At 73.2% G+C, this 115343-nt stretch carries 99 protein-coding genes, 1 tRNA gene, 2 pseudogenes and 1 riboswitch (2 of these 103 running past the window's edge); of the genes and pseudogenes, 37 read left to right on the top strand and 65 right to left on the bottom strand.

Annotation, left to right across the window (positions count from 1 at the left end; genetic code table 11):
• From GA0070618_RS25965 to GA0070618_RS25940, 6 genes are all read left to right on the top strand, one after another.
• On the top strand, positions 1–569 hold the 3' portion of the coding sequence (locus tag GA0070618_RS25965) for a DUF6875 domain-containing protein (protein WP_088983958.1). It extends 136 nt beyond the left edge of the window; only the last 569 of its 705 coding nucleotides appear in the window; its start codon lies beyond the left edge, outside the window; the stop codon is at positions 567–569.
• Positions 559–3786, top strand: coding sequence for a condensation domain-containing protein (locus tag GA0070618_RS25960; protein WP_197701640.1), 3228 nt, complete (start codon positions 559–561; stop codon positions 3784–3786). Before GA0070618_RS25965 ends, GA0070618_RS25960 begins: the two co-directional genes overlap by 11 nt.
• The gene (locus tag GA0070618_RS25955; protein ID WP_088983957.1) at positions 3783–6929 is read left to right on the top strand and encodes a non-ribosomal peptide synthetase; all 3147 of its coding nucleotides are present in this window, start codon (positions 3783–3785) and stop codon (positions 6927–6929) included. Before GA0070618_RS25960 ends, GA0070618_RS25955 begins: the two co-directional genes overlap by 4 nt.
• Positions 6930–6957: 28 nt before the next feature.
• Positions 6958–10392, top strand: a complete 3435-nt coding sequence (locus tag GA0070618_RS25950; protein ID WP_170107920.1) for a non-ribosomal peptide synthetase — start codon at positions 6958–6960, stop codon at positions 10390–10392.
• The gene (locus GA0070618_RS25945; RefSeq protein WP_088983955.1) at positions 10389–14936 is read left to right on the top strand and encodes a non-ribosomal peptide synthetase; all 4548 of its coding nucleotides are present in this window, start codon (positions 10389–10391) and stop codon (positions 14934–14936) included. Before GA0070618_RS25950 ends, GA0070618_RS25945 begins: the two co-directional genes overlap by 4 nt.
• A gap of 518 nt (positions 14937–15454) precedes the next feature.
• A complete protein-coding gene (locus GA0070618_RS25940; RefSeq protein WP_088983954.1) occupies positions 15455–17104 on the top strand; it encodes an ABC-F family ATP-binding cassette domain-containing protein in 1650 nt (549 codons plus the stop codon).
• Between the two features lie 150 nt (positions 17105–17254).
• On the opposite strand, the gene GA0070618_RS25935 is transcribed toward GA0070618_RS25940, so the two are convergent.
• Both GA0070618_RS25935 and GA0070618_RS25925 read right to left on the bottom strand, forming a co-directional pair.
• Positions 17255–17539, bottom strand: coding sequence for a hypothetical protein (locus tag GA0070618_RS25935; RefSeq protein WP_143740456.1), 285 nt, complete (start codon positions 17537–17539; stop codon positions 17255–17257).
• A gap of 607 nt (positions 17540–18146) precedes the next feature.
• Positions 18147–18392, bottom strand: coding sequence for a hypothetical protein (locus GA0070618_RS25925; protein ID WP_143740458.1), 246 nt, complete (start codon positions 18390–18392; stop codon positions 18147–18149).
• A gap of 839 nt (positions 18393–19231) precedes the next feature.
• On the opposite strand from GA0070618_RS25925, the gene GA0070618_RS25915 reads away from it, so the two are divergent.
• Entirely contained in the window at positions 19232–19945 is a 714-nt protein-coding gene (locus GA0070618_RS25915) for a VOC family protein (protein ID WP_088985847.1), read from the top strand.
• Between the two features lie 186 nt (positions 19946–20131).
• Here the strand turns inward: GA0070618_RS25915 and GA0070618_RS25910 are convergent, their stop codons facing one another.
• Both GA0070618_RS25910 and GA0070618_RS25905 read right to left on the bottom strand, forming a co-directional pair.
• The gene (locus GA0070618_RS25910; RefSeq protein WP_088983951.1) at positions 20132–20986 is read right to left on the bottom strand and encodes an alpha/beta hydrolase; all 855 of its coding nucleotides are present in this window, start codon (positions 20984–20986) and stop codon (positions 20132–20134) included.
• The gene (locus GA0070618_RS25905; RefSeq protein ID WP_197701639.1) at positions 20983–21144 is read right to left on the bottom strand and encodes an amidohydrolase family protein; all 162 of its coding nucleotides are present in this window, start codon (positions 21142–21144) and stop codon (positions 20983–20985) included. The genes GA0070618_RS25910 and GA0070618_RS25905 overlap by 4 nt, the downstream gene beginning before the upstream one ends.
• Before the next feature lie 184 nt (positions 21145–21328).
• Between GA0070618_RS25905 and GA0070618_RS25900 the strand changes: the two genes are divergently transcribed.
• The 3 genes from GA0070618_RS25900 (at position 21329) to GA0070618_RS34900 (ending at position 23412) form a co-directional block, all read left to right on the top strand.
• The gene (locus GA0070618_RS25900) at positions 21329–21925 is read left to right on the top strand and encodes a TetR/AcrR family transcriptional regulator (protein WP_088983950.1); all 597 of its coding nucleotides are present in this window, start codon (positions 21329–21331) and stop codon (positions 21923–21925) included.
• Positions 21926–22042: 117 nt separating this feature from the next.
• The gene (locus GA0070618_RS34105; RefSeq protein ID WP_172900334.1) at positions 22043–22204 is read left to right on the top strand and encodes a hypothetical protein; all 162 of its coding nucleotides are present in this window, start codon (positions 22043–22045) and stop codon (positions 22202–22204) included.
• 233 nt (positions 22205–22437) lie between these two features.
• Complete coding sequence (locus tag GA0070618_RS34900; RefSeq protein ID WP_088983948.1) at positions 22438–23412, top strand: tyrosine-type recombinase/integrase; 975 nt, start codon at positions 22438–22440, stop codon at positions 23410–23412.
• A 519-nt stretch (positions 23413–23931) separates the two neighbouring features.
• Here GA0070618_RS34900 and GA0070618_RS25885 read toward each other — a convergent pair.
• The 3 genes from GA0070618_RS25885 to GA0070618_RS25875 all read right to left on the bottom strand — a co-directional run bounded on the left by GA0070618_RS25885 (position 23932) and on the right by GA0070618_RS25875 (position 29048).
• Positions 23932–25203 carry an MFS transporter gene (locus GA0070618_RS25885; RefSeq protein WP_088983947.1) on the bottom strand — a complete coding sequence of 424 codons (1272 nt, stop codon included), beginning with the start codon at positions 25201–25203 and terminating at the stop codon, positions 23932–23934.
• Positions 25196–25813: a winged helix-turn-helix domain-containing protein gene (locus tag GA0070618_RS25880; protein WP_088983946.1), complete on the bottom strand. Its 618-nt coding sequence runs from the start codon at positions 25811–25813 to the stop codon at positions 25196–25198. Before GA0070618_RS25880 ends, GA0070618_RS25885 begins: the two co-directional genes overlap by 8 nt.
• A 178-nt stretch (positions 25814–25991) precedes the next feature.
• Entirely contained in the window at positions 25992–29048 is a 3057-nt protein-coding gene (locus GA0070618_RS25875; protein WP_088983945.1) for a Tn3 family transposase, read from the bottom strand.
• 553 nt (positions 29049–29601) lie between these two features.
• On the opposite strand from GA0070618_RS25875, the gene GA0070618_RS25870 reads away from it, so the two are divergent.
• Positions 29602–30090, top strand: a complete 489-nt coding sequence (locus GA0070618_RS25870; protein WP_231931455.1) for a macro domain-containing protein — start codon at positions 29602–29604, stop codon at positions 30088–30090.
• 24 nt (positions 30091–30114) lie between these two features.
• Here GA0070618_RS25870 and GA0070618_RS25865 read toward each other — a convergent pair whose 3' ends face one another.
• Complete coding sequence (locus tag GA0070618_RS25865; RefSeq protein WP_088983944.1) at positions 30115–30576, bottom strand: HNH endonuclease; 462 nt, start codon at positions 30574–30576, stop codon at positions 30115–30117.
• Positions 30577–30666: 90 nt separating this feature from the next.
• Between GA0070618_RS25865 and GA0070618_RS25860 the strand changes: the two genes are divergently transcribed.
• Positions 30667–31431, top strand: coding sequence for a phosphotransferase (locus GA0070618_RS25860; protein ID WP_143740459.1), 765 nt, complete (start codon positions 30667–30669; stop codon positions 31429–31431).
• A gap of 11 nt (positions 31432–31442) precedes the next feature.
• Here the strand turns inward: GA0070618_RS25860 and GA0070618_RS25855 are convergent, their stop codons facing one another.
• Positions 31443–32510, bottom strand: coding sequence for a MerR family transcriptional regulator (locus GA0070618_RS25855; RefSeq protein WP_088983942.1), 1068 nt, complete (start codon positions 32508–32510; stop codon positions 31443–31445).
• Positions 32511–32732: 222 nt separating this feature from the next.
• Here GA0070618_RS25855 and GA0070618_RS25850 point away from each other — a divergent pair, with 222 nt between their 5' ends.
• Both GA0070618_RS25850 and GA0070618_RS25845 read left to right on the top strand, forming a co-directional pair.
• The gene (locus tag GA0070618_RS25850) at positions 32733–33158 is read left to right on the top strand and encodes an Hsp20/alpha crystallin family protein (protein ID WP_088983941.1); all 426 of its coding nucleotides are present in this window, start codon (positions 32733–32735) and stop codon (positions 33156–33158) included.
• 76 nt (positions 33159–33234) lie between these two features.
• Positions 33235–34236, top strand: coding sequence for a tyrosine-type recombinase/integrase (locus tag GA0070618_RS25845; RefSeq protein ID WP_088983940.1), 1002 nt, complete (start codon positions 33235–33237; stop codon positions 34234–34236).
• Positions 34237–34267: 31 nt separating this feature from the next.
• Here the strand turns inward: GA0070618_RS25845 and GA0070618_RS25840 are convergent, their stop codons facing one another.
• The gene (locus GA0070618_RS25840) at positions 34268–35971 is read right to left on the bottom strand and encodes an acyl-CoA dehydrogenase family protein (RefSeq protein WP_088983939.1); all 1704 of its coding nucleotides are present in this window, start codon (positions 35969–35971) and stop codon (positions 34268–34270) included.
• Between the two features lie 116 nt (positions 35972–36087).
• Between GA0070618_RS25840 and GA0070618_RS25835 the strand changes: the two genes are divergently transcribed.
• Entirely contained in the window at positions 36088–36543 is a 456-nt protein-coding gene (locus GA0070618_RS25835; protein WP_088983938.1) for an Rv0361 family membrane protein, read from the top strand.
• Positions 36544–36572: 29 nt separating this feature from the next.
• Here the strand turns inward: GA0070618_RS25835 and GA0070618_RS25830 are convergent, their stop codons facing one another.
• The 9 genes and pseudogenes from GA0070618_RS25830 to GA0070618_RS25790 form a co-directional block, all read right to left on the bottom strand.
• Positions 36573–37265, bottom strand: a complete 693-nt coding sequence (locus tag GA0070618_RS25830) for an ABC transporter ATP-binding protein (RefSeq protein WP_088983937.1) — start codon at positions 37263–37265, stop codon at positions 36573–36575.
• Positions 37262–38233: an ABC transporter ATP-binding protein gene (locus tag GA0070618_RS25825; protein ID WP_088983936.1), complete on the bottom strand. Its 972-nt coding sequence runs from the start codon at positions 38231–38233 to the stop codon at positions 37262–37264. Before GA0070618_RS25825 ends, GA0070618_RS25830 begins: the two co-directional genes overlap by 4 nt.
• Positions 38230–40980 carry an ABC transporter permease gene (locus GA0070618_RS25820; protein WP_088983935.1) on the bottom strand — a complete coding sequence of 917 codons (2751 nt, stop codon included), beginning with the start codon at positions 40978–40980 and terminating at the stop codon, positions 38230–38232. The genes GA0070618_RS25825 and GA0070618_RS25820 overlap by 4 nt, the downstream gene beginning before the upstream one ends.
• Positions 40977–44156, bottom strand: coding sequence for an ABC transporter permease (locus tag GA0070618_RS25815; RefSeq protein WP_088983934.1), 3180 nt, complete (start codon positions 44154–44156; stop codon positions 40977–40979). Before GA0070618_RS25815 ends, GA0070618_RS25820 begins: the two co-directional genes overlap by 4 nt.
• Before the next feature lie 140 nt (positions 44157–44296).
• On the bottom strand, positions 44297–44977 hold the full coding sequence (locus GA0070618_RS25810) for a thymidine kinase (protein ID WP_377660575.1): 681 nt from the start codon (positions 44975–44977) through the stop codon (positions 44297–44299).
• 75 nt (positions 44978–45052) lie between these two features.
• Complete coding sequence (locus GA0070618_RS25805; RefSeq protein WP_088983932.1) at positions 45053–46438, bottom strand: MFS transporter; 1386 nt, start codon at positions 46436–46438, stop codon at positions 45053–45055.
• Positions 46439–46454: 16 nt separating this feature from the next.
• On the bottom strand, positions 46455–47216 hold the full coding sequence (locus GA0070618_RS25800; protein ID WP_088985845.1) for a glycerophosphodiester phosphodiesterase: 762 nt from the start codon (positions 47214–47216) through the stop codon (positions 46455–46457).
• Between the two features lie 175 nt (positions 47217–47391).
• Complete coding sequence (locus GA0070618_RS25795; RefSeq protein WP_088983931.1) at positions 47392–48522, bottom strand: calcium:cation antiporter; 1131 nt, start codon at positions 48520–48522, stop codon at positions 47392–47394.
• A 176-nt stretch (positions 48523–48698) separates the two neighbouring features.
• Positions 48699–49474: pseudogene (locus tag GA0070618_RS25790) on the bottom strand (lysophospholipid acyltransferase family protein).
• 184 nt (positions 49475–49658) lie between these two features.
• On the opposite strand from GA0070618_RS25790, the gene GA0070618_RS25785 reads away from it, so the two are divergent.
• From GA0070618_RS25785 to GA0070618_RS25765, 5 genes are all read left to right on the top strand, one after another.
• A complete protein-coding gene (locus GA0070618_RS25785; RefSeq protein WP_088983929.1) occupies positions 49659–51074 on the top strand; it encodes a cytochrome ubiquinol oxidase subunit I in 1416 nt (471 codons plus the stop codon).
• A gap of 15 nt (positions 51075–51089) precedes the next feature.
• Positions 51090–52088 (top strand): cytochrome d ubiquinol oxidase subunit II, encoded by a 999-nt coding sequence (gene cydB, locus GA0070618_RS25780; protein ID WP_088983928.1) that lies wholly within the window; start codon positions 51090–51092, stop codon positions 52086–52088.
• A gap of 490 nt (positions 52089–52578) precedes the next feature.
• Positions 52579–53262 carry an SDR family oxidoreductase gene (locus GA0070618_RS25775; protein WP_088983927.1) on the top strand — a complete coding sequence of 228 codons (684 nt, stop codon included), beginning with the start codon at positions 52579–52581 and terminating at the stop codon, positions 53260–53262.
• Positions 53259–54254, top strand: a complete 996-nt coding sequence (locus tag GA0070618_RS25770; RefSeq protein ID WP_088983926.1) for an NADP-dependent oxidoreductase — start codon at positions 53259–53261, stop codon at positions 54252–54254. Before GA0070618_RS25775 ends, GA0070618_RS25770 begins: the two co-directional genes overlap by 4 nt.
• Before the next feature lie 116 nt (positions 54255–54370).
• Complete coding sequence (locus tag GA0070618_RS25765) at positions 54371–55018, top strand: TetR/AcrR family transcriptional regulator (RefSeq protein WP_197701638.1); 648 nt, start codon at positions 54371–54373, stop codon at positions 55016–55018.
• A 76-nt stretch (positions 55019–55094) separates the two neighbouring features.
• Here the strand turns inward: GA0070618_RS25765 and GA0070618_RS25760 are convergent, their stop codons facing one another.
• Both GA0070618_RS25760 and GA0070618_RS25755 read right to left on the bottom strand, forming a co-directional pair.
• Positions 55095–55907 carry a hypothetical protein gene (locus GA0070618_RS25760; RefSeq protein ID WP_088983925.1) on the bottom strand — a complete coding sequence of 271 codons (813 nt, stop codon included), beginning with the start codon at positions 55905–55907 and terminating at the stop codon, positions 55095–55097.
• A gap of 229 nt (positions 55908–56136) precedes the next feature.
• Positions 56137–56847 carry a hypothetical protein gene (locus GA0070618_RS25755; RefSeq protein ID WP_088983924.1) on the bottom strand — a complete coding sequence of 237 codons (711 nt, stop codon included), beginning with the start codon at positions 56845–56847 and terminating at the stop codon, positions 56137–56139.
• A gap of 179 nt (positions 56848–57026) precedes the next feature.
• On the opposite strand from GA0070618_RS25755, the gene GA0070618_RS25750 reads away from it, so the two are divergent.
• Positions 57027–57761 (top strand): glucose 1-dehydrogenase, encoded by a 735-nt coding sequence (locus GA0070618_RS25750; RefSeq protein ID WP_088983923.1) that lies wholly within the window; start codon positions 57027–57029, stop codon positions 57759–57761.
• A gap of 45 nt (positions 57762–57806) precedes the next feature.
• Here the strand turns inward: GA0070618_RS25750 and GA0070618_RS35585 are convergent, their stop codons facing one another.
• Positions 57807–58274, bottom strand: coding sequence for a deaminase (locus tag GA0070618_RS35585; RefSeq protein WP_088983922.1), 468 nt, complete (start codon positions 58272–58274; stop codon positions 57807–57809).
• A gap of 109 nt (positions 58275–58383) precedes the next feature.
• Here GA0070618_RS35585 and GA0070618_RS25740 point away from each other — a divergent pair, with 109 nt between their 5' ends.
• Complete coding sequence (locus GA0070618_RS25740; RefSeq protein ID WP_088983921.1) at positions 58384–59379, top strand: tyrosine-type recombinase/integrase; 996 nt, start codon at positions 58384–58386, stop codon at positions 59377–59379.
• A 4-nt stretch (positions 59380–59383) separates the two neighbouring features.
• Here the strand turns inward: GA0070618_RS25740 and GA0070618_RS25735 are convergent, their stop codons facing one another.
• Entirely contained in the window at positions 59384–60163 is a 780-nt protein-coding gene (locus GA0070618_RS25735; RefSeq protein WP_088983920.1) for an endonuclease/exonuclease/phosphatase family protein, read from the bottom strand.
• 177 nt (positions 60164–60340) lie between these two features.
• Here GA0070618_RS25735 and GA0070618_RS25730 point away from each other — a divergent pair, with 177 nt between their 5' ends.
• Together GA0070618_RS25730 and GA0070618_RS25725 are read left to right on the top strand one after the other, a co-directional pair.
• Positions 60341–61114, top strand: a complete 774-nt coding sequence (locus GA0070618_RS25730; RefSeq protein WP_172900333.1) for a TSUP family transporter — start codon at positions 60341–60343, stop codon at positions 61112–61114.
• A 120-nt stretch (positions 61115–61234) separates the two neighbouring features.
• Positions 61235–62017 carry a GNAT family N-acetyltransferase gene (locus GA0070618_RS25725; protein WP_088983919.1) on the top strand — a complete coding sequence of 261 codons (783 nt, stop codon included), beginning with the start codon at positions 61235–61237 and terminating at the stop codon, positions 62015–62017.
• On the opposite strand, the pseudogene def reads toward GA0070618_RS25725, so the two are convergent.
• A pseudogene (gene def, locus GA0070618_RS25720) lies at positions 62000–62505 on the bottom strand (peptide deformylase). The gene GA0070618_RS25725 and the pseudogene def overlap by 18 nt on opposite strands.
• A gap of 135 nt (positions 62506–62640) precedes the next feature.
• Between def and pip the strand changes: the two are divergent.
• Complete coding sequence (pip, locus tag GA0070618_RS25715) at positions 62641–63594, top strand: prolyl aminopeptidase (RefSeq protein WP_172900332.1); 954 nt, start codon at positions 62641–62643, stop codon at positions 63592–63594.
• A gap of 17 nt (positions 63595–63611) precedes the next feature.
• Here the strand turns inward: pip and GA0070618_RS25710 are convergent, their stop codons facing one another.
• Positions 63612–64799 (bottom strand): chorismate-binding protein, encoded by a 1188-nt coding sequence (locus GA0070618_RS25710; protein WP_088983918.1) that lies wholly within the window; start codon positions 64797–64799, stop codon positions 63612–63614.
• Positions 64800–64922: 123 nt separating this feature from the next.
• Between GA0070618_RS25710 and GA0070618_RS25705 the strand changes: the two genes are divergently transcribed.
• Positions 64923–65123: a DUF5999 family protein gene (locus tag GA0070618_RS25705; RefSeq protein ID WP_088983917.1), complete on the top strand. Its 201-nt coding sequence runs from the start codon at positions 64923–64925 to the stop codon at positions 65121–65123.
• Positions 65124–65238: 115 nt separating this feature from the next.
• Here GA0070618_RS25705 and gcvP read toward each other — a convergent pair whose 3' ends face one another.
• From gcvP to GA0070618_RS25620, 17 genes are all read right to left on the bottom strand, one after another.
• The gene (gcvP, locus tag GA0070618_RS25700; RefSeq protein ID WP_088983916.1) at positions 65239–68061 is read right to left on the bottom strand and encodes an aminomethyl-transferring glycine dehydrogenase; all 2823 of its coding nucleotides are present in this window, start codon (positions 68059–68061) and stop codon (positions 65239–65241) included.
• Positions 68062–68134: 73 nt separating this feature from the next.
• A riboswitch (glycine riboswitch) is annotated at positions 68135–68235 on the bottom strand.
• Between the two features lie 100 nt (positions 68236–68335).
• Positions 68336–69184 carry an NAD-dependent protein deacetylase gene (locus GA0070618_RS25695; protein WP_088983915.1) on the bottom strand — a complete coding sequence of 283 codons (849 nt, stop codon included), beginning with the start codon at positions 69182–69184 and terminating at the stop codon, positions 68336–68338.
• A 118-nt stretch (positions 69185–69302) separates the two neighbouring features.
• Entirely contained in the window at positions 69303–70013 is a 711-nt protein-coding gene (locus GA0070618_RS25690) for a DivIVA domain-containing protein (RefSeq protein WP_088983914.1), read from the bottom strand.
• Positions 70010–71185: a globin domain-containing protein gene (locus GA0070618_RS25685; protein ID WP_088983913.1), complete on the bottom strand. Its 1176-nt coding sequence runs from the start codon at positions 71183–71185 to the stop codon at positions 70010–70012. Before GA0070618_RS25685 ends, GA0070618_RS25690 begins: the two co-directional genes overlap by 4 nt.
• Positions 71186–71187: 2 nt before the next feature.
• Positions 71188–71583, bottom strand: a complete 396-nt coding sequence (locus GA0070618_RS25680; protein WP_088985841.1) for a group I truncated hemoglobin — start codon at positions 71581–71583, stop codon at positions 71188–71190.
• A 194-nt stretch (positions 71584–71777) separates the two neighbouring features.
• Entirely contained in the window at positions 71778–72362 is a 585-nt protein-coding gene (locus GA0070618_RS25675; RefSeq protein WP_172900331.1) for a MerR family transcriptional regulator, read from the bottom strand.
• A 197-nt stretch (positions 72363–72559) separates the two neighbouring features.
• Positions 72560–73024 carry a bifunctional nuclease family protein gene (locus GA0070618_RS25670; protein WP_088983911.1) on the bottom strand — a complete coding sequence of 155 codons (465 nt, stop codon included), beginning with the start codon at positions 73022–73024 and terminating at the stop codon, positions 72560–72562.
• 170 nt (positions 73025–73194) lie between these two features.
• Complete coding sequence (gene ftsR / locus GA0070618_RS25665) at positions 73195–73902, bottom strand: transcriptional regulator FtsR (protein WP_172900417.1); 708 nt, start codon at positions 73900–73902, stop codon at positions 73195–73197.
• A gap of 50 nt (positions 73903–73952) precedes the next feature.
• Entirely contained in the window at positions 73953–74405 is a 453-nt protein-coding gene (gene odhI, locus GA0070618_RS25660; RefSeq protein WP_088983909.1) for an oxoglutarate dehydrogenase inhibitor Odhl, read from the bottom strand.
• A gap of 217 nt (positions 74406–74622) precedes the next feature.
• The gene (gcvH, locus tag GA0070618_RS25655) at positions 74623–75003 is read right to left on the bottom strand and encodes a glycine cleavage system protein GcvH (protein WP_088983908.1); all 381 of its coding nucleotides are present in this window, start codon (positions 75001–75003) and stop codon (positions 74623–74625) included.
• Between the two features lie 68 nt (positions 75004–75071).
• On the bottom strand, positions 75072–76022 hold the full coding sequence (locus tag GA0070618_RS25650) for a DUF881 domain-containing protein (RefSeq protein WP_088983907.1): 951 nt from the start codon (positions 76020–76022) through the stop codon (positions 75072–75074).
• Positions 76023–76033: 11 nt separating this feature from the next.
• Positions 76034–76366, bottom strand: coding sequence for a small basic family protein (locus GA0070618_RS25645; protein WP_088983906.1), 333 nt, complete (start codon positions 76364–76366; stop codon positions 76034–76036).
• Entirely contained in the window at positions 76363–77334 is a 972-nt protein-coding gene (locus GA0070618_RS25640) for a DUF881 domain-containing protein (RefSeq protein WP_088983905.1), read from the bottom strand. Before GA0070618_RS25640 ends, GA0070618_RS25645 begins: the two co-directional genes overlap by 4 nt.
• Positions 77331–77972 carry a CDP-alcohol phosphatidyltransferase family protein gene (locus GA0070618_RS25635; RefSeq protein ID WP_088985840.1) on the bottom strand — a complete coding sequence of 214 codons (642 nt, stop codon included), beginning with the start codon at positions 77970–77972 and terminating at the stop codon, positions 77331–77333. Before GA0070618_RS25635 ends, GA0070618_RS25640 begins: the two co-directional genes overlap by 4 nt.
• A gap of 304 nt (positions 77973–78276) precedes the next feature.
• Positions 78277–78750: a MarR family transcriptional regulator gene (locus GA0070618_RS25630; protein ID WP_088983904.1), complete on the bottom strand. Its 474-nt coding sequence runs from the start codon at positions 78748–78750 to the stop codon at positions 78277–78279.
• Between the two features lie 48 nt (positions 78751–78798).
• Positions 78799–79983 (bottom strand): PP2C family protein-serine/threonine phosphatase, encoded by a 1185-nt coding sequence (locus GA0070618_RS25625; RefSeq protein ID WP_088985839.1) that lies wholly within the window; start codon positions 79981–79983, stop codon positions 78799–78801.
• Positions 79984–80055: 72 nt separating this feature from the next.
• Positions 80056–80802, bottom strand: coding sequence for an SAM-dependent methyltransferase (locus GA0070618_RS25620; RefSeq protein ID WP_088985838.1), 747 nt, complete (start codon positions 80800–80802; stop codon positions 80056–80058).
• Between the two features lie 165 nt (positions 80803–80967).
• On the opposite strand from GA0070618_RS25620, the gene GA0070618_RS25615 reads away from it, so the two are divergent.
• From GA0070618_RS25615 to GA0070618_RS25605, 3 genes are all read left to right on the top strand, one after another.
• On the top strand, positions 80968–81849 hold the full coding sequence (locus tag GA0070618_RS25615; RefSeq protein WP_088983903.1) for a universal stress protein: 882 nt from the start codon (positions 80968–80970) through the stop codon (positions 81847–81849).
• Positions 81850–81940: 91 nt separating this feature from the next.
• Positions 81941–82150 carry a phosphatidylethanolamine-binding protein gene (locus GA0070618_RS25610; protein ID WP_088983902.1) on the top strand — a complete coding sequence of 70 codons (210 nt, stop codon included), beginning with the start codon at positions 81941–81943 and terminating at the stop codon, positions 82148–82150.
• Entirely contained in the window at positions 82147–82614 is a 468-nt protein-coding gene (locus GA0070618_RS25605; protein WP_088983901.1) for a hypothetical protein, read from the top strand. The genes GA0070618_RS25610 and GA0070618_RS25605 overlap by 4 nt, the downstream gene beginning before the upstream one ends.
• On the opposite strand, the gene GA0070618_RS25600 is transcribed toward GA0070618_RS25605, so the two are convergent.
• Positions 82611–82814: a hypothetical protein gene (locus GA0070618_RS25600; protein ID WP_088985837.1), complete on the bottom strand. Its 204-nt coding sequence runs from the start codon at positions 82812–82814 to the stop codon at positions 82611–82613. The genes GA0070618_RS25605 and GA0070618_RS25600 overlap by 4 nt on opposite strands.
• Before the next feature lie 226 nt (positions 82815–83040).
• Here GA0070618_RS25600 and GA0070618_RS25595 point away from each other — a divergent pair, with 226 nt between their 5' ends.
• Positions 83041–83697, top strand: a complete 657-nt coding sequence (locus GA0070618_RS25595; RefSeq protein WP_088985836.1) for a hypothetical protein — start codon at positions 83041–83043, stop codon at positions 83695–83697.
• Positions 83698–83769: 72 nt separating this feature from the next.
• Here GA0070618_RS25595 and GA0070618_RS25590 read toward each other — a convergent pair whose 3' ends face one another.
• From GA0070618_RS25590 to fdh, 8 genes are all read right to left on the bottom strand, one after another.
• Complete coding sequence (locus tag GA0070618_RS25590; protein ID WP_088983900.1) at positions 83770–83955, bottom strand: hypothetical protein; 186 nt, start codon at positions 83953–83955, stop codon at positions 83770–83772.
• Between the two features lie 76 nt (positions 83956–84031).
• Positions 84032–84229, bottom strand: coding sequence for a hypothetical protein (locus GA0070618_RS25585; protein ID WP_088983899.1), 198 nt, complete (start codon positions 84227–84229; stop codon positions 84032–84034).
• A 60-nt stretch (positions 84230–84289) separates the two neighbouring features.
• A complete protein-coding gene (selB, locus tag GA0070618_RS25580; protein WP_088983898.1) occupies positions 84290–86047 on the bottom strand; it encodes a selenocysteine-specific translation elongation factor in 1758 nt (585 codons plus the stop codon).
• A gap of 1 nt (position 86048) precedes the next feature.
• On the bottom strand, positions 86049–87341 hold the full coding sequence (gene selA / locus GA0070618_RS25575; protein ID WP_088985835.1) for an L-seryl-tRNA(Sec) selenium transferase: 1293 nt from the start codon (positions 87339–87341) through the stop codon (positions 86049–86051).
• A 24-nt stretch (positions 87342–87365) separates the two neighbouring features.
• Positions 87366–87461: transfer RNA gene (locus tag GA0070618_RS25570), tRNA-Sec, on the bottom strand.
• A gap of 71 nt (positions 87462–87532) precedes the next feature.
• Positions 87533–88516, bottom strand: coding sequence for an NrfD/PsrC family molybdoenzyme membrane anchor subunit (gene nrfD / locus GA0070618_RS25565; RefSeq protein WP_231931943.1), 984 nt, complete (start codon positions 88514–88516; stop codon positions 87533–87535).
• A 176-nt stretch (positions 88517–88692) separates the two neighbouring features.
• Complete coding sequence (locus GA0070618_RS25560) at positions 88693–89736, bottom strand: 4Fe-4S dicluster domain-containing protein (RefSeq protein WP_088985833.1); 1044 nt, start codon at positions 89734–89736, stop codon at positions 88693–88695.
• Positions 89736–93008 carry a formate dehydrogenase gene (gene fdh, locus GA0070618_RS25555; RefSeq protein WP_143740545.1) on the bottom strand — a complete coding sequence of 1091 codons (3273 nt, stop codon included), beginning with the start codon at positions 93006–93008 and terminating at the stop codon, positions 89736–89738. The genes GA0070618_RS25560 and fdh overlap by 1 nt, the downstream gene beginning before the upstream one ends.
• A gap of 193 nt (positions 93009–93201) precedes the next feature.
• Between fdh and GA0070618_RS25545 the strand changes: the two genes are divergently transcribed.
• Positions 93202–93543, top strand: coding sequence for a hypothetical protein (locus GA0070618_RS25545; protein WP_088985832.1), 342 nt, complete (start codon positions 93202–93204; stop codon positions 93541–93543).
• On the top strand, positions 93540–94199 hold the full coding sequence (locus GA0070618_RS25540; protein WP_231931454.1) for a nucleotidyl transferase AbiEii/AbiGii toxin family protein: 660 nt from the start codon (positions 93540–93542) through the stop codon (positions 94197–94199). The genes GA0070618_RS25545 and GA0070618_RS25540 overlap by 4 nt, the downstream gene beginning before the upstream one ends.
• A gap of 28 nt (positions 94200–94227) precedes the next feature.
• On the opposite strand, the gene GA0070618_RS25535 is transcribed toward GA0070618_RS25540, so the two are convergent.
• From GA0070618_RS25535 to GA0070618_RS25525, 3 genes are all read right to left on the bottom strand, one after another.
• Positions 94228–95124 carry a glucose 1-dehydrogenase gene (locus tag GA0070618_RS25535; RefSeq protein WP_088983894.1) on the bottom strand — a complete coding sequence of 299 codons (897 nt, stop codon included), beginning with the start codon at positions 95122–95124 and terminating at the stop codon, positions 94228–94230.
• Positions 95125–95219: 95 nt separating this feature from the next.
• Positions 95220–95669, bottom strand: a complete 450-nt coding sequence (locus GA0070618_RS25530) for an AAA family ATPase (protein WP_157749013.1) — start codon at positions 95667–95669, stop codon at positions 95220–95222.
• A gap of 232 nt (positions 95670–95901) precedes the next feature.
• A complete protein-coding gene (locus tag GA0070618_RS25525; protein ID WP_088983892.1) occupies positions 95902–97044 on the bottom strand; it encodes a geranylgeranyl reductase family protein in 1143 nt (380 codons plus the stop codon).
• A gap of 137 nt (positions 97045–97181) precedes the next feature.
• Between GA0070618_RS25525 and GA0070618_RS25520 the strand changes: the two genes are divergently transcribed.
• Together GA0070618_RS25520 and GA0070618_RS25515 are read left to right on the top strand one after the other, a co-directional pair.
• The gene (locus GA0070618_RS25520) at positions 97182–97418 is read left to right on the top strand and encodes a hypothetical protein (RefSeq protein WP_088985831.1); all 237 of its coding nucleotides are present in this window, start codon (positions 97182–97184) and stop codon (positions 97416–97418) included.
• A 48-nt stretch (positions 97419–97466) separates the two neighbouring features.
• The gene (locus GA0070618_RS25515; protein ID WP_414467534.1) at positions 97467–98930 is read left to right on the top strand and encodes an MFS transporter; all 1464 of its coding nucleotides are present in this window, start codon (positions 97467–97469) and stop codon (positions 98928–98930) included.
• 69 nt (positions 98931–98999) lie between these two features.
• Here the strand turns inward: GA0070618_RS25515 and GA0070618_RS25510 are convergent, their stop codons facing one another.
• Entirely contained in the window at positions 99000–99593 is a 594-nt protein-coding gene (locus tag GA0070618_RS25510) for a hypothetical protein (protein ID WP_088982380.1), read from the bottom strand.
• Positions 99594–100054: 461 nt separating this feature from the next.
• Between GA0070618_RS25510 and GA0070618_RS25505 the strand changes: the two genes are divergently transcribed.
• Positions 100055–101683, top strand: coding sequence for an alkaline phosphatase D family protein (locus GA0070618_RS25505; protein ID WP_088983891.1), 1629 nt, complete (start codon positions 100055–100057; stop codon positions 101681–101683).
• Between the two features lie 58 nt (positions 101684–101741).
• Here GA0070618_RS25505 and GA0070618_RS25500 read toward each other — a convergent pair whose 3' ends face one another.
• From GA0070618_RS25500 to GA0070618_RS25465, 8 genes are all read right to left on the bottom strand, one after another.
• Positions 101742–102455 (bottom strand): hypothetical protein, encoded by a 714-nt coding sequence (locus tag GA0070618_RS25500; protein ID WP_088983890.1) that lies wholly within the window; start codon positions 102453–102455, stop codon positions 101742–101744.
• A gap of 189 nt (positions 102456–102644) precedes the next feature.
• A complete protein-coding gene (locus GA0070618_RS25495) occupies positions 102645–103775 on the bottom strand; it encodes a DUF3626 domain-containing protein (protein ID WP_088985829.1) in 1131 nt (376 codons plus the stop codon).
• A gap of 175 nt (positions 103776–103950) precedes the next feature.
• Positions 103951–104580 carry an MBL fold metallo-hydrolase gene (locus GA0070618_RS25490; protein ID WP_088983889.1) on the bottom strand — a complete coding sequence of 210 codons (630 nt, stop codon included), beginning with the start codon at positions 104578–104580 and terminating at the stop codon, positions 103951–103953.
• A complete protein-coding gene (locus tag GA0070618_RS25485) occupies positions 104580–105665 on the bottom strand; it encodes an S-(hydroxymethyl)mycothiol dehydrogenase (RefSeq protein WP_088983888.1) in 1086 nt (361 codons plus the stop codon). Before GA0070618_RS25485 ends, GA0070618_RS25490 begins: the two co-directional genes overlap by 1 nt.
• A 147-nt stretch (positions 105666–105812) precedes the next feature.
• Positions 105813–106646, bottom strand: coding sequence for an alpha/beta fold hydrolase (locus GA0070618_RS25480; protein ID WP_088983887.1), 834 nt, complete (start codon positions 106644–106646; stop codon positions 105813–105815).
• Positions 106643–107494, bottom strand: coding sequence for an SDR family NAD(P)-dependent oxidoreductase (locus GA0070618_RS25475; RefSeq protein WP_088983886.1), 852 nt, complete (start codon positions 107492–107494; stop codon positions 106643–106645). Before GA0070618_RS25475 ends, GA0070618_RS25480 begins: the two co-directional genes overlap by 4 nt.
• Positions 107487–108974: a flavin-containing monooxygenase gene (locus GA0070618_RS25470; RefSeq protein WP_088983885.1), complete on the bottom strand. Its 1488-nt coding sequence runs from the start codon at positions 108972–108974 to the stop codon at positions 107487–107489. Before GA0070618_RS25470 ends, GA0070618_RS25475 begins: the two co-directional genes overlap by 8 nt.
• Positions 108975–109108: 134 nt before the next feature.
• Positions 109109–109714 carry an MBL fold metallo-hydrolase gene (locus GA0070618_RS25465; protein ID WP_088983884.1) on the bottom strand — a complete coding sequence of 202 codons (606 nt, stop codon included), beginning with the start codon at positions 109712–109714 and terminating at the stop codon, positions 109109–109111.
• Positions 109715–109873: 159 nt separating this feature from the next.
• Here GA0070618_RS25465 and GA0070618_RS25460 point away from each other — a divergent pair, with 159 nt between their 5' ends.
• Positions 109874–110302, top strand: a complete 429-nt coding sequence (locus GA0070618_RS25460) for an archease (protein ID WP_088983883.1) — start codon at positions 109874–109876, stop codon at positions 110300–110302.
• Between the two features lie 83 nt (positions 110303–110385).
• Here GA0070618_RS25460 and GA0070618_RS25455 read toward each other — a convergent pair whose 3' ends face one another.
• A complete protein-coding gene (locus tag GA0070618_RS25455) occupies positions 110386–111804 on the bottom strand; it encodes an RtcB family protein (protein WP_088983882.1) in 1419 nt (472 codons plus the stop codon).
• A gap of 27 nt (positions 111805–111831) precedes the next feature.
• The gene (locus GA0070618_RS25450) at positions 111832–114759 is read right to left on the bottom strand and encodes an ATP-binding protein (protein WP_088983881.1); all 2928 of its coding nucleotides are present in this window, start codon (positions 114757–114759) and stop codon (positions 111832–111834) included.
• 496 nt (positions 114760–115255) lie between these two features.
• Here GA0070618_RS25450 and GA0070618_RS25445 point away from each other — a divergent pair, with 496 nt between their 5' ends.
• Positions 115256–115343, top strand: partial view of a ferritin-like domain-containing protein gene (locus GA0070618_RS25445; RefSeq protein ID WP_088983880.1) — the 5' portion only. 671 nt of this gene lie beyond the right edge of the window; 88 of the gene's 759 nt are visible here — the first part of the coding sequence; its start codon is at positions 115256–115258; its stop codon lies off the right edge, out of view.

The following is a 115343-nucleotide window of genomic DNA, read 5'->3' as shown; positions in this document are numbered from 1 at the left end:
GCCGCCCGCACCCCGAACTCGGCCGAACCGGCAACGTCTGCCCGTACGCTCAGGGGTCGCTGGACCGCAACGCGTTCTATCTCACCGTGGCGCCGGGCCGGGCACACCCGGCGGACGAGCTGGACCGACTGCTGATCCACCACCGGGACTGGCTGCTCGACCTCAGCCGCCACCGTGGCGATGCCGCCCAGTTCACCACGATCCTGATCGTCTTCCCGGACCTGGCCGCCGCCGACGTGCCCGAGGTCGTCGACCTCACCCAGGAGCGGCTCAAGGCGCGCTTCGTCGTGCACGGTCTGATGCTCGGCGAGTTCCACGCCGGCCCGCCGGCCAAGGGCGGGCTGTGGAATCCGGACTTCGCCGCGCTGCGTTGCCCGGTACCGCTGCTGGCCATCCGGCACATGGTGCCGACCGACTTCTTCTTCCTGCGCGACGATCCGGACAACGTCCGGGCCTACCTCGCCCGCTTCGCCGACCAGATCCCGCCGCACCTGCGCGAGACGGTGCGCCGCGCCGTCGACCAGCTCGGGCTGGCACCGGCCCCCGTCGGCGGTGCCGGTGCGCACTGACCCCCCGACGACGGTGCCGCAGCTGCTCGCGGCGCGGGCCGACGACGATCCGGACCGGGTCGCGATGCTCCTCGACGGGGTCGGCACGCTGACCTTCGGGCAGTGGCGGGCCGGGGCCGATGCGGGCGCGCACGACCTGCGGGGCCGGGGGGTACGCCGGGGTGACCGGATCGGGCTGGTCTTCGGCGGGGCGGACTGGCTCGACTACGCGGTCGCCTACGCGGCGGTCACCACGGCCGGCGCGGTCGCCGTACCGATCTCGGACCGGACCGGACCCGTGGCGGCCGACCTGCTCGCCAGGTGCGGCGCGACCGGGGTGCTGCACGGCCCTGCCGGTCCGCCGCCCGACACCGGACCCGCGCCCACCACCGGCCGGCCGGCGGCCGGCTCCTGGTGGACGGCGGCGGCCGGTGACCTCGGGCGCGGCGGTGCGCTTGGCCCGGTCGACGTCGAGGTGCGCCCCGGCGACCTCGCCCAGATCGTGCACACCTCGGGCACCACCGGCGCCCCCAGGGGAGTGGCCGCCAGCCATGCGAACCTGACCTTCGGCGCGACACCGCGACCGCGCCGCCGGGCACTGGCCCACTCCCGCCACTTCGTGCACGCCTTCCCGATCGGCACCAACGCCGCCCAGACCATGCTGCTGCAGGCGTTGACCGCCCGCCCGGCCGCCGTCGTCGCCGCACGCTTCGACGCCGAGGAGTTCGCCGCGCTGATCGCCCGACACCGGGCCGGCACGGTCTTCGTGGTGCCCTCGATGGCGATCGAGCTGCTGCGCGCCGGGGCGCACCGGCGGCACGACCTCGGCGACGTGCTGCTGGTCGCCTCGACCGGCGCGGCGCTGCCCCCGGCCGTCGCCCGGGATCTCACGGCCGCGCTGCCCGGGGCCACGGTGGTCAACAACTACACGTCGACGGAGGCCGCCCCGGCGCACACCACGGTGGTCTACGACCCGGACCGGCCCACCGCGCTCGGCCGACCGGCCGCCGGCGCCCAGCTGAGGATCACCGACGCGGACGGGGCGCCGCTGCCGCCGGGCGTGACCGGTGAGGTGTGGCTACGGGCGGAGACCGAGTCCCGCACGTACTTCGGCGACCCGGCCGCCAGCGCCACGGTCTTCCGGGACGGCTGGGTCCGGATGGGCGACCTCGGCCACCTCGACGCCGACGGCTACCTGCACCTGGTGGACCGGGAGGGGGACACCGTCAAGACCGGCGCCTTCAAGGTCTCCACCCTGCACGTCGAGTCGGTCCTGTTCGACCACCCGGACGTCGCCGACGCCGCCGTGGTCGGCCTGCCGCACACCACGCTCGGTGCGATGGTGGCGGCTGCCGTGGTGCCCCGCCGACCGCTCCCGATCGACGCGCTGCGGGCCCACCTGACCGACCGGCTCGCCCCACACGAGCGCCCGCTGCGCCTGGTCCTGGTCGACGCGCTGCCCCGCAACGACGGCGGGAAGGTGGTCCGGGCCGCACTGCGCGAGCTGTTCACCGACCAGCCGGACACCGTGGCCGGCCCGCCGGCGACAACGGCCGAGATCCGGCTCGCCGCGCTCTGGAACCGGGTGCTCGGCGGGCCGGCGGTCGGCCGGCACGACGACTTCTTCGCCCTCGGCGGGGACTCGCTACGGGCCGCCCAGATCGCCACGCTGGCCGCCGCCGAGTTCGGCGTGGACGTGCCCGCCTCGGTGGTCTTCGACCGGCCGGTGCTGGCCGCCCAGGCCGACTGGCTCGCCAGCGCCGCCCGCCCGGCCTCCACCGCCTCCGCCTCCACCGCCAGTGCCACGGCCACGGCCGCCTCGACCGCAGCCGTGACCGTGGCGGCACCGGAGCCGGCGACCGCTGCGGTCGTACCGGACGGCTGCGACGTGACGGTGGCCCTCACCGCTCAGCAGGAGAACTTCCTCGCCTGGATGTACGCCACCGACGAGCCCCGCGACCCGGGGCCGATCAGCGTCGCGATCCGGATCACCGACCGGTTCGACCCGGCCCTGCTCCGCGAGGCGCTCGGCGTCCTGGTGGCCCGGCACGAGGCGCTGCGGACGGTCTTCCGGCTCGTCGACGGCTCGCCCCGGGCGTACCTGCTGCCGGACTGCCCACCGGCGGTGACGGTCAGCACCGCGACCGACGCCCGGGAGGCCGCCGACCTGGTCCGCGCCGACCGGGAGCTGCGGTTCGGGCTGGCGCACGGGCCTCTGGTCCGGGCGATCGTGGTCCGGCTCGGCGTGGACGACCACGTCCTCGGGCTCGCCGTGCACCACCTGGTCTTCGACGGCTGGTCGATGGGGGTGCTGCTGCGCGAACTCGGCCTGGTCTACTCGGCGCTGCGTACCCACCGGCCGGCCACCCTGCCGGCGCTGCCGGTGTCGCACCCCGAGGCGGTGCGCTGGACCCGGGCCCAGTGGCCCCGGACCCGCCGCTACTGGCGGGACCGGCTGGCCGGAGCACCGACCGTCGTCGAGCCGTTTCCCGGCCGCCGGCACGCGGTACGGCTGCGCAGCGACTCGCGGGAGTTCCGGATCGACCCGGCGCCGGCCGGCCGGCTGCGCTCCCTGGCGACGCAGCGGGGCGCGAGCACGTTCATGCTGGTCGCGGCAGCCTGGGCGGCCGTACTCAGCGGCTGGAGCGGGGCGCGTGACCTCGTCGTCATGTCCCCGGTCCCGGGGCGCAGCCGGCCGGAGTTCGAGGCCCTGGTCGGCTGCCTGGTGCAGTCGCTGCCGCTGCGGATCGACACCGGCGGCGATCCGCCCTTCACCGACCTGCTCGACCGGGTACGCGGCACCGCGCTCGACGCGGTGGACCACCAGTACTACCCGTTCGCCGAGTTCTACGCCCGCTTCCCGGCCGCCGCCTGGCTCCGGTTCGAGAGCTGGGGCGGCGACCCGCACTTCCCCGGCCTGATCTCCGAGGGCTTCCCGTTGCCCCGGGCCCTGGACGCCGACTGGCCCACCCCGGACGGCCGGCCTGATCTCGGCGTACCGGAACTGGCCGTGGTGGAACAGCCGGACGGATCGCTGACCGGCTGGCTGCTCTGGAACTCCTACGCCTTCGACCCGAGCACCCCGCGCCGGCTCGCCGACACCCTGCTGCACCTGCTGCACGCGCTGCCCGACGGCGCCGGCGCCCCGATCTCCGACCTGGTCGACCCGGACCGGGCGACCCGATCCCCGCAGCGTCCCGGTGCCGGCCACCCGGTGCCCGAAACGGAGGCAGTGTGACCACGGTGGAGTCCTCCCGGCTCGGGCCGGCCTCGACCGCCCAGCACGGCCTGTGGTTCACCGAGCGGATCGGCCACGCCCGGTCCGCCTACCACATGCCACTGCCGGTACGCCTGCTCGGCGCACTCGACGTCGCCGCGCTGGCCGACGCCTGTGCCGCCGTCGTCGCCCGGCATCCGGCCCTCGGGTACGCCTTCGACGACACCGACGGGGAACTGTCGCTGGTCGCCGCCCCGCCACCCCGGCTGACCCGACGGTCGGTGGCCCCCGGGGAACTGCCCGCCGCCGTCCGCGCCGAGACGCTGCTCCCGTTCGACCCCCGACACGGCCCACTGGTCAGGTTCACCCTGTTCACCGTGGCACCGACCGAGCACCTGCTGCTGATCGTCGCCCACCACCTGGTCTTCGACGGCGAGTCCAAGGACCTGCTGCTGCGCGACCTGGGTGCGCAGTACGGCGCCCGGGTCGCCGGGAGCGCCCCGCCTGGCGGGGCACCGGTGCCGTACGCCGCGCACGTCGCCGAGGACGAGGCCCGGATCGCCGCCGGCGTGGCGGCGGCCCGGGCCTTCTGGGCCACCCGGTGGCGGGAGCCCGATCCGGTGGTGCTGCCCGGACTGCGCCGGCCCCAGGACGGCGTACGGGCCGGCGAGGTCGTCGGGTTCGACCTGCCCGAGCCGCACCGGCTGGCCCTGGCCCGGTACGCCGACGCCAGTGGACACACCCGGTTCGAGGTGCTGCTCGCCGCCGTGTACGCCCTGCTGTGCCGCTATGGCAACGGCACCCCGACGGTGGCGGTGGACCTCGGTACGCGTACCGGGGCGACCCGCGACACCGTCGGGCTGTTCGTCAACGAGCTGCCGCTGGCCGTGCACCCGGATCCGGACCGTCCCTTCGCCGCCCTGGCCGCCGCCACCCGCGCCGAGTTGCGGGACACGTACCCGGTCCGGGCGGTGCCGCTGGCCCGGGCCGTGTCGGGGCTGCGCCCCCGGGCCGCGCTGGCGCCGGTGTCGGTCAGCTACCGGCGCCGCACCGGGCCCGAGCCGGTCTTCGCCGGGCTGCGCGCCGAGGTCGACTGGGCCGGCTTCCACCACGCCGCCCGCAACGACCTGCACGTGCAGGTGGTCGACGGTCGGGACCGGACCACGGTGCACCTGCAGTACGGCGTCGACACGATCGACCCCGACAGCGTCGGCCGGATCGCCGGGCACCTGGTCACGCTGCTGGGCGCGGCGACCGCCGAACCGGGCACGCCGGTCGGCGCGCTGGCGCTGCTCGGCGAGGAGGAACGTCGGCTGGTGCGGATCGGCTGGGAGCCACCGTTCGGCGTCGAAGCGGCGCCACCGGCCGGTACGGTCCCGGAGCTGGTCAGCGCGTGGGCCGCCGCCACACCGGACGCGCCAGCCGTCGTCGCCGGTGACCGGGTGACGACGTACGCCGAACTGGACCGGGCCGCTGCCACCCTCGCCGACCGGTTACGGGCCGCCGGTGCCCGACCCGGGGTGCGGGTGGCGGTCCGGCTGCGCCGGTCGCCGGCCCTGCTGGTCGGCCTGCTGGCGGTGCTGCGCACCGGTGCCGCGTACGTGCCGCTCGACGTGGACCATCCACCGGCCCGACGGGCGTTCGTGCTCGACGACACCACCCCCGCGGTGCTGCTGGTCGAGGCCGGCACCCCGGACGAGGCGTCCACGCACCGCCCGAGGATGCTCTCCGTCGACGACCCGGCCACCACCGGGTCGGGCCCGCCGGCCCGGGAGCCGGTGCCGGCCGGGCCGGAGCCGGACGACGTGGCGTACGTGGTGCACACCTCCGGCTCCACCGGCCGACCGAAGGGCGTCGAGGTCACCCACCGGTCCCTGCGGTACCTGCTGGACGCCCTGCGTACCACTCTCGACAGCGGCCCGACCCACGGCTGGCTGGCGCTGGCGTCGGCGTCGTTCGACATGTCCAAACCAGAGCTGTTCCTGCCCCTGGTCACCGGCGGCCGGATCGTGCTCGCCGCCGAGGACGACACCCGCGACGGCGCCGCCCTGCTCGGACTGGTCCGCCGGCACCGGGTCAGCCACGTGCACGCCACCCCGTCGACGTGGCGGCTGCTGCTCGACGCCGGCTTCGCCGACCGTACCGTGGTCGGCCTCTGCGGCGCGGAACCACTGCCGCTCGCCCTGGCCCGTGAACTGCGGCCCCGGGTGCGCCGGCTGTGGAACCTCTACGGCCCGACCGAGGCCACCGTCTGGGCCAGCGCGGCGGAACTGCCCGAGCCGGTCGACGCGGTCACCATCGGCCGGCCGCTGCCCGGCACCCGCATCCACCTACTGGACTCCCGGGGGCGGCCGGTGCCGATCGGCGTACCGGGCGAGATCCACATCGGCGGGCCCGGGGTGGCTCTCGGTTACCTCGACCGACCCGCGCTGACCGCGCGCAGCTTCCTGCCCGACCCGTACGGCCCACCCGGCTCGCGTCTCTACCGCACCGGCGACCAGGGGCGGCTCGGCCCGGACGGCCGGCTGGAGTACCTCGGGCGGCTCGACCGGCAGGTGAAGATCCGGGGGCACCGGGTCGAGCCCGGCGAGATCGAGGCGGCGCTGGACGGGCACCCGGACGTCCGCCGCTGCGCGGTCGAGCTGCGCGACGACGGCACGGGGCCGCGCCTGGTCGCCTACGTCGAGTTCCGGACCGGCCGGCAGCCCTCCGCCGCCGACCTCCGGCGCCACCTGCGCGCGACGCTGCCCGGGTGGATGGTGCCGGAGCTGGTGGTGCCGCTGGCCGTGCTGCCGACCACGCCGAACGGCAAGCTCGACCGGTCCGCGCTGCCCGCCCCGGACCCCGTCGCCACCGCCGCCACCGCCGACGCCGACGCCACCGCCGACGGGGCGGACGCCATCGTCGCCGGCATCGTCGGGATCTGGCGACAGGTGCTGCGGGTCGACCGGTTCGGCCCGCACGACGACCTCTTCGACGACCTGGGCGGCCACTCGCTGAGCGTCACCCAGATCGCCGCCCGGATGCGCCGCCAGCTCGGCATCGACCTGCCGCTGCACGTCTTCTTCGACACCCCGACGATCGCCGGCGTCCTCGCCGCCGTCGTCGGCGGTGCCGGCGTCGGCGACCCGGCGAGCGCGGGAGCGAGCGGCGCCGATGACTGACCACGACGATCTTCGAGGAGTCCGTCCCATGCCGACCACCACCGACCCGGCGGGCGCGGACCGGCCCGGCCACGGCGGCGTGGCCGCCCTGTCACCGCAGCACCAGGAACTGCTGGCCCGGCGGCTGGCCCAGCTCGGCCTGGCGCCCACCGCCCCGCCGGCCGTCCCCCGGGTGCCGCGCACCGGCGGCGAGCAGAGCTTCGCGTGCTCCTCCGGCCAGCAACGGATGTGGCTGGCTACCCAGTTCGACCCGGCCGACCCGTCGTTCCACGTCGCCATGTCCCAGCGGCTCACCGGTGAGCTCGACGTCGGCGCGCTCCGCGCCGCCCTGGCCGACCTGGTCGCCCGGCACGAGATCCTGCGCACCGGCTACGTCGGCGTCGACGGCGAGCCCCGACAGGTCCTCCGGCCGACCGGCGAGGTGCCGGTGATCGAAGTCGACCTGCGGCACCTGCCGGCGACCGACCGCGAGGACCGGGCCCGGGACCTCGCCCGCGAGGCGTTCGCGGTGCCGTTCGACCTGGTCTCCGGTCCGGTGCTGCGGGCGTCGCTGTTCCGGCTCGCCGACGACGAGCACGTGCTGCTGGCGACCAGCCACCACATCGCCATCGACGGCTGGTCGATCGGCAACGCGCTGCGGGAACTCGCCGCGCTCTACGCGTGGCGCCTCGCCGGTGGCACCGGAGCACCGCCGCTGCCCGACCTGCCGGTGCAGTACGCCGACTACGCCGAATGGCAGCACCGGGGCATCGCCGACGGCGCGCTGGAGCCGGGTCTGGCGTACTGGCGCACCCACCTGGCGGCGCCCCGGGCCGACGCGCACCTGCCGATCGCCCGCCGGCACGCCGGCCCGGCCCGGGCCGGTGGCGCCAAGCGGCACCTGCGGATCGGCCCGGACCTCGTCGAGGGGCTGCGCGCGGCGGCCGGCGGCACCCGGGGCACCACCCCGTTCGTCACCCTGCTCTCCGCGTTCACGGCACTGCTGGCCCGCTACACCGGGCAGCGCGACGTCACCGTCGGCACCCTGGTGGCCGCCCGCACCCACGTGGAGCTGGAGCCCCTGATCGGCTACTTCGCCAACCCGATCGCGCTGCGTACCGACCTCGATCCGGACCTGACCTTCGCCGAGGTGGCCGGCCGGGTACGGCGCACCGTCATCGACGGCTTCGCCCACCAGAACGTGCCGTTCGACCTGGTCGTGCAGGAGGTGGCGCCGCGCCGCGACGCCGACCGGCACCCGTTCTTCCAGAGCGCGGTGATCCTGCACAACTTCACCGAGAGCGGCCCGTCGGCCTGGCCAGGGCTGTCGGTGAGCTGGTGGGACAGCCAGCTCGACGACATGCTCTTCGACCTGACCCTGGTCGGGGTGCCGCAGGCCGACGGCGGACTGGAGCTGACGTTCTCGTACCGCACCGAGGTCTTCGACGACGCCGACATCGGCCGGTTCGCCGGGCACTTCCGGCAGTTGCTGACCGCAGTGGTCGCCGCGCCCGGACAGCGCCTCGGCGACGTGGCACTGCTCACCCCCGACGAGCGGCACCGGGCCCTGGTCGACTGGCAGGGGCCGACCGCCACGCCGCTGGCCGGGAGCTTCCCCGACCTGTTCGCGCGCGCCTGCGCGACCACGCCGGACGCGATCGCGGTCAGCGACGACGTCGACCGGCTGACGTACCGGGAGCTGGCCGCCAGCGCCGACCGGCTCGCCGCGCTGCTGCGTGAGCGCGGGGTCCGGCCGGAGACACCTGTCGGGATCTGCCTGGACCGGTCGGTGTCGATGCTGGTCGCGGTGCTCGGTGTGTGGCGGGCCGGCGGGGCGTACGTGCCGCTGGACCCGGCGTTCCCCCCGGACCGGCTGCGGCTGATGGTCGACGACGCGGGCGTCACGGTGCTGGTGACGCAGCGGTCGGTGCGGAACCGGCTGCCGCAGCTCTGCGCCGGTCCGGGCGTGGTGTGCCTGGACGACGAGCGGCAGCGGCTGCGGGCACCCGCCCCGGCGGCCGGCGACCCCGGGGCGCCGCCACCGGTCCGGCCACCGCACGCCGGTCAGCTCGCGTACGTCATCTACACCTCCGGCTCGACGGGGCGACCCAAGGGGGTCGAGGTCACCCACGGCGCGGTCGCCAACCTGCTGCTGTCGTTCCGCCGCTCGCTCGGGCTCACCGACGCCGACCGACTGCTCGCGGTCACCACCCTGTCGTTCGACATCTCCGTGCTGGAGCTGCTGCTGCCACTGATCTGCGGGGCCCGGGTGCTGGTCGCCACCGCCGCCGAGGTCGCCGACGGTACGGCGCTGCGCGGGCGGGCCGAGGCGGACCGGGCGACAGTGCTCCAGGCCACCCCGGCGACCTGGCGGCTGCTGCTCTCCGCCGGTGGCGTACCGGCCGGGATCCGGCACCGGCTCTGCGGCGGTGAGGCGTTCTCCCGTGACCTGGTGCGGGAGCTGGCCGGGGGGCGGCTCTGGAACGTCTACGGCCCGACCGAGACGACGGTGTGGTCGGCGGCCGGCGTCGTCGAGCCCGGCGACGGGCCGGTGGCGATCGGACCGCCGATCGACAACACCCGGATTCTGCTGCTCGACGGCCGGGGCCAGCCGGTACCGGTCGGCGTCGTCGGCGAGGTCCACATCGGCGGGCTCGGGCTGGCCCGGGGCTACCACCGGCGACCCGCACTGACCGCGCAGCGGTTCGTGCCCGACCCGTTCGGCGACACCCCGGGCGGCCGGCTCTACGCCACCGGCGACCTGGCCCGCTACCTGCCGGACGGGCGGCTGGAGTTCCTCGGCCGGGGCGACCAGCAGGTCAAGGTGCGCGGCTTCCGGGTCGAACTCGGCGAGATCGAGGAAGCGCTGCGGGCCGAGGAGCGGGTTCGTGACGCCGCCGTCACCGCCTGGCACGGTGCCGGCGACGGCGACGCCCGACTCGTCGCCTACGTGGTCGGCGCGGAGTCCGGCACCGACCCCGCCGGGCTCTGGGCGGCGATCCAACCCGGGCTGGCCCGGCGGCTGCCCGGCTACATGGTGCCGGCGACCCTGGTGGTGCTCGACGCGCTGCCGCTCACCCCGAACGGCAAGGTGAACCGGCAGGCGTTGCCGGCACCGGACTGGGGCGCGACCGACGCCACCGCGTACGTCGCGCCCCGTGACCCGGTCGAGGAGGCGATCGTCGGGATCTGGGAGGAGGTGCTCGACGTACGCCCGATCGGGGTGGACGCCGACTTCTTCGCCCTCGGCGGGCACTCGCTGCTCGCCGAACGGGTGCTGGCCCGGGTCCGGGCGTACTTCCAGCTGGAGGCGCCGACCCGGGCGCTGTTCGAGGCGCCGACGGTCGCCGGGCTGGCCGCCGCGCTGACCGGACTGGAACCGGTACCCGGGCAGGTCGCCGCGGTAGCCGAACTGCGGGCGCAGATCGCGTCGATGTCGCCCGAGGCGGTCGAGACGATGCTGGCCCAGGAGGGCGCCCGGTGACCGCCTCGGCCGACCAGCTCCTCGCCGTCCTGCTGGCCCGGCGCGGCATCGAGGTCACCGGTACGCAGACGATCCGGCCCGGCGACCGCGCCGGCGACCTGCCGCTCTCCCCGGCCCAGCAGCGGATCTGGTTCCTCGACCGGCTCGGGGTCGGCGACTCGGCGTACGTGATGGGTAGCGCCCACCGGCTCACCGGCGCGCTCGACGCGACCGCCCTCGCCGCCGCGCTGCGACTGCTCGTGCGCCGGCACGAACCGTTGCGGACGTCGTTCGCCGAGCGGGCCGGCCACCCGGTGCAGGTGATCCTGCCGGCCGACGATCCCAGGACGGCCGTGCCGCTGCCCCTCGTCGACCTGGCGGAGACGCCCGCCGCGACCCGGCAGACCCGGCTGGACCGGCTAGCCCGGTACGAGCTGACCCGTCCCTTCGACCTCGGCCGGGCGCCGCTGGTCCGGGCTACCCTGGTCCGGCTCGCCGCCGCCGACCACGTCCTGCTGCTCGCCTTCCACCACGTCGTCTGCGACGACGTCTCGGCCCGGCTGCTGCTCGCTGAGCTGATCAGCGGGTACGCCGCACTCGTCGCCGGCCGGCAGCCGGCGTCCGAGGCGCCGCCGGTGCAGTACGCCGACTACGTACGCTGGCTTGGCGAGCGTGATCCGGCGGCACTGGCGGCGCAGGAGGCGTACTGGCGCGACCACCTGACCGGTGCGCCGGGTCAGCTCGACCTGCCCACCGACCGGCCCCGACCGGCGCGGCCCCGGTCCCCGGCCGGCACCCGGCCGTTCCGGCTCCCCGGTCGGCTGACCTCGGCGATCGAGGAGCTGCGCCGCCGCGAGGACTGCACCACGTTCACCGTGCTGCTGGCCGCGTTCACGATCCTGCTGGCCCGGCACAGTGGCCAGGAGGACGTGGTCGTCGGCGTACCGGCGAGCAACAGGTCGCTGCCCGAACTCGAGTCGATGGTCGGCATGTTCGTCAACACCCTGGCGCTGCGCACCGACCTGAGCGGCGATCCGAGCCTGCGCGACGTGCTGCGCCGGGTCCGGCAGACCAGCCTCGGTGGGCTCGGGCACCGGGACGTACCGCTCGAACGGGTCACCGAACTGGTCCGGCCGGCCCGGGGAGCCAGCCGGCAGCCGCTGTTCCAGGTGATGTTCGTGCTCAACGGCACCGACTCCGGCCCCGACCCGACGGCCGGCCCGGTGGACGCGACCGGCGGGCTGGCCGTGACGGCGGCCGGACTCGACGGCGGGACGGCCCGGTTCGACCTGACCCTGGTGGTGGTCGAGCGCGCCGGACAGCTCGCCGGCCAGCTCGACTACGACGCCGAGCTGTTCGACCCGGCGACCGCCGCACGGCTGGTGGCACACCTGGAGCTGGCGGTGGCCGCGCTGGCGTACACCCCGGAGCTGCCGCTTCGCGACCTCGCCCTGCACATCCCCGCCGACCGGGCCCGGTTGCACGCCGGCCTGCGGCCGGTGACCGGCGTGGCATCCGCCGGGGTCGACGCCCCTGGCCACGTCGACGCCCCCGGCTACGTCGACGACCTGGTGGCGGCGCAGGCCGCCCGGACACCACGGGCGCCCGCCGTCCTCGGCGACGGGCAGGTGCTGACCTACGGCGAACTCGACCGGCGGGTCGACCGGCTGGCGCGGCGACTGCGCACGGCCGGCGTCGGTCGCGAGGCGCCGGTCGGGATGGCCCTGCGGGCCGGCCCGGACGGGATCGTCGCACTGCTGGCCGTCATCCGGGCCGGCGGCGCCTACCTGCCGCTCGACCCTGGCCACCCGGTCGACCGGGTCGGCGCGCTGCTCGCCGACGCGGGCGCGACGATCCTGGTCACCGACGCGACCGGGCGTGACCTGCTCGCCGGCCTACCGGTCACCGTCGTCGACGTCGCCGACCCGGCCGACACCGCCGTCCCGACCCCGGCCGACGCCACGGTGTCGCGGGCCCGCCGGCCAGACCAGCTCGCGTACGTCGTCTACACCTCCGGCTCGACCGGCCGGCCCAAGGGCGTCATGGTGACCCACCGGACGCTGACCGCCCTGGCCACCTCCTTCCGTGACCGGCACGGTTTCGGCCCCGGGCAGCGGATCCTGATGATCCCGCCGCTGACCTTCGACGCGTCGGTCGGCGACGTGTTCCCCGCCCTGATCAGCGGCGCGGCGCTGGTGGTGCACCCCGACCCGGCTGCCCTCACCGGACCGGCGCTGGTCGACCTCTGCCGGGTCGAGGGCATCACCGCCGTGGACGCACCGGCGGCGCTCTGGCAGCGCTGGGTCGACGACCTCGACGGCCACCGGCTCCCCGCCGACCTGCCGCTGACCGTGATGATGGTCGGCGGTGAACGGGTGTCCGCCGACAAGCTCGCCGCCTGGCACCGGCTGACCGGTGGCCGGACCGCCTTCTACAACCACTACGGCCCGACCGAGGCGACGGTCTGCGCGACCGTGTTCCGGTCCGCGCCCGCCGACGGGGCCGAATCCGCCACCGGCGCCGCCGGGCCGGACTCCGGCGACGCCCCCACCGGCGGGCACCTGCCGATCGGCCGGCCGCTGCCGCACGTGCGGGCGTACGTGCTGGACCGGTGGATGCGGCCGGTGCCGTACGGCGCCGCCGGTGAGCTCCACCTCGGCGGCGACTGCCTGGCCCGTGGCTACATCGGTCGCCCGGACCTGACCGCCGCCGCGTTCGTACCCGACCCGTTCTCGGCGGCGCCCGGCGCCCGGCTCTACCGCACCGGAGACCTGGCCCGGGTCGGTCCGGACGGGCAGCTGGAGTTCCTCGGCCGGGTCGACCGGCAACTGAAGATCCGGGGGCACCGCATCGAGCCGGCCGAGATCGAGGCGGTGCTCGACGAGCACCCCGGCGTCGCCCGGTCGGTGGTGGTGGCCCGGGGGCAGCGGCTCGCCGCGTTCGTCGTGCCCCGTCAGGTGGCGCCGAGCGCCGACGAGCTGCGCGCCCACCTCCGCTCCCGGCTGCCCGAGTACCTGGTGCCGGCCACCGTCGTGGCGCTGGCGGAACTGCCGCTGACCGCGCACGGCAAGGTCGACCCGGACCGGCTACCCGCCGACACCCCGGACGAGCAGCGCCCCTTCACCGCCCCCGCCACCGCGACCGAGGTCGCGGTGGCTCGGATCTGGTCCCGGGCGCTGGACCGCGAGCGGGTCGGCGTCGACGACGGGTTCTTCGACCTGGGCGGTCACTCACTGCTGGCCGCTCCGGTGCTCAGCGAGGTCAACCGGCACTTCGGCACCCGGCTGCCGCTGCGTTCGCTGTTCGACGCCCCCGCGCTGGCCGCTTTCGCCGCGCTGGTCGACGCCGCCCTGCCCGACGCCCCTGCGCCCGATCCGGTACCCGCCGCTGCCATCGGCGCCCACCGCGGGCCGGACCTGCGCGCCGAGGCCGTACCCCCTGACGACGTGGCGCCACTCGGGACGTACGTGCCGGTGGCCGACCCGGCCGGGGTGCTGCTGACCGGAGCGACCGGCTTCCTCGGCGCGTACCTGCTCGACGACGCCCTGCGGCACACCACCGCCGACGTCTACTGCCTGGTCCGGGCCGGTTCGGAGGGCGCGGCGACGGCCCGGATCGAGGAGAACCTGCGCCGGTACGGGCGCTGGCGGCCGGGGTACCCGGCCCGGATCGTGCCGGTCGTCGGTGATCTCGCCGAGCCTCGACTGGGACTCGGCCAGCGGGCGTTCGACGCGCTCGCCGACCGGGTCGACGTGGTGCTGCACAACGGGGGCAGCGTCCACTTTGTCCAGCCGTATGAGCGGCTGCGGCCGGCCAACGTGTCCGGGACTGTCGAGGTGCTCCGGCTGGCGTCGCGCGGCCGGCCCAAGGCTGTGCACCACGTGTCGACGCTCGGCGTCTACCTGTGCCCGGCGTACGCCTCGCGGACCGTCACCGAGGCGCTGCCGCCCGACGAGCCCCAGGGCCTGCACGGCGGCTACAACGAGAGCAAGTGGGTCGCCGACCGGCTGGTGCGGACCGCCCGGGAGCGCGGCCTGCCGGTGTCGGTGCACCGGCCGGCCCGGGTGACCGGGGACAGCCGCACCGGCACCGGCAACGCCGACGACTACTTCAGCCGCCTGCTGCGTACCTTCGCCGAGACCGGCGCGGTACCGGCACTGGACCACGTCGAGGACATGGCACCTGTCGACGTGGTGGCCGCCGCCATCGGCCGGCTGTCGCGGCGCCCCGACGCGCTCGCCGCCGACCGGCACTACTTCCGGCCGGGGCTGTCCTACCCGCAGATGGCCGAGGTGCTGGGCGGGCTCGGCATCCCGGTCCGACTGCTGCCGTACCGGGACTGGCGGGCCGGTGTGCTGCGTGCCGGCCCGTCGGTCGCACTCGGGCCGTTCGTGCCGACGCTGGCCGAGGAGGACGGGCCCCGCGAGCATCCGTACTTCGACTGCGTCCACACCGAACGGGCGACCGACGCGGCCGGGGTTCCCACCCCGCCGCCCGCGGCGACCCTGCTGCGGCGCTACCTGAGCGCCCTGCGCCTGGGCGGAGAGGCGACCGGTAGCGCGTGACCGGGTGGGCGTCGCCCACCCCGGGGCGCGGGGCGGGTGCCGGGCGACGCCCGCCGGCCGGTTCCGCCGCTGGTTCCTCAGTGATGATCAAGCTGCGGGGTAGGGGCCGTTCGCGGGTGAGCCGTCGCGGGCGGAGCTGGAGCAGTTCTTCTTCCTGTTCCCTCCGCCACCACCTGGAACGACTGACCAGCTGAGCTAACCCAGCCCCGGCCCGGTGACCACCGGGCCGGGGCTTAGCGCCAACTTCCGTTCCGTTCTTCCTCAACCCCCGACGGGCGGCAACGGCCCTCGCACCCCACGTCGGGCACCCTCACCTCCGTCGCCGGACGGGAAACGACGATGCCGTGCCGCGTCGGCGCTGCTAACGTCACGGTCGTGGCACGAGGTATCTGGTCGCAGAAGGTCCGCTCCGCCCGCTGACGGCGGCGCCTCCTCCCTGTCGAACGCGCTCGCCGTCCCGGTTCCCGCCGGGCGGCCACCTGACGCTGCCCGGCTCCCCTGCGAGCTGCGGAGCACCGTTGAACCTCACCCCGAATCCCGAAACCCTGCCGCTCGACGCGGGTGGCAGCGCCCACCTGCGCGCCGTCGGCGTCACCGTCGTCCGCGGATCCCGGCGTGTCCTGAACGACGTCTCGGTCACCGTCTCCGCCCGGTCACGGATCGCCGTCGTCGGCGAGAACGGCCGGGGCAAGAGCACACTGCTGCACGTCCTCGCCGGCCTCGTCCGGCCCGACGAGGGCACCGTGCACCGGGCCGGCACGCTCGGTCTGGCCCGCCAGGAGCTGACCGTCCGTGCTGGTCAGACCGTCGGCACCCTGACCTCCGAGGCATTGGCGGCCTCGCTCGCGGCCCTCGCCGCACTGGACGAGGCGGTCGACGCCGTGGCCGCCGGTGACCCCACTGCCGACGACCGCTACGCTGCCGCGCTCGACGCCGCCACCCGACTCGACGCGTGGGACGCCGAACGTCGAGTCGACGTCGCCCTGGAGGCCCTCGACGCCTGCCCGGACCGGGACCGACCGTTGTCGACGCTGTCGGTCGGGCAGCGCTACCGGGTGCGGCTGGCGTGCCTGCTCGGCGCACGGCACGACGTGCTGCTGCTCGACGAGCCGACCAACCACCTCGACGCCGGCGGGCTGGACTTCCTGACCCGCAGGTTACGCGAGCACGACGGCGGTCTCGCCGTCGTCAGTCACGACCGGGCGCTGCTGCGCGAGGTCACCGACCGGTTCCTGGACCTCGACCCGGCCCGCGACGGCAGAGCACGCCTGTACGCCGGGGGCTACGACGCCTGGCAGGACGCCCGGCGTCGCGAACGTGAGCGCTGGCAGCAGGAGCACGATGAGCAGCAGACCGAGCAGCGGCGGCTGCAGGACGCGGTGTCCCGGGCCCGGGACCGGCTCTCCACCGGCTGGCGACCGGACAAGGGGACCGGTAAACACCAGCGCCAGTCCCGTGCGCCGGGCGTCGTGCAGGCGCTGCGCCGTCAGCAGGAGGCCCTGACGGCGCACCGAATCGACGTGCCGGAGCCGCCTCCGACGTCGCGCTGGCCCGACCTGCGCGTCCGGCCGGGTGCGCCGCAGGTGCGCGCCCACAATGTCGCCGTCGACGGGCGGCTGGCCGGTCCGGTCGACCTCGCCCTCGACGGCGGCGACCGGCTGCTCGTCACCGGAGCGAACGGCGCCGGAAAGTCCACGCTGCTCGCGGTGCTGGCCGGCGCGCTCCCACCCACCGACGGACACGTCTGGACGGCGACGGACGCCCGGGTCGCCCTGGTCGGTCAGGAGACGAGCGAGCAGGAGCCCGACCTCACCGCCGGAGAGGTGTACGCCCGCCATGTGGGGCGGCTGGTGGCGTGCGGTGCGCTGCGGGACACCGACGCCGTTGCGCTCGGGTCGCTCGGGCTGCTGGACTCCGAGGCGTCGCGCACGCCGGTCGGGCGACTGTCGCAGGGGCAGCAACGGCGCCTCGACCTGGCGTTGGCGCTGGCCGGACGACCGAGCCTGGTCCTGCTCGACGAACCCACCAACCACCTGTCGTCGGCTCTGGTCGACGAGCTGACCGGGGCGATACGCGCGACGAGCGCCGCCGTGGTGGTCGCCAGCCACGACCGGCAACTGCTACGCGATCTCGCCGACTGGCCGCGCCTGGAGATCGAGGGCCGGTAGGGGAGGAGGGGAGGTGACGACCACGGGGCCCTGAACCGGGCCGGACACGCCCGCGCCACCGGGTTCCGTCCCGGTGGCGCGGGCGCCGTCCGGAGACGACGCCCCGGATTCCAGCCGACCCGGGCAGAGGGCCGTGGCCGGAAGTCCGGATCACTGGTAGTAGCAGCTCTCCTGGATGACCCTGCTGCGCTCCAGCTGACCCACGGTCCCGTCGTAGCGGGCGAGGTAGTGGTAGGTCCCCCGGTAGTCCAGGATGCGGACCAGCGAGCCCTCGGGGACCCAGATCCCCGAGGTCGGGCTCGTGTACAGGATCGCGGAGCTGTTGGTGCGGCACAACTGGTTCGGTTGGGCCGCCTGGGCGGCGGTCGGCACCGCCGTGATCATGGCTGCGGTCAGGGCGGCGGCACACGCCGCGCCGCGCAGGAGGGTCCGCATGAGGTTCCTCATTCCGTGTCAGGTCCGAAGCTCTCTGGGACGGTAATCGACAACTGTGACCAACAAGAGACGCGGCAATTGACGATTGTGAATGGAGTGTGTGACCGGGACCAGGGGGGCGAGAAAGAACGGGACGGAAATCGGCGCCCAGCCCCAGCTCCGGTGGCCCTGGGCCGGTGGGACAGTCGAGCGGCCGCGTGGTGGTGTTGGCCCGGCGCTTGGGTAGCCGTCCCAGACCGTCACGTATGTGATCCTGGGGGCGGTGGTGACCTCCCCTGTGGTTGTTGACTCACCGATAGGCCGGGGGGCGCTGGTTGGGCACCGCCTGGACTACGTCGAGGCCGGAGGTGTTCAGCAACCTGTCGACGGCGCTCTGATCCGCGCCTATTCCTGCCCAGTGAGTGGCGACATCACTGGTGAAACACCAACGGCGATCGGCCGGCCAGACGAAGGCGGGGACCGGACCGGAGTCGCCGTCGAACGGCCCGTCGCTGCCTTCGATGTAGTCCCCGAGACGGCCGGTGAACAGGACGTACCGGCGGTGCGGAACGGTTACCAGCGGGCCGTGCCGTTCGGCCGCCGACAGGGCACGTCCGGCGACGCCCTTTCAGATGCAGAAAAAGCACCGGTCAGGCGTCGTCGTGAATTCAGCGAGGACGTGCAACGCACGTCGCGCCTGCGGCGACCACAACTCGCGTTCGGCCGGAAGATCGACGTCGGTCTCGAGCTGACCGGGCGAGATTGGATCGGGGATGTACCGCAGACGGGCGTACGCCTCGTAGCCGGCGGGCCCGAATGTGATCAGCTGGTCCGCAGGGGCCCGCGAACGCGCGAGCCAGGCCGCGGCAGCCACGTCCGCCGTATGCCTCAGAACCATGTCTCTCGGTCAATCAAGATCTGCCGCCCGATAGTGGGGAGCCTCCAGCGGCGGCCGGCGACGGGAGCGCGCCGGTCGGCGAGGAACAGCGGGCCGACGGTGCGGCCGGCCAACAGCCGGGACAGGAGCCGTGCGGTCGGGGTTGCCCAGTGCACGTAGGCGCGATCGCCTCCTTTCTCGGTGACGAGGGCGCGGTGGAACTCGATATCGAGGTGTCGGGTACGTCGAGGTCGAGGATCTCCTCGGCGCGGGCGCAGGTCTCGTAGGACATCCGCCAGGGCGCCCGCTCGCGCAGTGGGTTGCGGTCGTCGGTGAACAGTTCGCGGCCCGTTCGTCCGAGCGGGGCCATCGTTTGCTCGTAGAGCTGCGGAGTGAGCGCGGCGACCGGCACCTGGTCGCCGACGGTCTCGCGGAGCCGGCGCAGGGTCTCGGTGTGTGTGGCGCGGGGTGGCCGGGGCGTCGCGGAACCGGTCGAGGAACGCGTCGACGGCGACCACGAGCACCACCGGGCGGCAGCGGGATCACGGACACCTCGGCGAGTTCCTTCCGGCGATGTGACACAGAATGTGGTGGAGCCGCCGCCGCGGCGACAGCGCCCCGCAGTGCCTGAGCTGCGATCGAACCACTTTTACGCGGACCCGGATTGAGGCTAGTCGTCCGGCTCCAGTAGGTAGGCACCCCTTCGGAAGTGAGTGTCGTTAGAGGTCGCTGATAGACCAGCACAGCTAGCACCGTATCGGCCGTTCGGTCGCCTGTGGTTGCCGATCGGCCATTTTCATGTGCGTGTGCCCATTCACGACGGCTACCAAGTACGGGTGACCAACGAGATAACCGTTCCCCTGCTGCCCTGCGCGTCCATCGACGACATCGTCGCCTTTTACGAGGTGCTCGGTTTCCACACCACTTACCAGCAGCGCAAGCCCAACCCGGCGGTGGGGCTGCAACGTGAAGATCTACATCTGCAGTTTTTCGAGATCGCGGGGTTCGATCCGGCGCAGTCCTACGGTTCGTGTCTCGTGCTGACCTCGGACACGGGGCAGCTGTACCGGGCTTTCGCGGCGGGTATGCGCGCCGCGTACGGCAAGGTGTTGGTCTCCGGGACGCCGCGGATGACCCGGCCCCGGGCGCGGAAGAACGCCGACGGGATGAGCGGCTTCAGCGTCATCGATCCTGGAGGCAACTGGATCCGCGTCTTCCAGAGCGCCCCGGCGTCCCCCGCGCCGGCGCCGACTGGGCGGCTGGGCAAGGCGATGGCGAACGCCGTCGTGCAGTCCGACTCCAGAGGGGACGCCCGGCAGGCGGCCCGGATCCTTGACAGTGCGTTGGCACGTCCCGAGGCAGATGACGACCCGGTCGCGTTGGTGGAGGTGCTCGTCTACCGCGCTGAGGTCGCGATGGCCCTGAACGATCCGGCCACGGCGGTCGAGATGCTGGCCCGTGTTGACCGTGTCGCGTTGAGCGCGGACGACGCTACCCGGGCTGCTGCTGCGTATGAGGCCGCTACCGACCTTGCGGCAGCGCTGTCCTAGGCGCCGCATTCAGCCGAAGCCGTGCCCTGACTGAGACCTTGAGCCAGGGCACGGTCAGCTATTTGCCGGGAGCGGCCTCGGTCAGCCGTAGTGGCCGGTAGCCGTCGGTGTCGACTCAAGGACGATCGACGAGCCGATCACACCTGCCCGAACAAGACCGCATCGGTACTCACACGTCGTCCTCTCTCATAGCGCACGGCAGGTCCTGAGGTAGCTGAGGAACGAGGCCTGCAGGCCGGTCACGTGCGTTTCGCGCAGGACCGCGCTGGTGACGGCTCCGCCGCGGGCGGTCAGGCGGTGCAGGACGGTGGCCGTGTGCTTCGCGAGGTTCTGGTAGACGGCCAGGTCTCCGAGAAGCTCTCGGTCGTTGACGGTCAGGTGAAGCTTGGCGGCAGGTAGGCTGTCGCCCATCTTCTCGAGCAGGGCGAAGACCTGACTGTCTTCACTGACAACGCCGGGACTGCCTGCTCCGATGCTCTCGAAGAGCGTACTGCCGGTGAGCCAGGCATAGAGACTGAAGAGTCCGCCGTAGGAGTAGCCGAAGAGGCCGTGACCCCTCATGGCTGTGCCGTAGTCGTGCACGATCCGCGGGTGCAGTTCCGCGGTAAGGAAGCTCAGGAACGCGTCGGCGCGGGAGGCGCGTAGCTCGGCGAGATAGGCGTCGGCTTCCTCGCGTGTCATCGCGCCCGTTTGGAGTGCCATTTCCACGGCATCGACGAATTCCTTGGCGATGGGCTCGCCGGGTGGCACGAGGTCTCTGTTGCGCAGCCGTTCCCAGTGGCGGGCTTCCTCACCCGCGTAGCCGACGCTGACTTGGATGTAGGGCTGGATCCGCTGCATGGGGTCCCGCTGGGTGACGATGAGCGGAGCCGTCATGCCCACGGCCCAGTTGCCGTCGAGCACGTACACGACAGGCGCTCGCGTCGTGGCGGGGTCGTAGCCCGGTGGCGTGGTGACCCAGACGCCGTAGTCGTGCCCTCCGCTGGAACGCGTCTCGAAATAGTCCGTGTCGGCCAGGCAGCCCTGCCACATGGTGCTCATCGCAGGTCCTTTACAGCGCGTCCGGCCTGGACGAGCACGAGGTCTGCTTGCATGCCGGGAGCGATGCCCCCCACCTCGCTGGACAGGCCGAGGATCTCGGCATTGGTCTTCGTGGCCGCCGCGAGAGCTTCCATCGGTGTCTCGAGTTCCGCACGCAATCTCAGCTCCTCGGTTCTGAGCCGGACCGATGAGATCGGAACCCAGCCCGATCCGTACTTCGGCCTCCCTGGCGACAGCGAACGTCCCACGACTCGTCCCCTCCGTCGTTGCGAGCCGACTGAGACCATGTGTGAAGCACCATGGCACCGCCAGTCGGTCTTTTCCAATGGATAAACTGTGGGAGTGGTCCTGTCAAGCACGGAACGCAAAGGCGACGCACGCGAGCGTCTCTTGGCCCGGCTCCTCGACGCCTTCGAGGAGGAGCTTCCCTCACCGGAGGTGTCGCTCCGTGAGATCGCCGCCAGGACCGGGACCAGCCACGCCCTCCTGCGGTACCACTTCGGGTCGCTCTCGGGTGTCTTGGCGGCCATGCTCAAGGCACAGCGATCTCGGGACAACGAGGCGCTCTTCGAGGCCGCCCAGCAAGGCAGCTTCGACGACCTCTTCGTCGCGATCTGGCGGGCCTACACGCGACCGGAGCAGCTGTCGCGTGTCCGTGGCTTCTTTCACGTCGTAGGACTGGCCGCGCACAACCCGGAGGACTTCCGTGAGTTCATCGACTCGCTCGATGACCTGACCAAGATGCTGGCCTCGCTGGCGGAACGCGAAGGGCTCGACGCCAAGGAAGCGCTGACTTTGGCCACCGTCACCATCGCCGCGATGCGTGGCCTGCTCTTGCAGGAGGTTCTGACACCAACAGCCCACTCGGAGGACGCGGTCACCTTGATCCTGCGCATAAGCAAGAACCAATCCGTGCCACGGACACACCCGGGGCCTTGAGCAGGTAGTCGCCCTTCGCCGCCACTCGGTTATCTGCATCTGTGTGAGCCGGGCTGGGCCGGTGGGCCCGCCCTGGACGACAGCGTCCGCGTCTCGCTGCGCGAGGCGTTCAGCGGAGTGATCATCGCAGCCGGCAACGTCGACGTGGCCAAGGGGGAGAAGGTGGTCGGTGCGGGTTGGGCCGACGCTGTCGCGTTCGGCAAGCGCTTCATCAGCACCCCGACCTGTCCCACCGGATCGCCAACGATCTGCCCCTCAACCCGCTGCGCCCCGAGCTGATCTACCGCGACGGAGCCGAGGGGTACACGGGGCCTGAGGAACATCCGTGTCAGATCGTGCGCTAAGCGGTCGCCGGGCCTGGTGGGCGGCTGACGGGGTGTCGGTCGTGGGGTGGGTCTGAAGTTGTTCCACGGATAACGCCCTATTATCTGCGGGAGCCTGGTTCGTCACCTGCGGTGCCGCTCCCCGGGCTGTACGTGAAGCGGCCCTGTTATCCGTGGCAAGGGGGAGCGGTGCCCACCGTCGTGCAACTGCCGACCGGGAAGGCGTTGACCGTCCGCGCGGCGGCGGACGCCTTCCTCGACTCGCTCCGCAACCCGAACACCGTCCGCAGCTACTTGACCGGCGTCGGCAAGACCGCCGAGCGGATCGGGGAGGCCCGCCCGCTCGGGTCGGTCGCGGACGACGAGATCGGCGAGGCCCTGGAACTGCTGTGGGGCACCGCGGCGGTCAATACCTGGAACGCCCGCCGGGCGGCGGTGCTGTCCTGGCTGGGCTGGTGCGCGCAGCACGGCTACGACGGCCCGGCGGTGCCGTCCTGGACGAAGCGGCTGGCGGTGCCGGACTCCGAAACGCCGGCCCGCTCGAAGATGGCCGTGGACCGGCTCATCGCACGCCGCGAGGTGCACCTGCGGGAGAAGACGCTGTGGCGGATGCTCTACGAGACCGCCGGGCGGTCGGAGGAGATCCTCGGCGTGAACATCGAGGACCTGGACTTCGCCGGGCGCCGCTGCCTGGTCAAGTCCAAGGGTGCCCGGAGCAAGGCCCGTCGCCGAGGCCAGGCCCGGGAGGACTTCGTGCTGGAGACCGTCTTCTGGGACGCCGGCACCGCCCGGCTCCTGCCCCGTCTGCTGCGCGGCCGTACCCGCGGGCCGGTGTTCGTCACCCACCGCCGCCCCGGTCCGGGGAAGGTGGTCAGCCCGCGCGACGTGTGCCCGGACACCGGCCTGGCCCGCCTCTCCTACGGACAGGCCCGCGCGCTGCTGGACGAGCACACCGCCATGCGCGGCCCGGGAACCGGCTGGGACCTGCACGAGTACCGCCATTCCGCCCTGACCCACCTCGGAGAGCAAGGCGCCTCGCTGCTGATGCTGATGGCGAAGTCCCGGCACAAGAAGCCGGAGAACGTCCGCCGCTACTTCAAGCCCTCTCCCGAGGCGATCTCGGAGCTGACCAGCCTGCTCGCCCCCGGCGACGCGCGCCGCTGACCCTGCTGTCACCGGCGTGCCCTGTCGTGGAGACCCCCACGGCCAGACGCGTACCGCCGTCCGCCGCCGCGCCGGGAGCGCAGTCGGCCAAGGTCTTCCGGGGCCCCGCGCAGAAGCACGGAAGACCTTTCGTCCGGCCCTGTCGGCCCGGCCGTAGCTTCCAGCGAAGAACCGGTGCGTGCCGTGCCGACCGATGCCGGCCAGAGGCGCCAGCAGGCCGGGCACGGCAACGTCCGAACGGCGGTCCCGCAATGTTTCGGGCAACTGCGGCTGACGTCCTGGTCGACGTCGACAAAACCCGTTCGGCAACTCGTCGCCGCGGCGGCCGGCGTCGTCCTAGCTAGTGCTCGTCAACGTCCGGCCGTTCAGCAACTCGTCGCCTTGGTCGACGTCGTCCCCAGATTCGTTCGGCAACGCGTGGCGGGCAGCTTGTCGACGAGCTTTCGGCTACGGCGCGAGACCGGATGTCCCCACGTACGGTCTGCAGTTGCTGCCAACCGGGCCCGCCGCGGGGGGACATCATTCCTCGGGCAGCTTGCGCATGGTGCTCAGCGGGGAGAAGACGACCCAGAACACCCCGAGCAGGGCACCGATGCTGGCGATCCAGAGGGCGGAACGTACCCCGATCGCGGCGCCGAGTACCCCGCCGATCAGGGCGCCGACTGGCCGGATGCCGTAGTTGACGGTGCGTTTGACACCGGAGACCACGGCGAGCATCGTCTCCGGTGTGGCCGCGGTTTGCACCGATCCGGCGGCGATGTCGAGGATCATGACGCCCAGCGCGGAGACAAACTCGGCGGTGATCAGCAGCGCGAGCACCAGCGGCCGCGGTCCCCCGGCCAGCGGCACGAGGATCAGTGGGGCCGGAAAGACGACGAGGCCGAGGATTACCGCGGGGCCGATGCCGATCCGGCGACTGAGCGGGCCGGTGACCGCCGCGCCGAGCAGTCCGCCGAACGCGCCGGCCCCGATGATAAGGCCCAGCACTCCGGGGGAGATGTCCAGCTCGGTGGTCACGTACAGCACGAAGAGCGCGGCGAACATGTAGTTGAACAGGTTGAGCGTGGTGGTGCCGAGCAGGATCGCCCGTAGCACCGCAGAGCGGGCCACGTACCGCACGCCGGCGGCCATGCCCAGGCCGGGGCCGCTTTGTACGGGATGCTCGGTGACCCTTATGCGGGTCAGGAAGACAGCAGACGTCAGGTAGGTGAGCACGTCGGCGACCAGCGCGACCGGGGCGGTGAGCACCTGCACGAGGACGCCACCGATGCTCGGGCCGGCCACGTACGACATGGCCCTGCTGCCGTTGATCAGACTACTGGCGTCAACGTAGTCCGGTCGCCGGACCAGGGCGGCGAACAGGCTGCTGTGCGCCACCTCGAAGTACACCGAGAGGGTCCCGATCAGGAAGGCCACGGCACAGAGCAGCGGCAGGTTCAGTGCGTCCGCCCACCACAGCAGTGGCACGGCCAGTAGAAGACCCGCCCGGCCAAGGTCGGCGATGATCATTACTTGGCGGCGGCGCGGGTACCGGTCGACCCAGGCGCCGGCCGGCAGGGAAAATAACAGGTTCGGCAGCAGCGAGGCGGCGGTCAGGTAGCCCATCTCGACGGGTCCGGCGCTGATCGCGAGCACGGCCAGCAGCGGCACGGCGAGCATGGTGATCTGGTCGCCGAAGAGCGAGACGGTCTGCGCGGACCAGTAGCGGCGGAAGGCCGTCTGCTGTAACAGCCGCGGGATGCGCGGCCGGCGCGGCGGTGCCGGGTCGGCCAGAACGAGGGGTTTAGTCACGGTCCGTCTCCGCTCGCTGGTCCTCGGGGGGTACGGGTCCACGTGGCACCGCCATCTGGATGATCTGCACCGGGCGAGACCCGGGCGGGCGTCTCGCCGGGTCGGCAACCCGTTCGTCGTACCGGGCCAGCAGCGCGTTGACCTCCTCCGTGAGCTCGCGCAGCTCAGTGGCGGTGACGTGCAGCAGCGCGTCGCCGAAGCCGGCGGCAGCCCGCCATTCGACAGGCTCGTCGCCGCGGACCGTGAGGTAGTCCTGCGCGCGTTGCACGTAGAGGGCGAGCATCACGCTGTTGAGCTGGTCCGTGGCGGCCTTCATGGCCGGGTCGTCGGAGTCGTCGTCCCAGGACGTGTCCTGCGCGGTGGCCCGCCAGGGCCGTTCCCGACCGTCCGCCCCGGGGACGCGTTCGGCGAACCCATACTTGGCGAGCTGTCGCAAGTGGAACGAGCAGTTCGGCACGTTGTCGTCGAGCCGGGCGGCAGCCTGAGTTGCGGTCATCGGGCCGTCGCTGCGCAGCAGCCCGATCAGACGCATCCGCAGCGGGTGCGCGTACGCCCGCAGGGTGCGTGGGTCGGTGAGCTTGATAGAACGTTCAGGCACCTCTTCGATCACACGCTAGAGAATGCTTTAGAAAGATATCTCTAGCAACTACGCGACTCTGCCAGTCGGCGAGACGACAGGTATCGGCCGTCGACTCGGTTGACCACCTCACCGCCGAGGCCGGCCTCGGGAGGCCGGCCTCGCGGAGAACTACGCGGCCTACGTCGCCGAGTACGGCGAGCCCGCGTAGTCACTCATCGTCGGGGGCGTTCTTGTCGCGTAGGGGTCGCAGCCCGCCGGGCAGTTCGGGGAGCTGGAAGGAGTACCGCCCGAGTACGTTGATGTGGTGTCGCACGAACGGCGACAGCCGGGCGACGTCCTCGTCGCGGACCTCGAATCCGTCCGTGCGGAGCTGGGTGACGGCGGCGTCCATGTAGCGGGTGTTGAACAGTACGAGCGCGTTGAGGACCAGGCCGAGGGCTCCGATCTGGTCCTCCATGCCGTCCTGGTAGCGCTGGTAGAGCTGCCCCGAGCGGCCGTGGAAGATTTTCCGCGCCAGCGCGTGGCGGCCTTCCTGGAGGTTGGCCTGCACCTTGATCTGCCTGCGGTAGCCGGGCTCGTCGGCCAGGCGCAGAATGTGCAGGGTCTTGGCGATCCGCCCGTAGTGCGCGATCGCGTCCCCGAGCGGCGTGGGGCGCCCGTCGCGGGACAGCATCCGGATGACGTCGTAGGCGCGGACGGCTCCGGTGTGGATGGAGCCGATGACCCGCAGGATGTCCTCCCAGTGCCGCTCGATGCGGACAAGGTCGACCCGGCCGCGGGCTGCGTCCTGGAAGGCGCCGTAGTCGGCGGTGCGGTCGATGCGCCACATCTTTTGGTCGGGCAGGTCTGCGAGCTGCGGGGCGTAGGCGAACCCGGCCAGGGTGAGCAGCCCGAACACGATGTCGGAGTACGAGGCGGTGTCGGTGACGATCATCTCCGGGCGCTTGCCGCCGTCGCGGTCGTAGAGAACGTCCAGCACGTACAGGGAGTCGCGCGGGGTGCCGGCCACGATCTTCCCGCCGAGCCCCGCCGCCTGGTCGTTGATCATGTTGAGCCAGGTCGCGCCGCCGCGACGGCCGAAGTACTTCGGGTTCGGCCGCGCGTACACCGAGGGGACGGGCACGACGAACCTCATCCCGTCGACCGAGGCCACCAAGCCCCCGCCCCACGACCGCGCGAGGCCGACGGACGCCTGATACCCGATCAGGGCAGCGTTCGCGGCCCGGTAGGTCGCCAGCCGCAGATACGTCTGGTCGACGTGGGACAACCGCCCGTACTTCAGGGCGTCCACGCCGCCCAGGACCGGGGTGTAGCCGACGTTGCAGCCGTGGGCGACCAGCAGCGCGGCGATGGTGACATGCAGATCCTTCAACCTCGCCTCGCCGCCGGTCACCGACGTGAACGCCTGGTCGGCACCGGTCCAGGAGAAAACCTCCAGCAGCACCTCGGGCAGGTCCACGCGCGGCAGCATCGCGTGGACCGCCGCACGCAGGTCCAGCAGGGAGGACGGTTCGGGCTCCGGCTCCAGGGCAGCGAAGTGCAGCCGCCCGTCGTCGTCGAAGACGATCTGGGCGTTGTCCGGGACCCGGCCGGCGACCTCCCGGTAGGTGCCGTCCAGCAGCGCGGCCCGCGCCGTCAGGTGCCCGCCCGGCTCGGCGGGCAGGTTCAGCGAGGCCAGCACGGTCGGCTTCGCCTGCTCCCACACCTCACCCGCCAGCAGCTTCGCCCGCGGGTCGCCCCACCTGGAGGAGTTCCTCGCGAACACATCCTTGCGCCGCAGCATCCGGTGCAGATGCTCCAGCACGCAGAAGGTGTACGCCTTCCAGTCCACCGTGCCCGCCTCCAGATGCGGCGCGGACAGGACCAGGCGCCGCCACGAGCCGGTCAGCAGGCCGGTGTCGATCTCGGGCGGGCCGACCTTCTTGCGGCCCATCAGGTCCGGCAGCGACCGCAGCGCGTTCAGGACCGGCAGACCCTCGGGGGTGGCATCGAAGTCCACCACGGTGACCAGTAGCTTCAGGAACGGCCGCACGGTGCCGAACCGGTTGACCAGCATGGCCCGCCATGCCTCGTCGGCATCGGAGTCCAGCGGCGGAGTCAGCTCGAACAGCGCGGCGATCGCGGCGACCAGCTCATGGCGGGGCACCACCCGCTCGATCTCCGCCCACATCGCCTCCAGGCTCGCCACCTTCGGCGGGGCGATCTCCCCGGTGTCGGTGTCGACCTGCTCGGAAGTGGTGTCGAACACGACCTGGAACGCAGTCGCCAGCTTCACCGACGCCCGCTCCACCCGCGGGAGGGTCTTCAGCTTCTCCTTCGCGCTCTCGCGCTCCGCGCGGGCCAGCAGCTTCGTCGCGATCAACACCTCCAACAGGTCCAGCGCGTCGTCCACCGCCCGCGACGTGAGGTAGACCGTGGTGGCCAGCAGCGTCGCCAGGCGCCGCGCGTCCCCGTGCCGGCGCAGCAGCGACGCCTTACCGTCCACCCCGTACCGGGACAACTCCGCGAGCCGCCGCGGCGGTACCCCCGACACGTCCAGGGCGCCCATCCCGAGCGCGGCGATCTCCTCCGCCCGCTCCAGAGCCCGCTTCATCTGCGGGCCCGAGATCCGCACCGGCCCGCGTCGCAGCCGATCCAGCTCCGAGACCCGCTCGCCCGGCGCGACGGTCAGCAGCGAGTCCAGCACCGCCCGCTGCCCGACACTCAGCAACCCATACAGGGTGTCCCACAGCCGCTGGTTCGCCGCCTCCCGCACCGAGCCCACCAGCCGGGCCAGCCGACTCGCCCCCGGCAGCAGTACCCGCCCCTCGCGCAGCCACCCCGCCGCCGCGTCGAACAACGCCTTCGGCCCGTCCCCGGTCGTCCAGGCCCGCGCGTCCAGCCAGCCCACCAGCTCCTCGCGGACCTCGGCGAAGTCCCGCCAGCCCTCGGCCTCCTGGATCTCCCCGGCATGCATACGGGCCGTACCGTCCCGCTCCCCGTACAACGCCAGACACGACGCGTCCACAATCTCCAACTGCTCGGCCAGATACGCGGCCACCTCCACCGGCACCTGCCGCGGGTCCGGCATGAACCGGCCCAGGAACCGCACACTCGTGAGCTGGACCGCGAACCCGAGCCGGTTGTGCGACCTGCGCTTGGCCTGCACCGCCTCCCGGTCCGCATCGTCCAAGAAGAAGTACCGCTCCAACTCCGCCCGCGAAGGCACCTCGTAGAACGACCCATACCGGGCCGCCTGCTCGTCCGTCAGGAACTCGACCGCCACAACAGCACTCCGAAGATCGACAACAACGACCCGCGAAGGCTCCGACGCTCAATCACCCAAGGTCAAAGCACCAACCAGCCCGGAGACCGCTTAGCGCACGATCTGACACGGATGTTCCTCAGACCCCTACACCGACTACCCGGCAGCCGACTGATGCATGCGTCCGGACCGGGCGACGCCGGTCCGGCGCCATCGCCGACCTCCGCGCGGGGCGAGGCTCCGTGCGGGAAACGTGAGGGCAGGTGCTGCCCGCCGTCCGTGGTAGTGACGTCGTCGGGGCGTGCGGGCTGCACCCAACACGACGCCCTCGTGGTGGTCTGCCGTGACAGAGCTTCAGCCTCCGCTGACCGACTGGAGCCAGATTAACGAATTACCGGTAATGGCAATCCAGTAATCAGCCTGGACGAAAGGGGTAGATCACCTGCACACCATAATGTCAGTTAAGGTGCGTAAGGACTTACGCTGGTGTAACCGGCCGGTCTGCCGTCCGGAAGCCGGCAGCTCAGCGGGCTATGAGCGAGGGCGCGGGCCCCGATCGTCGTACCGGAGGGTCATGCTGACGGACGTGAACCCGATGACGATCATCAAGGGTGACGCGACGAGCCCTCAGGCCAAGGGCCGGAAGGTGATCGCGCACGTCTGCAACGACCTCGGCGGCTGGGGGAAGGGCTTCGTGGTGGCGGTCTCCCGCCGCTGGCCGGAGCCGGAACGTGACTACCGGCAGTGGCATCGTGGCCGTGCGAGCAACGACTTCGCGCTCGGTGCCACCCGTCTGGTGCGGGTCGCGCCGGACGTATGGGTGGCGAACATGATCGGCCAGCGGGGAATCAGGACCGGCAGCGCCGGCCCACCGATCCGCTACGACGCGGTCGAGCGTTGTCTCACGTCGCTCGCCGAGCAGGCGCACGCGTTGGGGGCGTCGGTGCACATGCCTCGGATCGGCTGCGGGCTCGCCGGTGGCACCTGGGACCGGATGGAGCCGATCATCCTGCGTACCCTGTGCGCGAGAGGCATCGCCGTGACCGTGTACGACCGCGGGTAGCCGCCGGTATCGTCCGCCCGGCCGCTACCCGCGTCCGTGCGCGACGCGGGCCTGGGCGACCTCGGCCGCCTGCCGTTGCCGCCAGCGGCGTTGCGCGTCCCGGTTGCAGGCCCGGCACACCCGCCGGTACGCCCCGGTGTCCGGGTCGGCCTCCCGCTCGTGTCCGTTGCGGCAGCGTGGTGGACGGACCCGGTCCCGGCAGTTCTCCGCGCGCGTGACCTGGCGCAGGTGGGCCGGCTCGATGCAGTCGGCGACCCCGCAGGTGTGGTCGACTTCGAGGTCGGGGTCGTAGCCGCCGACGAACACCGCGTACGCGGCGATGTGCGCCCACGCCCGGCCGGCGACCTTCTGGTGGGTCCCGCGTCGGTTGCCGTAGCCGTGGACGATGAGGCAGCCGGTGTCGGCCCGGACGGAGCGGGCGAGGAGGTACTCGCGCAGACTGTCCGGAGTGAAGTGCCGGGAGAGGCCGTTGACGCGGGAGAGCATGCGTCCCACGCTACGTCCGGCACTGGCAGTCCTCGTCGTCGCGTCCGGGCGGCCGTGCCCCGCGGGTCCGGAGGAAGGGAGCCGTTGACGGTGGAACAGCGTCTGTCCGGTGGGAACACCGGTGGTGCGGTGCGGATCGGTGACACCGTACGTCGCGCCGCCGGGCCGTGGACGCCGGCCGTGCACGCCCTGCTTCAGCATCTGGAGGCGGTCGGGTTCGCCGGGGCCCCACGGGCGCGTGGCTTCGACGAGCAGGGGCGGGAGGTGCTGACGTACCTGCCCGGTGAGGTGGTCGGGCACCACCGGCCGTGGCCGTCCTGGGTGCACGGTGTGGACGCGTTGCGTCAGGTCGCCGGTTGGCTGCGGGACTTCCACGCGGCGGTCACCGATTTCGTTCCGCCGCCGGACGCGGTCTGGCGGGAGGGTGGCCGATGGCGTCCGGGGTTGATCGTCGGGCACAACGACGCCGCGCCGTACAACGCGGCGTGGTCGGGTGGACGGCTGGTCGGGTTCTTCGACTGGGACTTCGCGGGTCCCGTGACGGTCGAGTGGGACGTGGCGTTCACCGCGTTCGCCTGGGTGCCGCTGCACGCCCGGCACGTGGCGGCGGCGGAGGGGTTCACCGCGTTCGAGGACCGGCCGGCCCGCTTGCGGCTCTTCCTCGACGCGTACGGCTGGGACGGCCCACTGGACCGGTTCCTGGCGGTGGTCCGGGACCGGGTCGCCGCGTCGGCGGACGGGATCCGGCGCAACGCGGCAGCCGGCGATCCCGCCTTCCAGGCGATGGTCGCGCAGGGGTTCGACGCGTCGCTGGACACCGCGGTCCGCGAACTGGCCGACTTCCCGCTGTCCTGAGCGCGGGCGGTTCACACCACGACGACGTCGGCGACGACGCAGGCGATGTTGTCCGGCGCGCCGTGGCGGTGGGCGAGGTCGATCAGCCGCCGCACGGTCCGCTCCGGGGTGTCCGAGGCTGCCAGCGTCGTGCGCAGGGCCGCCTGGTCCACCACGGCGGACAGGCCGTCGGAGCAGAGCAGGTAGCGGTCGCCGGGTAGGGCGGTACGCAGCGCCAGGTCCGCCTCGACGTCGTCGCCGGCGCCGAGGGCGCGCACCAGCAGCGCCCGCCGGGGGTGCGTGGCGGCCGTGTCCGGGTCGAGTCGGCCCTGGTCGACCTGGTTCTGCACCCAGGTGTGGTCCTGGGTGAGGCGGAACAGGTCGCCGCCGCGCAGCAGGTACGCCCGGCTGTCACCGACGTGCACCAGGGCCAGCCGGGACCCGTGGCGCAGCAGCGCGGTCAGGGTGGTCACCGCCTGGTGGTCGGCGGTTCCCGCGTTCCGCACGACCCGGTGCGCGTCGGCGACCGCCCCGGCCAGCATGGTCAGCAGGTCGGCGGCGGGCGCGTCGGTCAGTTCCAGCGGTTTCAGGGCGTCGATGGCGGTGGCGCTGGCCGCGGCGCCACCGGGTCCCCGCATGCCGTCGGCGACGGCGAGCAGCCGGTCGCTGGCGTAGGCGGCGTCCTCGTTGCTGTCCCGTACGGCGCCGGTGTCGCAGCCGGCGGCGCCGTGGACGGTGATGGCGGGAGTCGGATCGGACATGGTGGTGTCCCTTCCGGAGAGGTCCTGGACGAGGAGGGCGGCCAGTCGGGCGCGGGCCGCAGTGTCGGCGGTGACCTGCTGCCAGTACGTGGTGACGGCCTCGGCCGCCGTGCGACGGTCGAGGCCGCACACGGTGCGGATGTCGGCCAGCGGCATGCCGATGCGCCGGAGCCGGGCGATCAGCCGGGCCCGGTCGAGTTGCGCCGGGTGGTAGAGCCGGTAGCCGGACTCGGCGTGCACCGCCGCCGGTGGCAGCACGCCCAGTTCGTCGTAGAGGCGTAACGCCTTCTGCGTCAGCCGTGCCGCCCGGGCGAACGCCCCGATGGTCAGCAGCTCCACGTCGCCATCCTCCTCGGGCCGGTCCGGGTGACCGGCACGGACCAGCCTGGGGTCTGACCGAGGGGGAGGGTCAACGCCTCGGCGGGTGTCCGCGGCGGACGGGTGGCGTGGTGGCCGGGTCGACTTGACGACGTCGGGAGGGCGCGTTATCAAGGAGAAGGAAGTTGAGTCGACCTGACTCAACTCAGAACCTTCGGCCCAGGAGAACCGAGGAGGCACACCATGCTCATGCGCACCGACCCGTTCCGGGAGATCGACCGCCTCGCCGACCAGGTCTTCGGCACCGCCGCCCGTCCGGCGGTGATGCACCTGGACGCCTACCGCGACGGCGACTACTTCTACGCCGCGTTCGACCTGCCCGGCGTCGACCCGGACAGCATCGACTGCACGGTGGAACGCAACGTGCTCACCGTCAAGGCCGAGCGTCGTCGCCCCGTCGGCGACCGGGTGGAGCTCGTGGCCGCCGAGCGTCCGATGGGCACCTTCACCCGGCGGCTGTTCCTCGGCGACACCCTCGACACCGACAAGCTGGAGGCCGGCTACGACAACGGGGTCCTCACCCTGCGGATCCCGGTGGCCGAGCGGGCCAAGCCGCGCCGGGTCGCCATCCTGACCAACGGCAACGGCCGTAAGGAAATCAACTCCTGACCACGGTGCCGACACGCGTCCCGCGGGTGGCGTACCCGCGGGACGCGGGGGTCAGGACACCTGAGAACCTTTCCCCATGTCGCCCTCCGACCTTCCGGTGCGCTCGGGTACCGCGCCGACGCCCGCCCTGCCCGGCGGCCCGGTCGACTTCACCGAGGCGTGGCTCGCCAACCGACGGTTGTCCGGGCACACCCGGGACGCCTACCGGCGCGACGTCGCCGGCTGGCTGACCTGGTGCGCCGGCCACGACCTCGACCCGCTGCGGGCCACCTTCCTGCACGTCAACGCCTACGGCCGGGACCTGGAGTCCACCCTGGTCGCCCGGACCGGTCGTCCGCTGACCCCGGCCACCGTCGCCCGGAAGCTCTCCGCGCTGTCCAGTTGGTACGACTTCCTGGTCAAGCTGCGCGCCGTCGACGCCAACCCGGTCTCCGGCGCCGACCGCCCCCAGGTCGACCGGGACCACTCGGCCACCGTCGGCCTCACTCCCCGGGAGGTCGACGCGCTGCTCGCCGCCGCCGAGGCCGACACCGGCCCGACCGCCGTCCGCAACCGGGCCGTGGTGACGCTCCTGGCCGACCTCGGGCTACGGGTCGGGGAACTGGTGTCGCTGAACCTCGACGACCTCGGCGTGGAACGCGGCCACCGCAGTGTGCGGTTCGTCGGCAAGGGCGGCCGGTCCCGGCGGCGGGCGCTGACCCCGGGCACCGCGTACGCCGTGGACGCGTACCTGGCGGCACGGGCGGACGCGCAGGGCGTGGCGGTGCACGAGTTGACCGGGCCGCTGCTGGTGACCGCCACCGGAGGTCGGCTCGACCGGCACGCGGTGTTCCGCCTCGTCCGACGGCTGGCCCGGGATGCCGGCATCGCCGCCTGGGCGAAACTGTCGCCGCACTCGCTGCGGCACTCGTTCGCCACCACCGCCCGCGCCGAGGGCGTCCCCTTGGAGGACGTGCAGGACGCGATGGGTCACGCCGACCCGCGCACCACCCGCCGCTACGACCGGGACCGGCACAACCTCGACCGGGACCCGGCGTACGTGATCTGGGCGGCCCGGTCCCGGCGGTCGCCCGGCTGACCGGTGTGGCTCGCCGGGCATCCGCCGGCGGTCAGCAGAGCAGGTCCAGGTGCTGGTGGGCGTCCAGGGCGATCTCCTCGTGCCGCAGCCAGCGCCGCGCCCACAGTCGGGCCGCCACGTCGGCGGCCTCGTCGCCCCAGGCGGCGTGCTCGACCAGCAGCGCCGCCGCCAGGGCGTACGCGGCCCGCAACGCGACCGCGCGGGCCCCGGCGACCGCCTCCACCCCGCCCGGGTCGGCGGTGATCGTGACGAAGGTTTCCCGCAGTTCCTCGGTGACCGCCGTCAGGGTGTGCGCCAGGGCGGGGGACAGGCTCCGGGCGGTGTCGGCGGCGGCGGCCAGGCGGCGCAGCAGTGGCCGGGCGGCGTCCTCCCGGGTCACCGCGCGCAGCACGTCCAGGGCGAGCACGTTGGTGGTGCCCTCCCAGATCGGCAGGACCTGCGCGTCGCGCAGCAGCCGGGGCACGCCGGTGTCCTCCACGTAGCCGGCCCCGCCGAACGCCTCCACGTACTCGCTGGCGCAGGCGACCGCGAGTCGCCCGGTGGCCAGCTTCGCCAGCGGCGCGACCACCCGCAGTTCGGCGGCGGCGTCCGGGTCGGCGCCGACCTCCACCCGTCCGAACAGCGCGAACGCGTGCCCGGCCAGGACGAACGCGCCGGCCGTGTCCACCCCGAGGGTGCCGAGGGTGGCCTTGTGCAGCGGCGAGTCGACCAGTCGGCCCCCGGCGACCTGCCGGGCGTCGGCGTAGGCCCGCGCGTACGCCAGGCCCCGGCGCATCCCGGACACGGCGGCGGCGGCGTTGTGCAGCCGGGTGACCACCACCAGGGTCATCGCCCGGACCAGGCCAGGCTGCGCCGGGTCGCCCAGCGGCAGCGCGTACGCCTCCCGCAGGCCCACCTCGGCGGTGGGCAGCGCCCGGGTGCCGAGCTTGTCCTTGAGCCGGTGGACCCGCACCCCGGGCGCGCACCCGGTCGGGTCGCCACCGTCGGCCAGCGGCGAGTCGGCAGCGTACCGGGGCACCAGGAACGGGGCGAGGACCCGGCTGCCCGGGCCGGCGCCCTCGGGCCGGGCCAGGGCCACCGCCATCGCCGAGTCGACCGCCGAGCAGAACCACTTCTCCCCGGTCAGCCGCCACGAGCCGTCCCCAGCGGGCCGGGCCACCGTGTCGGAGCGGGACAGGTCCGACCCGCCCTGCGCCTCGGTCATCCACTGGCCGCTGGTGACCGCCACGTCCGGGTCGGTGGCGGTGAGCCGGGGCAGCCACGCGTCCCGGACGCTCCGGTCGACCTCGGGGCGGGACAGCAGCGCCGCCGCGCCGTCGGCCATCGCCACCGGGCAGGAGAACGTCGCCGACTCGGCCCCGTACAGGTGCAGCAGGGCGTGCTGCACGACCCGGGCCGCCGCGCCCCACTCACCGCGCGCCGAGTCCAGGTAGGGCAGGGCGACCACGGCGTGCCGGGCGGCGGCGGCCCGCTGTGCCTGCCAGCCGGCGGAGGTGTCGACCCGGTCGATCCGGGCGCCCCACGGGTCGTAGCGGACCAGGGTGGGCGGGTGGGCCTCGGCGTCGGCGTGCGCGGCGCGCAGCGGCCCGGTCACGTCGGCGGCCAGGTCCGTCAGGCGGCCCTCGGCGGCGGCGTGCCCGGCCGGGCCGAGCTGCCGGTCCAGCCACGACCGCAGCAGCGGGTCACCGGTGTACGGGTCGGCGGGGGCCGGCACCGGCTGCACGAAACGGGCCATGCGTCACTCCTGGCGAGGGGGGACAGGGGTCCGCGTCGACGGTAGACGATCCCCGCGTGCCGCGACAGACGCGAGTTCCTGCGCGGTGGGTGTCGGATTCTCTACCGTTGGTCATCATGTCGTCGGCGTCGTGGTCCCGCCCGCACCGGCCCCACCGTCCGGTGCGGGTCGGGCTGGTGGTGGCCGGCGCGGCGCTGGGCATGTGCTGCGTCGGGGTCGCCGGGTTGGGGGCGTGGAACGTCCAGGCGGTACGGCAGGCCGACGCCCCGGTCCGCCAGACCGCCGAGGCGTTCCTCACGGAGGTCGCCGCCGGGGACGCCGACCGGGCCTACCGGCGGCTCTGCGCGCCGGCCCGGACCCGGTGGAGTCCGGTCGGGTTCGCGGCCTGGGTGCGTACCCCGCCGGTGGTGACCGGACACCAGGTCACCGACGTGTCGGTGAGCACCCGCGACGGGCAGCCCACCGGCACGGTGACCGTGCGGCTCATCCGCGACGGCGGGCGCACCGAGCAACGGGACCTGCGGGTGGTGCGGGAGGACGACGACTGGCGGGTCTGCGGCGACCCGTTCTGACCCGGTGGGACCGGGGACACTCCGCCGGGTCAGGTCGGCACCAGGTCGTCGACCCGCCGGCCGTCGCGTAACGTCACCACCCGGTCGGCGGCCTCCACCAGCGCCGGGTCGTGCGTGGCCACCAGGGCGGTCATGCCCCGGGCCCGGACCAGCGCCCGCAGCAGGTCCATCACCGCCTGCCCGGTCTCCGAGTCCAATTGTCCGGTCGGCTCGTCGGCGATCAGCAGCGCCGGGTCGTTCGCCAGGGCCCGCGCCAGGGCCACCCGCTGCTGCTGGCCGCCGGACAGCTCGTACGGGCGTTGCCGGGCGTGTCCGCCGAGGCCGACCAGTTCCAGCAGCACCGCCACCCGCTGTTCCCGTTCGGCGGCGGGCACCTTCGCCAACCGCAGCGGCAGGCCCACGTTCTCCGCCGCCGACAGGATCGGGATCAACCCGAACGACTGGAACACGAACCCGACGGTGTCCCGGCGCAACGCCAGCAGGTCCCGGCGGTTCGCGGCGGTCACGTCCCGCCCAGCCACCCGGATCCGCCCGGTGGTGGGCCGGTCCAGGCCGCCGACCAGGTTCAGCAGGGTCGTCTTGCCGGCGCCCGAGCGGCCCCGTACGGCCACCAGCTCGCCCCGGCCGGCGGTGAACGACACGTCCCGCAGGGCGTACACCACCTGCCCGGCGGCGGGGAACTCCCGGCCGACGCCCTCGACGGTGACCAGGTCCTCGCTCACGGCTGCTCCTCCTGTTCGCGGCCCGGGTGCACCTGCACGTGGTCGGGTTCCAGGGTGAGCCGGACCCGGTCGCGCAGGTCGAGGGCGTCGACGAACGCGGCGGGCAGCTGCATCCGGCCGGTGCGGTCGAGCACCGCGTACTCCTCGGTGACCAGTTCCTCGACACCGTCGGCGCCCCGGCGCGCCGAGCGGCGTACCTCGCTGGCGGTGCGGCCGTCGCGGATCGCGACGGTCCGGCGGACCTGGGTGGCGACGGCGTGGTCGTGGGTGACCACCACGACGGTGACGCCCAGCTCGGCGTTGATGGTGCGCAGCGCCCCGAACACCTCCGCGGCGGTGTTCTCGTCGAGTTCGCCGGTCGGTTCGTCGGCGAAGAGCACCTCCGGGTCGTTGGCGACCGCCACCGCGACCGCGCAGCGCTGCTGCTCACCGCCGCTCATCTCGGCGGGCCGCCGGTCGGCGCAGTGTCCCACCCCGACCAGGTCCAGCAGTTCCGCGGCCCGCTGTCGGGCGGCCCGGCCCCGCCGGCCGGCCAGCCGCATCGGCAACGCGACGTTCTCCACCGCGCTCAGGTACGGCAGCAGGTTCCGGGCGGTCTGCTGCCACACGAACCCGACGGTCCGCCGTCGGTAGGCCAGGCGTTTACGCGCCGACATGGTCAGCAGGTCGTACCCGGCGACCCGGGCGATCCCGGCGGTGGGCACGTCCAGCCCGGAGAGGATGTTCAGCACGGTCGACTTGCCGGAGCCGGACGCGCCGACGATGGCGAGCAGCTCGCCCTGGTCGACGACCAGGTCGAGGCCCTGCAACGCGACGACCTCCACCCCGTCGGTCTTGAAGATGCGCACCAGGCCGTCGCAGACGATGTGGCCGCGCAGCCGGTCGGTCCCCCCGGCGCGGGCGGCGGCCCGGTCGGCGGCCCGCTGCTGCAACGACACCAGGTCCGGGACGGTGTGGACGGCGGTCACTCGTTCTCCTCTCCCCGCCGGAGCGCGTCGGCGGTACGCGTCCGTCGGTTCACCAGAATCTCCACGCCCAGCCCGGCGGCCAGACCCACCGCGACCAGCCCGAGCACCGCGCCGACGACGAGTGGGTCCAGGTGCCAGCCGGCGCTGACGCCCGGGGTGAACGCGGACAGCCCGAGCGTCGGGCCGAGCAGCCCCGGCAGGGCCACCCCGACGGCCGCGCCGACCAGCGCGGCGACCCCCACCAGCGGCACGAGTTCGCACACCAGCAGCCACCGGCCCTGTCCCTCGGAGAAGCCGAGGGTACGCAGCCGGGACAGCATCCGGGCGCGGGCCCGCGAGTCGGCGAGCACCGCGAACCCGACGGCGAGGACGGCGAGGGCGCTGCCGCCGACCGCGCCGACGGTGAACGCGAGGGTGAGCACGTCGTTGGCGCCGGTGCGGTCCAGGCCGTCCCGGTACGCGCGCCGGGTCAGCAGCTCCGCCGGCACCTCGGGTACGTCGACCTCGCTGCCCAGCACCGCCGACTGCCACCGGCGTTGCCCGTCGTCGGCGGTCGCGCGCACCGCCGCCGGGTCGTGGTCGTCGGTGGCGAGCAGGTACCGGTTGGGGATGACCGGGGTGTGCGCGTACTCCGTCAACGCCTGCCAGGGCAGCACCACGAACCGGTCGGTGCCCAGGTCCACGCCGGGGAAGACGTCCACGACCCCGGCCACCCGGAACGGGTACAGGCGGCTCTGCACGTCGGCGGCGGCGCTGCCGGTGACAGTCTCGGCGACGCTCGGGGACACCACCGCCGGCACCGGGCCGTCGCCCCGCACGGCGGCGCGCAGCGCTTCCGGCACGTCCACGTCGACACCGCTGGCGGCGGCGACCCGGGCGAACGCGGGCGCGTCGACCACCATGATCCGGGCGGTGCCGAGGGTGCGGGCCTGCGGGTCGGTGCCGGAGCGCAGCGGCCGGTTCGAGTCGATCCGCACCGGGGCGACCGCCCGTACCCCGGGCAGCCCGGCGAGCCGGTCGGCGGTGTCGGGGGTGAACGCGTACCCGGTGAGCCAGGCGTCGGCGGGCACGCTCAGGTCGGCGGCGGTGTCCCGGGCCCGGGCGACGGTGTCGGTGACGACCGCGCCGAACACGCCGGTGCTGACCGCGACGACCAGCACCGCGAGGGGCGCGGTGGTTACCGGCGCGCCCCGACCGGCGCGGGCCACGCCGAGGAACAGCAGCGCACCCCGGGCACGGGCGGCGGTCCGGTCGAGCAGTCGCAGCGGCCAGGGCAGGGCCCGCAGGGTGAGCAGGGCCACCGCGACGGCCAGCAGCACCGGCACCGCCGCGAGGTACCCGTCGACGCCGCCGGGGTCCAGGCCCCGGCGGCGCAGCAGCACCAGCCCGAGCACGGCCACCAGCAGCACGGTGACCTCGACGGTGAGGCGGCGCGCCGACGGGCGGGCCCGGGTCAGGTCCGGCCGGCCGGCGACCACGGCGACGTGCCGCTGCCCGGCCACCGCGAACGCCGGCACCGCGGCGGTGGTGACGGCGGCGATGAGCGGCAGCGCCCACCAGGTGCCGCCGTCGCGTCCGGGGGTCAGCAGCGCGAGCAGCGCCCCGGCGGCCACCGCGGCCGGTTGCAGCAGGGCCGCCTCGGCGAGGGTGTGCCGGCCGATGGCAGGCAGCGACGCGCCCCGGGACCGGAGCAGGGTCAGCTCGGCGCGGCGGGTCTGCACGGCCACCCGGGCGGCGAGCAGGATCAGCCCGAGCAGGCTGGCCAGCAGTCCGGCCTGCACGACGGCCAGCAGGTTGCGCACCGAGGTGAGCTGGTCGCCGAAGCGCACGAGCTGGGTGTCCAGGGAGGTCTGCGCGGTCGCGCCGGGCAGCCACTGGGTGCGTCGGGCCGCGCCGACGGCGGCGGCGACCGGTTCGATCGTCGAGGAGTCGACGCGGTGGTGGTCGAACCGGTACCGCCAGGAGTGGGTGACGGGCAGTCCGGCCCGGCCGGCGGCGGCCAGGCCGGCGGGGTCGGTGACCGCGACGGCCACGAACGGGTCGCCGTCGTTGACCGGCAGCAGCGGTTCCACCGCCTGCGGCGTGGGCGCCCACAGCGGGTCGGCGGGGCGGACCGGCTGGAACACCCCGGTCACGAGCAGCGCGACGGGCGACCGGCCGGGGGCGGCAAGACCGAGGCGGACCCCGGGCCGCAGGGCGAGGGTGTCGGCGACGGCCTGCGACACGGCGACCTGCACGGGTTGGCCGGGGCTGCTGTCGGGCCAGGTCCCGGCGGTCAGCCGGGTCGCCTCCGCCAGGCCGGTCTGGGTGTGCAGGCCGAGCCGGACGGTGCCGCCCTCGCCGAGCGGGCCGACGTCACCGGAGGTGATCACCTCGTCGTCGGCGACCGTGCCCGCCTGCCACCGCTGGTCGACCAGGTCGGGCAGCGGTGGCGGCAGAGCGGCGTGGAACCGGTCCAGGGCGCCGGCCGCCCCGGCCGGTGCGGCCCCGTCGGCGCCGCCGCGTACCTCGATGGTCAGGTCGCGCACCTGGTGGGGCAGGGGGGCCAGGTCGGCGTGCAGGCTCCGGTCGGCGAGGTCGTTGGTCAGCCTCGGCGCGCCGGTGACCAGCGCCGCGGCGACCAGGCCGAGCAGCGCGAGCAGGACGGCAGGGCCGACGAAGGTCCGCAGCCGGGCGCCGGGGCCGCCGGTGCGTCGCCGTCGGCCGGTGGTGTGCCGGGTGGGTCGTGCGGTCACGGTGGTGGTCACCGGTCCTCCCCGCCGCGCAGGTGGCCGGCTTCGGAGCGTCCGCGTTGCCGGGCCGCCGCGACGGTGGTGGCGGCGACGGCGATGAGCAGCACGCAGGCGGCGGTGGCCAGCAGGGGCGGCCAGTCGATGAGCAGGGTGGGCGGGGGTGTCGGCCGGTCCGCCGACGGGGTGAGGATGATCAGGGGCGCCATGGTGGCGGCCACCGCGACGCCGACGGCCAGGCCGACCAGCACGCCGGTGCCGGCGAGGAACGCCTGTTCGGTCACCAGGGACCGGGTGACGGTGCGGTGGGTCGCGCCGAGGGTGCGCAGCACGGCGAGTTCGGTGGCGCGGCGGCGGGCGGTGGCGCTGACGTCGACGGCGATGCCCACCGCGGCGAGCAGCGCCGCGCCGAGGGCGGCGGCGAACAGGGCGCCGCGCGCGCCGACGCCGAACGGGTCACCGGCGAGGTCCCGGGCCACCGCCTTCCGGTCGAGCACGTCCACGCCGGTCAGCGCGGCGGCGGCGGTGACCGTCTCGTCGTGCCGGTCGGTGGGCACCGACAGCCACCATTCCTGCACGTCGCGGAGGAGGCCCCGGTCGTGGAAGGTCCGGTCGCGCAGCGACGGCAGGTCGGCGAAGACGGTGGCGGGGGCGGTGTCGCCGGGGAACGCGTCGACGGCCCCGACGACCCGCACGTCGACCTCGGCGGCGCCGAGGAACAGCCGGGTGTCGTCGCCGACGTCCAACCGCAGCGCGGCCAGCGCCTGCGGGGTGACCAGCAACGGCACCGGGCCGGCGGCCGGGCGGGTGACGGCCAGCTGCACGAGGGAGTCGCCCCGGCCCCGGCGGGTGTCGTCGTCGCGTGTCCACCGGGCGGTGAGGGTGTCGCCGGTCGCGGTGGCGGTGGTGCCGTCGCGGGGCGTGCCGCTGGGGTCGACGGTGTGCCACGGTCCGCCGCCAGCCAGGTCGACGGGTTGGCCGTCGGCGCGCAGGTCGCGTAGCCGCCAGTCGACGACCAGGGTGGCGGGGCCGGTGGTCTCGACGGTGAACCCGGCCAGCCGGGCCGGGCCGGCGGGCAGGTCGACGGTGAAGTCGACCGGGCGTCCGTCCCGGCTGTCGCCCAGCGGCACCCGGCGGTGTGTGCCGGCGGGTGCGGCGAACACCGCGAAGGCGCGGACCGGGCCGGTGGCGGCGGTGACCGAACCGGTGAACTGGCCGGTCAGGTGTCGGGCCCCGGCCGGCAGGACGGTGTGGGGCGCGTCGACGCGGTTCCGGGTGACCTGCGCGAACACGTCGGCGGGGGAGCCGCCGGCCAGGTCGGGACGTAGTCGTACGACGCGGGCCGCGGTGTCGGCGTCGGCGGCGACCAGCGACGCGGGTTGCCTGGTCGCGCCGAGGCTGAGGGTGGACCGCCAGGCGGGCAGCGCGGCGGTGACGCCGGGCAGCCGGGCGAGTTGCGCGGCCCGGTCGTCGGGTGCGGCGCCGGTCTCGGTCAGCCGCAGGTCGGCGCCGACGCGGTGGTCGGCCTGGTCGGTCAAAGACCGTCCGGTGGTGCCGGCCAGGGACCAGGCGAGGGCGCTGACCGCGACGGCGAGGGCGACCAGCAGCACCGGGCCGGCGTGGGGGCGACGGCCGGCCTGCCACATGCCGAGCATCGCCGCGGTCGCGCGGGTGCGGTCGACGCCCCGTTCGGCGAGACGGGTCAGGGGCGGCAGGATCCGCAGGGCCAGGACCGCGCCGGCGAGCACCGCGATGGTGGGCGCGGCGGCGAGCAGCGGGTCGATGGCCAGGGCACCGCCGCCGACGCCGGACAGCGGCGACGAGTACGACCGCAGCTGGTACCAGCCGAGCAGGGCGACCACGACGAGGACGACGTCGACGCCGGCACGTTGCACCGCGCCTCGCCGACCGGGCCGGGACCGGGCGGCCAGGTCGGCGACGTAGCTGTCGCCCCGGCGCAGGTTGGGGCCGAGCATGGCGAGGGCGCAGCCGGCGGCGACGAGTAGCGCGACGGTCCAGGTGAGGGTGTCCAGGCGTGGCTGCAGACGCAGGGACGCCTCGGCGAGCGCCGGTATCCGGCCGGCGTGCCGCAGCAGTTCGGTGGCCAGCGGTGGGGCCAGCAGGACGGCCGGGGCGACGACCAGTGCCGCTTCCCGGCCGGCCAGGCCGGCGATCTGCCATCGGGCCGCGCCCCGGGCGCGCAGCAGCGCGGTCTCGGCGCGGCGCTGCTCGGTGAGCAGGGCGGCCACCAGCAGCAGCGTGTACCCGCCGAGGACGGCCACCAGCAGCATCGGGGTGACGAGGGCGGACCGGCCGACCAGGGCGGCGCGTTGGATCCGTTCGACCAGGTCACCGAGGGCGGTGGTGGTCGTGGCGGAGTCGCCGAGTCCGGCGGTGGCGGCCAGTCCGCCGGCGGCGTCGGCGGCGTCGGCGAGCCGGTCGAGGTCGGCGGTGCCGGTGGCCGCGCCGACGTCGGGCGTGATCAGCCAGCCGGCGGAGGCGTTGGTGAGGAAGTGGCGCAGGAAGTCGGCGCGGTCCACGGTCAGCGGCCCGTACGTGGCCGTGCCGGGTTGCACGCCGGTGAGGGTCTCGGGGGCGAGACGCCAGTACGGGTCGGCGGCGGCGCGGGGCCGCCAGAGACCGACGACGGTGAGGTCGGTGACCCGGCCGGTGAACCCGTCGGTGACCGGGACGCGGTCGCCGACGGTGACGCCGAGGGTCGCGGCGACCGGTTCGGCGAGGGTGGTCTGCACGGGGCTGCCGCCGGCGGCCGGCCAGGCGCCGACGGTCAGGTCGGCGTGCGCGGCGAGGTCGTCGAGGAACAGCACGCTGGCGTAGACGGTGCCGTCGTCGTCGGCGACGGCCGTGCCGACGTCACCGTGTAGTTGCCGGCCGGCGGCGTAGCCGGCCGCCTCGACGGTGCCCGGCCAGCCGTCGAGGACGTCGGCGGCGGCGGCGCGCAGCAAGGTGTCGCGTCGGGTGAGGACGTCGGGGGTGCGTCCGGCCGCGCCGCGGACCAGGATGGAGCGTTCCTCGACGGTGGCGGCGGCGAGGACGCCGCGTACCCCGGAGCTGACGACGTCGCGGTGGTAGCCGGCCAGGCCGGTGAGGGCGATCGTCGCCACCAGGGTGGCGCCCACCGCCGCCAGGAGCAGACCCTTCGCTCCACGGGCCCGTCGAAGCGCCAGCCGCATGGTTCGTGTCCCCCGGGTCGCCGTGGCGGTTCGGCCCGGTGCCGTCCCGCGTGCCGGTTGAGAGCGGTCGGGCGCGGGGAAAGGTTGGCGCGGCGGTCGGATCCCTTGATCACGGTCTGGTCACAGGGCCGCGGTGGGGGTCAGTCGCGGGGGCCGAGGTCGCCGGTGCGGTGGTGCCGGCGGCAGAGCACCTGGTAGCGCACCTGCGCGTCGGGGACGGTGTCGCCGATGACGACCTGTTCGCCCTCGCGGACCACCCGGCCGCCGACGACACGGGCGTTGAGCAGGCCTTCCCGGCCGCACCAGCAGAGCACCTCGACCTGGATGCGGGCGACGGAGTCGGCCAGTTCGAACAGCCGCTGCGCGGCGGGGAAGAAACACGACCGGAAGTCGGTGGCCAGGCCGAAGGCGAACACGTCGACGTCGTCGTGGTCGACCAGTTCGGCCATCTGCTCGACGTGGGCGACGCTGTAGAAGGACGCCTCGTCGCAGATGAGGTAGTCGATCCGTTCCCCGTCGGCCCAGCGGTCGCGCACCAGGGCCCGCAGGTCCAGGTCGTCGGTGACCTCGATGGCGTCGTGGGCCAGGCCGATGCGGGTGGTGACCCGGGGGCCCAGGGACCGGTCGATGCGGGTGGTGACCAGACCCCGGCGGCCCTGCCGGGCGTGGTTGTAGTTCATCTGGAGGGCCATCGTGGACTTGCCGCAGTCCATCGGCCCCCAGAAGAACTTCAGCGCCGCGGCGTGCAGTGGACGCCCGTCGGCCCCGCGCGTGGCGGCGCAGACGGGGGTGTCCTGCTCACCCGGCAGGGGTCGGGCCAGGCAGGTGGGGGCGGCGGAGTCGACGTCGGTCACGGTCGGGCAGCCTAGCCCATCGATCGACGCCGATAGGGCTGGTCAGAGGACGCGTGGCGGGGTGTTCCCGGCGGCGATGATGGCCCGACGCACCGGCACCGCCGCCAGGAGCAGGAACCCGACCACGAAGAAGATCAACAGGGAGACCAGCCCGACCCGGTACGAGTTGGTCAGCTGGAACACCAGCCCGAAAGCGAGTGGTCCCAGCCAACTGGTGCCCTTGTCGCTGATCTCGTAGAAGCCGTAGTACTCGCCCTCCCGGCCGGCGGGGATCAGCTGGCTGAACAGCGACCGGCTCAACGCCTGACTGCCGCCCAGGACCAGACCGATGCCGGCACCGAGGATCATGAACGGCACCGGCGCCTCGGCCGGCAGCCGGAACGCCGCCAGGATCACCGCCGTCCACAGCACCAGCGACAGCAGCACCGTCTTCCACGCGCCGATACGGCGGGCGAGCGCGCCGAGCAGCAACGCCCCACCGAAGGCGAGGAACTGCACCAGCAGGATCGTCACGATCAGCGTGGTCTGGCCCAGCCGCAGCTCCTCGGTGCCGTACTGGCTGGCCAGGGCGATCACCGTCTGGATGCCGTCGTTGTAGACCAGGAACGCCAGCAGGAAGAACAACGTCAGCGGGTACGCCTTGACCTCCCGCAGGGTCCGCCCCAACTGCCGGAACCCGTCGACGAGCACGTTCCCGCCGGCGACGGTCGCCTCCACCGACGGGTGTTCCCGCAGCCACCGCAGCGGCACCAGGGTGAACAGCGCCCACCACAACCCGGCCGACACGATCGACCAGCGGGCCAGGTCCAGGGTGCGCTGGGCGGTACCGTCGCCGAACGAGTTCACCACCACCAGGTTCACCGCCAGCAGCAACCCACCACCGAGGTAGCCCAGCGCCCAACCCCGGCTGGAGATCGCGTCCCGGTCGTCCGGGCCGCCCAGCTGCGGCAGGAACGAGTTGTACACCACCACACCCGCGCCGAAGGCGATGTTGGCGACCACGAACAGCGCCCCACCGAGCAGGTAGCGGTCCCCGGTGACGAAGAGCATCGCGGTGGTCGCCCCCGCACCGAGGAACGCGAACGCGGCCAGCAACCGCTTCTTGTGCCGGGACCGGTCGGCGACCGCCCCGGTGACCGGCAGGACGAACACCGTCAGGAACACCGACAGCGACACCAGGTACGGAAAGTACGACCCGGCGGCGACCTTCACGCCCAGCGGGTACACGTACCCGGAGCAGGTGTCCGCGCCCAGCTCACAGCCGGCGGCGACCTCCGTGACGCTGGTCAGGAACGGCCCCAGGAACACGGTGATGACCGTGGTGGAGAACGCCGACATCGCCCAGTCGTAGAAGTACCAGCCGGTGCGTTCCCGGCGGGTACTCGACGGTGGGGTGCGTTCCGCCGGGGCGGCGAGGGTCTCGGCCATCAGGTCCTCGGGTGGTTCAGGCGGCCCAGTGGCCGCGGCTGCGGTAGACGTCGCGCAGCACGCCGACGTGATCGGTCATGATGCCATCCACACCCAGGTCCAGTAACTCGTGCATCTCGTCAGGTTCGTCGATCGTCCAGACATGCACGTGCAGACCGAGCCGGTGGGCGTACCGCACCAACCGCCGGTCGACCACCGGCACCCGCCCGAACCGGACGGGCACCTGCGCGGCGACCACCGACGGCGGCAGTCGCAGCCGCTGCCCGGTCAGCGACGCCCACCGCAGCCGGGCCACCCCGCGCATGCCCAGCGAGGTGGCGACCTTCGGGCCGGCGAGGACCCGCAGCCGGGCCAGCCGGGTGTCACTGAACGAGGCGAGCAGCACCCGGTCGCCGGCTCCGACGCGTTCCACCGTCGCCACGGTCGGCCGCACCCCGTCGTCGGCCTTCACGTCGACGTTGAACCGGATCTCCGGCCAGGCGGCGAGGACCTCGTCGAGGCGGGGCACCACGGCGGCCCCACCGACCCGGACGGTGGCCAGGTCCGCCCAGCGCAGCGCGGCGATCCGCCCCCGTTCACCGGTGAGCCGGTCGAGGGTGGCGTCGTGGAACACCACCGGCACGCCGTCGGCGGTGGCGTGCACGTCGGTCTCGACGTACCGGTAGCCGAGCGCGACGGCCCGGGCGAACGCCGCGACGGTGTTCTCGTCGCCCTGCGCGGCGCCGCCCCGGTGGGCGAAGGCCAGCGGGGCGGCCGCGTCGAGGTAGGGGTGGGACACGCCGGCAGTATGCTCCCCGCCGGTGGCCGGCAGGTGACCGGCCGGCGACCGCTGCGGTCGGTGCCGGACATCGGACACTGCGTACCGCCGTGCGGGCCGGCGGGCCGACCACCACCGCCGTCACCGAACTACTGCGGGTCGTCCGACCTGACCTCCTCGCCGGGGGCGGCGGCGGTCACGGGTTCGCGGCGAGGAACAGGTAGCTCGCGCACAACGACAGGTGCACCCAGGCCTGCAACAGCGTCGCCCGGCCGGGCATCACGGTGAGGATCCCCACCGCGGCGGTCAGACCGAGCAGCACGATCTGGGTGGCCCCGAGACCGAGCACCAGCGGCCCGTCGAGCCAGAGCGAGGCGACCGCGATCGCCGGAATGGTCAACCCGATGCTGGCCATGGCCGACCCGAGGGCCAGGTTCAGGCTGATCTGGGTACGGTCGCGGCGGGCGTTACGGGCCGCGGCGAGGGTCTCCGGCAGCAGCACGAGCAGCGCGATGACCACACCGACGACCGGCCGGGGCAGTCCCGCGTCGGCCACCACCGCCTCGATGGTCGGCGACTCGACCTTCGCCAGCCCCACCACCGCGACCAGCGCCACGATCAGCAGCGCGAAGCTGCCCAGCGCGGTGGTCATCGGCGGCACCGGGGCGTGCTCCTCGTCCCCCACGGCGTCACCCCGGCGACCCGGGGACGACGACGCGAGGACCTCGCGCGGGGGCGGCAGGAAGTAGTCGCGGTGCCGCACGTTCTGCACGAAGACGAACGTCGCGTACAGGAACAGCGACGACACCGCGGCGAACGCCAACTGCGGGCCGGTGAACGCCGAACCGGGACTGCCTGTGGTGAACGTCGGCAGGACCAGACTCAGGGTCGCCAGGGTGAGCACCGTCGCCAGGGCCGCGCCGGTGCCCTCCGGGTTGAACACCACCACCCGGCGACGTACGGCGGTCAGCAGCAACGACAACCCGACGATCCCGTTGCAGGTGATCATCACGGCGGCGAACACGGTGTCCCGGGCCAGGGTGGCGGTGTCCGGGCCACCGGAGACCATCAGGGTGATGATCAGACCGACCTCGATCACGGTCACCGCGACGGCGAGGATCAGCGACCCGAACGGTTCCCCGACGCGGTGCGCGACCACCTCGGCGTGGTGGACCGCGGCCAGGACCGCGCCCGCCAGCAGCACCACGACGACGACCTCCACCACCGGCGGCAGGACGCGACCCCAGACCACGGCCAGCGTCACCACGGCCAGCAGCGGCACCAGCGTCGCCGGTGCCAGCGCGGGAAAGCGGGTCGGTGCGCGCATGGGTGCCTCCACGGTTCGGCGCGGACCGGATCCGCCACCGGGTACTCGGGCGGGCAGCCGGCACCGCTCACCGTCCGGCGGGGCGGGGCGCGACCTGGGCGGCGGGCGGCTGCCCAGATCATGATCGTACCGGAGCGGGGCAGGTCAACCCCGCTGCTGGCGCCGTAGTCCCCGGTTCAGGGACGCGCCGACCGCCGGTGCAGCCGACTGGTGTCGGACGGCCGGCCGGGATCCACGTGGCGGGGCCGGTCCGGCTCGTCGGGGCGCAACGGCACCAGCGCGTCGGTGACCGCGTCGATGATCCGGTCGGTGGCCCGCCGGGCCGCCCCGGACGCCGCCGGGTCCACGTCGGCCAGGTCGACCGGCGCGCCGAAGTGCACCCGGATCACCGGCCGCCGCCACAGCGACCGCCACACCGCGCCCACCATGCCCTTCGGTGCCCGGTAGGGCAGCACCTCGTGCGAGCCCCACTGGGCGACCGGCACCACCGGCGCGCCGCTGGCGAACGCCAGTCGGGCGGTGCCGGTCTTGCCGCGTTCGGGCCACATGCCGGGGTCCAGGCCGATGCGACCCTCCGGGTAGACCAGGATCACCGATCCGGCGGCGACCGCGTCGGCGGCGTCGTGCAGCGCCCGTCCCACCGCGGCGGTGCCCCGGTCGACGCGGATGTGCCCGGCGTGGCGCATCGCCGCGCCCACCAGGGGCGCCCGGAACAACCCTCCGGTGGCCATGATCCGGGGCGCGATGCCCCGGGTCCGGCAGGCGGCGGCGAGCACGATCGGATCGAACGGGCTGATGTGGTTGGCGGCCAGGACCAGTGGCCCCGCGCGCAGCCGGTCGGGCACGTCACCGGTGACCCGCAGCCGGGCCAGCGCCCCGACCACGAGGTACGCGAGCAGTTGCGCGGCACGCCACAGCCACGGCGGCCGCCAGGGGAGTGGGCTGTCTCCATCAGCGGTCGATGGTCGCACGTGCCCGCCAGCGGCGGGGGACCGGGCGGCGACGGCGGGGTCCAGCGGCCGGGGGTGAGCAGGGTCATTGGTCCCGGGACGGTTCGGGCCGGGCGGCCCTGCCACCACGTCTACGACGCACGGTAGTATCTACTACGTCTCGTAGTATGACCTGGGGGGTTCCTGGTGGACGCGTTGGACGTCGCCCGCTGGCAGTTCGGTGTCACCACCGTCTACCACTTTCTCTTCGTACCACTCACCATCGGACTCTCCGTCCTCGTCGCCATCCTCCAGACCATGTGGCACCGCACCGGCGACCAGCGCTACCTCAAACTCACCAAGTTCTACGGCAAGCTCTTCCTCATCAACTTCGCCATGGGCATCGTCACCGGCATCGTCCAGGAATTCCAGTTCGGCATGAACTGGAGCGACTACTCCCGCTTCGTCGGCGACATCTTCGGCGCACCCCTCGCCATCGAAGCCCTCGTCGCCTTCTTCCTCGAATCCACCTTCCTCGGACTCTGGATCTTCGGCTGGGACCGCCTTCCCAAACGCATCCACCTCGCCACCATCTGGGCCGCCGCCATCGGCTCCACCTTCAGCGCCTACTTCATCCTCGCCGCCAACTCCTGGATGCAGAACCCCGTCGGCTACCGCATCAACCCCGACACCGGACGCGCCGAACTCACCGACTTCCTCGCCGTCCTCACCAACAAGGTCGCCCTCGTCACCTTCCCCCACACCATCGCCGGCTGCTTCCTCGTCGCCGGCAGCCTCATCGTCGCCGTCGCCCTCTGGCACCTCATCCGCCACCGCGACCACGTCGACACCCCCACCTACCGCTTCGCCGCCCGCTTCGGAGCCTGGGTCACCCTCGCCGCCACCGCCGGCGTCCTCGTCACCGGCGACATCCAAGGCAAGATCATGACCGACGTGCAGCCCATGAAGATGGCCGCCGCCGAAGGCCTCTACACCACCGAAAGCCCCGCCGCGTTCAGCGTCCTCACGATCGGCAGCCTCGACGGCAGCCGCGAGATCTACGCCCTCAAGATCCCCTACCTGCTCAGCTTCCTCGGCACCGGCGACCCCAACGGCACCGTCCAGGGCATCAACGACCTCCAGGCGCAGTACACCGCCCAGTACGGCCCCGGCAGCTACACCCCGATCATCCCGGTCACCTACTGGAGCTTCCGCATGATGATCGGCTTCGGCCTCGCCGCCGCCGCCATCGCCCTCTGGGTCCTCTGGGCCCACCGCAAGGGCCGCACCCCCACCAGCACGTGGCTCCTGCGCGCCGGCCTCGTCATGCCCCTGCTCCCACTCGCCGCCAACAGCTTCGGCTGGATCTTCACCGAGATGGGCCGCCAACCCTGGATCGTCTTCGGCGAAATGCTCACCCGCGACGGCGTCTCCCGCAGCGTCAGCCTCACCGAAGTCCTCACCAGCTTCACCGCCTTCACCATCGTCTACGCCACCCTCGCCGTCATCGAGGTCCGCCTGCTCATCCGCTACGCCCGCAACGGGCTCCCCGACGTCACCGACAACACACCATCCGACGACGACACCGACGACGCCGACCGCCCCCTCGCCTTCGCCTACTGACCCCGGAGCCCTACCGTGGACCTCACCACCGTCTGGTTCGTCCTCATCGCCGTCCTCTTCACCGGCTACTTCATCCTCGAAGGCTTCGACTTCGGCGTCGGCGCGCTCCTGCCCGTCCTCGCCCGCAACGACCGCGAACGCCGCGTCATGATCAACACCATCGGGCCCGTCTGGGACGGCAACGAGGTCTGGCTCATCACCGCAGGCGGCGCCATGTTCGCCGCCTTCCCCGAGTGGTACGCCACCCTCTTCTCCGGCTTCTACCTACCCCTCCTGCTCATCCTCCTCGCCCTCATCGTCCGCGGCGTCGCCTTCGAATACCGCCACAAGCGCCCCGAAGCCACCTGGAAACGCCGCTGGGACACCGCCATCACCCTCGGCAGCCTCATCCCCGCACTTCTCTGGGGCGTCGCCTTCGCCAACATCCTCCGCGGCGTCCCCCTCGACGCCGACCACGAATACACCGGCGGCCTGGTCGACCTCCTCAACCCCTACGCCCTCCTCGGCGGCCTCACCACCACCGCCCTCTTCCTCACCCACGGCGCCGTCTTCACCGCCCTCAAGACCACCGGCGACATCCGCCACCGCGCCCGCGCCCTCGCCACCCGCCTCGGCGCCATCGCCGCCGTCCTCACCGTGGCCTTCCTGACCTGGACCCTCACCATCCGCGGCAACACCACCGCCGTCATCCTCGCCGCCGCCGCCACCGCCGCCCTGCTCGCCGGCCTCACCGCCGCCCGCGCCCGCCGCGAGGGCTGGGCCTTCACGGGCACCGCCACCGCCATCGCCCTCGCCGTCGCCACCCTCTTCACCGCCCTCTTCCCGAACGTCCTGCCCTCCACCACGGACCCCGCCGGCACCCTCACCGCCACCAACGCCGCCAGCACCCCATACACCCTGGGGATCATGACCTGGGTGGCCGCCGTCTTCACTCCCGTCGTCCTGGCCTACCAGGGCTGGACCTACTGGGTCTTCCGCAAGCGCATCGGCGTCGCCCACATCCCCACCCACTGACCCCCGGTCGGCCCGCTGTGTGGGGCGGCCGGCCACCGCGATCTTCATCCCGGCTCGACGGCTGCCGGCCGTCGAGCCGGCCTGGTCTCACCGTGAGCGGTCAACCGGTCACGGCGACTCTGACAACACTGCGGCGGTCAGCTGCCGCTTTGTCGAGGTGGCGGTAGATGGTGTGGCCTGCCGCGGGTTTCAGCTCCGGCTTCTACGGCGAGCGCCTGGTGGTCGGTGAACCCCGTCGGGGGCGAGAGGCCTGCTGGGCGAGCGCCGACTCAAGCCGGCCCGTTCCAGGGGGAATAACTCATGACTGCACTCAGTTTTGAGTAGAGTCAGAAAAGCCGGGGTGGTGCCGACGTCGTCGAACGGCTACGCACAAACGCCCGTTCAACGAGATCAACTCCGCCACCGTCTACGGCGGTGGCGCGGCCAGCCACACGGACCACCCGACGCACGACCTGAACTGACCCGCAACCTCAACCTCCACGGAGTTTCCATGGCAAACCTTGACGGAGCAGTCGTCCTGGTCACCGGCGCGAACGGCGGCATCGGCACGCAGTTCGTCCACCAGACGTTGGCCCGCGGCGCGGCGAAGGTCTACGCCACCGCCCGCAGGCCGCGCACGTGGGACGACGCGCGCGTCGTCCCACTGACCCTGGACGTCACCGACCCCGCATCCATCCGCGCAGCGGTCGAAGCCGCCTCGGACGTGACCGTGCTGGTCAACAACGCCGGCGCCTCGGTCAGCACCACCGGGATCCTCGCCCACACCGACGAGGAGATCCGCGCGAACGTCGAAACCAACTTCCTCGGGCCGCTGTTTCTGGCCCGCGCGTTCGCCCCGATCCTGCGGCAGGCGAACAACGCCGCGATCATCGACATCCACTCCCTGCTGAGCTGGTACGCCGTCGCCGGCATCTACAGCGCCACGAAGGCCGCGCTGTGGTCGGCGACCAACTCTCTGCGCCTCGAACTCGCCCCCGCCGGCGTGCACGTGGTGGGGGTACACGTCGGGTTCGTCGACACCGCGATGGCCGCACACGCCCCCGGTCCAAAGACCGATCCCGCCGACCTGGTACGCATCGTGCTCGACGCCGTCGAGACCAACCAGTACGAGGTCCTGGCCGACGAGTCCTCGGTCGCGGCCAAGGCCGGCCTGAGCGCACCGCTCGAGCGATGAAGGCGTTCGCCATCGACGGATACCGGGCGCCGCTGCACGCCATCGAGCGTCCCGAGCCCGCAATCGGGGACAACGACGTGCTGGTCGACATCCGGGCGGTAAGTGTCAACCAGCTCGACCTGAAGATCGCGGCCGGGGACTTCAAGCAGATCCTGCGCTACCCACTGCCGCTGACCCTGGGCCACGACCTGGCCGGGACGGTGATCGGCGTCGGTGCGAAGGTCAGCCGGTTCACCGTGGGCGACACCGTGTACGCCCGCCCCCGCGACGGACGCATCGGCACCTTCGCCGAGCGCATCGCCGTCCACCAGGACGATCTCGCGGTCGCCCCCTCGTCGATCAGCGTGACGGACACCGCCTCGCTTCCGCTCGTCGCCCTGACCGCCTGGCAGGCGCTCAGCGAGCGCGGTGAGGTCCACCCCGGCCAGAAGGTCCTGATCCACGCGGGAGCAGGCGGGGTCGGCTCGATCGCAATCCAGCTCGCGAAGCACCTCGGCGCGACCGTGGCCACCACGGCGAGCGCGAAGAACGCCGACCTGGTCCGCAACCTCGGCGCCGATGTCGTCATCGACCACCACACCGAAGACTTCGCGCAGCTCCTGACCGGCTACGACCTGGCCCTGGACAGCCTCGGCGGGCAGAACCTGGAGAAGTCGCTGCGGGTCCTACGCCGCGGCGGCAAGGCCATCGGCATCTCCGGCCCACCAACCCCGGACTTCGCCCGCACAGCCGGCCTGCCCCTGCCGCTGCGGATGGGGATCACCGCACTCAGCGCCAAGGTCCGCAAGCAGGCCAAGCAACTCGGCGTCAGCTACGAGTTCCTGTTCATGCACGCCAGCGGGGAGCAACTCGCCACGATCGCCGAGCTCGTCGACGCCGGAGCGATCCGCCCCCTGGTCGGCCGGACCTTCCCCTTCGACCGGACGCCCGACGCCGTGACCGCCCTGGCGGGCGGCGGTCTGATCGGCAAGGTCGTCATCACACGCGACTGACACCACGACAGAGCACCACCACGGAAGGAAACATGGAGTTCCGCGGCAGGTAACCGCACACCGACCGCACCCCGCCGACGGGGTGCGACGAGAGAGCGTCGCACCCCTCGGATACGGTGCGTGACAACGACCACCAACTCGTCGAACAGCACGCCGGAGGACGCAGCATGACCCTCGCCTCCCCACCTCCGGGTCGGCGCGAGCGCAACAAGCAGGCCAAGCTCGACCGCATCACCGCGGCCGCCAGCGTGCTGTTCGCCGAACACGGCGTCGACGAGGTCACCACCCAGCAGATCGCCGACGCCGCCGACATCGGCACCGGCACCCTGTTCCTCTACGTCAGGTCCAAGGGCGAGCTGCTGCTCCTGGTGCAGAACGCCCACTACGCCCGCGCGCTCGAGCAGGGCACCGCCGACGCCGAAACCGAGGGCGACGTCCTGGACGCCGTCATGGCGCTGCTGCGACCCATCGTGGCATGCAACCGGGTGCAGGTCGACAACGGCCGCACCTACCTGCGCGAGATGGTCTTCGGTGACCTCGCCGAGCCACAACGCGCGGCCGCGCTCGAGATCGTCGCCCGCACCGAGGCCGCCCTCGCAGCGCTCCTCACCCGGCACGCAGCGGTGCCCGAGGCGGACGCGGCCACACTGGCGCACGTGATCTCAGCCGTCATGTTCCTGGCGATGTCGGCCAGCGCCGAGCCCGAGCCCGAGCAACTGCTCACCCAGATCCACAACCAGGTGCGCGTCCTGCTCGCCCGCTGACCCCAACCCGTTCGCCGCTGCCACAGCGGCCCAGCCACCCGCCACCGCACCGAAAGAACCCCGGGGCGACGCGAGATCACGCGCTGCGCGGGAAGTCCTTACGCTTGATCTTGGCACGACGGCCGTCCGGATGGTGGAACACGATCCCCTCAGCCAGATGACCAGGGGCGAACCGACTCTCCAACCCCGCCAGATACTCCCGCAGCCCGGTGTAGCTACGCGGCGCGTCCGGCAGAGCGGGCACACACAGGTTGAACGGCACACACCTGTGCTCTTCCAGGCCCAACGGGTTGCCCTGAACACGGGGGCCGAGCGCCTCACACGGGTGCTCACCGTCGGGCCAGTCCGACACGTCGGTGTTACGGGCCGCAGCCAGGATCCACCTGTCCTCCGCGCCGTGCTCGTCGGTGTCGACATACCATCCGTCGACGATGCCCTGCTGCTTCTGCGCCTTGCTGGGGTTACGACGCTTCTCCACCCGCACCAGGCAGCCAGAGCGGACGGTAAGCCGCACGTTGGTGCCGTCAAGCTTCTCGGTCGGGGTTCCCTCACCGTCGAACACCCACGCGCACTCGGGTCGCGGGCGGTCCACCACCCTGAAATGGTCGTCACGTTCGAACAGCGTGGGGATCTTCTCCATGACCTGCGCTCCCTTCCTGACGTGCCCGATCAGTTCCTCCGCGGTGATGAACCCGCCAGCCAGACCACTGGCCAGCGCACGGACCAGATCGGCCACGGCCACATCGGCCTCGACGGCGACGTGCTTGAGCGCCTTCTTCTCCTCCGGCGAAACCCAGGCGACCAGCCGCGACCAACCCTCCGGCGGAGTCCACCGAGCCAGTTGACCGGGCGTCTTACGCGGCCGTCCGGAACGTCTGACCTCGACCATGCCGGAACCGTAGAGCTCAACCGATCTTGTGTCAATTGGCATAACAGAAATTGCGGCACCCGGAAGCCCACACGGGCATCCGGCAGAACGCCAACAGCCCGACGCACCCGACAGCACCGGGGGTGGACCCACCCCAGACGACACGTGGCGCGGAGCCACCCCCAGGCAGCCCCACGCCACGCACCCAACGGTCAGCGACACCCACCGGCGCCCCCGCCCACCACACCGATCAACCCGCCTCGCGCAACTCCGCCAACCGCGCCTCGATCTCCGCCAACTCCGCCCGCAACCGATCCGCCTGCTGCTCCGCCTCAGCCCGCTCCGCCGACAGAATCTGCTCCACCGCCTCCTGCACACCCGGCACGTCCACCAACGCCACCATCCGCAACGCCTCCGCCGGCTTCACCACGTACGGCTTCGCCAACGACTTGCTGCCCTGCTGCGCCGCCACCGTCCACTCGCCATCGGCATACTGCAACGTCACCGTCAACCCCGCCGGCGCCTTCGGCTTCGCCGCCTTCACCGCCCGCTTCGCCGGCTTCGCCTCCACCACATCCACCTTCGACTCCTCCCGCCGCTCACCCCGCGACTCATCCCCACGCGACTGCTCCGGCACCCGCTCCAACACGAACTCCGGCTCCGCCGCCACCGGTTCCGGCTCGACCTCCGCCTCCGGCTTCGGCTCCGCCACCCGCCGCCCCGCACCACGCGGCGCCACCGCCACATCAGCAGGGGAGAAGGGCAACTCGTCCCGCCCGAACCGCACCACCACGAACTCGTCCGACACCGCCGGATCCGTCAGCTCCACCACCTGACCCACCTGCCCGGCGATCTGCCCCGCCGCAGCCGTGAACACCACCTTCGGCTTACGGCCCGCCGCCAACGCCTCCCGGATGCCCTGCACCTCGTCAGCGGACAACCCCTGACCCGCGGCCCCCATCACCAACCACCCTCTTTTCGGACAACTGTCGGAAAATTCCTGCCTTTGATACCAGCCGGCACCGACACCCACCCCGCCGGGGCACCACCCAGCCGACACCCCGCGACCGACCACAACCGACAGACCCGCGCGCCACGGTAACCTCGGCCGACACCACCACAGCGGGGGAGAGGGGCACCGTGACGACACCGGTCACCGTCATCACCGGAGGCGGACGCGGCATCGGCGCCGCCACCGCCCGCCGCCTCGCCCGAGCCGGCCACGACATCGCCCTCTGCTACCGCCGTGACCACGACGCCGCCACCGCCGTCCTGGCCGACGTGCACGCCGCCGGCCGCCACGGCATCGCCGTACCCACCGACACCCGCGACCCCGACCAGGTCACCCACCTCTTCGACACCGCCGCCGACACCCTCGGCCCGGTCACCGGCCTGGTCAACAACGCCGGCATCACCAGCCCGATCGGCCCCTTCGTCGACCTCACCGTCGACGACATCCGCCGCGTCGTCGACGTCAACGTCGTCGGCTACCTCCTCTGCGCCCAACAGGCCGCCCGCCGGATGACCGCCGGCGCGGCCATCGTCAACGTCTCCTCGGTCGCCGCGACCCTCGGCAGCCCGGGGGAGTACATCCACTACGCCGCCAGCAAGGCCGCCACCGACACCCTCACCGTCGGCCTCGCCAAGGAACTCGCCCCACGCGGCATCCGGGTCAACGCCGTCGCGCCCGGCATCGTCCGCACCGAGATCCACGCCCTGTCCGGCATACCCGACCGACCCGACCGGGCGGCGGACCGGATCCCGCTCGGCCGCGCCGGCGAACCCGACGAGGTCGCCGCCGCCATCGCCTGGCTGCTCGGCCCGGAAGCCTCCTACACCACCGGTACGGTCCTGCGCGTCGCCGGCGGACTCTGACGCCCACCCCGGAGTGCGGCGGAGGAGGGCCACCGATCACCCACTTTACATAATGTGAATTATCGAATCAGGCTCACCGGGTGGCCGGCCCGCGAGAGGGGCCGTTCCGTCGACACGGCACCCAGTCGACTGATCGACGGCTGGGCGGCACCTCATCCGAGGGCCGCCATGCTTTCGGCGTACCGGCGCAGCGACGCGTCCGAAGCAGTCGTGGCGTAGCGCCGGTACTGCTCGACGCACTCGCGTCGACGGTAACCACCGGCCACGGGTGGCAGCCGGGAGAACGGCCGTGAGACGCGGCTCCAGCGTGACCGCGAGAATCAGCGGACGAACGCGAACCGTCCAGCCGAGTCGCCGGTCGGCCTGCTCCATGGCCAGAAGATCGGCATGGACCAGCCGCCGGCCCTGCGCCCGTTCCTGGATGTACGCCCGACCGATGACCTCCTTGCCCGTCACGACGACCGCGCCGACGGGCAACTCCCCGGCCCGCACATCTTCCTCGGACGCCTCCAAGTCAGGACGAGGTCATCCGCGGTCATGGTCTCCGGCATTCCAGGATCCTTCCCACCTGCACGCTCCCCCGGCATAGCCGCAGATCCGAAAGTCATGCATAATTACCCTTATGCATGACAAAGTGGACAGTTCGGTTCTGGTGCTCGTCGAGGAGTTCCTGACCGCCCGGGCCACGCGGAAGCCCTCCCCGCATACGCTCCAGGCGTACCGGCGGGATCTGCTGGGCGTCGCCCGCCTGGCCGCCGAACAGGCCGCTCCTCCCCTGCCGTTGGACGCACTGCCGATCACCGCCCTCTCCCCCCGGTCACTGCGGGCGGCCTTCGCCGCGTTCGCCGCTCCCCGGGCGGCGGCGTCGGTGCACCGCGCCTGGTCCACCTGGAACAACTTCTTCACGTTCCTGGTGGCCGAGGGCGTGGTGGCGGGCAACCCGATGCCGGCGGTCGACCGCCCCCGTGCCCCACTCCCCCAGCCCAAGCCGCTGCGCGGCGACGACACCCCGGAGCAGCTGCTCGACGCGGTGGCCCAGGCCGTCGGCCGGCAGCACGACCCGTGGCCGGAGCGGGACCTGGCGGTGGTGGCGTTGGCGCTGTGCACGGGTCTGCGGCTGTCGGAGCTGTTGGCCCTGCGGGTCGGTTCGGTGGCGGGGCGTGCGGGTGAGCGCCGGGTGGACGTGGCGGGTAAGGGTGGTCGTCCACGGGTGGTGCCGGTCGAGCCGGAGCTGGACGGGGTGCTGGCGGCGTATCTGGAGAGTCGGGTGCGGCGGTTCGGGGCGCGTTCGGTGCGGCCGGACTCGGCGTTGCTGGTGGACCGGCGGGGTGAGCCGTTACGCCGGGGTGGTCTGCAGTACCTGGTGGACTCGTGTTACCGGCGGGCGGGGATCACCGATCGGGTGCCGGCGGGTGCGCGGTTGCACGCGTTGCGGCACACGTTCGCGACGCGGTTGGCCGAGGACGGGGCGAGCGCGGCGGAGATCATGCGGTTGCTGGGTCATGCGTCGCTGGCGTCGTCGCAGACGTACATCGAGGTGACGGCGGGTCAGCAGCGGGCGGCGGTGCGGTCGAACCGTACGCATCGGGTGTTGGTGGGTCTGGTGTCGGCGGAGTGAGGGGTCAGCCGAGGTCGACGACGAGGGGGCGGTGGTCGGAGATGGTGGAGGCGGGGGTGGTGACGGCGGTGACGGGTGGGAGCCGGTGGGCGTCGTGTCGGTCGACGAGGATGTGGTCGAGTTGGACGCGGGGTTGGGCGGCGGGGTAGGTGGGCAGGCGGCCGAGGGGGTGCCAGCCGGAGACGAGTCGGGTGGCGGTGATGGGGAGGTTCAGGTCGCCGAGGAGGACGCGTGGCGCGGGGAGGGTGCGGAGTGCGCGGACGACCTGGCGGAGTTGGTGGGCGTTCCAGCCGGGGACGAAGGAGAGGTGGGTGGCGGCGGCGGTGAGGGGGCCGTGTGGGGTGTCGAGGACGGCGGCGAGGAGGACTCGTGGTTCGTCGTGGAGTAGGAGCAGTCCGCCGCCGGGGCCGGGTACGTAGACCGGGGATCGTACGGGTGCGGGGCGTAGTCGGGTGACCTGCCAGGTGCGGGCGGGGTAGCGGCTGATGAGGCCGACGCCGTAGCAGGGTTCGCCGTGGCCGTCGTCGTCGTGGGTGAGGGGGCGGAATTGTTCGCCGGGGGTGCCGACGACGGCGGCGGCGAAGCGGTGTTCGGGGGCGTGGAGGGCGCGGGCGGCGATGGCGGTGAGGTCGAGGTTTCCGCTGCGGGTCTGGTCGCGGTCGACTTCCTGGAGGGCGAGGATGTCGGCGTCGAGGGCGGTGACGGCGGCGGTGAGGCGGTCGGGGTCGACGAGTCCGTCGGCGGGTGATCGGCCGTGGAGCAGGTTGAAGGTGGCCAGGCGCACGGTATGCACGATACGTGGTGGAGGGAGGGTTGTCGGGTGGTGAAGGCGCTGGTGTGTTCGGTGTTGGTGTTCGTGGTGGTGGGTGTGGTGGGGGTGTGGTTGCGGCGGCGTCGTGGCCGGTGAGGCTGCCCACAGGCGGTCTCGTGGGGGTGGGTGGGCTGGGAAGAATGACGGCCCGTGGATGCTCTGTCGTTGACGACCCTGCTCACGGTGGCTGCCCTGGCGGGTTGGGTGGATGCCGTGGTGGGTGGGGGTGGGTTGTTGTTGTTGCCGGCGTTGTTGGTGGCGGCGCCGGGGGTGCCGGTGGCGACGGCGTTGGGGACGAACAAGTTGGCGGCGATCGCGGGGACGTCGACGGCGGCGTTGACGTATGCGCGGCATACGAAGATCGATTGGTCGGTGGCGGGTCCGTCGGCGGGTGTGGCGGTGGTGTGCGCCGGGGTGGGTGCGGCGTTGGCCGGGGCGGTGCCGGCGGGGGCGTACCGGCCGGTGGTGTTGGTGGTGTTGGTGGCGGTGGCGGTGTTCGTGGCGGCGCGGCCCCGGTTGGGGGTGGTGGCGTTGCCGGAGCGGCGGACCCGGTGGCGGGTGGTCGCGGCGGTGCTGGTGGCCGGTGGTGGGATCGCGTTGTACGACGGGTTGATCGGTCCGGGTACGGGGACGTTTCTGGTGGTGGCGTTCACGTTGTTGGTGGGGGCGGACTTCGTGCACGGTTCGGCGATGGCGAAGATCGTCAATGCGGGGACGAACCTGGGTGCGTTGGTGGTGTTCGGGTTGGCCGGGCATGTGTGGTGGTGGTTGGGGTTGGCGATGGCGGTGTGCAACATCGTGGGTGCGGCGGTGGGTGCGCGGATGGCGTTGCGGCGTGGTGCGGGGTTCGTGCGGGTGGTGTTGCTGGTGGTGGTGTTGGCGTTGGTGGCGAAGTTGGGTTACGACCAGTGGTTGGCGGGTTGAGCTCCCGGTTTCGTCGATCATGGAGTTGTGGTGTCTGATCTGGCGTTTTCGTGAGGTTTTGGGTGGTGCCCGAACTCGTCGGCGGGGTGGTTGACGTCGGTGGTGTGTGAGCATCTGCGGATGCGGATGGAGCGCGACCGGGCGGTGTTGGCGGGTCTGTTGGGGCGGGATCCGTTGTTGCACGTCTACGAGTTGGGTGACTTGGACGATTTTTTCTGGCCGTACACGACGTGGTTCCGTCGTGGTGACCAGGTGGTGTTGCTGTACGGGGCGACGAGTCCGCCGACGTTGTTGGCGTTCGGCTGGCCGGGGTGCGCAGCCGGGTTGCGTGCGCTGTTGGCGGAGGTGGCGCCGGTGTTGCCGGAGCGGGTGTACGCGCATCTCTCCCCCGGTCTGGTGGGCGCGTTGGCGGGCCGGTTCCGGGTGGACGGCGCGGTGGCGCATCGGCGGCTCGCGTTGACCGATGTCGGGCGGTTGGCCGGGGTGCGGGTGGCCGGTGAGGTGTTGACCGGGGCGGATCTGCCGGAGTTGGCGGAGTTGTACGCGGTGGCGTATCCGGACAACTGGTTTGATCCGCGGATGGTGGAGACGGGCCAGTACGTGGGTGTGCGGGTGGCCGGTGAGTTGGCGGCGGTGGCGGGTGTGCACGTGTGGTCGCCGGTGTTCCGGGTGGCGGCGGTGGGGAACGTCGCCACCCGGCCGGGTGTGCGGGGTCGGGGTTTGGCGTCGGCGGTGGTGGCCGCGTTGTGTGTGCGCCTGCGCGAGAGTGTGGATCATGTGGCGTTGAACGTGCGGGCGGACAACGTGGCGGCGTTGCGGCTCTACGAGCGGTTGGGGTTCACGCCGGTGGTGGGGTACGGGGAGTTTTCGTTGTCGGCGTGGGGGTCAGTGGCGGCGGGGTGAGTCGTAGCGGCCGGCGCGGATCTCGCGGAGTGCCCGGCGGCGGGTGTCGCCGCGGAGGGTGTCGACGTAGAGGGTGCCGGCGAGGTGGTCGGTTTCGTGTTGGAGGGCGCGGGCGAGGAAGCCGCTGCCGGTGATGGTGAGTGGTTGGCCGTGTTGGTCGAAGCCGTGGGCGGTGGCGTGGAGGGCGCGGGGGTCGGGAAGTACAGGCCGGGGATGGAGAGGCAGCCCTCGTCGTCGTCCTGGAGTTCGGTGGACAGGTCGAGGGTGGGGTTGATCAGGTGTCCGCGGTGGCCGTCGGCGTCGTAGACGAACACCTGGGCGCTGACGCCGATTTGGGGGGCGGCGACGCCGGCGCGGCCGGGTGCGCCGAGGAGGGTGTCCATCAGGTCGGTGACCAGTGCGCGTAGCTCGGCGTCGAAACTGGTGACGGGTTCGCAGGGGGTGCGCAGGACGGGGTCGCCGATGATGCGGATGGGGCGCATGGTCATGGCGGAAGGTTAGCGTCCGGGTGCGGGGGGTGTGCGGTCCGGGCGGTTGGCGGTGGGGGTAATTCGGTCGCGGGTGGCGGCCGGATCGATGAGCATGGCCGGTTCGGATCGTGTCAGACGGTTGGAGGGCGGCTCATGGTGTATCCCCTGATGCGGGCGCATGCGGAGGGGATGCTCGATGTCGGTGACGGGCATCGGGTGTTCTGGCAGGTGGGTGGGAACCCGGACGGGAAGCCGGTGGTGGTGGTGCATGGGGGGCCGGGTTCGGGGTGTGCGCCCGGGTGGGCGCGGTACCTGGATCCGGAGCGGTACCGGATCGTGTTCCTGGATCAGCGGGGGTGTGGGCGGAGCACGCCGAGTGCGGGTGACGTGTCGGTGGATCTGTCGACGAACACCACGGATCACCTGGTGGCGGACATGGAGCGGCTGCGGGTGCACCTGGGGGTGTCGCGGTGGTTGGTGTTCGGGGCTTCGTGGGGCAGCACGTTGGGGTTGGTGTATGCGCAGCGGCATCCGGAGCGGGTGTCGGAGGTGGTGTTGTTCAGTGTGACGTTGGGGACGCGTCGGGACGTCGACTGGATCTGTCGGGACATGGGGCGGGTGTTCCCGGCGGAGTGGGCGCGGTTCCGGGACGGGGTGCCGGTGGCGGATCGGGAGGGGTGTCTGGCGGACGCGTACGCGCGGTTGTTGGCGGATCCGGATCCGGTGGTGCGGGAGCGGGCGGCGCGGGACTGGTGTGCGTGGGAGGACACGCATGTGGGCACGGTGCCGGGGCACCGGCCGGATCCCCGGTACGCCGATCCGGTGTTCCGGATGGTGTTCGCGCGGTTGGTTACGCACTACTGGCGGCACGGCTGTTTCCTGGCCGAGGACGAGGTGTTGCGGGGCGCGGGGCGGTTGGCGGGCATTCCGGGGGTGTTGGTGCACGGCCGGTTGGACGTCAGTAGTCCGGCGGACGGGCCGTGGCGGTTGGCGCGGGTGTGGCCGGATGCGCGGTTGGTGTTGGTGGACGCGGCGGGGCACGGGAGTTCGGGGCCGGGGATGGCGGAGGCGGTGACGGCCGCGTTGGATGGTTTCGCGTCGTCCTGACGGGTGTGGGGCCGGGGTCAGGGGTTGGCGAGGGCGGCGCGGAGTGGGGCGGCTTTGGCGGCGGCTTCGGCGACTTCGGCGTGGGGGTCGCTGTCCCAGGTGATTCCTCCGCCGGCCCAGAGGTGGAGTCGGTGGGGGTCGGCGGCGGCGGTGCGGATGGTGAGGCCGAGGTCGATGTGGCCGGGGCCGACCCAGCCGAGTGCGCCCATGCCGGCGCCTCGGCCGACGGGTTCGGTGGCGGTGATCTGGGTGAGGGCGGCGAGTTTCGGGGCGCCGGTGACGGAGCCGCCGGGGCAGACGGCGCGGAGCAGGTCGGCGAGGCCGAGGCCGTCGGCGATGGTGGCGGAGATGGTGGATTCGGCTTGCCACAGGTCGCACCAGCGGCGGATGGCGAAGAGGTCGTCGACGCGGACGCTGCCGGTGTGGGCGACGCGGGCGAGGTCGTTGCGTTCGAGGTCGACGATCATGATGTGTTCGGCGCGTTCCTTGGCTGAGGTGAGCAGGTCGCGGTGGCCCTGGGTGGTGGCGGGGCGGGTGCCTTTGATGGGGCGGGTGAGGATGCGGCCGGCGGTGACCTCGACGAGGGTTTCCGGGGAGGCGCAGCCGATGGCCCAGCCGTCGCCGTGGAGGGTGCCGCCGTAGCGGGCGCCGGGGAGGGCGCTGAGGCGGGTGAGGGCGGGCAGGGGGTCGCCGGTGTATTCGGCGGCGGCGTGGCCGACGAGGTTGACCTGGTAGACGTCGCCGCGGGCGATGGCGGCGCGGACGGCGTCGACGGCGGTGGCGTGTTGGTCGGGGGTCCAGCTGGGTTGCCAGGGGCCGAGCCACCAGGGTCGTGGCGGTGGTGGTGGGGTGGGTCGGTGGGTGTGGGTGTGGACGACGACGGCGATGTCGGGTAGGGCGGGTGCGGGGGTGGGTGGGCCGGGTGGGGCGCCGGCCATGAGGGCTCCGGCGGTGGCGGAGACGTAGAGGGAGGCGCCGCAGATGCCGGTGGGGTCGTGGTGGGTGGGGCGGGTCAGGTCGGTGACGGGTAGGCCGTGGGCGGTGAGGAAGTCCTCGACGATGGTGGCGGGGTCGCCGCCGTCGGTGGGGCGCCATTCGAGGCGGGCGTGTTCGACGAGGGTGTGTCGGCAGGCGGGTGGGGCGGCGGGCGGGTTGCTCACCCGCCGTGGGAGCGTTTCCACACCGTCCGGTCCATGGGGGATCATCCGTTCAGCGGATTTCCGGGCAACTCTGCGTATAGCTGCTCGATGTCACGCGCCTTCGCTTGGTACTGTGCGTCACTGGTCATGTGAACCATGACACAGTGCCCCCACAGTGCGGAGAACCCGATGTGCCAGCACCAACCCACCTGCCCCTCCGCTGAGGCGACCGACCGGGAAGCCGCCCGGATCCTCGCCTGTTTCCCCGAGCAGGGCTGGAGCCTGCTCTGCAACGGGGTGATCGTCTTCGAGGACACCGGCGAACTGCTCCCCGACGGCCGTACGATCGCCCCGCACCGCGGACCCGCCCGCCACGCGCTCGCCGCCTGACGGCGACACCCCCGCGTCCGCCGCCCGGCGACGTCCGCGCTGGTCCAGGCTAGACCCCCGGGACACGCGCCACGCCGCCCGGGGCGGCGGCGTCACCACCGCCCCGGGCGCGGCTTCACTCGGCGAACGCCTCCGGCGCGGGACACGAGCACACCAGGTTCCGGTCGCCGTACGCGCCGTCGATGCGCCGCACCGGCGGCCAGTACCGGCCCATCCGGTCCACCCCGGCCGGGTACGCGCCCACCGACCGCGGGTACGGGTGCGGCCACTCGTCGGCCGACACCATCGCCGCGGTGTGCGGGGCGTTCGACAGCGGGTTGTCCCCCGCCGGCCACTCCCCCGACCCGACCCGGTCGATCTCCGCCCGGATGGCGATCATCGCGTCGCAGAACCGGTCCAGCTCGGCCAGGTCCTCGCTCTCGGTGGGCTCCACCATCAGCGTCCCCGCCACCGGGAACGACATCGTCGGCGCATGGAAGCCGTAGTCGATGAGCCGCTTGGCCACGTCGTCCACGCTCACCCCGGTCGTCCTCGTCAACGGCCGCAGATCCAGGATGCACTCGTGCGCCACCAGGCCCTTGTTACCGGCGTACAGCACCGGGTAGTGGCCGCGCAGCCGCACCGCCACGTAGTTCGCCGCCAGAACCGCCACCCCGGTCGCCCGGGTCAGCCCCTCGGCGCCCATCATCCGCAGGTACGCCCACGGGATCGGCAGGATCCCCGCCGACCCGTACCGGGCCGCCGACACCGCCGGCCGGTCGGCGTCGTGCCCACCGACCGGGTCACCGGGCAGGAACGGCGCCAGGTGCGCCCGCACCGCCACCGGCCCGACCCCCGGGCCGCCGCCACCGTGCGGGATACAGAACGTCTTGTGCAGGTTCAGGTGTGACACGTCCGCCCCGAACCGGCCCGGCTTGGCGTAGCCGACCAGGGCGTTGAGGTTCGCCCCGTCGACGTACACCTGACCGCCGGCGTCGTGGACCTTCGCGCAGAGCTGCGCGATGCCCGTCTCGTACACCCCGTGCGTCGACGGGTACGTCACCATGATCGCCGCGAGGGCGTCCCGGTGCTTGTCGATCTTCGCGTCGAGGTCGACGAGGTCGACGTTGCCGTCGGCGTCGCAGCCGACCACCACCACGCGCATCCCGGCCATCACCGCGCTCGCCGCGTTCGTGCCGTGCGCCGACGACGGGATCAGGCACACGTCCCGGTGCCCCTCGCCCCGACTGCGGTGGTAGGAGCGGATCGCCAGCAGCCCCGCCAGTTCCCCCTGCGAACCGGCGTTGGGCTGCACGCTGACCGCGTCGTAGCCGGTCACCTCCGCCAGCCACCCCTCCAACTGGGTGACCAGGTCGCGGTACCCGGCGGTCTGCGCCTGAGGCGCGAACGGGTGCACGTGGGCGAACTCCGGCCAGCTCACCGGCTCCATCTCGGTGGTGGCGTTCAGCTTCATCGTGCACGACCCCAACGGGATCATGCCCCGGTCCAGGGCGTAGTCGAAGTCCGCGAGACGACGCAGGTAGCGCAGCATCGCCGTCTCCGAGTGGTGGCGGTGGAACACCGGGTGGGTGAGGAAGTCACCGGTACGCGCCAGCGCGGCCGGCAGCGCCGCGTCCACCGCGCCGGTGAACGACTCCACCCCGAACGCCGCCCACACCGTCTCCAGGTGCGCGACGGTGGTCGTCTCGTCGCAGGCGATCCCCACCCGGTCGGCGTCGACCAGACGCAGGTTCACCCCGCGCGCGGCGGCCGCGTCGACCACCTGCGCGGCCCGGCCCGGCACGTGCGCGCACACCGTGTCGAAGAACGGCACGTCCGCCACGGCCACCCCACCGGCCCGCAACCCGGCCGCCAGCCGCGCCGCCATGCCGTGGGTCCGCGTCGCGATCTCCCGCAACCCGTCCGGGCCGTGGTAGACGGCGTACATGCCGGCCATCACCGCCAGCAGCACCTGCGCGGTGCAGATGTTACTGGTCGCCTTCTCCCGGCGGATGTGCTGCTCGCGGGTCTGCAACGCCAGCCGGTACGCCCGGTTCCCGGCGGCGTCCTTCGACACCCCCACCAGGCGACCCGGCAGCATCCGCTCCAGCCCGGAACGGACCGCCAGGTAGCCGGCGTGCGGGCCACCGAAGCCCATCGGCACCCCGAACCGCTGGGTGGTGCCGGCGGCGATGTCCGCGTCGATCTGCCCCGGCGCGCGCAGCACCGTCAACGCCAGCAGGTCCGCCGCGACCGTGACGAGGGCACCGGCGGCGTGCGCCGCCGCCACCAGGGGGGCGTGGTCGCGGACCGTCCCGGACGCCCCCGGGTACTGCAGGTGCAGGCCGAAGAACTCCGCCGGCAGCTCGTCGGCGTCGACGTCGACGACCCGCACCTCGATGCCGAGCGGCTCGGCCCGGCCGGCGATCACCGCGACGGTCTGCGGCAGGGTGTCCGCGTCGACCACGTACACGTTGCTCTTCGTCTTCGTGGCACGGCGGGCCAGGGTCATCGCCTCCGCCGCGGCGGTGCCCTCGTCGAGCATCGAGGCGTTCGCGGTGGCCAGGCCGGTCAGGTCGGTCACCATGGTCTGGAAGTTCAGCAGCGCCTCCAGCCGGCCCTGGCTGATCTCCGGCTGGTACGGGGTGTAGGCGGTGTACCAGGCCGGGTTCTCCAGCACGTTACGGCGGATCACCGCCGGGGTGTGCGTGCCGTGGTAACCCAGCCCGATCATCGACACCGCGACGGTGTTCCGCGCGGCGAGGGCCCGTAGCTCGGCGATCGCCTCCCGCTCGCTGGCCGGGGCCGGCAGGTCCAGGGTGCCGTGCCAGCGGATCACCTCGGGGATCGCCGCGTCCATCAACTCCTCGACGGACCCGTAACCCACCGTCTCCAACATCCGGCGCTCACTGTCCGGGTCGGGGCCGATGTGACGGGCGGCGAACTGCTCTACGGTCATGGGCTGTGCTCCCGGGGGCCAGGTCGACGGATCGGCCTCCCCCTCTGTCGCGCCCGCACAGCGCTCCACAGTGCCTGCCCACGAGGTCCTTTTGCCTGAGAGGTTCCGGGGAGGGGTTGCCCCTTCGGCGCCGCCGCGGGACGTCGCCCGTGCGGTCTCTCCCCCGTGGGTGGTACGGCATGGTCCACGCTACCAGCGTCGGCGATGTCCGGCGGTGGCGTACCCCACGCGGTGATCAGGACACCGGCCGAGAATCAGGACACCGAGCGACGGATCAGGACACCACGTCGACCGGCGCGGCGACCAGCCGGTCGGTCAGGGCGGGCAGGAACCGGCCCAGCGGCGCGTCGACCGTCAGCGCCGCGTACCCGTCGCCCCGGGTGGGCCCCTGGTTGACGATCACCACCGGAACGCCCCGTTTCGCCGCCCGCAACACGAACCGGCGACCCGACATCACCGTCAACGACGACCCGAGCACCAGCAGCAGCCGGGCCCGTTCCACCAGGTCGAAACAGCGGGCCACCCGGGACGCCGGCACCGTCTCGCCGAAGAACACCACATCCGGTTTGAGCATGCCGGTACGGCAGAACGCGCAGTCCACCACCCGGAACGCGGCCACCGCCGCGTCGGGAAGGTCCACGTCACCGTCCGGGTTGACCGCCGTGACCGCGGCGTCGAAACCCGGGTTCGCCTCGCGGAGCCGCCGGTCCAGTTCCTCCCGCGAGGTGAGGTTCCCGCAGTCCAGGCAGACCACCTCGTCGAGGCGGCCGTGCAGCTCCACCACCCGGGCGCTGCCCGCCGCGGTGTGCAGGCCGTCGACGTTCTGGGTGATCACCGCGTCCACCAGCCCCGCGTGCTGCAACCGGGCCACCGCCCGGTGCCCGTCGTTCGGCGCGGCCCGGACGATCAGCCGCCACCCCAGGTGGCTACGCGCCCAGTAGCGCCGCCGCGCGGCGGCGTCGCCGGTGAACGTCTGGTACGTCATCGGGGTGTGCCGGCGCGCCACCCCGCTGGGGCCCCGGTAGTCGGGGATCCCCGACTCGGTGGACAGGCCCGCGCCGCTGAGCACCACCACACCACCGGCGGCCACCAGCTCCGCCACCGCGTCGACCTGCTGCGTCACCCGTCCATGCTGCCTCAGCCGGCCCGCCTGCGGCGACCCGACCACCGGCCCACGCCGCTGCGGGGGCGACGACACCCCAGAGCGGGGGCCGACCCGCGTCCGGGTCGACCCCCGCGCGTCACCGGTGCGGCGGAGGAGGCGGTTGCTGCTGCCGCGGCAACGCGGCGGCGCCCCCCGGGGCGGTCACCGCCGGTCCCACCCCGGCCGCCCCCACCAGCCGGTCCATCGTCCGGGCCAACTGGCTGCTGCCGTCGTCGAGCTGCCGGGCCGCCGCCTGCATGTGCGAGATCATCATCTCGCCGTAGATCCGCAGGGCCTCCCGGGTGGCCACCGAGTCGTCGAACTCCGGCCCGGCCGTACGGCGGTAGTCCTGCACCGCCCGCTCCGCCTCCTGCCGGGCCTCCTCCGCGGCGGCCTGCACGTAGCTCTCGTACTGCATCCGCGCGTACTCGGCGACCCGCCGGGCGTAGTCGTGCGCCTGGGCGATGATCTGCTCCGCCTCGCGCTGCGCCGCCGAGAGCAGGTTCACCTCCTTGGCCGCCGGCGCCGACGGCCCGGCGCTCGGGATCACCCCGTGCCGGTGCAGCTCCACCCGGTCGTTGAGTCGCTCGTTCTCCGCGCGCAGGTGCGCGAGCTGCGCGGACAGCAGGTCCAACTCGTCGGCGACCTGCACCCGGAACCGGTCCACGTCCTGGTGGTCGTAGCCGCGACGGGTGAACGACGCCGTCCCGAACTCCCACCGCCGCACCCGGTCCGCGGTCAACCGCACCTGCTGCCCGCTCGCGGGCACCGGCACACCCTCGTAGCTGCCGATCGGGGTCGCGTTCACCGGGCACCTCCGGAATCGTCCTGGGGCGACGACTCCACCGCCGTGCGCCACGCCGGGCCGTACCAGTACCGGCCCAGTCCCTCGTGGTGCACCTGACCGGCGTGGAAGCCGGCCCGCGACAGGGTCTGCACCGTACGCCCCACCATCTCGTCCGAACCACACACGTACACGTGCCGGGACCGCCAGTCACCGTCGGCGACCGCCCGGTCCACCGGGTAGATCAGCTCCCCCGGCCGCCGCGGGTCGACGCCCACCACGGGCGTCACCGTCAGCCACGGGTACGCCGCCGTGAGCTTGTCGACCGTGTCGGTGTCGTAGAACTCCATCCGCGACCGCGCGCCAAGGTACAGGTCGACCCGCCGGTGGGAGCCCTCCGCGGCCACCTGCTCCACCAGGGCCTTGACCGGCGCCCAGCCGGTGCCGGACGCCAGCAGCAGCAGGTCAGCTCCACCTGCCGCCCAGAGCGTCAACCGGTCCCCCACCGGAGCCGCCAGGTGGATCTGGTCGCCCACAGCGCACCCGTACACCAGGCGGGAACTCACCGCCCCGCCCGGGGCGGCCCGCACGTGCAACTCGATGGTGCCGTCCGGGCGGGGCGCGTTCGCCGGGGAGTAGTACCGCCAGGCCCGCACCGCCGGATGGGACACCCCGATCGACTGGCCCGGCGTGAACGGCAGCAGATACTGCGGACGCAACGTCAGGACCGCCACGTCGAAGGTGCGCCGTTCGTGCCCGACGATCTCCGCCACCCACCACGGTGGGTTGACCTGCTCCGCCTCCTGCGCCGCGTCGATCATCACCTGGGACACCAACTGGTAGGCGCCCGCCCAGTCCCGGGCCAGCTCCTCGGTCCACTGGTCACCGAGGAAGTGCCGCAGGGTGGTCAGCAACGCCTCACCCACCGCCGGATAGTGCTCCGGGCGGACCGCGAACTTCCGGTGGTCCGCGCCGAGGTCCCGCAGGAACCCGGTCAACCGGTCCACCTGGTCCACGTTGGACACGATGTGGCCCAGCGCGGTCACCAGCCGGTCACGCTGACCGGCCATGTTCGTCGGGAACATCTGCCGGGTCTCGGGATGGGACAGGAACAGTGCGGAGTAGAAGTAGAGCGGAACCTGGTCGCCGTGCGCGGCGACCAGGTTCCAGCTCTGCTTGAGCCGTGCGACGTCCACGCTCAGACGCCCGGACGGGATCCGCTGGCCACCACCTGGTCCTGCACCTGAGCCAGCACCGCCCGCACGTGGTCCTGCACGTCCTCCGGCACACCCAGCTGCGTCAACGTGGCCAGCAGGTGCGCGCCGACGAGTTCGTAGTGCGCCTGGGGGATGCCCAGCGGCTGGTGTGCCTCGGCCAGTCCCCGGCCGGTGTACTCGTTCGGGCCACCCAGGACGACGGTCAGCATCAACGCCAGGTGCCGGCGCTGCCCCACCATGTCGATGTCGGCGAAGTAGCCGGCCAGCTCCGGGTCGGCGAGGACCCGGTCGTAGAACACCTCGACGGCGGCCTTGACGGCCGCCGCGCCGCCGATGCGGTCGTAGTGCGAGGGAACGGACTGCTCGGTAACCGTCACGGTCAATCCTTCCAGAAGGGAGGGGATCCACGCGAAGGGCAACGCGGACCAACGGGCGGCCAGCTGGCATGACCCGTTCGGACCTCGCCGGCTGACCGTGTGACGGACCATAGCGTGTCCGCCCGGACGACCCGCGCCCACCCTGTCGGCTTCCCTCTTCTCCCGTCCCGGGAGGTCCGGGCCCTGTGGACCCGTCAACCGGCTCGACGTCGGGCCCGCCGCGCGGCCAGTTCGTCACCCGCCGCCGGTTCCGTCGGCTCCGCCGGCCCGGGCACCGCCGGCTCCGCCGGCAGGTGCGACAACGACCCCTGGATCTCCTTGAAGGCGCCACCGATCGCGATGCCGAACACCCCCTGGCCGCCCTGCAACAGGTCGACCACCTCCTCCGGGGAACGACACTCGTACACCGTCGTCCCGTCGGAGATCAACGTGATGCCCGCCAGGTCACCGACCCCACGCGACCGCAACGCCTCGATCGCCTTCCGGATGTTCTGCAGGGACACCCCGGCGTCCAGCAACCGCTTCACGACCTTCAACACCACCAGGTCGCGGAAGGAGTAGAGCCGCTGCGTCCCCGAACCCGACGCGTCCCGCACGCTCGGCACCACCAGCATCGTGCGGGCCCAGTAGTCCAACTGCCGGTAGCTGATGCCCACCGCCGCGCAGGCGGTCACACCCCGGTAGCCCACCGAGTCGTCACCCTCCGTCGCCAGCGGTGGCGACACCTCACCGAGGCCCTGCGACGCCGTACCCGGATCTGAATCTCGCGGCCCGTGCATCCCGACAACCTCCCCGCCCGTGCGGTGACACGTCGTTTCCGGGACGTGCACCCCTCGACACGGCAACCTTATAGCGGGGTTCAGACGTTACCGGGCACGCGCGTCGCGACACGCCGAACGATCACCCACATATCACGGACCGTGACGACGGGCAACTCCACCGACACTCGGCGGGAACACCCCCGGTTCCGACCGGCTCAGCCGGCGAAGTCCTCCGGACGGACCTGCTCCAGGAACTCCCGGAACTTCTCCACCTCGTCCTCCTGCTCGTCGGGAATCACGATCCCCGCCTCGCTGAGGACCTGCTCGGCACAACGAATCGGCGCGCCGACCCGCAACGCCAACGCGATCGAGTCGCTCGGCCGCGCCGACACCCGCACCCCGTCACCGATCAGCAGATCGGCGTAGAAGACGTTCTCCTTCAGTTCGGTGATCTCCACCGCCCGCAACGGCGCCTTCAACGCCGCCAGCACGTCGCGCAGCAGGTCGTGCGTCAACGGCCGGGCCGTCTTGACGCCCTGCTGCTCGTAGGCGATCGCCGTCGCCTCGACCGCGCCGATCCAGATCGGCAGGTAGCGGTCCCCCTCAACCTCTCTGAGCAGGACGATCGGCTGATTGGTGGGCAGCTCCACCCGAACTCCGACCACGCTCAGCTCGCGCACCGCCGCCTCCGTGTCGTTGTCACCTACGCCGCACCGCACCTTCCCTGCACGGTACACGGACCCCGAGACGAGCGTCCCGCGCGCACCACGCCCGCCGCACCCGCACCGGGGAGGGATTACCCCAGGAAGCCTACGGCACGCTCCCTGGAGCAGATCTCTGCCGCCATCCCTCAGCGACCCAGCGTCGACCGCAGCCCCACCCGGACCAACGCCGCGTGCAACTGCTGCGACAACGCCACCAACTCCCGGGCGGTCTCCGCCGCCCGGGCCCGCGCCGCCGGATCGCTCTGCCGCGCCAACGGCAACAGCAACTGCGCGAACAAACCCGCTTCCCGGTCCGCCGCCGTCCGGAAGGCCCGCAGATGCCGGGGCTCCAGCCCGTACGCCGCCAGCCCCGCCACCGCCCGCGCGATGATCAGAGCGTCCCCGTCGTACCAGCCGGGCGGACTCGACACCACCACACCGAGCCGTTCCAGCTCACCCAGGGTGGACTCCTCGATCCCGCTGCGGGCCACCAGGTCGGTGCGGCTCAGCCGCACCGACGCGGACTCGACCTGCTCCGGATCCGCCGGCGCGCGGTGGGGCACCTCACCGCCCGGGCCCACCGCGACCAACGTCGGTCGCGGCCGGCCCGCGCCGTCCGGCGAGGAGTCCCACTCGGCCAACTGCTCACGGATCACCCGCAAGGGCAGGTACTGATCCCGCTGCGCCGTCAGCACGAACCGCAGCCGGGCCACGTCGTCCCAGCTGTACTTCCGATAACCCGCCGGTGTGCGCTGCGGCTCCACCAGGCCCTCGGCCTCGAGGAACCGCAGCTTCGAAATCGTGGTGTCGGGAAACTCCACCCGCAACTGGGCCAGTACCTCGCCGATGCTCATCAGCGGTTGGGACCGGGCCGCCCCGGGCGGCATGGAGGCCGCAGGCTCGTTCACCCCCGGCCGGCCTCCTCCTCCGGGCGCGGACCGGCGATGAACACGACCCGGAACTTACCGATCTGCACCTCGTCACCGTTGCTCAGCGTCGCCGCCTCCACCCGCTCCCGGTTGACGTACGTGCCGTTCAGGCTCCCCACGTCCCGCACGGTGAACGTGCCGCTGTCGCGGTGGAACTCGGCGTGCCGCCGGGACACCGTCACGTCGTCGAGGAAGATGTCACTGTCCGGGTGCCGGCCACTCGTCGTCACGTCGTGATCCAGCAGGAACCGGGCGCCGGCGTTCGGACCGCGACGGACCACCAGCAACGCCATACCCGGCGGCAGTGAACCGGACATCCGGCTCGGCACCACGTCGGTGTCCGGACCCTCGAGAACTTCGTCGAGCGAACCGAGATTGAGCGTCGACGTGACGTCGAGTGGGGGGAACTCGTCGTCTGGGCGCGTCATGGGACCACCTCACGGATCTGTTCGGTCGGCGTCGGGTGGAGACCGGTGTTGGCCGCCGGGCTCAGGAACACCCGGCGGCTGGCTCCCCGGGCCCGGGAAGGCAATTCTCCACGACGCTCAACTATTTGGTTTCTCGGTCGACTGGGCGAGCCTAGCCAGCGCCGAAATGCAGGGCAACCGGACGCGCGGGAACACCGCACGATCCGGATCAGAGGACTCAGCCCCCGATGAGATCCTGGTACGCGGCCGGGGCCAGCAGACCCGCCACCGCACCCGGATCGTCCGGCCGGATCTCCAACAACCAACCCGCACCGTACGGGTCGGTGTTGATCACCTCGGGGGTGTCGCCGAGCGCCTCGTTGCGCGCCGTCACCGTCCCGCTCACCGGTGCGTAGATCTCCGACACGCTCTTGGTCGACTCGATCTCGCCCAGTGGATCACCGGCCGCCACCACCGCACCCTCGTCCGGCAACTGGACGTACACGATGTCACCCAACGCGTCCTGGGCATAGTGGGTGATGCCGACCCGGACCGGGCCGCTGCCGTCACCCGCCACCCACTCGTGCTCGGCGGTGTATCGCAGGTCCTCAGGAATCACCAGACGCGTCCTTCGTCCTCGTGCTGACCAATCGGCGCGCCGGGGGTGAACCCGGCGCCACCCACCGGTCAGGAGACCGGACGGGCGTGTTCCAACGTGATCGGTTCGTGCAGCGCCGAAACCTCGGCAACCTCACGATCCTCAAAGCTCACGTTACCGCCGTCACCCCTGATCGATGCGGCCACCCCGCCGGGAATGTTCAAGGCGGTTCGCATCGTCGCCGGATCACCGATCACCGTGATCGCATACGGCCCGGTCATCCGCCGGCCGTCGACGACCAAGCCACCGCCCTCACCGTCGAGGAAGTACGTCGACGCGATGATCCGGGCCGGCGACCCGACCCCACCGGAGATCTGCATCGCCTCCGCGCCCGCGCCCCGCAGCTCCTGCACCGCGTCGAGGATCCGACTCGCCGGGATCGACTTGCCCCCGCCGCTGATCCGGACCGTCAGCCCCGGCCCGGTCGCCGGTAACGTCCCCGCCAGGATGCCCAGCTCGTCGGCGCGCCGCGCGGCCTCCTCCAACGCCGCCTCCCGCCCCTGCGCGCCCGAGGCCAGCTGCCGCTGGCTCTCCTCCAGCTCGGCGATGTCCTGCCGCAGCCGGTTCTCCCGGGCGTCCAGGTCGGAGAGGATCCGCACCAGGTCCTCCTGGCGGGCCGCCGACAGGGTCGGATCGGTCGACGTGGTCTTCAACTGCACCACCAGGGTGAAGCCCAGCAGTGCCAACAGCACCGCGATCATCACCGACGCGGAGCTCATCCGCTTCTTCGCCGGCGCGGCCGGCGGCGCGTCCTCACCGGCCGTGGCCTGCCGGGTCAGGTCGACGGTCGCCTCGTCACCGTCGGGACGACCGCCGTCGGGGCCGGGCTCCTCGCGGCGCGGTTCGCCCCGCAGCGGCGCGGTCTCGTCCGGATCGGGGGCGTCGGGACGCGGATCCGGCTCCGCCGCCGGACCGGTGGGCCGGGACGGCCCGGTCGGCTCGGGCCACCCGGTGCCGGTGTCGCTCTGCTCGTCGCTCATCGCCCACCAACCTACGCCCGGAACAGGTGCCGGCGGATCGCCGCCACGTTTCCGAAGATCCGCACGCCCAGCACGACCACCACCCCGGTGGAGAGCTGACCGCCCACACCCAACTGGTCACCCAGATACACGATCAACCCGGCGACCAGCACGTTGGAGATGAACGACACGACGAACTGCTTGTCGTCGAAGATCCGGTCCAGCTTCGCGCGCACCCCGCCGAAGACCGCGTCCAACGCCGCTACCACGGCGATCGGCAGATACGGCTGCAGGCCGGCGGGAACGGTGGGGTCCAGGTACACCCCGAGCACCACACCGGCGATCAACGCCAACACCGCGATCATCGGCCACCTCCGGAGGGGCTGGGAGACGACGTTCCCGACCCGGACGGCCGGGGAACACTGGAAGAACCCGCCGCCGGCGACGACGGGGACGGCGACGGCGGCGGAGTGGCGAAGCGCAACTGCGAGTCGGTGGCCGCCTCCGGCAACGTCAGGTCCTCGGCCTCCCGCGACCCGAACGACAACCCGGTCTCGTCGGCGACCCGCCGCAGCAGCGCCGCGGCGGTGCTCGCCTCGAACCGGCGGCGCATGTCGTCCGGCCCGATCGCCGACACCCGGTACGGACCCGTCACCGGCCGGAAGTCCACCAGGATCGCCTCGCCGGCCGAACGGATCGTCGACGTCGACGTCAGCCGCTGGTCGTTGACCGCGATCGCCTCCGCGCCCGCCGCCCACAACGCGTTCGCCACCAGTTGCAGGTCCCGGTACAGCACCCGACCCGGGCCGGGACCACCGGCGCCGGTGACCGCGTCCTGGTTGCCGGAGGCGTCGGCCAGCTGCACCACCACACCGTCGCCCCGGACCCGGCCCAGCCCGGTCGTCGCCTCCAGGTCCCGCAGCCGGGCGGCGGCGCTACGGGTCAACGCCGCGTCCCGCTGCCGGGTGACCTCCTCGCGCAGCTGCTCGGCGCGCAGGGTCAACCGGTCGGTCTCCTCCTGCCGCTCCCGGATCTGGCTCACCAGCCCCGACCGGGCCTGACTGCGGTCGGGTTCCTCCGCCACGGTCTGCCGGTACGCCACCGCGAACAGGAACCCCAACGCCACCAGCACCACCGCACTGACCGCCCGCCCCGAGCGGACCCGGGCCGGCGACGGCGGGTCCACCCGTCGTCGGGCCGCCGCGTCGGCGTAACCGTGGTCGAGGGGGTTACGGAACAGCTCGGTGAGGAAGTCCGGCGCGAAGACCCGGTCACCACGGCCGGCGCTGTCATGCCGGTGGCGCTCGCCCCCGTCGCGTGGGGTGTCGGTCATGCCCCGGCTCCGCGACTGCGCCGCACCAGCTGACCGGCCTGCACCACGTAGAACGCCCCGGCCACCCAGTAGAGCACCAAACCCCACCAGGCCAGACCCCAACCGATCGCGGCGGCGGCCGTCGCCACGTCCGCGGTGGTCGCCGCCAGCAGCAGGATCGGGAAGGCGGCCAGCAGCACGAACGTGGCCGTCTTGCCCACGTAGTGCACCGGCGGTGGGCCGTAGCCGTGGCGGCGCAGCACCGCGAGGGCGCCGAGCAGCAGCAGTTCCCGGCCGAGCAGCGCGGCGGTGAACTGCCACGGCACCACCTCCCGCGCGGTGAACGCGAGCAGGGTGGCGAGGATGTAGAGACGGTCGGCGAACGGGTCGAGCAGCTCCCCCAGCCGGCTCACCTGACGCAGCCGGCGGGCCACCCATCCGTCGACCCAGTCGGTGGTGCCGCCGATGGCCAGCACCACGATCGCGGCGACGTCGGCTTCGACGGCGAGGAACAGGTAGAGGAAGAGCGGCACCCCGAGCAGCCGGACGAAGCTGATCAGGTTCGGCAGGGTCCACACCCGCGAGCCGACGTCCGTCGACCGGTCGACGGTGTCCCCGGAGGGCTGGTCCTGCCCCGCCCTGTCCTGCCGACGCGACACCGAACCTCCCTCCGCGACACGGTCCGACGCCCGGCCGGTGGTCGGGGCGCTGCGGCGGGACGTGCCCGCTGCCGGGCCGGCGGTCGCCGGCACCCTCTGCCCCGTCTCGGGGGCGCTGACGTGAACCCGGGCCCGTGGTGATCATGGGCCGCTGATTCGCGGTGCCACTATATCCGGCCCCCGTCTCCCGCCCGTGGTGCCGGTCGTTGGAGCGGGGTGTGCGGTGGGGTCCGCCGAGGGATGGGGCGTCCGACGACACCCTCTCTCGGCCGTCCTAGGATGACGGGATGGGGCGCGGGGCCGGTCAGGCCGTCCGGGCCGCCGGGTCGCGCTGCGCGGGAACCGGTTCACCGAGCGCCGCCGCCTGCCCGAACGCCAGCAGGGCCAGCAGCAGCTCGTGCTGCGCCCTGCTCGGCATCCGGTCCAGGACCGCCTGCACCGCCCGGTGCCGCCGTTCCTTGATCTCCCGCAGCAGGTCCTCCGCCGCCGGGGTCGGCACCAGGTGCACCTCACGGCGGTCCCGGGGGTCGGCCACCCGACGCACCAGCCCGGTCGCCTCCAGCCGGTCACAGAGCCGGCTCGCCGACGACGGCACGACGTCGAGCAGCTCGGCCAACCGGTTGACGTTGGTCCCCGGCCGCTCCGTGATGATCGACAGCACACGCAGCTGGGTCGGCGGCACCGACACACTGTGTCGGGAAGCGGCCGACTCCAGCACACCGACGAGAGCCCCGGCCGCAGCCTCGACCGCCGCGGCCAGATTCGGAGGTCGCTCCACCCGATGTCCCCTGCGATTGTCCCGTGCGGGTCGCTCCCACACGTTCGGCTACTGCTCCCGCCCGTCCCGGCGTGGGATTCCCCGCCAGTCGAGGCACACGACCACCGCATCATCGCGCAGATCGGCGTCAGCGTGGTAGGCGTGCAGTTCGCGCATCACCGTACCAACCGCCTCGGCCGCCGGTTGCAGCCGTGTCGACCGCATCGCGCGGGTCATCGCCCGACGCCCGTACGGCTCCGCGCCGTCCGGCTCCGCCGCGTAGACCCCGTCGCTGACCGCGAACAGCCGGTCCCCCGGTTCCAGGTCGAACTCCTGCACGTCGTAGCGGGTGTCGGGGAACATGCCCAGGGGCAGCTGCTGCTCCAGCGGGATCCGCTGCACCACTCCGGCGCGGGCCCGCAGCAGATGCGGCGAGCCGGCGTCGACGGCCCGCACCCGCCCGGTGGGCACGTCCACCTCCAGCAGCAGGGTGGCCACGTGCCGGCTGCCCCGGTGCTGGTAGAAGAGCGTGTCGGAGGCCAGTTCGGCCTGCTCGACGAGGCTCCCGCCGGAGCGGCGGGCGTTACGCATCGCGTTCACGGTCACCGAGGTCAGCAGGGCGGCGGGCAGGCCACTGCCCGTGCCGTTGAGCACCGTCACGGTCAGCCGGTCGGCGTCCAACGACCAGTCGAAGTGGTCCCCGCCGACGGAGTACGCCGGTTCGAGCTGCCCGGCCAGCAGGAACGCGGAATGGTCGAGGCTGCGTCCGGGCAGCAGGTCCCACTGCATCTCGGCGGCCAGCGTCAGCCGCTCCCGCCGCCGCACCCGGCGGTACCGGTCGGTCTCCCGGTCGGCGGCCCGCAACGCCACCGCCAGGTCCCCGGCGACCTCACCGGTCCAGGCGAGCAGGTCCGGTCCCGGCGGCTCGGCCAGCTCCACCAGCAGCACCCCGAGCCGTTCCCCCCACACCGTCAGAGGCAGCCACAGCTGGCAGCGGCCCTCCCCGGCGTCGTCGACGACCGGCTGCTGGCTGCGGAAGCAGCGGGGAGCGCCGCCCTTGCCGTGCAGCGGGCCGACGCCGGACAGCGTCGGATCGAGCACCGGCCACAGGCCGGTGATCCGGTAGTCGGCGATGAAGACGTCCGTCCGCAGGGCGCCGGTCGACGAGCGGACAAGCCGGTCGGCGACCTCCACCAGCCGGTCGGGTGGGGCCTGTCGTAACGCGCGCGACACCGGTGCGGGCGCCTGCGGCATGGGTTCCTCCGAGAAACTGTTGCCGTACGGCAAGCAAGCATACGGAGGACGTCCCGGGCGCTTCGCCCGCGGTCACCCGGCGGGCTTGACCGCCACCGCCCCGTAGAACGCGTCGGGCACCGCCACAGGGTCGCCGTCCGGCCGCCACCGGGCCACCGGCACGATCCCGTCGGCGGTCGGCTGCCACCGCCCCAGCAGGCCGGCGAACGACTCCGGGGGCCGCATCCGGAACGCCGGGCCCATCATCGCCAGGGCCTCCGGGTGGCCGGCGAGTTCCTCGGTGTCGAAGTCGACGGCGAGCCGGCTGCCCGGCGCCACCGCCTCGTACAGGTCGTCGAGGGTGCGGGCCAGGGTGTCGTCGTCGAGGAACGCGGCCAGCCCGAGGAAGACCAACCCCACCGGCCGCTCACCCCAGCCGGGCAGGTACCGCTGCCGCAACACCGGGTCGATGCCGCCGACGTCGGTGGCGTCGACGAAGCCGTAGCCCACCCGGTCGTGGCCGGCGAGCATGCGCTGGCCGATCTCGACGGCCACCGGATCCACGTCGGTGTAGAGGACGCTCGCCTCCGGCACGATCTCGTGGACGTTGCCGCGGGTGGGCACGCCCGCGCCGAAGACCAGGAAGGAATCCACCCCGGCGTCGGCAATGTGCCGCACCGCCCGGCCGAGGAACGCCCGCAGGGACCGGAACACCGGCGCGCACGGCCCGTACGCCTGCTCGAAGGCGCGCGCGGCGGCCACGTCCACCGGGAAGTGGTCGCTCCCACCGAGCCAGAAGTCGATCATCCGGGCGGTGCTCGGTGCGGTCGGCTCGGCCATCGTCTCGTCCCCCTCCACAGTGGTCGCCGACAGCGTACCGACCGGCGTCCTGACCGGTATCGCCACGGCGCACCGGGCCCGGCCGTGATACTGGCCGAGGTGGGCGACCCCGCCGCGCCCCGACGGCGTGCCGGGGTCGGACGGCGCGCGGAAGGGGGCACGGCGGTGAACTCGGCGGACGGCGCGGCGGTGGTGGTCGGGGTGGACGGGTCGCCGCAGGGACTGCGCGCGACACGCCTGGCCGCCGTCGAGGCCGACCGGCGAGGCCGGCCGCTGCGCGTGGTGCACGCGTTCATCTGGCCGCTGCTGCGCGTCAGCGGCGCCCCACCGGCCGGCGGACCACCCGGCAGCGGACTACGGCAGCAGGCCCACCGGATCGTCGGCGAGGCCGTCGACGAGGCCCGGGCGACCGTGGCGGACCTGCCCACCACCGGGGAGATCATCGACGGCGCCGCCGCCGCGGTGCTGCTCGGCGAGTCCCTCACCGCCACCATGGTCGTCGTCGGCGACCGGGGCCTGGGCGGGTTCACCTCGCTGCTGGTCGGATCCGTGGCGATCCAGGTCGCCGCGTACGCCGACTGCCCCGTGCTGGTGGCCCGGGGTGCCGACCGGACGACCGGCCCGGTGGCCGTCGGGGTGGACGGCTCCGACCTGTCCCGGCTCGCCGTGCAGGTCGCCGCCGAGCAGGCGGCGTGGCGGGGCACCGGCCTGCTGGCCGTGCACGCCTACCGGCATCCCGTCTCCACCCGGCCGGGCGACATGCAACCCCTGGTGCACGACGAGGAAACCCTGCGCGCCGAGGAGGAGCGGGTGCTCGCCGAGTCCCTGGCCGGACTGGCCGAACGTCACCCGCAGGTGCCGGTGACCCCGCAGGTGGTCCACGCCCGATCCGGCCCGGCGTTGACGGAGGCGTCCCGGCAGGCGCAACTGCTGGTGGTGGGGGCACGGGGCCGGGGTGAACTGACCGGCCTGCTCCTCGGGTCGGTGAGCCAGTCGGTGCTGCACCACAGCGACTGCCCGGTCGTCGTGGTCCGCGCCCCACACTGACCTCGCGCCCCCGCCCGGACGGCATGGCCGGTGCCGCGGCGGGTACACGGCGTACGCCAACGGCCAGGACGACGCACAGGGAGGCGGGGGCATGCCGGGACCACGACCGGGCAGCAACGCGTACGACAAGGAACGGGCCCGACTCCGCAAGCTCGTCGAGGACTCCGGGCGGGCCGCCGACGACGAGGCCAACGACACCGCCAACCGGATCCTCCAGGAGGATCGGGGACAGCGGGGCGTGGTGCGCGGCGAGCGGACGTTCGGCCCCAAAGCCGAACGGGAACCGGGTGATCCACGATGAGGCGGGTGGCGGCCGACGGGATGATCGCCGGAGCGGTCGGCAGCGTCGCCCTCAACATGGTCAGCTACCTGGACATGGTGCTGCGGGGCCGCCCGGCCAGCAGCACCCCGGACGAGACCGCCGGTCGGCTGGCCGGGGCCGCGCACGTCGACCTGGGCGGCGGGGAACCGGCCGCCAACCGGCGCGCCGGCCTCGGGCCGCTGCTCGGCTACGGCCTGGGCGTCGGCGTCGGCGCCCTGTACGCCGTGGCGGCCCATCGCCGTCCACTGACCCCGCCGGTGGCCGTCGGACTGCTCGGCGCGACCGTGATGGCGATGTCCGACGCGACGATGACCGCCCTGCGGGTGACCGACCCGCGCCGGTGGAGCCGCGCCGACTGGGTGGCCGACATCGTGCCGCACCTGGCGTACGGCGTGGCGGCCGCCGCCACCTGGTACCGGCTGCGGCCGCCCTGCCGGTGTTAGCCCCGGGCGTCGCTGTCGTCGTCGGCGACCTGCTCACCGGCCGGCCCGTACGGTGACGTCTGCCCGCGCGGCACCGGCCGGCCCCGGTCGCCGGTGCGGGAACCGCCAAGCGGATGCCCGCTCACACCGGGTCCCTTGGCGTCCTGCACCGCGTCGTTCCGGGCGTTGCGCCGCAACTCCGGCTGCTGTGGGTTCGACACGAAGGTCTCCTTCCGGTCCGGTGGTGCACGGCGAAACGCCGCCGCCACCGGTTACCCGGGCCCGGCGGGCCCATGCGGCCTCCCGACCCGTCCCCACCGGCGGCCGGCGGTTCAGGCACGGACCGGCAGGCCAGAGCCACGCCGTCGGCGAGGACCCGTGCCCGATCCGGCGGATCAGCCCCACCCGGGCGGGGCTGATCCGCCGTACCCCGGGTACATCCCGCAGGTGAGCGACGAACACGCGGTGGCGCGGGCCCTGCTGCGCCGCCAACCCCGCACCTACGCCGAACAGGCCGGGATCCGGCTGGCCGACCGGCCCGCCGCCCTCTACCAGCTGCTGGTGCTGGCCACCCTGCTCAGCACCCGGATCCGCGCGCAGGTGGCGGTCGCCGCCGCCCGGGAACTGTTCGCCGCCGGATGGCGGACCCCGCAGCGGATGGAGGCCGCCACCTGGCAGGAACGGGTCGACGCGTTGGGACGCGGCCACTACCGCCGCTACGACGAGCGGACCGCGACGATGCTCGGCACCGGGGCGCGGCTGTGCCTGGACCGCTGGCGGGGGGACCTGCGGCGGCTGCACGCCGCCGCCGACGGGGAACCGGCGGCGTTACGGCGGCTGCTCACCGCGTTCCCGGGGATCGGCCCTGCCGGCGCGGACATCTTCCTACGCGAGGTGCAGACGGTGTGGACGGACGTGCGGCCCTTCGCCGACCGGCGGGCCCTGGCGGGCGCGAACCGGCTGGGCCTGCCCGGGTCCGCGAAGGACCTGGCGGCGCTGGTCGGCCCGGGCGACGTCGGCCGGCTCACCTCCGCGCTGGTGCGGGTGGCCCTGGGTGAGGAGTCTCCCGCCGAGGTGACCCGGGCCGCCACCGGTCGCCGGTGACAGCCGTCGGATTCGGCGGCGGGAAGGGGCCGCGACCGTCGCCCCCGGGCACGGCTCGGGACGCCCCCCGGCCTACTTGGCCGCGGAGCCACCCGGCTTGGTCAGGTTCCACACCAGCAGCGCCGCCACCAACGCCAACGCGATCACCCCGTTGGACACCCGGCCGTCCTCGCCCGGATCCCGTCCCGCGCTGCCGAAGTAGAGCACCACCAGACCGGCCAGCACGGTCACGAACGTCCGCAGTCCTCGGTCCTTCACCCCACCGACAGTAACCACACGAAAAGTGCGAAAAGGAAATACCGGAGCGGGTCACCCGTCCGGGTGCCCCCACCGGTCAGTCCCGCTCCAGATCACCCAACTCGATCGAATGGGTCATCAACCAACGCGCCAACGCCGGCATCCCGAACAGCCACACCGGCGCGGACTCCGTCGGCCCGTTCGTCGCGACGATCGCGAACCGCAGATCAGGAGCCTGATACGCCTCGATCCGCCACCGGTGCAACCGGTCCCGCCAGACCGCCGAAGGGTCCATGCGCCCACCGTAACCACCGGCCCGACCACCCCACCCCCGGAATCCACCAACCCACCCCGGTCAGCGCGACACCACCGTCCGCACGTCCCCCGGCAACCGGCGCGTCAACCCCCGACTGTCCAGCAACTCCAGCAACGGCACCGCCACCCGACGGGTCGTGTCCAACGCCTGCCGGGCCGCGCTCAACGTGAACGGCTGCGGCAACCCCGCCAACACCCGCACCGCCTCCTCCACCGCCCCCGGCAGCAAGACCACAGTGCCCGCCAACCGCAGCAGCACCCCCGCCCGCACCGCCGCCCCGACCTCCCGCGCCCCCAACCCCAACTCCACCAGCCGGTCCGCCTCCGGCGCCCGGAACGGCCGCGACCGCAGCTCCACCGCCAGCCGGTCCACCGCCCGCGCCACCGGCTCCGGCAACACCGACACCGGCCCCGCCACCACCCGGCCCGCACGCACCCGCAGCGGCGCCCGCACCAGCGCCTCCACCAACGACCGCTCCGGCAACCCCAACCGCCGGCGCAGCACCTCCACCGGCACCCCCGACTCCAACGGATGCTCCACCGCGTACCGGGACACCTCCGCCACCAGCCGCGCACCCAACCCGGCCCAGTGCTCCGGGTCGACCAGCCAGTCACCCACCACCGGCGCGACCGTCACCGGCACCCCCATCCGCGCCAGATCCGACGCCCGCACCAACCGCCGACGCCGCACCTCCCCCACCGGGTCGGCCCGACCGTCCACACCCGCCAGCGCCCCCGCCCGCGCCGCCGCCGCACCCCGACGCGACAACGGCGGCGGCGCCACATCCAACACCGTCACCCCACCGGCCACCAGCCGCCGACCCGGATCCCGCAACACCGCCCGGTCCCCCACCACCAACGGCAACGACCGCGCCAACCGCAACCGGGCCGTATCCGGCCCCAACGGCCGCACCCGCACCGGCACCGCCGCCGACCCGACATGCAGCATCACCGCCCCCGGCAGGTCCGCCACCAGCGCACCCGAGACCCGCACGTCCACCAGCTCGGTACGGCCGAACGCCTCCGGCGTCACCAGGGCGTCGCCCCGCGCCACCCGCTCCCGCGCCACCCCCCGCAGGTTCACCGCCACCCGCGCCACCGCCGCCACCTCGTCCCGGGCCGTCCCCAGGCTGTGCAGGCCCCGCACCCGCACCCGGGTGCCATCGGCGGCCACCACCACCTCGTCACCCACCCGCAGCCGCCCCGCCCGCAGCGTGCCCGTCACCACCGTGCCGGCACCCCGCACCGTGAAACACCGATCCACCCACAACCGCACCGGCCCGTCGACCACCGGCACCGGCAACCGCGCCCCCAACCGATCCAACGCCGCCCGCAACGCCGGCAACCCCACCCCCGTCACCGCGCTGACCGGCACCACCTCCACCGCACCCAACGACGTGCCGGCCACCTCCGCCCGCACCCGCGCCACCACCGGCCCCGGATCCGCCAGATCCGCCCGGGTCACCGCCACCAACCCGAACGACACCCCCAGCGCATCCAACACGGCCAGATGCTCCGCTGACTGCGGCATCCACCCCTCATCCGCCGCCACCACCAGCAGCGCCGCCGGCACCGGCCCCACCCCGGCCAGCATGTTCGGCACGAACCGCTCATGCCCCGGCACGTCCACGAACGCCACCGTCGCCCCCGACGGCAACGACGTCCACGCGAACCCCAGGTCGATCGTCATGCCCCGGCGCCGCTCCTCGGCCCACCGGTCCGGTTCCATTCCCGTCAACGCCCGCACCAACGTCGACTTACCGTGATCCACGTGCCCGGCGGTCGCCACCACCCACATGTCAGCCGGCCACCCGCGCCACCGCAGCCCACACCGTCTCGTCCGCCGACTCCGGCACACACCGCAGATCCAACAGCAACCGGCCCCGCACCACCCGCCCCAGCACCGGCGGATCACCCATCCGCAAAGGCTCCGCGAACCGCTCCGGCAACGCCACCCCCCACGACGGCAACTCCACCCCCGGCGCGCCACCACCACCGACCACCGACACGCACTCCGTCACCTCGGCGGGACACCCGACGGCCACCAGCCGATCCCGCAACCGGACCGCCCGCGCCCGCAACCCCGCCGCATCCGCCCGCAGCGCCTGCCAGGTCGGCGTCTCCGGATCCCGCAGCGTCGCCGCCAACGCCGCCAACGTCAACTTGTCCACCCGCAACGCCCGCGCCAACGGATGCCGGCGCAGCCGCTCCACCACCTCCGCCGAGCCCAACAGCAACCCCGCCTGCGGACCACCCAGAAGCTTGTCCCCGCTGGCCGTGACCAGCGCCGCCCCCGCCCGCAACGCGCCCGCCGCATCCGGCTCCGCCGGCAACACCGGATCCGGCGCCAACAACCCCGACCCGATGTCCACCACCACCGGCACCCCCAACGGCACCAACTCCGCCACCGACACCGACGCGGTGAACCCCGACACCACGAAGTTCGACGGATGCACCTTCAACACGAAACCCGTCTCCGGACCCACCGCCGCCGCGTAGTCCGCCACCGACGTCCGATTGGTGGTGCCCACCTCCCGCAGCCGCGCCCCCGTACTCACCAGCAGATCCGGCAACCGGAACCCGTCGCCGATCTCCACCAGCTCACCCCGGCTGACCACGATCTCCCGGCCCGCCGCCAACGCCGTCGCCGCCAACACCAGCGCCGCCGCACCGTTGTTCACCACGTACACCCCGCCGGCCGCCGGCACCGCCGCCGCCAACGCCTCCAGCGCATCCCGGCCCCGCCGCGCCCGCCGGCCCGACCGCAGATCCAACTCCACGTCCGTGTGCCCCGCCGCGGCCACCACCGCCCCGACCGCCGGGGCGCCCAGCGCCGCCCGCCCCAGGTTCGTGTGCAGCACCACGCCGGTCGCGTTCACCACCCGCCGCGGCAGCCCCGCCGGCAACGCGGCCACCGCCGCCGCCGGCACCTCCGCCGGGTCGATCTCCCCGGCCCGCGCCCGCCGCTGCGCCCCGACCACCGCCGCCTTGACCCGCTCCCGGCCCCACACCTCGACCGCCGCGGCCACCCGGGGATCCGCCAGCACCACATCCGTACGCGGCACCCGACGCCGCGGATCAACCGCCCCCACACCCACCACCCGCCCCGTGAAAGCTGGCGGAGACGGACGGGAATCGAACCCGCCTGACCCGGATCCCGGGCCACACCGGTTTTGAAGACCGGGAGGGGCACCAGCCACCTGAACGCCTCCACCCGGCACTAAACCACAACACCCGAACACCCACGCGGCCGGAGCCACCCGTCACGCAAAAGGCACGGGCCCTACCCGCCGGCCGCCCGCCGATCCAGACGCTCCCGCTGCGGCACCACCGTGTACCTCGGATCCCGGGCCGACGCCACCCCACCATGGAAGATCCCGAACCGGGTCGCCACCGACCCCGCCAGCAACGCCACCCCGGAAACCGCCGACAGCACCCGACTACGCCGACCCACCAGCGCGCCCACCGCCCCGGCCGCCGTCAACACTCGGCTCGCCCGCAGCAGCCGACCCGCCCGACCCACCCGGTACGGCTCACCCAGCAGCCCCAGCCGCGTCTCCAACCGGTGCACCGCAGCCAACTCCACCGCCGCGCCCGCCACCGCCAACCGACGCGCCGGCCCCGCCTGCCGCACCGGCGCCGCCAACAACCCCACCCCCGCGCCACTGGCCAACGCGCTGCCCGCGAACACCACCGGCAACTCCGGATACGCCTCATGCCACGACGGCACCGCCGTGTCCGCCAACAACACCCCCGTGTACGTCGCCAACGCCGGCGCCGTCACCGCCGCCACCCACCCGGCACCCCGCCCCACCGGCGGCAACACCCGACGCGCCAACCCCGGCACCCCCCGCGACGGCAACCACGGCGCGGCCTCCGCCACCGCCGCCACCCCCGCCGCCGGCCCGAACACCGCCAGAATCCACGTCCCCACCGACATCGGCGACGTCACCTTCGCCACCCGCAACATGTGATGGAACCGCGCCGGCCGACCCAGATCGTGCACCAGGAACACCGTGCTCGCCCCCACCGCACCCAACGCGGCCAGCCGACCCGCCCGCCGCAACGCCGGCCGACCCGTCACCTGACCCCCCACCGCCAGCAACGACGACCCCGCCGCCAACCCCCCGGTGAACAGATACGCCGGAATGTCCCACCGCCACACCGGCGCCTTCACGATCGGCCGACCGTAGTACGAGGTGAACTCCACCGGCGGCACCGCCAGCTCCTCACCACCCCGCCGCCCCCGACGCCCCGCCCCCGGCACCCGGTCGGCCCCTCCCCCGGCACCTGCCCGCACGCCTCCAGCGCCCCGCGTGGTCGCCAACCGCTCCCCAGCGGCATCCCCGGCACCCGCCAGCCGCCTCCCGTCGGCGGTCCGCGCCGCCGCCAACCGCTCCCGGAACCGCCGGAACAACGCCCCGACCGGCTGATCCTGCCCGCTCACGACCGGCCACCGGCGAACGCCGCCACCACCGCCGCCGCCATCGCCAACGCCGCCACCCCCGCCCGTCGCCACATCCGGGGCAGATCCCGCGTCGTCACCACCGGATCCGGCGGCAACCCGTACACCTCCGGCTCATCCAGCAACAGGAAGAACGCACCGTCACCGCCCACCCCGTCACCCGGATCGTGCCCGTACAGCCGGGCCTCCCGCACCCCCCGCTCATGCAGCACCGCCACCCGCTCGGCCGCCCGCTCCCGCAACTCCGCCAACGGCCCGTACTGGATCGACTCCGTCGGGCACGCCTGCGCGCAGGCCGGGGTCGACCCCGCCCCGATCCGGTCATAACACAGCGTGCACTTCCACGCCCGGCCGTCGCCCCGACGCTGGTCGATCACCCCGTACGGACACGCCGGGATGCAGTACCCACACCCGTTGCAGATGTCCTCCTGCACCACCACCGTCCCGAACTCCGTCCGAAACAGCGACCCGGTCGGGCACACATCCAGACAGGCGGCGTGCGTGCAGTGCTTGCACACATCCGACATCATCAGCCAGCGGACGTCCGACCGCCCGCCCACGTCACCGCTCCGCCCCGGCGGCTGCGACCCCGGCATCCCCAAAAACCGCGGCCCCTCCGCCATCCAACCGGCCGCCTCCGGCGAACCCACCGGCAACCCCGGCTCGGTGCCCACGTCGGACGACGACCCCGCCGCCACCCGGGCGCTCTCCGCCTCCGCCGACCCCCCGGTCGGCGTACCCGCGAACGCCGACAGCCCCGGGCCGCCCCGACGCGGCTGCTCCACGAACGCCACATGCCGCCACGAGTTCGCGGTCAACGCCCCCGTGTTGTCGTACGACATACCCAACAGGTCCAGGCCCGACCCGGGCACCCCGTTCCACTCCTTGCAGGCCACCTCACACGCCTTGCAGCCGATACACACGCTCGTGTCGGTGAAGAACCCCATCCGGGGCGGAGCGTCCGTCCAACCCGCGTCCGGCGCCGGGTCCAGCGGCCCGAAAAGGCTGTTGGCGTCCACGATCACACTCCCCGTCCGAGACCGGGCGAGGAATCGGGCGGTCGCCGCCGACCACCCGCATCCGGTGACAAACCCGCCCGCCGCCGATACTCGGCCAACAGGTCCCGCAACGCCGCGCCCCTCGGCCGCCGACCCGCCCGCACGTCACACGTCCCGACCTTGCTCTCCTGGATCAACACATTCGGATCCAACGTGATCCCGAACAGATCGTTCGCCGAATCACCCGTCACCAGACCCTCCGACCCGAAGTGGTACGGCAACCACACCTGATGCACCACCCGGCCCTCCACCCGCAACGGCGTCAACCGGTCCGTCACCAACACCCGCGCCTCGATCACCGCCCGACCCGAGACCAGATGCGCCCACCCCAGATGCGCCAACCCCCGCTCGGCCGCCAACTCCGGCGACACCTCCACGAACATCTCCGGCTGCAACTCCGCCAACGGCCCCACCGTCCGGCTCATCCCACCCGCCGTGTGATGCTCCGTCAACCGGCTCACCGTGAACACATACGGAAACACCTCGGCATGCGCCTGCGGCGGCGACGGATTCACCGAATTCACCCAGTGCCCGTACACCTTCCGCGTCGGATTCGCCTGCTGCCCGTACAACGCGTTGCGCACCGGCGACTCCGCCGGCTCGAAATGCGTCGGCAACGGCCCGTCCACCACCCCACTCGGCGCGTACAACCAGCCCTTACCGTCCCCCTGCATCACGAACGGGTCGTCACCCGCGATCGCCGCCGGCCCACTCGCCCCCTCCGGCGGCCGGTACGACGGCGGCTTCGTCCGCTCGAAGTCCGGCACGTCGTACCCCGTCCACTCCCCCGCGTCCGCGTCCCACCACACGTACCGCTTCCGCTCACTCCACGGCCGACCCTCCGGATCCGCCGAAGCCCGGTTGTACAACGTCCGCCGATTCGCCGGCCACGCCCAACCCCACTCCGCCGCCACCCAGTCCTGCTCGTGCCGCGACCGACGCCGCGCCGCCTGGTTCACCCCGTCCGCGAACACCCCGCTGTAGATCCAACACCCGATGGCCGTCGACCCGTCGTCAGCCGCCTCCGTGAACGACGACAACAACCGACCCGACCCCACCTCGAACCCGTTGATCTCCCGCAGCACCGCCTCCGCGCTCGGCTCCGCGTCCGGCCCCTGCGTCGGATAGTCCCAGGTCAGATCCAGCAGCGCCCGATCCCGGGGCAACGCCGACCCGGCCAGCTTCTCCCGCAGCTTCCGCCCCAGGTGGTAGAAGAACCACAACTCCGACCGACAGTCGCCCGGCGGATCCACCGCCTTCTCCCGCCACTGCAACAACCGCTGCGTCTGGGTGAACGTGCCCTCCTTCTCCACATGCGACGCCGCCGGCAGGAAGAACACCTCCGTCCGGCACTCCTCCGGCACGATCTCCCCGGTCTCCACCTCCGGGGAATTCCGCCAGAACGTCGCACTCTCGATCAGGAAAAGATCCCGAACCACCAACCAGTCCAGGTTCGCCATCCCCAACCGCTGCGCCCGACCGTGCGCCGAACCCACCGCCGGATTCTGACCCAACAGGAAGTACCCCTTCACCTTCCCGTCGATCATGTTCAACACCTGCTGATACGTCCCATGGTCACCGGTCAGACGCGGAAGGTACCCGTAACAGAAGTCGTTCTCCGGCGTCGCCGCGTCCCCCCAGTACGCCTTCAACAAACTCGCCGCGTACGCCCGCGCGTTACCCCAGAACCCCTTCTGCCCCGGATGCGCGATGCTCCCCACCCAGTCGTCGAACGTCACATGCGCGTCATGCCGCGGCATCGGCAGATAACCCGGCAGCAAATTGAACAACGTCGGAATGTCCGTCGACCCCTGAATGCTCGCGTGCCCCCGCAACGCCAGCACCCCACCACCCGGACGACCCACGTTACCCAGCAACAACTGGATGATCGCCCCGGTCCGGATGTACTGCACCCCCACGCTGTGCTGCGTCCACCCCACTGAATAGATCAGACACCCGGTCCGCTCCCGACCCGAGTTCTCCGTCCACGCCCGCGCCAACTCCAGGAACTTCTCCTGCGGAATCCCACACACCCGCTCCACCATCTCCGGGGTGTACCGCGCGAAGTGCCGCTTCAGGATCTGGTACACGCAGCGCGGATGCCGCAACGTCTCGTCCCGCTGGACCTGACCGTCCACCGGCGCGCCGTGCGACTCGTGCTCCAACCCCGCCGCGCTGTCCCGCTCCCGCGCGGTGTGCCCGGCACCCGAGTCGTCCTCGTGCCCGGCGTACTGCCAACTGTCCTGGACGTACGCGCCGGTCTCCGCGTCGAACCCGGAGAAGAACCCGTCACCGTCCTCCGCGTCGACGAAGTCCTCGCTCACGATCGTCGCCGCGTTGGTGTACGCCAACACGTACTCCCGGAAGTCCAGCTCGTTCTCCAGGATGTACCGGACCACCCCACCGAGCAGCGCGATGTCCGTCCCCACCCGGATCGGCAGGTACGTGTCCACGAGCGCACTCGTCCGGGTGAACCGGGGATCGACGTGGAACACCTTGGCGCCGCGCCGCTTCGCCTCCATCACCCACTGGAACCCCACCGGGTGGGCCTCGGCCATGTTCGAGCCCTGGATGACGATGACGTCAGCGTTGGCGACGTCCTGCTGGAAGTCCGTCGCACCACCGCGACCGAAGCTGGCCCCCAGACCGGGGACCGTGGCGGAGTGTCAAATACGCGCCTGGTTCTCGATCTGGAGCGCCCCCATCGCGGTGAACAACTTCTTGATGAGGTAGTTCTCCTCGTTGTCCAGCGTCGCCCCACCCAGGCTGGAGATGCCCAGCGTCCGGTTCAACGGACGGCCCTCGGCGTCGGCGTCCTCCCAGGTCTCCTCGCGCGCGGCGAGGATCCGGTCGGCGATCATGTCCAACGCGGTGTCGAGCTCCAGGTCCTCCCACTCGGTGGCGTACGGACGCCGGTACCGGACCTTGGTCTGCCGCAGCGGACTGGTCACCAGGGACTTGCTGGCCGACCCCTTCGGGCACAGCCGCCCCCGCGAGATCGGGCTGTCCGGGTCCCCCTCGATCTGGGTCACCTGCTCGTCCGTGACGAACACCCGCTGACCGCACCCCACCGCGCAGTACGGACACACCGACCGGGCCACCCGGTCGGCCGTCTCGGTGCGCGGCGTGAGCGCCCGCGAACGGGCGGACTGCGCGGCAGCGCCCCGACCGAGCGGGTCGGTGCCGGTGAGCTGCCGGTACACCGGCCAGCCCGCGAGGAAGGTCCGCAGTCCCACCGACCGCCACCTCCCCTCGCCGTGTCTCTCTGCTGACCCTAGGGCAACCCGGCGGCGGGTGCGACCGGGTGCGAGTCGTTTTGCTTCCTGTGGGCGACCGCACCACCGCTAAGGCATCCTAGGAAGATAGGTAACAAGGTCGGTCGGCCGCCGGATGGCACGTGACGCCGGGGACGGGGGTTACCCTGACTCCATGCAGGGCCTTTCCCCCACCTCGGCCGGCGTGGCGTTCCTGGCCCGCCCGGGGCGTCCGGCCGTGGTCGCGCGCACCCTCACCGAGCTGACCGGCCCGAGTCACGGCCTGGTCGAGCTGCCGCTCCGGTTGATGTGGAACACCGAGCGCACCTTCGACCTCGGCGACCCGGACGACCTGCTCTGGATGTACGAGAACGTCCTGCGCGAGACCACCCGCTGCGAGGACCTGCGGCAGCTCATCAACGGCCGGACGCTGCGGCTGGTCTGGCGCCGGCTCAACCTCCCCCGGGGCGTCCGGCAGGCGTGGGAGAGCCGGCACCGCTGTCTGCGTACCGCGTGAGCACCACCCACCTCAACGAGTTCTACCGAGAGGTCGCCCGGGTGGCCCTCGCCGCGGCCGGTCCGCACCGGTTCGTGCTCGGCGGCGGGGTCGCCTGGGCGGCACACGGGCTGGTCACCCGACCCACCGAGGACGTCGACCTGTTCGCCGACGTCGAAGGTGCGGCGGCTGCTGCGGCGGCGGAGGTCCGCACCGCGCTGGAGCGGGCCGGCTTCGCAGTGGCCGACGCCGACCCGGACAGCGAGCTGGCCGACCTGTTCGCCGGATTCGACCAGGACCTGAAGGACTTCGTGGTCACCCGGGACGGGCGGCAGCTCCGGCTGACCCTGGCCCGCCTCGACCGGTACCGCAGCCCCGTGGTCATGGACCTGGGACCGGTGATGGACGTCCGTGACCTGGTGGCGAGCAAGACGGCGGCGTTGGTCAACCGCCGGGAGGTACGGGACTACATCGACGTCGCCGCCGCGCTGGACCACTACCCGGTGGCGGAACTGCTGGAGCTGGCCCGGCAGCTCGACCCGGCGTTGGACCCGGAGGACGTGGCCGCCGCCGGCCGCTACCTGGACCGGCTGCCCGAGCGACGGTTCGCCCGGTACGGGCTGGACGCCGACCAGGTCCGCCGGCTGCGGGAACGCCTCGCCGGGTGGCCGCGCTGAACCCGCCCGGCCACCCGGCTACGCACCGTCAGCTGATGGGCTTGCCGCCGGTGACGCCGAGCACCTCGCCGGTGATGAAGCTCGACTCCTGCGAGGCGAAGAAGACGAACGCCGGGGCCAGCTCCGCCGGCTGTCCGGCCCGGCCCATCGGGGTGTCCTCGCCGAACGACTCGACCTTCTTCTCCGGCATGGTGGCCGGGATCAACGGGGTCCAGATCGGGCCGGGCGCCACCGCGTTCACCCGGATGCCCTGGTCGGCGAGGTCCTCGGCGAGCGCCTTGGTGAAGTTCGCGATCCCCGCCTTGGTCGTCGCGTAGTCCAGCAGCTGCGGCGACGGCTGGTACGCCTGGATCGACGACGTGTTGATGATCGCCCCGCCCTCCGGCAGGTGCGGCACGGCGGCCTTGCAGAGCCAGAACATCGCGTACAGGTTCGTCTTGAGCACCCGGTCGAACTGCTCGCTGCTGATCCCGAGGATGCCCTTGTCCTGGGCCATCTGGTAGGCGGCGTTGTTCACCAGGATGTCGAGGCCACCGAGGTCGGACAGCGCCCGGTCGACCAGCGACTGGCAGGCCGCCTCGTCGGTGATGTCACCCCGCACGGCGACGCCGCGCCGGCCGGCCTTCTCGACCAGCCGGACCGTGTCACGGGCGTCCGCGTCCTCCTCCTCGCCGAGGTAGGAGATGAGCACGTCGGCGCCCTCCCGGGCGAAGGCGATGGCGACCGCACGGCCGATACCCGAGTCACCGCCGGTGATCAGCGCTCGCTTGCCCTCCAGCCGGCCACTCCCCCGGTACGACTCCTCGCCGTGGTCGGGCTTCGGTCGCATCTCGCCCGTCGTGCCCGGCGGGGACTGCTGCTGTTCGGGCTGGCCCTGCGCGTACTGCTGGGTCGGGTCCTGCTGGGTGTACTGGTTCTCGCTCACTGCCGTCTCCTCGCGCTCACCGGGCGGGTCCTGTTCTGCCCCTACCCGGCGGCAGCGTCCGGAAACAGCGGGCGTGTCCCGGCGCCCTGTCCCAGCTACCCGGCGTCGAGCACCCTGCACCGGCCCTCATCGGCTATCCGGCGGATGACGTCCCCACCCACCAGCCGGCCACCGGCGGCACCACGGGCCGTATCTCGGGCGATGCAGGTTTCCACCGGCACGTCCCGCAGGTCGACCGCCACCAGGTGCGCCTCGGCCTGCTCGGCGAGCCGCCGCCACTCCTCCACCGACGCGTCCGGCAAGTTCGTGTCGTCAGCGATCACACTCAGGCCCGCGCGCAGCAGCGCGAGCACCTGCGCTTTCTGCGCGGTGGTCACCGCATCCTCCTGCCACCGCACACCGACCCTGTGGCCGTGGGCCATGGCCCGCAGGTCATCGCGGTTCACGCGGAAGCGGCGCTCGGGATCCTCGGCCACCCACCGCTTGGCGTAGGTGGTCTTACCGGAGCCGGGCAGGCCACGGGTGATAACAAGGGCGGGCATCATTCCTCCTTGTCGGGTATCCGGCGAACGGCTTCCGGTCATCGGTAAGCCAGGGAGCGACGTGGAACTCCGTACCGCAACCACGAACTCCCACCTGACTCACGTCCGGGAGGGCCTCGTGGTTCACGAGACCGTCGAGTGACGTCTTTCACCACCGCCACCCTGCCTCTGCCGTTGCCCTCTGCCGCCGATGCGAGGCCGGCCAGTCGAGGTGCGACAGCGGCCGGGACGCCGGTCAGCCCGCCCGAGCCGGGGTAGCCGGAAGGCGGTCCAGCAGGGCCAGCGCGGCCCGCACCGGCGCCCGGGACAGGGTCTCGTCGAAGCTGGCCCGCCCCTGACAGAAGCGGACGAACATCCCCCAGCCGGGCGGGGTGGCCAGCAGCGCGTGGAACACCTCCGGACGGCGGGCGAAGACGTCCAGCAGCCGGTGGCCGGCGCGCATCGACGGCACCAGGTCGGCGTGCACCGCGCGCACGTACCCGTCGAGGTCTCCGGCGGCCACCGCCGCGCCGGCCAGCGCGCCGGAGCGCAGCGCGTAGCTGATGCCCTCGCGGCTCCAGGGCTCCAGCAGGCCGGCGGCGTCCCCGGCGACCAGCACCCGGCCCCGCCGCAGCGGCGCGTCGTCGGCGCGGCAGCGGGTCAGGTGGCCCGAGTCGTGTGCCGGTTCCACCCCGCTCAGGCCGAGCCGCTCGACGAACGACCGCAGGTAGGCGCGGGTCCGCTCCCCCTCGCCCCGGGCCGCGATGACACCGACGGTCAGGCGGTCGCCCTTCGGGAACACCCAGGCGTACGACCCGGGGATCGGCCCCCAGTCGAGCAGGACCCGACCCCGCCAGCGCTCCTGCTCCACGGGCGACACCGGCAGTTCCCGTTCCAACCCCAGGTCGACCTGCCGGTGCCGGACACCCACGTGGCGGGCGGTGACGCCGGAGGAGCCGTCCGCGCCGACCGCGTACCGGGCGGTGACCGTGTCGCCGTCGGCCAGCCGCAGGCGGACCGCGTCCGGGTCCTGCTTCACGGCGCGCACCGGCGCGCGTTCCCGTACCTCGGCGCCGGCGTCGGTCGCGGCCCGGCGCAGCCGCAGGTCGAACTCCTCCCGGCGGACCATCGTGACCAGCGGCGCGGTGTGCCGTCGGGTGAACTCCCGCCGGCCGTCGCGGGTGAAGGTGACCCGGTCGACCCGGTCGTCGGCGGGCACGTCGATCCGGTCGGTGACCGTGGCGAGCGAGGTGCCGATCAGTCCGCCACCGCAGGTCTTGTAGCGGGGATGGGCAGCCCGCTCGACGACCAGGGTCCGCAGGCCGGCGCGAGCGGCGGCGTACGCGGCGGAAAGCCCGGCCGGGCCGGCTCCGATGACAGCACAGTCCCAGACGGTCACGCCAGGCAGCCTAGGGCACGGCCGGCCCGGAGCCGGCGCAGGAACCGCCCGGACGGGTGGGCATCGTCGCCGGTGAGGCGGGTAACCGGCGCTGGGCACACCCGCCCCGTGCGGGGCGGCGGTCGAAGGAGGACGTCATGCAGCAGGTCCCGCTCTCGGAGCTGGAGGAACGGGTCTACCAGGCGGTCTACGCGCTGGAGGCGCGGGGACAGGTGCCGTATCCGGCGGTCATCGCCGAGGAGTCCGGACTGACCGAGGAGGAGATCGTCGCACCGCTGCGGATGCTGTCGGAGAAGAACCTGCTGCACCGGGAGGACTCGCCGATGGCCGGGCTCGACTTCGGGCCCCGCTGGTGCGCGCGGCAGATGGCGTGACGAAGGCGAGGGCTGTTTGCGCCGACCGGAGCCGGGTAGCGGTCGGGGGTGCGTGATCATCCCTCGTCGGGGCCCGGTGTGAACCGGTCGCCGTCCCCTCCACGCGGCGAGGAACGCCGCCGGTGGCAGGCGCTCGCGGTCGGGCTGGTCGCGGCGTTCATGACCCTGCTCGACGTCAGCATCGTCAACGTCGCCGTCCCGTCGATCGACCGGACGCTCGGCGCGAGCCCCAGCGACCTCCAGTGGGTCCTCTCCGGGTACGCGCTGACGTTCGGGCTGGTCCTGGTGCCGGCGGGCCGGCTCGGGGACGCCCGGGGCCGACGCAACGCCTTCGTCGTCGGCATCGCGCTGTTCACACTGACCAGCGCGCTGGCCGGGCTCGCCCCCTCGCCGACCTGGCTGATCGCTGCCCGGTTGTTGCAGGGAGCCGCCGCCGGCCTGGTCAACCCGCAGGTCACCGGGCTGATCCAGGAGTTGTTCCACGGTCCCGAGCGGGGCCGGCCGTTCGGCCTGCTCGGCGCGACGATCGGAATCTCCACCGCGATCGGCCCGTTGCTGGGTGGGCTACTCATCGCCGTCGGCGGTGAGGAGCACGGCTGGCGGTGGGTGTTCTTCGTCAACGTGCCGGTGGGGATCGCCGCCGTGGTGCTGGGTTGGCGGCTGCTGCCGGCACCCGTCCGGCGGGAGGGCACCGGAGCACGGCAGCTCGACCCGGTGGGCGTTCTGCTGCTCGGCGTCGGGGTGGTGCTGGTGCTGCTGCCGCTGGTGCAGCGGGAACAGTGGCAGGGCCTGAGCCGGTGGCTGCTGGTGGTCGCCGGGCTCGCCACGCTGGGTGCGTTCGGGTTCTGGGAACGCTGGTACGCCCGACGCGGTGAACCCCTGTTCGACCTGGAGTTGTTCCGGCTGCGCTCGTACGCCCTCGGGTCGGTGATCGCGCTGGTCTACTTCGGCGGCTTCACGGCGCTGTTCTTCGTCTTCACGCTCTTCCTACAGAACGGGCTCGGCTACTCCGCGCTGCTGGCCGGTCTGGCGATCACGCCGTTCGCGTTGGGGTCGGCCGCCGCGTCCGCGTTCGGCGGCCGGGTCGTCAACCGGTACGGACGCCCGCTGGTCACGGTCGGCCTGCTCACCGTCGTCGTCGGGCTGGGTGCGGTCGTGCTCGCCCTGCGGTTCCTGCCGGACGTCCCGGCTCCCCTGGCGACGGCGCTGCCGTTGCTGGTCGCGGGGATCGGCAGCGGACTGGTGATCACACCGAACCAGACCCTCACCCTCGCCGAGGTGCCGGTACGGGAAGCCGGCAGCGCCGCCGGCATGCTCCAGACCGGGCAGCGGATCGGCTCAGCGGCCGGCATCGCCGCCGTCGGCGCGGCGTTCTTCTCCGCCCTGAGCGACACCGACGGAGACTGGTCGGTGGCGTTCCGGGACTCGCTTCTGCTCGCCGTCGGCGTCATCTCGCTGGCCCTTGTCGCCGCGCTGCTCGACGTGCACCGACACCGGCGGACCGGACGCTGACCTCGGGTGGGGACGCGTGTGGGCCGGCACCCCGGGTTCGGGGTGCCGGCCCACGACGTGTGATCAGGGTCAGCTGTTCCAGTGCTCGGCGACCAGGTCGGCGGCCTGCTTCTCCCACTGCGCGTAGTGGTCGGGGTACGCCGACACCTGCACCGTCTGCGCGGCCCGGGTCAGCGGCATGTCCTTCCAACCCTCGACCTGCTTCAGGCCCTTCAGGAACGCCGTCGTCGAGTACTCCGGGTCGGTGATCTGCTCGACCGTGCCCCAACCCGACGACGGACGCTGCTGGAACAGGCCCTGCGAGTCGTGGTCGTTGCGGTCACCCAGATGACCCAGGTTCTCCAGCTTCGACTCCTGCAGACTCGTCGCGATCGCGACCACGGCAGCCCGCTCGTCCATCCCGGCCTTCTTCGTCGCCGCGACGATCGCCTTCACGTTCGCCGTCTGCTCGGCGTCCAGCGGAATCCGCGACTGCCCGCCCGGCACACCATTCGGCATCAGCTTCCCGGCATCCGGCTTCTCCGCCTGCACCACGGCCACAGGGGTGGCCGGGGCAGCCTGGGCGGGGCCGTCCAGCACGGTGCCGACCGGACCACCGACCACACCACCGGCGAACGCCAGACCAGCCACACCGAGAACAGTCTTACGCAGCATCGTGTTCATGGGGGAACTCCAATCGGGGGATCGACACCCCGGCGTAGGGGACACCGGGCACACGAGCACCGTCAGGCACCCGAACAAAAGTCAGAAGGGGATCACTCGCACCGGCGGAAGGCCCTCACGCTGCCCGTCCACGCCGGCGAACCATGTACAACGACCCGCCACCCGCCGGCATTCCACCGACCAGGCCCGCGCACCCCACCCACCAGCAGGGCGCCTTCCTCGGCCGTCGACCCGGTACAACCACCGGCCCACCCCCACCATTCCCCGACCGCCAACCCGACCAAAGCGACCCCGACACCCGCCACAAACGGGCACAGACCGGGCAGGCGCTCCCGAGGGGCGGCGCCCCCGGGGGATGTCGTTCCCGCCAGACGACGCAAACGGGAACCCACGCCAAAAAATAGACGAACGTTGACGCCAGGGGCAGCGGAGTCGAGGGGGTGGCCAGTAGGACATAGACCATGACGAACACCCTCGACCGCCGTACGCTGCTGCGCGTCGCCGGTGCCACCACCGGTACCGCCGTCCTCGCCGGCGCGGTGCTGGCCACGACGGCTCCCGCCCACGCGGCCGGTGGCGCCTTCCGGCACGGGGTCGCCTCCGGTGACCCGCTCCCCGACGGCATCCTGCTCTGGACCCGGCTAACCCCCACCGACGAGGCCCTACCGGGCTCCGGGAAGGGACCGGACGTGCAGGTGTCCTGGCAGGTCGCCGCCGACCCGGACTTCCAGGACACGACGGCCGAGGGCGTGACATCCACCGGGCCGGTGCGGGACCACACGGTCAAGGTGGAGGTGACCGGTCTGGCCCCGGCCACCACCTACTGGTACCGGTTCGGATACGGCGGCACCTGGTCGACGGTCGGTCGCACGACGACCGCGCCCCCGCCGGACGCGGCCGTGGACCGGCTGCGGCTGGGCGTCGTCTCCTGCGCGAACTGGGAGGCCGGCTGGTTCTCCGCATACCGGCACCTGGCCGCCCGGGACGACCTGAACCTGGTGGTCCACCTCGGGGACTACCTGTACGAGTACGGTACGGGCCAGTTCGACGCGGGCGGCACGGTGGTCCGCCCGGTGCAGCCGGCACACGAGACGCTCACCCTCGCCGACTACCGGATCCGGCACGCCCTCTACAAGACCGACCCGGACCTCCAGGCCCTGCACGCCGCGGTGCCCTGGGTGATCACCTGGGACGACCACGAGGTCGCCAACGACCAGTGGTCCGGTGGGGCGGAGAACCACACCCCGGGCACGGAGGGGGACTACACGACACGGCTGGCCGCCGCGCGGCAGGCGTACTTCGAGTGGATGCCGGTGCGGGCCGGCGCGGACGGGGCCATCCACCGGCGGCTGCGGTTCGGGCAGCTCGCCGAGCTGTCCATGCTGGACCTGCGGTCGTACCGGTCGCGGCAGGCCTCCGGCACGGCGGTGGACGACCCGGCGCGCACGATCACCGGGGACGCGCAGATGGCCTGGTTGAAGGCGGGCCTGGCCGGTTCGACGGCCCGTTGGAAGCTGGTCGGCAACCCGGTGATGATGGCCCGGCTCAACCTGGGCGCGCTGCCGGCCTGGTTGCTCGGCCCGCTGCGCGAGCTGCTCGGCATCCCCGAGAACGGCGCGGCGCTCAACCCGGACCAGTGGGACGGCTACAACGCCGACCGCAACGAGCTGGTCGACCACCTGCGGGCCACCGGCACGCGGGACGTGGTGTTCCTGACCGGCGACATCCACTTCTCCTGGGCGAACGAGGTGACCACCCGGTCGACCGCGCTGTCCGGGCCGGCCGCCGCCGAGTTCGTCGTCCCCTCGGTCACCAGCGACAACGTCAACGACTTCCTGGGCCTGCCGGCGAACAACGCGCTCAGCGCGCTCGGGGCGACCCTGATCCGCTCGACCAATCCGCACGTGCGGTGGACGGAGTTGGACGGCCACGGCTACGGCGTCGTGGAGGTGACCCCGCAGCACTGCCGGATGGACTGGTACCACCTGTCCGAGCGGACCGACCCCACCAGCGGCAGCGCCTGGGTGGCGGGCTGGTCGGTGGCGACCGGGTCGGCCCGGCTGCGTCAGGAGTACGGCCCACTGCCCTGAGGACACGTCCGGCCGGGCCCCTCGGGTGAGGGGCCCGGCCGGACCGGGGGGTGTCAGGTCACCAGACCCGCTGGACGACCTCCGCGGCCTGCTCCTCCCACTGCGCGTACGCGAACGGGTAGGCCGAGACCTGCACGGTCTGCGCGGCCACGGTCAGCGGGGCCTCCTGCCAACCACGGACGTCCTTGAGCGCCTCGAAGAACGCGGTCGAGGCGTACTCGGGGTCGGTGATCTGCTCGGGCGATCCCCAGCCGGTCGACGGACGCTGCTGGAACAGTCCCTGCGAGTCGTGGTCGTTGACCGCACCGAGGTGGCCGAGGTTGTAGAGCTTCGACTCCTGCAATGCGGTGGCGACGCCGATCACGGCGCCCCGTTCGCCGACGCCGGTCTCCTTGGCGGTCTCGACGATGGCTCTGGCGTTGGCGAGCTGCGCGTCGTCGAGCGTGATGCGCGACTGCGCGCCCTGCACGCCGTGCGGGACGAGGCGGTCGACGTCGGGCTTCTGGGACGGCTCGTCCGGTTCCGCCGCGTCGGCGCGGACGGTCTCCGTCGGGGTGACGGCGTCCGTGCTCTCCGGGGCACGGTTCTTGCCGGTGGCCAGGTCGATGGCGGCCACCGCGTCCGGGTGCGGGCCGCCGGTCAGCGGGCCGGGGTACGCGGCCGGGGCGAGAGCCAGGCCACCCAGTGCGACCACACCGGCGAGGGTGAGGGCTGTCCTGCGGTTCGAGGTCTTCGCGATGGCGGGGAGCCATCGAGTGAAGTGCGACTTCACGATGGTTGCCCTTTCGATCGGTGGACGTGCCGGACGGGGGTCCTGCCGTACCCGACGGGGTTTGGATCCAGGGGTACGGGGGACAACCAGCTTGCGGTGTCCGTCATTCCGGAATTGTCGCCTGGGTGGTCGGCTGCGGGCCGCGTCACGCCGTCGAACCGGACATCAGGTGCGGGGTTACCACACCACTCAGTACGCCTCACCGAACCGCACGACGACGTGCCAGAGTTGCTTGAGGTGCTGGAGGGTCACCGCTGCCGGTCCCCGGTCGGCCCACTGCCCGGGTTCGGTGACCACCGACGCGGCGGCCCGGCCGATCAACGCCGCGTCGACGGGTGCGCCCGGCCGGCCGAACCGGTCGAGCACCCGGGCGGCCAACGGCGGGATCGCCGGTCCCCGGAACTCCGGGTCGACCCGGTCGACGGGCAGGGCGAACCCTCGGTGCCAGTACAGCGGGAACCCGTACCGGCGGGCGAGACCCGCCAGCGTCGCCCCGCACGCGGTGCCCTGGAAGGACGGGTCGGCCACCAGCGCCTCGACATCGCGGCCCAGGTCGACACCGCCGTGGACCTGGGCCTCGACGTAGTCGTCGAGGGACCGGGCCGGCTCCCCCGGCGTCCAGCCGACCCGATGGCGACGAGCGAGCAGGGTCCGCAGCAGGGTGACGCTGTCCATGCCGGCCATCCCGAGGCAGCCGCCCCGCTCGTCGGTGTCGTGCAGCAGCGCGGCGAGCACCGGCTCGAAGGCGTCGGTCGTGCCGACCACCGTCGGACCCAGATGGCTGTCGCCGAAGCAGAACGTGGTCCGGGCGAGCACCGTGGGACGCAGCCGCAGGTGGCACGAGCCGAAACGGGGGCAGGCTCCCTCCGGGTGCCCGAGCAGGTCGAGACCGCCGTAGATCGGTCGCTCGGCGAGGCGTACCCCGGTGGCCTGGTACGCGCCGCCGAAGAGCGCCGCCTCCCAACGGTCCCGGTCGCCGCCCGGGTACGCGGTCAACCCGCCGTTGGAGATGCCGGTCTCGAACTGGCTGCGGTAGACGCCCTCCTCGGTCAGCGCCTCGGCCACGCTCCGGCCGTCGGCCAACAGCCGGTCGGGGTGGAAGTTCACCGTCAGCCCACCGCCCTCGGCGATCGCCTCGATCACCTGTGCCGGCTCCCCGGGCACGTCACAGCCGGCCAGCACGCGGGCGATCGAGGTCAGGACGGCGGGTCGGTCGCGCCGGGCGACCGCGCGGACGTGGTCCAGCGCCGCGCGTTGCGCGCGGGTCAGCGGCGCGTACGCCGCAGCCGCCCCGGCCGTCCGGGAGGAGGAAACATCCACGCCGCCGAGTATCTGCAACGCACCCGCCACCCCGCCCCCGGTTTTCCGCCCGCGCCTCCCCACCCCGCCGCGCTGGGGTGTGCGGCGCGGGCTGGGGTGGTAGCAGGGGACCCTTGTTACCGCTTTTTGCGTAACAAGGGTCCCCTGCTACCAAAAAACCCTCAACCGGAGGGGTTCAGTGGCCGCGGGCGAGCCACTCGGGCAGGTGGGGGGCCTCGGCGCCGATGCTGGTGCTGTCGCCGTGGCCGGTGTGCACGGTCGTCTCCGGCGGGAGGGTCAGCAGCCGGTCCCGGATCGAGTCGATGATCGTGCCGAAGTCGCTGAACGACCGCCCGGTCGCCCCGGGACCACCGGCGAAGAGGGTGTCGCCGGTGAAGACCGCCGTGAGGTCGGGAGCGTGGAAACTGCACGCGCCCGGGCTGTGGCCGGGGGTGTGCAGCACGCGCAGGGTGGTGCCGGCGACCTCGACCGTGTCGCCGTCGCGCAGTTCACCGCCGGGCGGCACGTCCGGATGGACCATGTCCCAGAGCACCCGGTCGGCGGGGTGCAGCAGGACCGGCGCGCCCGTCGCCCGGCTCAGCTCCGGGGCCACCCGGACGTGGTCGTCGTGGGCGTGGGTGGCCAGGATCGCCCGGACCCGTCGCCCGGCGACGGTCCGCAGGATCGCCTCGACGTCGTGCGGGGCGTCGAGCACGACGCACTCGCTGTCGTCGCCGACCACCCAGACGTTGTTGTCCACGTCGAAGGTCTGGCCGTCGAGGGAGAACGTGCCGCTGGTGACGGCGTGGTCGATCCGGGCCGCCATCAGAGGACCACCACCGAGCGGAGCACGTCGCCGGCGTGCATCCGGCCGAAGGCCGCCTCGACCTGGTCCAGGCCGATCTCCTCGGTGACGAACGCGTCGAGGTCGAGCCGCCCCTGGAGGTAGAGCTCGGTCAGCAGCGGGAAGTCCCGGCTGGGCAGGCAGTCGCCGTACCAGCTCGACTTGAGGGCCCCGCCCCGGCCGAAGACGTCCAGCAGCGGCAGCTCGACGGTCATCTCGGGAGTGGGCACCCCGACCAGCACGACCGTGCCGGCGAGGTCGCGGGCGTAGAAGGCCTGCTTCCAGGTCTCCGGGCGGCCCACCGCGTCGATCACCACGTCGGCACCGAAGCCGCCGGTGACCGCCCGGATCGCCTCGACCGGGTCCTCGGCGGAGGCGTCGACGGTGTGCGTGGCCCCGAACTTCCGGGCCCAGTCGAGCTTGCGGGGGTCGCGGTCGACGGCGACGATCGTCGTCGCGCCGGCCAGCACCGCACCGGCGACCGCCGCGTCGCCGACGCCGCCGCAGCCGATCACCGCGACCGAGTCACCCCGGCCGACCCCGCCGGTGTTCATCGCCGCGCCGAGCCCGGCCATCACGCCGCAGCCGAGCAGGCCCACGGCGGCCGGCCGGGCCGCCGGGTCGACCTTCGTGCACTGTCCGGCGTGGACCAGGGTCTTCTCGGCGAACGCGCCGATGCCCAGCGCCGGGGTGAGTTCGGTGCCGTCGGTGAGGGTCATCTTGCGGCTCGCGTTGTGGGTGTTGAAGCAGTACCACGGGCGGCCCCGGCGGCAGGCGCGGCAGTCGCCGCAGACCGCCCGCCAGTTGAGCACCACGAAGTCGCCGGGGGCGACCCCGGTGACCCCCTCCCCCACCTGTTCGACGATGCCGGCGGCCTCGTGACCAAGCAGGAACGGGAAGTCGTCGTTGATGCCACCCTCCCGGTAGTGCAGGTCGGTGTGGCACACCCCGCAGGACTGGACGCGGACGACGGCCTCCCCGGGCCCCGGATCCGGCACGACGATCGTGGCGACCTCGACCGGTGCGCCCTTGCGTCGGGAGATCACTCCCCGCACTTCCTGGCTCACGCTCTCCCCCTCGTTCTCCGTCGCGCCGCCGCGCCACGGGTTCGTGGATCATGTCCACCTGGCAACCTACTCCGGTGTCCCCGCCCCGGCCCAGAACACCCGGGAACGGCCCCGGACGAGCCGACGGGCAGGGGCGCCACCGGCCGGTCAGCCGGGGGTGGTCCAGAAGTCGGCGACCACGCGGCTGAACTCCTCGGCGCACTCCACCTGCGGCAGGTGGCCGCAGCCGGTGAAGAGGTGGGTTCGGGCGTGGGGCAGTCGGGCACGGGCCGCCGTGAGGTGCGTGACGGGCAGGATCAGGTCCCGGTCGCCCCAGGTGACCAGGACGGGCAGCGGCAGCGCGGCCACCGCGTCCAGCAGGTCGGCCCGCCACTGCGGGTGGACGCCGCGCAGCCCGCCGAGGCTGCGCAGGGTCTCCAGCATCACCCGGGCGGCGTGCGGCTCGCGCGCCATGGCGAGCGCGTGCGCGACCCGGGCCTCGGTGGCGTGGACCGGGTCGTGGAACAGCGACCGGGTCACCCGGCGGGCGGTGAGCCGGTTCGGCCGCAGCAGCACCCGCCCGAGCGGGCGGATGGCCAGGATCCGCAGCGCGAGGGCCACCTCCCGGCCGAAGCCGGCGCTGTTGACCAGCACCAGGCTGGACACCCGGGCCGGGTCGCGGACCGCGAGCTGCATGGCGACGGCCCCGCCGAGGGAGTTGCCGGCCAGGTGCGCCGGGCCGGCGATCCCGACCGCGTCGCAGAACCCCGCCACCGCGTCGGCCAGCGCCGGCAGGGTGTGCGGTACGGACAGCGGCGCGCTGTGGCCGTAGCCGGGAAGGTCGAGGGAGTGGACCCGGAACCGGTCGCGGAGCAGGTGGTGTTGCTCGGTCCAGTCGTCGAGGCTGCGGCTGATGCCGTGCAGCAGCACCACCGGCGGCCCGGCCCCGTCGACCCGGTAGCGGACCCGACGGCCGGCGACGGTGAGCCAGGTGGCGGTCATGCCCGCTCCCGCCGGGGCGCGGCGGAACGCCGGTCGCCGAGGGCGAGCAGCCGGCCGTAGGAGGCGGGCAGGATCCGGGCCATCAGGTCGGGCAGGGTCGCCGACCAGCCGATCAGCACCCGGCCCCGGCGGCGGCGCACGCCGTCGAGGATGACCTCGGCGGCCCGGGCCGGGTCGATGGTGAGCAGCTTCTCGAACCGGCGGCGGCCGGCCTCGTACTCGTCGGGGTCGACGCCGCTGCCGATGCGGGCGCTGGCGGCGATGCGGGTGCGGATGCCGCCCGGGTGCACGCAGGTGACGCCGACGCCGTCGGGGCCCAGTTCGTGCCGCAGCGCCTCGGTGAAGCCCCGGACGGCGAACTTGCTGGCCGAGTAGGCGGCCTGGCCCGGCGGGGCGATCAGGCCGAAGAGGCTGGAGATGTTGACCAGGTGCGAACCGGGTTCGGCCTTCAGGGTGGGCAGCAGCGCGTGGGTCAACTGCACCACCGCGCGGAAGTTGATGTCGATCACCCAGGAGAACTCCTCCAGGGTCACCTCGTCGAACCGGCCGCCCAGGGCGACACCGGCGTTGTTGACCAGCAGACGGATGCCCGGGTACGCGGCGCGTACCGTCTCGGCGACCCGCGCGGTGGCCCCGGCGTCGGCCAGGTCGACCACGTGGGTGTCGACCCGGAGGGCGGGGTGCGCGGCCCGCACGGCGGCGGCCACCTCGGCGAGCCGGTCGCCGTCCCGGTCGAGCAGGACGAGGTGGCTGCCCCGGCGGGCCAGGCCGTGGGCGAGGGCCGCGCCGATGCCCCCGGCCGCACCGGTGACCACCGCGGTGCCGTCGGTGAAGACCAGGTCACGCACGGGACGCTCCCCCGGCGGCGACCGGCGCGGTGGCCCGCGAGAAGCGCACCCCGTCGTCGACCGGGCCGTGCCGCATCGTCACCACGTCCCGGGGATAGTTCTGGTGCAGCCGCCACGGCGCGGCGGGACCCTGCTTGGGCAGCGCGTCGACGCTGCGCAGCACGTAGCCGGAGCGCAGGTCGATGATGGGTTCCAGCCGGTCGGTGTCCGGGGCGAGCGGGGTGCAGACCTGGTGACCGCGCCGGTCCATGTGGCGCAGCAGCCGGCAGACGTACCCGGCGACGAGATCGGCCTTGAGCGTCCAGGAGGCGTTGGTGTAGCCGAGGGTCATCGCGAAGTTCGGCACGCCGGAGAGCATCATGCCCTTGTAGGCGACGGTGCGGGCCAGGTCGACCCGGTCGCCGTCGACGGTCAGCTCGATGCCGCCGACGGCGAGCAAATTAAGCCCGGTGGCGGTGACGATCACGTCGGCCGGCAGGTCACGGCCGGAGGCCAGGCGGATGCCGGTCGCGGTGAACGTCTCGACCGTGTCGGTGACCACCTCGGCGCGGCCGGACCGGACGGCGGCGAAGAGGTCACCGTCGGGGACCACGCAGAGCCGCTGGTCCCAGGGGTCGTACCGGGGCGAGAAGTGCCGGTCGACGTCGTAGCCGGCGGGCAGTTGACGGCGCACGCCGCGCCGCAGCACGGACCGGGCCAGCCGGGGGGCGCGGCGGCTGAACTGGAACATCGCTGTAGAGGCCAGGACGTTCTTCCAGCGCACCAGCGAGTAGGCGAGGTGGGCGGGCAGCCGGCGGCGCAGCGCGTCGGCGAGCCGGTCCCGCGACGGCAGCGAGACCACGTATCCGGGTGAGCGTTGCAGCATGGTGACGTGGGCGGCGCGGTCGGCCAGCGCCGGGACGAGGGTGACCGCGGTGGCGCCACTGCCGACCACCACCACCCGCTGGCCGGTGGGGTCGAGGTCGTCGGGCCAGTGCTGGGGGTGCACGATCCGGCCGGTGAACTCCCCGGCGCCCGGGAAGTGCGGGGTCCATCCCTCGTCGTAGCGGTAGTAGCCGGCGCACGCGTAGAGGAAACGGCAGGTGAGGACGACCGTCTCGGCGGTGTCGGCGCGGTGCGCCCGGACCGTCCAGCGGGCGTCGGCGCTGGACCACTCGGCGGACACCACGCGGTGCCGGAACCGGATCAGCGCGTCGACGCCGTACTCGCGGGCGGTCTCGCGGACGTACCGGCGGATCGAGTCGCCGTCGGCGATGGCCCTCGGATCGGTCCACGGGCGGAACGAGTACCCGAGGGTGAACATGTCGGAGTCGGAGCGGACGCCGGGGTAGCGGAAGAGGTCCCAGGTGCCCCCGATGGCGTCGCGGCCCTCAAGGATCGCCACGGTCTTCTCGGGGAGGGCGCGGCGCAGGTGGCAGGCGGCCCCGACGCCGGAGAGGCCGGCACCGACGATGAGCACGTCGACGTGGTCCACTGCCATGCCCGCTCCGTTCACGAGACGTGACCACCGGTCGACGGACCGGCACTACCGGACAGTAACCAGCACGGTCGACCGGGTCAACGGCGAACGGACACGACCCGTCACCGTACGGTGATGGACCGTGGTCGACGCGGTCAGGCGCTCTCGCCCGGCGCGAGGCGGCGGTAGCGCCCGCCCAGCGTCTCGCCGAACCATCCGTCGACGCTGGCCATGCCGCGCTCGTTGAGCTGGGCGTCGTGGATCGGGAAGATCCGCTCCGGGGCCACCGCGTGGGCGAAGTCGATCGCCTCGGTGAGTTTCAGCCACGACGCCTGCGCCGGTACGAGCAGGGTCTCCACCGGGACGTCCGGGACGTGCAGCGAGTCGCCCGGGTGGTAGAGGCGGTCGTCGACCAGGTAGCCGAGGTTGGCGCAGTCGGGTTGTCCGTCGTGGATGGTGGCGTGCCGGCCGCCGTGGGCGGTCACCGTGAACCCGGCGGCGGTGAAGCGTTCCCCGGACTCGACCCGGGTCACCGGCAGCGGGGCGAGGTCGCCCAGGTGGGCCTGCGCCGGCACGTGCACCGGGACACCGAGCCCGGCCAGCCGGAGCACGTCGATGTGGTCGGTGTGCTCGTGGGTGACCAGGACGGCGTCCGCGCCGGCCAGGGCGCGCGGTTCGCTCCAGGTGCCCGGGTCGATGACCAGCACCCGCCCCTCGTGTTCGAGGCGGACGCAGGCGTGGGTGAACTTGGTGACCTTCACCGGGGCACCGTACGCGGGCCCGCCCGGCCCCGGCGTCCCGGCCGGGTCACGCGACGGGCCGGCACGGCGCGACGCCGGCCGGCGGGTCGGCCGACGGTGGCCCGTCCGCAAACGGCCGGTACGCCGCGCGGGACGACCGGGTCCGGGCATGATCGGGGCATGGACGCAGGACCGGCCCGGGGACACCGACGGGTGCCGCACACCGCCGACGTACGGGTGGAGGCGTGGGCGCCGACCCGGGAGGGGTGTCTGGCCGAGGCGGTCGCCGCCCTGGTGGAGAGCTTCGCCGACCCCGGTGGGGCCGCGCCGACCGGCACCGCCGGGTTCGACGTGCCGCCGGGGAGCGACGAGGACCTGCTGGTGGCCGTCCTCGACGAGGTCGTCTTCCGCCTGGAGACCGAGGGGACGTTGCCGGTGGAGGTCGAGGTGACCGACGCCGGCGACGGTGGCCTACGGGTGCGGTGGCGGACGGTGGCCACCGACGACGTGGAGCTGGTCGGCGCGGTGCCGAAGGCGGTGTCGCTGCACGGGCTGCGGTTCGACCGGGTGTCGGCGGGCTGGTCCTGCGCGGTGACCATGGACGTGTGACGGTCCGGGCCCGCCGGCCGCCGGGTGGCCGGCGGGTCGACCGTCGACCACGACGACCGGAAGGACGGGGGCCGGCGGGCGGGTCAGCCCTTGACCACGCCGAGCGGCACCAGCCGGGCCACCCGGCGGCACAGGCCGGCTCCCTCGGCGGCGTCGACCACCGCCGTGACGTCCTTGTACGCCTCCGGCATCTCCTCGGCCAGGCCACGCCAGGAGGTGCCGCGCACCGCGACGCCCCGGGCCGCCAGGTCACGGCGCAGGTCCTGGCCCCGGACCGTCTTCGTGGCCTCCTTCCGGCTGCGCACCCGGCCCGCGCCGTGGCAGGTGGAGGCGAACGCCGGCGCGCCGGCCACCCCGGTCAGCACGTACGAGGGGGTGCCCATCGAGCCGGGGATCAACACCGGCTGCCCCACCGGGCGCAGGTCGGCGGGAAGGTCCGGGTGTCCGGGCGGGAACGCCCGGGTGGCCCCCTTGCGGTGCACGCAGAGCCGGCGGGTCGCCCCGTCGACCGGATGATCCTCGATCTTGGCGAGGTTGTGCGAGACGTCGTAGACCAGGTCGAGGCGAGCACCGGCGACCCGCGTGAAGACCCGACGGGCGGCCTCGGCGAGCAGCTGACGGTTGGCGCGGGCGTAGTTCGCCGCGGCGGCCATCGCCCCCAGGTACGCCCGACCCGCCGGGGAGTCCACCGGGGCGCACGCCAGCTGACGGTCCGGCACCTCGATGCCGTAACCGGGCATGACCTGCTCCATCGACCGGACGTGGTCGGTGCAGACCTGGTGGCCCAGGCCCCGCGAGCCACTGTGCACCATCACGCAGACCTGGCCGGTCCGCAGTCCGAACGCCGTGGCCACCGGCTCGTCGTACACCTCGTCGACCGCCTGCACCTCCAGGAAGTGGTTGCCGGAACCGAGGCTGCCCACCTGACCCTGCCCCCGCTGCACCGCCCGGTCGCTGACCTGGGCCGGGTCGGCGTCGCCGACCGCTCCGTGGTCCTCGCAGCGCGCCAGGTCCGCCTCGACGCCGTGGCCCCGCTCGACGGCGTACCGGGAGCCGCCCCGCAGCACGGCGTCCAGTTCGGCACGGTCGCCGAGGTGCCACACCGCGCCCCGGCCCATCCCCCGGGGAACGGCCGCGTCCAGGCCGTCCAGCAGCGCCTCCCGGAGCCGGGGGAACTCGTCGCGGGAGAGGTCGGCGGCGAGCAGCCGTACCCCGCAGGAGATGTCGAAGCCCACGCCGCCCGGGGAGACCACCCCGCCGGCGGCCACGTCGGTGGCCGCGACGCCCCCGATGGGGAAGCCGTACCCCCAGTGCACGTCGGGCATGGCGTAGGCGGCGCCGACGATGCCGGGCAGGGTGGCGACGTTCGCCACCTGCTCCAGGGACCGGTCCTCGCCGAGGTCGGGCAGGAGCGCCCGCGCGGCGAAGACCACGCCGGGCACCCGCATCGGACCGTGCCGGTCGATCCGGAACCGGTACGCCGACTCCTCCACCAGTTCCACGCCGCGGGCTACCCCGCCCGGGGCCGGCTACACCTGGGCGGCGGCGCCCGGTGGGGCACCGGTCGCGGCGAGCCGTCCCACGGCGATCCGGTCCGGTTGGCCGGTCTTGGTGATCAGGCTCGCCACGTGCTTCTCCACGGTCCGCGCGGACAGGTGCAGCCGGTCGGCGATCTCCCGGTTGCTGAGCCGGCCGGCGAGCAGGAGGAGCACCTCGTACTCCCGGGGTGTCACGCCGGCGGCGCGCAGCACGCCGGGGATCTCCTCGACGCCGGCGCGGCGCTGCAACGGGCGGGAGCCGGCCCGGCGCAGCAGGCTCCGGCAGGCGGCGGCGACCGCCGGCACGTCGGTGCGGTGGAAGTGGTCCTCGGCGGCGCGCAGCCACTCGACCGGCTCGCCCCAGCCGTCGGTCAGGGCGGCCTCGCCGACGAGGCGGAGGCCGAGGTGCCCGGCCACCGGGTACGGCGCGGCGACCCGTACCGCCTCCCGCACCGCGTCCGTCGCCTCGTCCGCGCGGCCGGCGCGGCCGTGCCGGACCGCGTGGGCGAAGAGCCGGAACTGCTGGTTCCAGCGGAGGCGGCCGGGCGGGTCGTCGGCCGGCGCGGCGGGCGGGTCGTCGGTGTCGGTCACCGTGCGCAGCAGCAGGTCCAGCCCGTGCCGGCCGGCGAGGGGGCATACCGTCGGATGGTCCCGGTCGGCCCGCGCGGCGCGTGTGGACTCGTGCAGCGCCCGGGGACGGTCCTCGCGCAGCAGGGCGGCGAAGAGCCGGATCAGTCCGTGCGTCCAGGGGGCGTACCGGTCGGCGTCGCCGCCGTGGCGGCGGAACCCGATGAGCGCGTCGGTCATCGCCCGGTGGCGTCCCCGGTGGGCGGCGGCGGTGGCGCGCAGCAGCAGGGCGTGGCGGGCGGCGCGTGGCGACCGGTGGCGGGTGGCGGCGGCGAGCACCCGCTCGGTGAGCAGGTCGGCGGCGGTGAACCGGCCCTGGAGGACGGCGTGCAGGGCGAGTCGCGTCTCCGCCTCGTGGCGGGCGTGCAGCGCGCCGACGCGGGCCGCTGTGCGGTGGGCCCGTTCCAGCCGGTTCAGGTCGCCGGTGCGCAGCGCGTCGTCGTCGCCGAGCCGGACCAGGGAGTGGATCTCCCAGACCGGAGCGGGCTGCCGGACCGCGACCGACCAGGCCCGGTTCAGGTGGTCGGTGGCCTCGGCCGGGTCCCGGGGTCGGGTCAGCTCGCCGAGCAGGAGGTCGGCCCGCCAGGCGACGGCCGGCAGGCCGGCGGCGCGGGCCACCGTCTCGACCCGCCGGGCGGCGGCCTCGGCCTCGGCGACCCGGTCCGGTCCGCCGCCGCAGGCCGTCAGGTGGGCGGCGACGACGTCGACCGGGGCGGTGTCCGGCTCGGTGGCGTCGGGGCCGAGCAGCGCGCGGGCCAACTCGACGTGGCGCCGGGCGTCGCCGGCCAGACCGGCGGTGGTCGCCGCCCAGGCGAGCGCGGTGTGCAGGCGGGCCCGGTGCCGCGGATCGAGTCGGTCGGCGAGGTCGCCGAGCGCGGCGGCGTGACCGAGCGCGCGGCCGGCGGCCCCGGCCTCGGTCAGCGCGTTGATCAGGGACTCCAGCACGGTCGCGCGGTGGGCGGCCTCGGCGTCGGCGAGCAGGTCGCCGGCCCGTTGGAGCAGCTCCACGGCCTCCTCGGCGGCGCCCCGGTCGACGGCGCGCCGCCCCGCCTCGGCGAGGAGACGGCCGGCGGCGGCCGGGTCGCCCGCCCGGAGCCACAGGTCGGCGGCTGTCCGGACGTGGGGGCCGGGTAGTCCCCGGTGGACAACCGTCACCGCGTCGGCGGCCCGTCGGGCGAGCCGACGCCGCGCGGCCGGGTCCAGGCGGGCGAGCAGCGCGCCGCCGAGCACCGGGTGGACGAAACGGTACCGGTCCGGCTCCGGACCGTCCGGTCGGACGAACCGGGCGGCTGTGGCGTCTGCCAGGTCCTCGTGCACCTCCCGTTCGGGCCGGCCGGTGGCCTGGCACAGGACGGCGACCAGGAAGACCGGCCCGAGGGTCGCCCCCAGCGACAGCAGTTCCCGCCGAGCCGGGGCGAGCCGGTCGACCGGGCGGGTCAGGGTGGGCAGGGCCGCCGGGTCGTCGACCCGCTCACGTCCGACCCGCCACCCGGTGGGGGTGGGCCGCAGCACGCCGGCGTCGACCAGCTCACCGAGGGTGTCCTCGGCGACGCCCGGGTTGCCGCCGCTGCCCGCCCAGAGCAGGTCGATCGCGGGTTGCGGCAGTTCGTCGGGGTGCGTGTCCAGCCGGACGCCGGCCAGCCGGCGCAGGTCGTCCGGGTCGAGTGGGCCCAGCGGCACGAGGCGGCAGGCGCCGCGCCGGGCGGCGGCGCGGACCAGGTCCAGCGCCGGTCCGGCGTCGGCGCGGAGGGTGCCGAGCAGCGTGGTCGGCTGCCGGCCGACGTTGTCGACGAGGTAGTCGAGCACGGCCAGGGTGGGGTCGTCGGCGTCGTGCAGGTCCTCCAGCACGAGCAGACAGCCCCGGTCCCGGCCGGCCAGCCCGGTGAGGCGGAGCACCCCTTCGGCGAGGGCCAGCAGGTCGTGGTCGGACGGCTGCGGCCCGGGCGGGTCGCCGACGGCCCAGTCCGGCACCAGCCGGGCCAACGCCGACCGGTACGGCCCCAGCACGGCGAGGTCGGCCGGGGGGAGAACGGCGGTCACCGAGAGCAGCGCCTCGCGCAGCGGTCGCAGCGGGATGGCCGGGCCGACCGCGCCGCAGCGACCGTGCAGCACCCTCGTCCCGGTGGCGGACGCGAGGTCGCGGGTCGCGGCGGCCAGCCGGGACTTGCCGATGCCCGGTTCGCCGACCAGGAACACCGCCCGACCGTCTCCGTCGCGGGTGGAGGTCAGGGTCCGGGCCAGGGTGCGCACCTCGTCGGTGCGGCCCACCAGCCGCGTCACCCCCATCGGCATGAATAGAAAGATATCAATCTTGAGGGGGTGGGTCCACGGGGTCCGGAGGGCAACCCGCCGTCGACGAGCGGATGCCGAGAGTGCCCGGGGCCCGACGATGGGTAGCGACCACCCAGATTGTCCGCCCCGGCGCACGGATCCGCCGGTGACCGCCCCGAGGCCGGACCAGCAGCGATTTCGGTGCGCCCCGACCGGGTTCGGCACCCCCGACGCCCCGCCCGGTCCCCCGACCGGCACCGGGAGGGGACGAAATATGGGTGGCCGGCTGCCCTGCCACCGCCCCCGACGAGCGATGAAGCTCACGGGCAGGACGTAGCGACCGCCCACCGGTCCCCACGATCCCGATCGGCTCGATCGACCCGAGGGGGCGGACCACGGTGACCGGAAACCCACCCGACCGCCGACACCCGGTTCCCGTCCGCCCGCATCCCACCGTCGCGCCGGACGGCGGCCACGACGGACCGGCCGGCTCACCCGGCACCGCACGGAGGCGCTCATGACCCTGCTGCGACCGGACGACCTCGACGCCGACGAGGTGGCGTACCGGATCTTCCAGGTCACCCGGGACCGGACCCCCTGGCGTA

The organism is Micromonospora echinospora (genome assembly GCF_900091495.1).
Lineage (GTDB): Bacteria > Actinomycetota > Actinomycetes > Mycobacteriales > Micromonosporaceae > Micromonospora > Micromonospora echinospora.
This window is presented reverse-complemented; position numbering and strand designations above follow the sequence as displayed.

What these genes read in the sequence shown, in the direction of transcription:
- GA0070618_RS25805 (WP_088983932.1), bottom strand. Translation starts at nt 46,438, where the DNA reads ATGGCCGAGACCCTCGCCGCCCCGGCGGAACGCACCCCACCGTCGAGT.
- GA0070618_RS25470 (WP_088983885.1), bottom strand. Translation starts at nt 108,974, where the DNA reads ATGGCAGTGGACCACGTCGACGTGCTCATCGTCGGTGCCGGCCTCTCC.
- GA0070618_RS25760 (WP_088983925.1), bottom strand. Translation starts at nt 55,907, where the DNA reads ATGGTCGAGGTCAGACGTTCCGGACGGCCGCGTAAGACGCCCGGTCAA.
- GA0070618_RS25620 (WP_088985838.1), bottom strand. Translation starts at nt 80,802, where the DNA reads ATGGCCGAGCCGACCGCACCGAGCACCGCCCGGATGATCGACTTCTGG.
- GA0070618_RS25490 (WP_088983889.1), bottom strand. Translation starts at nt 104,580, where the DNA reads ATGGCGGCCCGGATCGACCACGCCGTCACCAGCGGCACGTTCTCCCTC.
- GA0070618_RS25755 (WP_088983924.1), bottom strand. Translation starts at nt 56,847, where the DNA reads ATGGGGGCCGCGGGTCAGGGGTTGTCCGCTGACGAGGTGCAGGGCATC.
- GA0070618_RS25845 (WP_088983940.1), top strand. Translation starts at nt 33,235, where the DNA reads ATGTCGCCCTCCGACCTTCCGGTGCGCTCGGGTACCGCGCCGACGCCC.
- GA0070618_RS25545 (WP_088985832.1), top strand. Translation starts at nt 93,202, where the DNA reads ATGCAGGGCCTTTCCCCCACCTCGGCCGGCGTGGCGTTCCTGGCCCGC.
- GA0070618_RS25675 (WP_172900331.1), bottom strand. Translation starts at nt 72,362, where the DNA reads ATGCACGGGCCGCGAGATTCAGATCCGGGTACGGCGTCGCAGGGCCTC.
- GA0070618_RS25510 (WP_088982380.1), bottom strand. Translation starts at nt 99,593, where the DNA reads ATGAACACGATGCTGCGTAAGACTGTTCTCGGTGTGGCTGGTCTGGCG.
- odhI (WP_088983909.1), bottom strand. Translation starts at nt 74,405, where the DNA reads ATGACGCGCCCAGACGACGAGTTCCCCCCACTCGACGTCACGTCGACG.
- GA0070618_RS25605 (WP_088983901.1), top strand. Translation starts at nt 82,147, where the DNA reads ATGAGGCGGGTGGCGGCCGACGGGATGATCGCCGGAGCGGTCGGCAGC.
- GA0070618_RS25640 (WP_088983905.1), bottom strand. Translation starts at nt 77,334, where the DNA reads ATGACCGACACCCCACGCGACGGGGGCGAGCGCCACCGGCATGACAGC.
- GA0070618_RS25850 (WP_088983941.1), top strand. Translation starts at nt 32,733, where the DNA reads ATGCTCATGCGCACCGACCCGTTCCGGGAGATCGACCGCCTCGCCGAC.
- GA0070618_RS25705 (WP_088983917.1), top strand. Translation starts at nt 64,923, where the DNA reads ATGTGCCAGCACCAACCCACCTGCCCCTCCGCTGAGGCGACCGACCGG.
- pip (WP_172900332.1), top strand. Translation starts at nt 62,641, where the DNA reads ATGGTGTATCCCCTGATGCGGGCGCATGCGGAGGGGATGCTCGATGTC.
- GA0070618_RS25795 (WP_088983931.1), bottom strand. Translation starts at nt 48,522, where the DNA reads ATGCGCGCACCGACCCGCTTTCCCGCGCTGGCACCGGCGACGCTGGTG.
- GA0070618_RS25645 (WP_088983906.1), bottom strand. Translation starts at nt 76,366, where the DNA reads ATGATCGCGGTGTTGGCGTTGATCGCCGGTGTGGTGCTCGGGGTGTAC.
- selB (WP_088983898.1), bottom strand. Translation starts at nt 86,047, where the DNA reads ATGTGGGTGGTGGCGACCGCCGGGCACGTGGATCACGGTAAGTCGACG.
- GA0070618_RS25950 (WP_170107920.1), top strand. Translation starts at nt 6,958, where the DNA reads ATGCCGACCACCACCGACCCGGCGGGCGCGGACCGGCCCGGCCACGGC.
- GA0070618_RS25865 (WP_088983944.1), bottom strand. Translation starts at nt 30,576, where the DNA reads ATGCTCTCCCGCGTCAACGGCCTCTCCCGGCACTTCACTCCGGACAGT.
- GA0070618_RS25840 (WP_088983939.1), bottom strand. Translation starts at nt 35,971, where the DNA reads ATGGCCCGTTTCGTGCAGCCGGTGCCGGCCCCCGCCGACCCGTACACC.
- GA0070618_RS25520 (WP_088985831.1), top strand. Translation starts at nt 97,182, where the DNA reads ATGCAGCAGGTCCCGCTCTCGGAGCTGGAGGAACGGGTCTACCAGGCG.
- ftsR (WP_172900417.1), bottom strand. Translation starts at nt 73,902, where the DNA reads ATGAGCATCGGCGAGGTACTGGCCCAGTTGCGGGTGGAGTTTCCCGAC.
- GA0070618_RS25770 (WP_088983926.1), top strand. Translation starts at nt 53,259, where the DNA reads ATGAAGGCGTTCGCCATCGACGGATACCGGGCGCCGCTGCACGCCATC.
- gcvP (WP_088983916.1), bottom strand. Translation starts at nt 68,061, where the DNA reads ATGACCGTAGAGCAGTTCGCCGCCCGTCACATCGGCCCCGACCCGGAC.
- GA0070618_RS25625 (WP_088985839.1), bottom strand. Translation starts at nt 79,983, where the DNA reads ATGCCGCAGGCGCCCGCACCGGTGTCGCGCGCGTTACGACAGGCCCCA.
- GA0070618_RS25835 (WP_088983938.1), top strand. Translation starts at nt 36,088, where the DNA reads ATGTCGTCGGCGTCGTGGTCCCGCCCGCACCGGCCCCACCGTCCGGTG.
- GA0070618_RS25450 (WP_088983881.1), bottom strand. Translation starts at nt 114,759, where the DNA reads ATGCCGATGGGGGTGACGCGGCTGGTGGGCCGCACCGACGAGGTGCGC.
- GA0070618_RS25815 (WP_088983934.1), bottom strand. Translation starts at nt 44,156, where the DNA reads ATGCGGCTGGCGCTTCGACGGGCCCGTGGAGCGAAGGGTCTGCTCCTG.
- GA0070618_RS25870 (WP_231931455.1), top strand. Translation starts at nt 29,602, where the DNA reads ATGCTGACGGACGTGAACCCGATGACGATCATCAAGGGTGACGCGACG.
- GA0070618_RS25935 (WP_143740456.1), bottom strand. Translation starts at nt 17,539, where the DNA reads ATGCGGACCCTCCTGCGCGGCGCGGCGTGTGCCGCCGCCCTGACCGCA.
- GA0070618_RS25480 (WP_088983887.1), bottom strand. Translation starts at nt 106,646, where the DNA reads ATGACCGCCACCTGGCTCACCGTCGCCGGCCGTCGGGTCCGCTACCGG.
- GA0070618_RS25460 (WP_088983883.1), top strand. Translation starts at nt 109,874, where the DNA reads ATGGACGCAGGACCGGCCCGGGGACACCGACGGGTGCCGCACACCGCC.
- GA0070618_RS25725 (WP_088983919.1), top strand. Translation starts at nt 61,235, where the DNA reads ATGCGGATGGAGCGCGACCGGGCGGTGTTGGCGGGTCTGTTGGGGCGG.
- GA0070618_RS25650 (WP_088983907.1), bottom strand. Translation starts at nt 76,022, where the DNA reads ATGAGCGACGAGCAGAGCGACACCGGCACCGGGTGGCCCGAGCCGACC.
- GA0070618_RS25585 (WP_088983899.1), bottom strand. Translation starts at nt 84,229, where the DNA reads ATGGACCCTTCGGCGGTCTGGCGGGACCGGTTGCACCGGTGGCGGATC.
- GA0070618_RS25910 (WP_088983951.1), bottom strand. Translation starts at nt 20,986, where the DNA reads ATGAGCACCATGTGGCAGGGCTGCCTGGCCGACACGGACTATTTCGAG.
- GA0070618_RS25505 (WP_088983891.1), top strand. Translation starts at nt 100,055, where the DNA reads ATGACGAACACCCTCGACCGCCGTACGCTGCTGCGCGTCGCCGGTGCC.
- GA0070618_RS25530 (WP_157749013.1), bottom strand. Translation starts at nt 95,669, where the DNA reads ATGATGCCCGCCCTTGTTATCACCCGTGGCCTGCCCGGCTCCGGTAAG.
- GA0070618_RS25775 (WP_088983927.1), top strand. Translation starts at nt 52,579, where the DNA reads ATGGCAAACCTTGACGGAGCAGTCGTCCTGGTCACCGGCGCGAACGGC.
- GA0070618_RS25710 (WP_088983918.1), bottom strand. Translation starts at nt 64,799, where the DNA reads ATGATCCCCCATGGACCGGACGGTGTGGAAACGCTCCCACGGCGGGTG.
- GA0070618_RS25740 (WP_088983921.1), top strand. Translation starts at nt 58,384, where the DNA reads ATGCATGACAAAGTGGACAGTTCGGTTCTGGTGCTCGTCGAGGAGTTC.
- GA0070618_RS25610 (WP_088983902.1), top strand. Translation starts at nt 81,941, where the DNA reads ATGCCGGGACCACGACCGGGCAGCAACGCGTACGACAAGGAACGGGCC.